The sequence below is a fragment of the Gluconacetobacter diazotrophicus PA1 5 genome, from assembly GCF_000067045.1.
GTDB lineage: Bacteria > Pseudomonadota > Alphaproteobacteria > Acetobacterales > Acetobacteraceae > Gluconacetobacter > Gluconacetobacter diazotrophicus.
The window spans coordinates 1,191,446-1,304,242 of record NC_010125.1 but is presented as its reverse complement, the minus strand read 5'-3'; the positions used below and the strand labels follow the sequence as shown (position 1 = coordinate 1,304,242).

Annotated in this window: 107 protein-coding genes and 3 tRNA genes (2 of these 110 only partly in view); 67 read left to right on the top strand and 43 right to left on the bottom strand. The window is 67.9% G+C overall.

Annotated features, from left to right (window positions below):
- Positions 1-173, top strand: the final stretch of a protein-coding gene (locus tag GDI_RS06190; protein WP_012224539.1) for a threonine aldolase family protein. It extends 880 nt beyond the left edge of the window; the window shows 173 of its 1,053 coding nt (coding positions 881-1,053); its start codon lies off the left edge, out of view; its stop codon occupies positions 171-173.
- A 44-nt stretch (positions 174-217) separates the two neighbouring features.
- Here GDI_RS06190 and GDI_RS06185 read toward each other — a convergent pair whose 3' ends face one another.
- Both GDI_RS06185 and GDI_RS06180 read right to left on the bottom strand, forming a co-directional pair.
- The gene (locus tag GDI_RS06185; protein ID WP_012554079.1) at positions 218-1,792 is read right to left on the bottom strand and encodes a trypsin-like peptidase domain-containing protein; all 1,575 of its coding nucleotides are present in this window, start codon (positions 1,790-1,792) and stop codon (positions 218-220) included.
- A 116-nt stretch (positions 1,793-1,908) separates the two neighbouring features.
- A complete protein-coding gene (locus tag GDI_RS06180) occupies positions 1,909-2,445 on the bottom strand; it encodes a nucleoside deaminase (protein ID WP_012554078.1) in 537 nt (178 codons plus the stop codon).
- A gap of 286 nt (positions 2,446-2,731) precedes the next feature.
- Between GDI_RS06180 and GDI_RS19705 the strand changes: the two genes are divergently transcribed.
- The 6 genes from GDI_RS19705 to GDI_RS06155 all read left to right on the top strand — a co-directional run bounded on the left by GDI_RS19705 (position 2,732) and on the right by GDI_RS06155 (position 8,652).
- The gene (locus GDI_RS19705) at positions 2,732-2,872 is read left to right on the top strand and encodes a hypothetical protein (RefSeq protein WP_012554077.1); all 141 of its coding nucleotides are present in this window, start codon (positions 2,732-2,734) and stop codon (positions 2,870-2,872) included.
- Positions 2,873-2,939: 67 nt separating this feature from the next.
- The gene (locus GDI_RS06175; RefSeq protein WP_012224532.1) at positions 2,940-3,671 is read left to right on the top strand and encodes a gamma-glutamyl-gamma-aminobutyrate hydrolase family protein; all 732 of its coding nucleotides are present in this window, start codon (positions 2,940-2,942) and stop codon (positions 3,669-3,671) included.
- Positions 3,668-4,462, top strand: coding sequence for a pseudouridine synthase (locus GDI_RS06170; protein ID WP_012224530.1), 795 nt, complete (start codon positions 3,668-3,670; stop codon positions 4,460-4,462). Before GDI_RS06175 ends, GDI_RS06170 begins: the two co-directional genes overlap by 4 nt.
- A gap of 5 nt (positions 4,463-4,467) precedes the next feature.
- Positions 4,468-5,061: a 16S rRNA (guanine(966)-N(2))-methyltransferase RsmD gene (rsmD, locus tag GDI_RS06165; RefSeq protein WP_012224529.1), complete on the top strand. Its 594-nt coding sequence runs from the start codon at positions 4,468-4,470 to the stop codon at positions 5,059-5,061.
- Between the two features lie 172 nt (positions 5,062-5,233).
- Positions 5,234-7,972, top strand: a complete 2,739-nt coding sequence (locus tag GDI_RS06160) for a DNA translocase FtsK (RefSeq protein ID WP_012224527.1) — start codon at positions 5,234-5,236, stop codon at positions 7,970-7,972.
- The gene (locus GDI_RS06155; protein ID WP_012224525.1) at positions 7,969-8,652 is read left to right on the top strand and encodes an RluA family pseudouridine synthase; all 684 of its coding nucleotides are present in this window, start codon (positions 7,969-7,971) and stop codon (positions 8,650-8,652) included. The genes GDI_RS06160 and GDI_RS06155 overlap by 4 nt, the downstream gene beginning before the upstream one ends.
- Here GDI_RS06155 and GDI_RS06150 read toward each other — a convergent pair.
- Positions 8,649-9,197, bottom strand: coding sequence for a hypothetical protein (locus GDI_RS06150; protein WP_012224523.1), 549 nt, complete (start codon positions 9,195-9,197; stop codon positions 8,649-8,651). The genes GDI_RS06155 and GDI_RS06150 overlap by 4 nt on opposite strands.
- A 288-nt stretch (positions 9,198-9,485) precedes the next feature.
- Here GDI_RS06150 and GDI_RS06145 point away from each other — a divergent pair, with 288 nt between their 5' ends.
- Entirely contained in the window at positions 9,486-9,731 is a 246-nt protein-coding gene (locus GDI_RS06145) for a DUF3126 family protein (RefSeq protein ID WP_012224521.1), read from the top strand.
- Here the strand turns inward: GDI_RS06145 and GDI_RS06140 are convergent.
- Positions 9,676-10,419, bottom strand: coding sequence for a DUF2939 domain-containing protein (locus tag GDI_RS06140; protein WP_231854231.1), 744 nt, complete (start codon positions 10,417-10,419; stop codon positions 9,676-9,678). The genes GDI_RS06145 and GDI_RS06140 overlap by 56 nt on opposite strands.
- A gap of 134 nt (positions 10,420-10,553) precedes the next feature.
- Here GDI_RS06140 and GDI_RS06135 point away from each other — a divergent pair, with 134 nt between their 5' ends.
- The 4 genes from GDI_RS06135 to pyk all read left to right on the top strand — a co-directional run bounded on the left by GDI_RS06135 (position 10,554) and on the right by pyk (position 14,442).
- Entirely contained in the window at positions 10,554-11,360 is an 807-nt protein-coding gene (locus GDI_RS06135; protein WP_012224514.1) for a HesA/MoeB/ThiF family protein, read from the top strand.
- Positions 11,350-11,757 carry a DsrE family protein gene (locus tag GDI_RS06130; protein ID WP_012554074.1) on the top strand — a complete coding sequence of 136 codons (408 nt, stop codon included), beginning with the start codon at positions 11,350-11,352 and terminating at the stop codon, positions 11,755-11,757. Before GDI_RS06135 ends, GDI_RS06130 begins: the two co-directional genes overlap by 11 nt.
- Positions 11,758-12,021: 264 nt before the next feature.
- Positions 12,022-12,924, top strand: coding sequence for an SH3 domain-containing protein (locus GDI_RS06125; RefSeq protein WP_012224510.1), 903 nt, complete (start codon positions 12,022-12,024; stop codon positions 12,922-12,924).
- Positions 12,925-13,002: 78 nt separating this feature from the next.
- Positions 13,003-14,442, top strand: a complete 1,440-nt coding sequence (gene pyk, locus GDI_RS06120; protein ID WP_012224507.1) for a pyruvate kinase — start codon at positions 13,003-13,005, stop codon at positions 14,440-14,442.
- A gap of 28 nt (positions 14,443-14,470) precedes the next feature.
- Here the strand turns inward: pyk and GDI_RS06115 are convergent, their stop codons facing one another.
- From GDI_RS06115 to GDI_RS06095, 5 genes are all read right to left on the bottom strand, one after another.
- Complete coding sequence (locus GDI_RS06115) at positions 14,471-15,157, bottom strand: YoaK family protein (protein ID WP_012224505.1); 687 nt, start codon at positions 15,155-15,157, stop codon at positions 14,471-14,473.
- A 430-nt stretch (positions 15,158-15,587) separates the two neighbouring features.
- The gene (gene aldA, locus GDI_RS06110; protein ID WP_012224501.1) at positions 15,588-17,036 is read right to left on the bottom strand and encodes an aldehyde dehydrogenase; all 1,449 of its coding nucleotides are present in this window, start codon (positions 17,034-17,036) and stop codon (positions 15,588-15,590) included.
- Positions 17,037-17,191: 155 nt separating this feature from the next.
- Complete coding sequence (locus GDI_RS06105; RefSeq protein ID WP_012224499.1) at positions 17,192-18,694, bottom strand: efflux transporter outer membrane subunit; 1,503 nt, start codon at positions 18,692-18,694, stop codon at positions 17,192-17,194.
- Positions 18,695-18,698: 4 nt separating this feature from the next.
- A complete protein-coding gene (locus GDI_RS06100) occupies positions 18,699-21,860 on the bottom strand; it encodes an efflux RND transporter permease subunit (RefSeq protein WP_012224497.1) in 3,162 nt (1,053 codons plus the stop codon).
- A gap of 6 nt (positions 21,861-21,866) precedes the next feature.
- The gene (locus GDI_RS06095) at positions 21,867-23,162 is read right to left on the bottom strand and encodes an efflux RND transporter periplasmic adaptor subunit (protein WP_081434721.1); all 1,296 of its coding nucleotides are present in this window, start codon (positions 23,160-23,162) and stop codon (positions 21,867-21,869) included.
- Between the two features lie 77 nt (positions 23,163-23,239).
- Here GDI_RS06095 and GDI_RS06090 point away from each other — a divergent pair, with 77 nt between their 5' ends.
- The 3 genes from GDI_RS06090 to GDI_RS06080 all read left to right on the top strand — a co-directional run bounded on the left by GDI_RS06090 (position 23,240) and on the right by GDI_RS06080 (position 25,729).
- Entirely contained in the window at positions 23,240-23,947 is a 708-nt protein-coding gene (locus tag GDI_RS06090) for a TetR/AcrR family transcriptional regulator (RefSeq protein ID WP_231854229.1), read from the top strand.
- Positions 23,948-24,034: 87 nt separating this feature from the next.
- Positions 24,035-25,486, top strand: a complete 1,452-nt coding sequence (locus tag GDI_RS06085; RefSeq protein WP_012224479.1) for an MATE family efflux transporter — start codon at positions 24,035-24,037, stop codon at positions 25,484-25,486.
- A 42-nt stretch (positions 25,487-25,528) separates the two neighbouring features.
- Positions 25,529-25,729: a hypothetical protein gene (locus GDI_RS06080; RefSeq protein ID WP_012224477.1), complete on the top strand. Its 201-nt coding sequence runs from the start codon at positions 25,529-25,531 to the stop codon at positions 25,727-25,729.
- Between the two features lie 5 nt (positions 25,730-25,734).
- Here GDI_RS06080 and GDI_RS06075 read toward each other — a convergent pair whose 3' ends face one another.
- The 6 genes from GDI_RS06075 to GDI_RS06050 form a co-directional block, all read right to left on the bottom strand.
- Complete coding sequence (locus GDI_RS06075; RefSeq protein WP_012224476.1) at positions 25,735-26,670, bottom strand: electron transfer flavoprotein subunit alpha/FixB family protein; 936 nt, start codon at positions 26,668-26,670, stop codon at positions 25,735-25,737.
- 2 nt (positions 26,671-26,672) lie between these two features.
- Positions 26,673-27,422: an electron transfer flavoprotein subunit beta/FixA family protein gene (locus tag GDI_RS06070; protein WP_012224467.1), complete on the bottom strand. Its 750-nt coding sequence runs from the start codon at positions 27,420-27,422 to the stop codon at positions 26,673-26,675.
- A 77-nt stretch (positions 27,423-27,499) separates the two neighbouring features.
- Positions 27,500-29,137 (bottom strand): electron transfer flavoprotein-ubiquinone oxidoreductase, encoded by a 1,638-nt coding sequence (locus tag GDI_RS06065; RefSeq protein ID WP_012224466.1) that lies wholly within the window; start codon positions 29,135-29,137, stop codon positions 27,500-27,502.
- Between the two features lie 166 nt (positions 29,138-29,303).
- Complete coding sequence (locus tag GDI_RS06060; protein WP_012224463.1) at positions 29,304-29,993, bottom strand: 2OG-Fe(II) oxygenase family protein; 690 nt, start codon at positions 29,991-29,993, stop codon at positions 29,304-29,306.
- Positions 29,994-30,122: 129 nt separating this feature from the next.
- Complete coding sequence (gene hemN, locus GDI_RS06055; protein ID WP_390614166.1) at positions 30,123-31,493, bottom strand: oxygen-independent coproporphyrinogen III oxidase; 1,371 nt, start codon at positions 31,491-31,493, stop codon at positions 30,123-30,125.
- Positions 31,494-31,497: 4 nt separating this feature from the next.
- Positions 31,498-32,292, bottom strand: a complete 795-nt coding sequence (locus tag GDI_RS06050; RefSeq protein WP_012224459.1) for an OmpW/AlkL family protein — start codon at positions 32,290-32,292, stop codon at positions 31,498-31,500.
- A gap of 681 nt (positions 32,293-32,973) precedes the next feature.
- On the opposite strand from GDI_RS06050, the gene GDI_RS06045 reads away from it, so the two are divergent.
- Positions 32,974-33,726 carry a Crp/Fnr family transcriptional regulator gene (locus tag GDI_RS06045; protein WP_012224455.1) on the top strand — a complete coding sequence of 251 codons (753 nt, stop codon included), beginning with the start codon at positions 32,974-32,976 and terminating at the stop codon, positions 33,724-33,726.
- 44 nt (positions 33,727-33,770) lie between these two features.
- On the opposite strand, the gene GDI_RS06040 is transcribed toward GDI_RS06045, so the two are convergent.
- Entirely contained in the window at positions 33,771-34,997 is a 1,227-nt protein-coding gene (locus GDI_RS06040; RefSeq protein WP_012554069.1) for an AI-2E family transporter, read from the bottom strand.
- 256 nt (positions 34,998-35,253) lie between these two features.
- Here GDI_RS06040 and pqqA point away from each other — a divergent pair, with 256 nt between their 5' ends.
- From pqqA to pqqE, 5 genes are all read left to right on the top strand, one after another.
- Positions 35,254-35,334: a pyrroloquinoline quinone precursor peptide PqqA gene (gene pqqA / locus GDI_RS06035; protein WP_012224451.1), complete on the top strand. Its 81-nt coding sequence runs from the start codon at positions 35,254-35,256 to the stop codon at positions 35,332-35,334.
- A 119-nt stretch (positions 35,335-35,453) separates the two neighbouring features.
- Positions 35,454-36,377 (top strand): pyrroloquinoline quinone biosynthesis protein PqqB, encoded by a 924-nt coding sequence (pqqB, locus tag GDI_RS06030; RefSeq protein WP_012224449.1) that lies wholly within the window; start codon positions 35,454-35,456, stop codon positions 36,375-36,377.
- Positions 36,374-37,123 (top strand): pyrroloquinoline-quinone synthase PqqC, encoded by a 750-nt coding sequence (gene pqqC / locus GDI_RS06025; protein WP_012224446.1) that lies wholly within the window; start codon positions 36,374-36,376, stop codon positions 37,121-37,123. Before pqqB ends, pqqC begins: the two co-directional genes overlap by 4 nt.
- A complete protein-coding gene (gene pqqD / locus GDI_RS06020) occupies positions 37,120-37,416 on the top strand; it encodes a pyrroloquinoline quinone biosynthesis peptide chaperone PqqD (protein ID WP_012224444.1) in 297 nt (98 codons plus the stop codon). Before pqqC ends, pqqD begins: the two co-directional genes overlap by 4 nt.
- The gene (gene pqqE, locus GDI_RS06015; protein WP_012554067.1) at positions 37,413-38,531 is read left to right on the top strand and encodes a pyrroloquinoline quinone biosynthesis protein PqqE; all 1,119 of its coding nucleotides are present in this window, start codon (positions 37,413-37,415) and stop codon (positions 38,529-38,531) included. Before pqqD ends, pqqE begins: the two co-directional genes overlap by 4 nt.
- 42 nt (positions 38,532-38,573) lie before the next feature.
- On the opposite strand, the gene GDI_RS06010 is transcribed toward pqqE, so the two are convergent.
- The 3 genes from GDI_RS06010 to GDI_RS06000 form a co-directional block, all read right to left on the bottom strand.
- Positions 38,574-40,598, bottom strand: a complete 2,025-nt coding sequence (locus GDI_RS06010) for a TonB-dependent receptor (protein WP_012224440.1) — start codon at positions 40,596-40,598, stop codon at positions 38,574-38,576.
- Positions 40,599-40,934: 336 nt separating this feature from the next.
- Positions 40,935-42,572, bottom strand: coding sequence for a stimulus-sensing domain-containing protein (locus GDI_RS06005; RefSeq protein ID WP_231854301.1), 1,638 nt, complete (start codon positions 42,570-42,572; stop codon positions 40,935-40,937).
- 143 nt (positions 42,573-42,715) lie between these two features.
- Positions 42,716-43,426, bottom strand: coding sequence for a response regulator transcription factor (locus tag GDI_RS06000; RefSeq protein WP_012554065.1), 711 nt, complete (start codon positions 43,424-43,426; stop codon positions 42,716-42,718).
- Positions 43,427-43,705: 279 nt separating this feature from the next.
- Between GDI_RS06000 and GDI_RS05995 the strand changes: the two genes are divergently transcribed.
- From GDI_RS05995 to trmB, 6 genes are all read left to right on the top strand, one after another.
- Positions 43,706-44,338 carry a nucleotide exchange factor GrpE gene (locus GDI_RS05995; RefSeq protein WP_012554064.1) on the top strand — a complete coding sequence of 211 codons (633 nt, stop codon included), beginning with the start codon at positions 43,706-43,708 and terminating at the stop codon, positions 44,336-44,338.
- 206 nt (positions 44,339-44,544) lie between these two features.
- Positions 44,545-46,461 carry a molecular chaperone DnaK gene (gene dnaK, locus GDI_RS05990; RefSeq protein ID WP_012224433.1) on the top strand — a complete coding sequence of 639 codons (1,917 nt, stop codon included), beginning with the start codon at positions 44,545-44,547 and terminating at the stop codon, positions 46,459-46,461.
- 191 nt (positions 46,462-46,652) lie between these two features.
- On the top strand, positions 46,653-47,777 hold the full coding sequence (gene dnaJ / locus GDI_RS05985) for a molecular chaperone DnaJ (protein ID WP_012224431.1): 1,125 nt from the start codon (positions 46,653-46,655) through the stop codon (positions 47,775-47,777).
- A gap of 145 nt (positions 47,778-47,922) precedes the next feature.
- Positions 47,923-48,693, top strand: a complete 771-nt coding sequence (gene dapB / locus GDI_RS05980) for a 4-hydroxy-tetrahydrodipicolinate reductase (protein ID WP_012224429.1) — start codon at positions 47,923-47,925, stop codon at positions 48,691-48,693.
- Positions 48,694-48,860: 167 nt separating this feature from the next.
- Positions 48,861-50,048, top strand: coding sequence for a methionine adenosyltransferase (metK, locus tag GDI_RS05975; RefSeq protein ID WP_012224427.1), 1,188 nt, complete (start codon positions 48,861-48,863; stop codon positions 50,046-50,048).
- 19 nt (positions 50,049-50,067) lie between these two features.
- A complete protein-coding gene (trmB, locus tag GDI_RS05970) occupies positions 50,068-50,793 on the top strand; it encodes a tRNA (guanine(46)-N(7))-methyltransferase TrmB (protein WP_012224425.1) in 726 nt (241 codons plus the stop codon).
- A gap of 161 nt (positions 50,794-50,954) precedes the next feature.
- On the opposite strand, the gene rho is transcribed toward trmB, so the two are convergent.
- Together rho and GDI_RS05960 are read right to left on the bottom strand one after the other, a co-directional pair.
- Positions 50,955-52,262, bottom strand: a complete 1,308-nt coding sequence (gene rho, locus GDI_RS05965; RefSeq protein WP_012224423.1) for a transcription termination factor Rho — start codon at positions 52,260-52,262, stop codon at positions 50,955-50,957.
- Between the two features lie 219 nt (positions 52,263-52,481).
- Entirely contained in the window at positions 52,482-53,456 is a 975-nt protein-coding gene (locus tag GDI_RS05960; protein WP_041249710.1) for a magnesium transporter CorA family protein, read from the bottom strand.
- 170 nt (positions 53,457-53,626) lie between these two features.
- On the opposite strand from GDI_RS05960, the gene trpB reads away from it, so the two are divergent.
- The 5 genes from trpB to GDI_RS05935 all read left to right on the top strand — a co-directional run bounded on the left by trpB (position 53,627) and on the right by GDI_RS05935 (position 58,964).
- Positions 53,627-54,862 (top strand): tryptophan synthase subunit beta, encoded by a 1,236-nt coding sequence (gene trpB / locus GDI_RS05955; RefSeq protein ID WP_012224419.1) that lies wholly within the window; start codon positions 53,627-53,629, stop codon positions 54,860-54,862.
- On the top strand, positions 54,859-55,683 hold the full coding sequence (gene trpA, locus GDI_RS05950; protein ID WP_012224417.1) for a tryptophan synthase subunit alpha: 825 nt from the start codon (positions 54,859-54,861) through the stop codon (positions 55,681-55,683). Before trpB ends, trpA begins: the two co-directional genes overlap by 4 nt.
- 103 nt (positions 55,684-55,786) lie before the next feature.
- Entirely contained in the window at positions 55,787-56,689 is a 903-nt protein-coding gene (gene accD, locus GDI_RS05945) for an acetyl-CoA carboxylase, carboxyltransferase subunit beta (protein WP_012554061.1), read from the top strand.
- A 9-nt stretch (positions 56,690-56,698) separates the two neighbouring features.
- On the top strand, positions 56,699-57,997 hold the full coding sequence (locus GDI_RS05940; RefSeq protein ID WP_012224413.1) for a bifunctional folylpolyglutamate synthase/dihydrofolate synthase: 1,299 nt from the start codon (positions 56,699-56,701) through the stop codon (positions 57,995-57,997).
- 10 nt (positions 57,998-58,007) lie between these two features.
- Positions 58,008-58,964, top strand: a complete 957-nt coding sequence (locus tag GDI_RS05935; RefSeq protein ID WP_012224411.1) for a nucleoside hydrolase — start codon at positions 58,008-58,010, stop codon at positions 58,962-58,964.
- 5 nt (positions 58,965-58,969) lie between these two features.
- Here GDI_RS05935 and GDI_RS05930 read toward each other — a convergent pair whose 3' ends face one another.
- The 3 genes from GDI_RS05930 to GDI_RS05920 are packed head-to-tail and all read right to left on the bottom strand — an operon-like array spanning position 58,970 to position 61,340.
- Positions 58,970-59,986 carry an asparaginase gene (locus GDI_RS05930; protein WP_012224409.1) on the bottom strand — a complete coding sequence of 339 codons (1,017 nt, stop codon included), beginning with the start codon at positions 59,984-59,986 and terminating at the stop codon, positions 58,970-58,972.
- A gap of 20 nt (positions 59,987-60,006) precedes the next feature.
- Positions 60,007-60,837 carry a hypothetical protein gene (locus tag GDI_RS05925; protein WP_012224406.1) on the bottom strand — a complete coding sequence of 277 codons (831 nt, stop codon included), beginning with the start codon at positions 60,835-60,837 and terminating at the stop codon, positions 60,007-60,009.
- 17 nt (positions 60,838-60,854) lie between these two features.
- Entirely contained in the window at positions 60,855-61,340 is a 486-nt protein-coding gene (locus GDI_RS05920) for a transcriptional repressor (protein WP_012554056.1), read from the bottom strand.
- A 157-nt stretch (positions 61,341-61,497) separates the two neighbouring features.
- Between GDI_RS05920 and GDI_RS05915 the strand changes: the two genes are divergently transcribed.
- Genes GDI_RS05915 through GDI_RS05905 form a run of 3 tightly spaced genes read left to right on the top strand, consistent with a single transcriptional unit; the run spans position 61,498 to position 64,033 of the window.
- Positions 61,498-62,391: a metal ABC transporter solute-binding protein, Zn/Mn family gene (locus GDI_RS05915; protein ID WP_012554055.1), complete on the top strand. Its 894-nt coding sequence runs from the start codon at positions 61,498-61,500 to the stop codon at positions 62,389-62,391.
- Positions 62,388-63,233 carry a metal ABC transporter ATP-binding protein gene (locus GDI_RS05910; protein WP_012224402.1) on the top strand — a complete coding sequence of 282 codons (846 nt, stop codon included), beginning with the start codon at positions 62,388-62,390 and terminating at the stop codon, positions 63,231-63,233. Before GDI_RS05915 ends, GDI_RS05910 begins: the two co-directional genes overlap by 4 nt.
- A gap of 5 nt (positions 63,234-63,238) precedes the next feature.
- Positions 63,239-64,033: a metal ABC transporter permease gene (locus GDI_RS05905; RefSeq protein ID WP_012224401.1), complete on the top strand. Its 795-nt coding sequence runs from the start codon at positions 63,239-63,241 to the stop codon at positions 64,031-64,033.
- Between the two features lie 43 nt (positions 64,034-64,076).
- Here the strand turns inward: GDI_RS05905 and GDI_RS05900 are convergent, their stop codons facing one another.
- Positions 64,077-64,574, bottom strand: coding sequence for a flavin reductase (locus tag GDI_RS05900; protein WP_041249709.1), 498 nt, complete (start codon positions 64,572-64,574; stop codon positions 64,077-64,079).
- Between the two features lie 118 nt (positions 64,575-64,692).
- Here GDI_RS05900 and GDI_RS05895 point away from each other — a divergent pair, with 118 nt between their 5' ends.
- The 4 genes from GDI_RS05895 to bktB all read left to right on the top strand — a co-directional run bounded on the left by GDI_RS05895 (position 64,693) and on the right by bktB (position 69,998).
- Positions 64,693-65,742, top strand: a complete 1,050-nt coding sequence (locus tag GDI_RS05895) for an enoyl-CoA hydratase/isomerase family protein (protein WP_012224398.1) — start codon at positions 64,693-64,695, stop codon at positions 65,740-65,742.
- Positions 65,743-65,771: 29 nt separating this feature from the next.
- Positions 65,772-67,205 carry a protein adenylyltransferase SelO gene (locus GDI_RS05890; RefSeq protein ID WP_012224396.1) on the top strand — a complete coding sequence of 478 codons (1,434 nt, stop codon included), beginning with the start codon at positions 65,772-65,774 and terminating at the stop codon, positions 67,203-67,205.
- Positions 67,206-67,269: 64 nt separating this feature from the next.
- Positions 67,270-68,718 carry a sugar porter family MFS transporter gene (locus GDI_RS05885; protein ID WP_012224394.1) on the top strand — a complete coding sequence of 483 codons (1,449 nt, stop codon included), beginning with the start codon at positions 67,270-67,272 and terminating at the stop codon, positions 68,716-68,718.
- A 98-nt stretch (positions 68,719-68,816) separates the two neighbouring features.
- On the top strand, positions 68,817-69,998 hold the full coding sequence (bktB, locus tag GDI_RS05880; protein WP_012554053.1) for a beta-ketothiolase BktB: 1,182 nt from the start codon (positions 68,817-68,819) through the stop codon (positions 69,996-69,998).
- Between the two features lie 8 nt (positions 69,999-70,006).
- On the opposite strand, the gene GDI_RS05875 is transcribed toward bktB, so the two are convergent.
- Genes GDI_RS05875 through GDI_RS05865 form a run of 3 tightly spaced genes read right to left on the bottom strand, consistent with a single transcriptional unit; the run spans position 70,007 to position 73,873 of the window.
- Positions 70,007-70,744 carry a tetratricopeptide repeat protein gene (locus GDI_RS05875; RefSeq protein WP_012554052.1) on the bottom strand — a complete coding sequence of 246 codons (738 nt, stop codon included), beginning with the start codon at positions 70,742-70,744 and terminating at the stop codon, positions 70,007-70,009.
- A complete protein-coding gene (locus tag GDI_RS05870) occupies positions 70,732-71,415 on the bottom strand; it encodes a Fe2+-dependent dioxygenase (RefSeq protein WP_012224388.1) in 684 nt (227 codons plus the stop codon). Before GDI_RS05870 ends, GDI_RS05875 begins: the two co-directional genes overlap by 13 nt.
- Positions 71,416-71,425: 10 nt before the next feature.
- Positions 71,426-73,873 (bottom strand): TonB-dependent receptor, encoded by a 2,448-nt coding sequence (locus GDI_RS05865; protein WP_012224387.1) that lies wholly within the window; start codon positions 73,871-73,873, stop codon positions 71,426-71,428.
- Between the two features lie 251 nt (positions 73,874-74,124).
- Here GDI_RS05865 and GDI_RS05860 point away from each other — a divergent pair, with 251 nt between their 5' ends.
- Positions 74,125-75,177 carry a sensor histidine kinase gene (locus GDI_RS05860; RefSeq protein WP_231854228.1) on the top strand — a complete coding sequence of 351 codons (1,053 nt, stop codon included), beginning with the start codon at positions 74,125-74,127 and terminating at the stop codon, positions 75,175-75,177.
- Positions 75,174-75,836: a response regulator transcription factor gene (locus GDI_RS05855; protein WP_012224383.1), complete on the top strand. Its 663-nt coding sequence runs from the start codon at positions 75,174-75,176 to the stop codon at positions 75,834-75,836. Before GDI_RS05860 ends, GDI_RS05855 begins: the two co-directional genes overlap by 4 nt.
- Before the next feature lie 12 nt (positions 75,837-75,848).
- Here GDI_RS05855 and GDI_RS05850 read toward each other — a convergent pair whose 3' ends face one another.
- Positions 75,849-77,837, bottom strand: coding sequence for a S9 family peptidase (locus GDI_RS05850; protein ID WP_012224381.1), 1,989 nt, complete (start codon positions 77,835-77,837; stop codon positions 75,849-75,851).
- A gap of 166 nt (positions 77,838-78,003) precedes the next feature.
- On the opposite strand from GDI_RS05850, the gene GDI_RS05845 reads away from it, so the two are divergent.
- Together GDI_RS05845 and GDI_RS05840 are read left to right on the top strand one after the other, a co-directional pair.
- Positions 78,004-78,585: a DedA family protein gene (locus tag GDI_RS05845; protein WP_144880002.1), complete on the top strand. Its 582-nt coding sequence runs from the start codon at positions 78,004-78,006 to the stop codon at positions 78,583-78,585.
- The gene (locus tag GDI_RS05840) at positions 78,582-79,544 is read left to right on the top strand and encodes an SDR family oxidoreductase (RefSeq protein ID WP_012224377.1); all 963 of its coding nucleotides are present in this window, start codon (positions 78,582-78,584) and stop codon (positions 79,542-79,544) included. The genes GDI_RS05845 and GDI_RS05840 overlap by 4 nt, the downstream gene beginning before the upstream one ends.
- 67 nt (positions 79,545-79,611) lie before the next feature.
- On the opposite strand, the gene GDI_RS05835 is transcribed toward GDI_RS05840, so the two are convergent.
- Together GDI_RS05835 and GDI_RS05830 are read right to left on the bottom strand one after the other, a co-directional pair.
- Positions 79,612-80,583, bottom strand: coding sequence for a quinone oxidoreductase family protein (locus tag GDI_RS05835; RefSeq protein ID WP_012224375.1), 972 nt, complete (start codon positions 80,581-80,583; stop codon positions 79,612-79,614).
- A gap of 28 nt (positions 80,584-80,611) precedes the next feature.
- Entirely contained in the window at positions 80,612-81,085 is a 474-nt protein-coding gene (locus GDI_RS05830) for a methylated-DNA--[protein]-cysteine S-methyltransferase (RefSeq protein ID WP_012554050.1), read from the bottom strand.
- A 133-nt stretch (positions 81,086-81,218) separates the two neighbouring features.
- Between GDI_RS05830 and mnmE the strand changes: the two genes are divergently transcribed.
- From mnmE to GDI_RS05790, 8 genes are all read left to right on the top strand, one after another.
- Positions 81,219-82,526, top strand: a complete 1,308-nt coding sequence (gene mnmE / locus GDI_RS05825; protein WP_012224371.1) for a tRNA uridine-5-carboxymethylaminomethyl(34) synthesis GTPase MnmE — start codon at positions 81,219-81,221, stop codon at positions 82,524-82,526.
- Between the two features lie 53 nt (positions 82,527-82,579).
- Positions 82,580-84,442 carry a tRNA uridine-5-carboxymethylaminomethyl(34) synthesis enzyme MnmG gene (mnmG, locus tag GDI_RS05820; RefSeq protein ID WP_012224369.1) on the top strand — a complete coding sequence of 621 codons (1,863 nt, stop codon included), beginning with the start codon at positions 82,580-82,582 and terminating at the stop codon, positions 84,440-84,442.
- Positions 84,442-85,071 (top strand): 16S rRNA (guanine(527)-N(7))-methyltransferase RsmG, encoded by a 630-nt coding sequence (gene rsmG, locus GDI_RS05815; protein ID WP_012554048.1) that lies wholly within the window; start codon positions 84,442-84,444, stop codon positions 85,069-85,071. Before mnmG ends, rsmG begins: the two co-directional genes overlap by 1 nt.
- Positions 85,037-85,879, top strand: coding sequence for a ParA family protein (locus GDI_RS05810; RefSeq protein WP_269446540.1), 843 nt, complete (start codon positions 85,037-85,039; stop codon positions 85,877-85,879). The genes rsmG and GDI_RS05810 overlap by 35 nt, the downstream gene beginning before the upstream one ends.
- On the top strand, positions 85,876-86,766 hold the full coding sequence (locus tag GDI_RS05805) for a ParB/RepB/Spo0J family partition protein (RefSeq protein ID WP_012224363.1): 891 nt from the start codon (positions 85,876-85,878) through the stop codon (positions 86,764-86,766). Before GDI_RS05810 ends, GDI_RS05805 begins: the two co-directional genes overlap by 4 nt.
- A gap of 130 nt (positions 86,767-86,896) precedes the next feature.
- Positions 86,897-86,972, top strand: a tRNA-Lys gene (locus GDI_RS05800).
- Between the two features lie 207 nt (positions 86,973-87,179).
- A complete protein-coding gene (locus GDI_RS05795; RefSeq protein WP_012224361.1) occupies positions 87,180-87,710 on the top strand; it encodes a hypothetical protein in 531 nt (176 codons plus the stop codon).
- Positions 87,711-88,264: 554 nt separating this feature from the next.
- A complete protein-coding gene (locus GDI_RS05790; protein ID WP_012224360.1) occupies positions 88,265-90,706 on the top strand; it encodes a TonB-dependent receptor plug domain-containing protein in 2,442 nt (813 codons plus the stop codon).
- A 98-nt stretch (positions 90,707-90,804) separates the two neighbouring features.
- Here GDI_RS05790 and GDI_RS05785 read toward each other — a convergent pair whose 3' ends face one another.
- The 4 genes from GDI_RS05785 to GDI_RS05770 all read right to left on the bottom strand — a co-directional run bounded on the left by GDI_RS05785 (position 90,805) and on the right by GDI_RS05770 (position 93,351).
- Positions 90,805-90,996 (bottom strand): hypothetical protein, encoded by a 192-nt coding sequence (locus GDI_RS05785; RefSeq protein WP_012554045.1) that lies wholly within the window; start codon positions 90,994-90,996, stop codon positions 90,805-90,807.
- 64 nt (positions 90,997-91,060) lie between these two features.
- Positions 91,061-92,053, bottom strand: coding sequence for an IS481-like element ISGdi9 family transposase (locus tag GDI_RS05780; protein ID WP_012224357.1), 993 nt, complete (start codon positions 92,051-92,053; stop codon positions 91,061-91,063).
- Positions 92,054-92,138: 85 nt separating this feature from the next.
- Positions 92,139-92,552, bottom strand: a complete 414-nt coding sequence (locus GDI_RS05775) for a DoxX family protein (protein ID WP_012554044.1) — start codon at positions 92,550-92,552, stop codon at positions 92,139-92,141.
- 166 nt (positions 92,553-92,718) lie between these two features.
- Entirely contained in the window at positions 92,719-93,351 is a 633-nt protein-coding gene (locus tag GDI_RS05770) for an arylesterase (protein WP_012224353.1), read from the bottom strand.
- Between the two features lie 58 nt (positions 93,352-93,409).
- Between GDI_RS05770 and GDI_RS05765 the strand changes: the two genes are divergently transcribed.
- Positions 93,410-94,186 carry an ABC transporter ATP-binding protein gene (locus GDI_RS05765; RefSeq protein WP_012224351.1) on the top strand — a complete coding sequence of 259 codons (777 nt, stop codon included), beginning with the start codon at positions 93,410-93,412 and terminating at the stop codon, positions 94,184-94,186.
- Complete coding sequence (locus tag GDI_RS05760; protein WP_012224349.1) at positions 94,183-96,777, top strand: ABC transporter permease; 2,595 nt, start codon at positions 94,183-94,185, stop codon at positions 96,775-96,777. Before GDI_RS05765 ends, GDI_RS05760 begins: the two co-directional genes overlap by 4 nt.
- 80 nt (positions 96,778-96,857) lie before the next feature.
- Here the strand turns inward: GDI_RS05760 and GDI_RS05755 are convergent.
- Both GDI_RS05755 and GDI_RS05750 read right to left on the bottom strand, forming a co-directional pair.
- Positions 96,858-96,933: transfer RNA gene (locus GDI_RS05755), tRNA-Ala, on the bottom strand.
- Between the two features lie 120 nt (positions 96,934-97,053).
- A complete protein-coding gene (locus GDI_RS05750; protein ID WP_012554042.1) occupies positions 97,054-97,692 on the bottom strand; it encodes a Maf family protein in 639 nt (212 codons plus the stop codon).
- A 455-nt stretch (positions 97,693-98,147) separates the two neighbouring features.
- Between GDI_RS05750 and hemE the strand changes: the two genes are divergently transcribed.
- The 5 genes from hemE to GDI_RS05725 all read left to right on the top strand — a co-directional run bounded on the left by hemE (position 98,148) and on the right by GDI_RS05725 (position 102,136).
- Positions 98,148-99,209, top strand: a complete 1,062-nt coding sequence (hemE, locus tag GDI_RS05745; RefSeq protein ID WP_012224346.1) for a uroporphyrinogen decarboxylase — start codon at positions 98,148-98,150, stop codon at positions 99,207-99,209.
- A 2-nt stretch (positions 99,210-99,211) separates the two neighbouring features.
- Positions 99,212-99,949, top strand: coding sequence for an HAD family hydrolase (locus tag GDI_RS05740; protein ID WP_012224345.1), 738 nt, complete (start codon positions 99,212-99,214; stop codon positions 99,947-99,949).
- Positions 99,946-100,395, top strand: coding sequence for a protoporphyrinogen oxidase HemJ (gene hemJ / locus GDI_RS05735; RefSeq protein WP_012224344.1), 450 nt, complete (start codon positions 99,946-99,948; stop codon positions 100,393-100,395). Before GDI_RS05740 ends, hemJ begins: the two co-directional genes overlap by 4 nt.
- A gap of 54 nt (positions 100,396-100,449) precedes the next feature.
- Positions 100,450-101,328, top strand: a complete 879-nt coding sequence (locus tag GDI_RS05730) for an aldose 1-epimerase family protein (RefSeq protein ID WP_012224343.1) — start codon at positions 100,450-100,452, stop codon at positions 101,326-101,328.
- Positions 101,329-101,455: 127 nt separating this feature from the next.
- The gene (locus GDI_RS05725; RefSeq protein WP_012224342.1) at positions 101,456-102,136 is read left to right on the top strand and encodes an SOS response-associated peptidase; all 681 of its coding nucleotides are present in this window, start codon (positions 101,456-101,458) and stop codon (positions 102,134-102,136) included.
- A gap of 9 nt (positions 102,137-102,145) precedes the next feature.
- Here GDI_RS05725 and GDI_RS05720 read toward each other — a convergent pair whose 3' ends face one another.
- Both GDI_RS05720 and GDI_RS05715 read right to left on the bottom strand, forming a co-directional pair.
- Positions 102,146-103,288: a winged helix-turn-helix domain-containing protein gene (locus GDI_RS05720; protein ID WP_012224341.1), complete on the bottom strand. Its 1,143-nt coding sequence runs from the start codon at positions 103,286-103,288 to the stop codon at positions 102,146-102,148.
- Between the two features lie 49 nt (positions 103,289-103,337).
- A complete protein-coding gene (locus tag GDI_RS05715; protein WP_012224339.1) occupies positions 103,338-104,069 on the bottom strand; it encodes a sulfotransferase family protein in 732 nt (243 codons plus the stop codon).
- A gap of 456 nt (positions 104,070-104,525) precedes the next feature.
- Between GDI_RS05715 and GDI_RS05710 the strand changes: the two genes are divergently transcribed.
- The gene (locus GDI_RS05710; RefSeq protein ID WP_012224335.1) at positions 104,526-104,771 is read left to right on the top strand and encodes a hypothetical protein; all 246 of its coding nucleotides are present in this window, start codon (positions 104,526-104,528) and stop codon (positions 104,769-104,771) included.
- Between the two features lie 60 nt (positions 104,772-104,831).
- On the opposite strand, the gene GDI_RS05705 is transcribed toward GDI_RS05710, so the two are convergent.
- The 3 genes from GDI_RS05705 to GDI_RS05695 all read right to left on the bottom strand — a co-directional run bounded on the left by GDI_RS05705 (position 104,832) and on the right by GDI_RS05695 (position 105,664).
- Entirely contained in the window at positions 104,832-105,122 is a 291-nt protein-coding gene (locus GDI_RS05705; RefSeq protein WP_012554039.1) for a hypothetical protein, read from the bottom strand.
- Complete coding sequence (locus GDI_RS05700) at positions 105,122-105,469, bottom strand: DUF3147 family protein (RefSeq protein WP_041249704.1); 348 nt, start codon at positions 105,467-105,469, stop codon at positions 105,122-105,124. Before GDI_RS05700 ends, GDI_RS05705 begins: the two co-directional genes overlap by 1 nt.
- Before the next feature lie 119 nt (positions 105,470-105,588).
- Positions 105,589-105,664: transfer RNA gene (locus GDI_RS05695), tRNA-Ala, on the bottom strand.
- 199 nt (positions 105,665-105,863) lie between these two features.
- Here GDI_RS05695 and GDI_RS05690 point away from each other — a divergent pair.
- The gene (locus GDI_RS05690; protein WP_012554037.1) at positions 105,864-106,172 is read left to right on the top strand and encodes a YggT family protein; all 309 of its coding nucleotides are present in this window, start codon (positions 105,864-105,866) and stop codon (positions 106,170-106,172) included.
- Between the two features lie 80 nt (positions 106,173-106,252).
- Positions 106,253-106,708 carry a YjjA family protein gene (locus GDI_RS05685; RefSeq protein WP_041249316.1) on the top strand — a complete coding sequence of 152 codons (456 nt, stop codon included), beginning with the start codon at positions 106,253-106,255 and terminating at the stop codon, positions 106,706-106,708.
- Positions 106,709-106,800: 92 nt separating this feature from the next.
- On the opposite strand, the gene GDI_RS05680 is transcribed toward GDI_RS05685, so the two are convergent.
- Complete coding sequence (locus GDI_RS05680; RefSeq protein WP_012554035.1) at positions 106,801-107,850, bottom strand: L-idonate 5-dehydrogenase; 1,050 nt, start codon at positions 107,848-107,850, stop codon at positions 106,801-106,803.
- A gap of 148 nt (positions 107,851-107,998) precedes the next feature.
- On the opposite strand from GDI_RS05680, the gene GDI_RS05675 reads away from it, so the two are divergent.
- The 6 genes from GDI_RS05675 to GDI_RS05655 form a co-directional block, all read left to right on the top strand.
- Entirely contained in the window at positions 107,999-108,556 is a 558-nt protein-coding gene (locus tag GDI_RS05675; RefSeq protein WP_231854227.1) for a heme-degrading domain-containing protein, read from the top strand.
- A gap of 313 nt (positions 108,557-108,869) precedes the next feature.
- Positions 108,870-109,874 carry a Gfo/Idh/MocA family protein gene (locus tag GDI_RS05670; protein WP_012224321.1) on the top strand — a complete coding sequence of 335 codons (1,005 nt, stop codon included), beginning with the start codon at positions 108,870-108,872 and terminating at the stop codon, positions 109,872-109,874.
- Positions 109,871-110,113, top strand: a complete 243-nt coding sequence (locus GDI_RS20210) for a hypothetical protein (RefSeq protein ID WP_231854371.1) — start codon at positions 109,871-109,873, stop codon at positions 110,111-110,113. The genes GDI_RS05670 and GDI_RS20210 overlap by 4 nt, the downstream gene beginning before the upstream one ends.
- The gene (locus GDI_RS05665; RefSeq protein WP_012224318.1) at positions 109,996-111,297 is read left to right on the top strand and encodes an MFS transporter; all 1,302 of its coding nucleotides are present in this window, start codon (positions 109,996-109,998) and stop codon (positions 111,295-111,297) included. Before GDI_RS20210 ends, GDI_RS05665 begins: the two co-directional genes overlap by 118 nt.
- Positions 111,298-111,360: 63 nt before the next feature.
- Positions 111,361-112,137, top strand: coding sequence for a 2-keto-4-pentenoate hydratase (locus GDI_RS05660; protein ID WP_049762906.1), 777 nt, complete (start codon positions 111,361-111,363; stop codon positions 112,135-112,137).
- A 50-nt stretch (positions 112,138-112,187) separates the two neighbouring features.
- On the top strand, positions 112,188-112,797 hold the 5' portion of the coding sequence (locus tag GDI_RS05655; protein WP_012224314.1) for a 2-hydroxyacid dehydrogenase. 317 nt of this gene lie beyond the right edge of the window; the window shows 610 of its 927 coding nt (coding positions 1-610); its start codon is at positions 112,188-112,190; the stop codon falls past the right edge of the window.

Genomic DNA, 112,797 nt, shown 5'->3' with positions numbered 1-112,797 from the left:
AGATCTTCGTCATGCTGCCCGACCGGGCGATCGCGCACCTGCGCGCGGCAGGGTTCGTCTTCCGCGACTGGCCCACCCCGCTGGGCGTGGAGGGGACCGTCGTGCGGCTGGTCACCAGTTATTATACGCGCGTGGCGGATGTTGACGCGTTCCTGGCGACCTGGCGGAAGTAAAAGTACGACATGGCGGGCCGCCCGGCAGGGCGGCCGCCCGCCCGTCAGTCGTTGCCGTCGGGGTCGCTGTTGCCGTTGCCGCTGTCGCCCTCATCCGAGCCCGGCGTGACGGCGACGAAGATGTTCTGCCCGTTGCGCAGGATGCGCAGCAGGACCGACTGGTTGGATTTCAGCGCCGCGCGGACGGCGGTGACGGTAGCGCCGGGGTTTTCCACCGGCTTGTTGCCCACCGCCTGGATCACGTCGCCCGCGTGGATTCCGGCCTGTTCCGCCGCCGAACCCGACTGGACGTCGCTGACGACGACGCCGCGCACCGACCCGTCCAGGCCCAGTTGCTGGCGCAGGTCCGACGTCAGGGGCGACAGCGAGACGCCCAGGCGCGGACCGCCGTCGTTCCTGTCCCCGACCGCGCCGTCGGGCGACGGAGCGCCGGAGAGGTTGGCGATCGTGACCGTCGTGCTCTGCGCGGCCGTGCCGCGCATATAGTTCACCGCCGCCTTGCTGCCCGGCACGATCGAGGCCACCTTGACCGCCAGATCATGCGGGCTGTCGATCTTCTGCCCGTTCAGGGTGGTGATCACGTCCCCGGCCTTGATCCCCGCCTTTTCGGCCGGGCTGCCGTTGCTGACACTGGCGACCAGGGCGCCGCTGGGCGGCGCGCCGGGCGCCGCGGGCTTCAGGCCCAGCGCCGTGGCCATCGCGGGCGTGATCACCTGCGCGACCACGCCGAGGTAACCCCGGGTGACGTGCCCGGTCTTCTGCAACTGGTAGACGACGTTCTTCACCACGTCGGACGGGATGGCGAAGCCGATGCCGATCGACCCGCCCGAGGGCGAGAGGATGGCGGTATTGACGCCCACGACCTTGCCGTCCTGGGTGAAGAGCGGGCCGCCGGAATTGCCGCGATTGATCGGGGCATCGACCTGGATGAACGAATCGTACGGCCCGTCGCCGATGTCACGCCCGCGCGCCGAAACGATGCCGGCGGTGACCGTGCCGCCCAGCCCGTAGGGATTGCCGACCGCGACCACCCATTCCCCGGGCTCGACCTTGTCGGAATCGCCCAGTTCGATGAAGCGCAGCTTGCCCTGCGACGTGACCTTCAGCAGCGCGAGGTCGGTCTTGGAATCGCGGCCGACGATCTTGGCCGGCAGGGTGGTGCCGTCATCCAGCGTCACCGTGACCTTGGTCGCGCCCTTGACCACATGGTTGTTGGTCACGACATAGCCGTCGGCCGAGATGATGAAGCCCGATCCCCGCGCCTCGACCGTGCGGCGCTGCTGCTGCGGCATCATCTGGAACGGGAAGGGGAACGGGAAGGGCATCTGCTGCTGCCCCTCGGCGCCGCCGCCGCCTTCGTCCCCCAGGTCCTCGGCACGGATGCTGGAGGTGATCGACACCACGGCGGGCCGGACCTGCTTCACCAGGTTGACGAAGTTCGGCAGGGTCTGGACCTGCGTGTCGGGACGGATCACCCCGGTATCGTCGGCCCGCGCCACGGGGACCAGCCCGTCGGCGGCCACGCCCCCCAGCATGGTTCCCGCAACCAGCGCGGCCAGGATTCCGCCCCGCATCCGGCGGGCGCGGAGAGAAGACATCGGCTGAAGCTCGTCAGACATAGCATTCCTGATTGTTTCCGGGGCGACCGGAGTGGTCCGCCCCGCATCCTGTGTCATCGTCCGGGAGAATGCACCGGTGGGCCACACCTCTCCCATACCTGCCGATGAAAGATGCGTTAACTGGACGCTTCCCGCAAATCCCCCTTCCCGTCCCCTTCAGGCGGCCCGCCTTCCGGCCTGCCGCGCAGGGCCGCGAAGAAATCGCGCAGCAGGGCCGCCGCCTCGCGCTCGCGCACGCCGCCCACCCATTCGGGGCGATGCAGGCAGTCCGGCCGCGCCAGCAGCCGTGGCCCGTGCTCGACCCCGCCGCCCTTGGGGTCGTAGGCGCCGAACACGATACGCCCCACGCGGAAATGCACCGAAGCCGCCGCGCACATCGGGCAGGGCTCCAGCGTCACGACCAGCGTGCAGCCGGTCAGGCGCGGACTGCCCAGGATGCGGGCGGCGGCGCGCATGACCAGCATTTCGGCATGGGCCGCCGCGTCATGCCCGGCTTCCACCTGGTTGCCGGCCCGCGCCAGGATAGTGCCGTCCGGGCCCAGCAGCACGGCCCCCACCGGAACCTCGCCCCGGGCGGCGGCGGCGCGGGCCTCGGCCAGCGCCAGGGCCATCGGGCCGTCGCCGGCCTGGCCTCTCGCGGCCCCGTTCGTCATGACACCTGTCCCGAAAATGGCGAAAAACCGGGCCCCGGCGTGCAACCCGCCTGCCGTCGGACCGTTCGATCCATACCGCAGGCGGGGTGAAATGCCCGCACGCCGGCGAAGGTCCCGTCATCACAACATGTTACAGTGCCTCACGCACCGATCGGGCGTAAAAGGGAACGTTTCTTAGGGAAAAGTTAGCTATTTTAATCGACAAACGACATCGCGACGATCACTGTAACAGTGCTTTACGAACGTGACCTGTAACAATCGATCGATCATGGACAGGAGGAAGACGATGAACGCACTTACCCTGGTCCTGGCCGCGGCAGCCATCGTCATCGGCTTTTCGGCCTGCGAGCCCGAATTGCTCGGGCACCATTCCCACGCGGCGGGCATGGGAACCGCCAGCATAGGTTCGGTCATTTCCGACGGCTGATCCGTTCGCGCGCATTCCCGTCATACGCGCTTTGCTCTAGGCCGCGCTTTACTCTAGGCAGGGCGGAATGAGTTCGTCCCGCCCCCTGATCGGCGTGACCCTGGACAGCGAGCCCGGCACCCCGCAGGGGGGCGGCTATTCACGCTATCCCTGGTACGCGCTGCGCCGGAACTACCTGGATGCCGTCGCCGACGCGGGCGGCATTCCGGTGGCGCTGCCCCATTGCGCCGACCTGGCGCCCGACATCCTGGCGCGGTTGGACGGGCTGGTGGTCACCGGGGGCGCATTCGACGTCGATCCCGCACTGTATGGCGCGGACACCCGCCATGCGACCGTGACCCTGAAATCGGACCGCACGCGCGCCGAACTGGCGCTGACGCGGGGCGCGATCGCGCGGGACATGCCGCTGCTGGGCATCTGCGGCGGCCAGCAGCTTCTGGCGGTGGCGCTGGGCGGCAGCCTGGTCCAGCATATTCCCGACGCGATCCCCGGCGCCCTGCCGCACGAGCAGCCCAACCCCCGCCACGAGGCCGGCCACCAGGTCGCGATCACCCCCGGCACGCTGCTGGCGCGGGTGACGCAGGCCGCGCGCATCGCGGTCAATTCCGCCCATCACCAGGCCGTTCGCACCCCCGGCGAGGCGATCGTCTGCGCCATCGCGCCGGACGGCGTGGTCGAGGCGATCGAGCATCCGGCACGGCGGTTTTGCCTGGGCGTGCAATGGCACCCCGAATTCGCCATATCGGTAGCCGATAGACGCATCTTTGCCGCCTTGATAGAGACCTCGGGATCGAGATGACACAGCACGACGACGACACGACCCAACCGGGGCACCCCGACCGGCCCGAACGTGGCGAGCGCATCGCCAAATGGCTGGCGCGGTCCGGCGTCGCCAGCCGCCGCGACGCCGAGCGCCTGGTCGAGGAAGGGCGCGTGCGCCTGAACGGCGAACCCGTCACCCATCCGGCGACCTTCGTCGCGGCGGGCGACATCGTGCAGGTGAACGGCGCGGTGGTCGAGGCGCCCGAACGGACCCGGCTCTGGCGCTATCACAAGCCGGACGGGCTGGTGACGACGCACCGCGACCCCGAGAAGCGGCCGACCGTGTTCGCCTCGCTGCCGCCGGGCATGCCGCGCGTCATCAGCGTCGGGCGGCTGGACCTGAACAGCGAGGGGCTGCTGCTGCTGACCAATGACGGCGAACTGGCCCGGCGGCTGGAACTGCCGTCGAACGGCTGGCTGCGCCGCTATCGCGTGCGCGTCTTCGGCGTGGTGGACGAGGCGCGGCTGGCGGCCCTGGCCGGGGGCAGCGTGTTCGAGGGCGTGCGTTACGGGCCGATCGAGGCCGGGCTGGATTCCCGCAAGGGCGACAATGCCTGGCTGACCGTGGCGCTGCGCGAGGGCAAGAATCGCGAGGTGCGCAAGGTCATGCGCGGGCTGAACCTGCATGTCAGCCGGCTGATCCGCACATCCTACGGTCCGTTCCAGCTCGGCACGCTGCAGCGCTCGGAACTGGAGGAAGTGCCGGGCAAGGTCCTGCGCGAGCAGGTGCCCGGACTGGGCCCGGCGCCCCGGCCCGCCCGCCGGTAGGCCGGATGCGCATCGTCGCCGGAACGTGGCGCGGCCGCGCCCTGGCCGCGCCCGCCGGGCGCACCACCCGCCCGACGGCGGACCGCGTTCGCCAGGCACTGTTCGACATGCTGCTGCACGCGCCCTGGGGCGGATACGACCGGGTGGCGGGCGCGCGGGTGCTGGACGGTTTCGCGGGGACCGGCGCCCTGGGACTGGAGGCCCTGTCACGCAGCGCCGGGCACTGCGTTTTCTTCGAGACCGACCGCGCCGCCCTGGCCGCCCTGCACGCCAACATCGCCGCCTGCGGGGCGCGGGAGGCCACCACCGTGCGCGCCATGGACGTGACCCGCCCCCCTGCCGCCGTCCGGCCCTGCGACCTGCTGTTCCTGGACCCGCCCTATGGCCGCGGCCTGCCGGAGCGCGCGCTGGCAGCGCTGGACCGGGCAGGGTGGATCGCGCCGCGCGCGCTGGTCGTTATCGAAACCGGCGCTGACGAGGCCCTGCCGCCCGACGACGGGCCGCTGCCGGGCGGGGTGGCGGGCACGCGGCTGGCCGAGCGGCGGCACGGCGCGGCCCGGATATCGATCTGGCGCGCCGCCACCGGAATGCCCGAATAAGCGTGTAAGCGCCCTTCTGTATTCCGCGTTGCCGAGGTTATAACTTCGTTCTGGTTCCAATGCCCCCGGGGCTGGCGGCCCGGGACGGGTCTCCGGCTTCATCGCGCCTGCCGTCCCGTGGACTCGCCCCGTTCCCGCGGGCGGACAGGCCCCGTACACAGGATCCGAACATTTGCCGAGCCTTGGCCGCTATATCCCTGCCTCCCTGGTCTCTCCGCGCATCCGGTCGGCCGCGCGGCAGCGGCTGGCTGAAATGGGGGGCATGGTGCTGTGGCTGCTGGCCCTGGCGCTGGCCGCCGCGCTGTGGAGCTACAATCCGCTCGACCCGTCGATGAACACCGCCAGCACCCAGGCGCCGACCAACCTGCTGGGATTCACCGGGTCGTACCTGGCCGACGTGCTGCTGCAGAATGTGGGCATCACCGCCGCCCTGCCGGTGCTGGCCATGATGGCATGGGGGTGGCGCGTGGTCCGGCATGCGGGGCTGGGCTCGATCCTGCTGCGACTGGTTGCCCTGCTGTGCGCCATGCCGGTCATCGGGGCATTGCTGGCGGCGCTGCCGATCCTGCTGCCCATGCTGCCGGCGCCGCACTGGCCCACCGAATCCGGGCCGGGCGGGGCATTCGGCCTGTCGATCGCCCATACCGCGCTGCAGGCCGCGTCATCGGTCCTGGGCCCGGCGGGCCGGCTGGCGGTGTGGGTGCTGGGCCTGCTGCTGACCATCCTGCTGGTCCCGCTGGGAATGGGCCTGTCCCTGGCCGAATGGGCGGCGATCGGCCGGGGGCTGCGCGCGGCGGCGCGGCAGCCGCTGCGCCTGGCACGCAGCATGCCCGCGCGGCAGGGCCGCCCCGACCGCCCGGCCGCCGCCGACGTGGCGGGCCAGGCCGGTGCGCCGATCCCGGCCCGGCCGGACCTGTCGGCCCAGGCCCGCGCGCCCGAGCCACCACCCCGCACCATCCGCATGGAGCGGCCGGCCCCCCGGCCCGCCCCGCCTGCGTCCACGCCCCGCATGCCCCCGCCCCGGCCGCCCGCGCCCCGGCCGTCCCTGGGTACCGGCTGGGTCCAGCCGCCGGGCATGGACACGGACGTGGCCGACGAACCGCCGCCGCTGCTGCTGGGCGGTCCGCGCGCGCAGGACATCGCCCCCTGGGACGTTGAAGACGACGTCGATCCCCACGTACCGCTGGCCGAGCCGGCGCGCGACACGGCCGCCGAGGCCCCGCGCACCACGTTGATGAGCCGCCTGGACCGCCTGTTCGGCGGCCGCGCCACGGCGCCCGAGCCCTCCGCGCCCGACCTGCCTGTCCGCCCCCAGGGCGGGACCGGCGAGGACGCACGGGGCTACGCGCCGCCGCCGCGGCCCGACGGGCGCGATCCGTGGCGCCTGCCCCCGATCGGGCTGCTGAAGGCGGCCCCGTCGCATATGGAGACCGGGCCGTCGCAGGAGGCGTTGCAGGCCAATGCCCGGCTGCTGGAAACCGTGCTGTCCGATTACGGGGTGCAGGGACAGATCGGGCAGATCCATGCCGGCCCGGTCGTCACGCTGTACGAACTGGAACCCGCGCCGGGAATCCGCTCGGCCCGGGTGATCGGGCTGGCCGACGACGTGGCGCGGTCCCTGTCGGTGCTGAGCGTGCGCATCGCCACCGTGCCGGGCCGCAACGTCATCGGCATCGAGGTGCCGAACGCCCTGCGTGAGACGGTGTTCCTGTCCGAACTGTTCACCGACGATGCCTGGCATCATTCCGCGTCGCGCCTGTGCCTGGCGCTGGGCAAGGATATTGCCGGCGTGCCGGTCTATGGCGACCTGGCGCGCATGCCGCACCTGCTGATCGCCGGCACCACCGGGTCGGGCAAGTCGGTGGGCGTGAACGCGATGATCCTGTCGCTGCTCTATCGCATGTCGCCCGAGGAATGCCGGCTGATCCTGATCGACCCCAAGATCCTGGAACTGTCGATCTACGAGGGCATTCCCCACCTGATGACCCCCGTGGTCACGGAACCGGCCAAGGCGGTCGCCGCCCTGAAATGGACGGTGCGGGAGATGGACCGGCGCTATCGCGCCATGTCCCACCTGCAGGTGCGCAATATCGGCAGCTACAACGAACGCGTGGCCGAGGCCCGCAGGCGCGGCGAGGTCGTCAGCCGGCGGGTGCAGACCGGATACGACCCCGAGACCGGGCGCCCGACCTTCGAGGAGCAGCAGCTCGCGCTCGATTCCCTGCCCTATATCGTCGTGGTGATCGACGAGATGGCGGACCTGATGATGGTCGCGGGCAAGGAGATCGAGGCAGCGGTGCAGCGCCTGGCGCAGAAGGCCCGCGCGGCGGGCATCCATGTCATCATGGCCACGCAGCGGCCGTCGGTGGACGTGATCACCGGCACCATCAAGGCCAATTTCCCGACCCGCATCTCGTTCCAGGTCATCAGCAAGTTCGACAGCCGCACCATCCTGGGCGAGCAGGGGGCCGAGCAGCTCCTGGGCCAGGGCGACATGCTGTACATGCAGGGCGGCGGGCGCATCACCCGCGTCCACGGCCCCTTCGTCGGCGATACCGAGGTCGAGGACGTGGTGCGCTTCCTGCGCAGCCAGGGCGAGCCGATCTATGACGACGACGTCATCTCGGCCCAGGACGAGGATGGCGGCGGCGGTTCGGCGGGCCGGTCCTCGGGCAACGGGCTGGGCGGCGGCGGCTTCGACGAGGAAACCAGCCTGTTCGACCAGGCGGTGGCGGTCGTGGCCCGCGAGGGCAAGGCCTCGACCTCGTTCATCCAGCGGCACCTGTCCATCGGCTATAACCGCGCCGCCAAGATCATCGAGCAGATGGAAAAGGAAGGCATCGTCAGCCCGGCCAACCATGTCGGACGGCGCGAGGTCCTGCTGCGCCGCACCGCCGACGACGAGGAATGACCCGCCGCCCGGACGACCGGCCGGACCCTTTTCCCGTCCTGTTCCGCGATAACCGCTTCATCGTCATCGACAAGCCGCCGGGCCTGCCGGTCCATCCCGGCCCGTCCGGCGGCCCGTCGGTCGAGGATTCCTTTCCGCTGCTGTCCCGCCGCGCGGACGGGCCGTGGCTGGCCCACCGCCTGGACCGCGACACGTCCGGCTGCCTGCTGATCGCGTTGCGCAAGCAGGCGCTGCTGGCGGCCCAGGCCGCCTTCGCGGCGGGCCAGGTGCGAAAGACCTACTGGGCCGTCGTCCAGGGGCGCCCCGCCGCCGACAGCGGTACGGTGGCGATGACGATGGCCCGTCATTCCGACCGCCAGGGCTGGCGCATGGTCGCGGCCCCGGACGGGCAGGCATCGCGGACCGACTGGCGGGTCCTGGCGTCCGACGGGCGGGAAAGCTGGCTGGAACTGCATCTGCTGACCGGCCGCACCCACCAGGCCCGGCTGCACTGCGCCAGCCTGGGCTGCCCGATCCTGGGCGACCCGGTCTATGGCGGCGCGGAAGGGCCGACCCTGCACCTGATGAGCCGCCATCTGGCGCTGCCCCTGTCACCCCCCGTCAGCGCGACGGCACCGCCGCCCGCGCATATCCGCGCGACGCTGGACCGCCATGGCTGGCAGGGTATCGGGGCTATCTAGGACACACCCTGCAAGGCCCGCAGGCAGTCGCCGCCCTGGTTGGTCAGGTGGATATCATGCAGCGCCTGGACCGCGCGGATGGCCCGCCCGCGCCAGGCGGCCGGCATCCCACCAGGGGCGCAGACCGCCTGCCCGCCCCGGACCGGACCGTTCTTCGGGTCCAGCGCCGCCAGCACCGCCGCCGTGTTCAGCAGCAACGCCTGGCGCAGCGCGCCCTGCAGCGACCGGGCGGTCGCGGCGTCGGCCGCCGGCATAAGCGCGGGCATCAGCGCGATCCAGTTCTGCCATCCCGCCGCCACCGCGCGGCGCACGCGCGGCCATTCGCGGTCCTGGGCCAGGACCTGCGCGGTCTTCGCCGCCCCGTCCTGGCGAATCTGTTCCGCCAGGGAGCGGGCGGTCAGGGTCCGCGCGGCCTCGATGGGGCCGAAGGTGGGCGCCGCCGCCCGGGCGCCGGAGGCCAGCAGCACAAGCCCGGCCGCCACCGCCAGGCCCGGCAGGCGCATCCGGCGGATCAATCGCGCGGGCAGGGTGGGCGATATCCTCAAGCCTGGACTCCTTGGCCGGGTCGAAAACCATGACGAACGGGGAAGGCGGCAGGACAGCATGGAAACATGGCATGATCCTGGCACCAGCAACACAAAGCCTGTCCGGAGGCCGTTTCAACAGTCCCCTTGGGCCGCCCCCGCCCGGCAGCGGGGCTTTTGAAACCGTCTCCTCGGTTGCGGGCGGTGGCCCGAGTGCCTATAGCGTGCGGCAATCCATCCGGCACGGACCGCGTCCGGCCGCCCGGGCCTTGCGACCGGACCCTTATCCCCGACCAGGAGCACTGAATTATGACCAGCATGTCCGCCTCCGAGATCACCCGGTTGCAGGTATGCCTGCGCCGCCTGCTGGGTTCGCCCGAACTGACGGTGAATCCCCCCCCGCGCGCCGGTCTGTCGGTCGAGATCGCTGTGAAAGGCGAAATCATCGGCACCGTCCATCGGGACGAGGATGAGGGCGAGGTGTCCTACGCCCTGCATATCACGATCCTGGAAGAAGACCTGCCCGCCGACACCACGGACCGACCGCGCCGATGAACGGCCGGGGCGCGGGGCACCGACCGCGCCCCTTGACCGGGTCGCCTGGACTGAAGCCTTCAGTGAGGAAGGTAGGAGATCGGTCGGTGGCCACCGAGGCCTCGACGATCGGATGATTGCCCTGGCTTCCGGGCAAATCGACCTGGATGATTTTCCAGCGCCAGCCCTGGATGCGCATCTGCAGGCATAGCGGGCTGTCATGCTCGTGCCCCGGCAGGACGATGCGGGCCTGGAACATGTCGGGACGCAGGAAACGGACATGGACGTGACGCAGGATCGCGATCGGGGAGGCGGCGGGCGCGGGCTTGGCGGCCGGCATGACCTGGCCGATCAGGGTCGCGAGGGTGTCGGCGTTCACGTTCGTGTCGACGGCGTTGGATACCGCCGCCGTGGCGAACGAGGACCCGAATTCCGGCAGGTCGTCGTCATTGGCGGGCTGCGGGCTGACGACGCCGCCGAGGATCTGCGATTTCAGGCTGGTCTGCACCGCGCGCCAGTTCAGGAACGTTCCCACCGCCCGGGCATCGTGCGCCTGGATGGCGGAGGCCACGGACCACAGGGTCACGAAGGGCGAGGCGACGAAGAGCGAGAGGGACATGACGACCGTCACCGCGCAGATGCGGCGGGCCTGCTGCCGGCGAACGGCAATCATGTGGGCCGCTGGCATCAGACGTGTGAAACGGTTCATCGAAAAATCGTCCCTGTCATGCCGGGGCACCATACGATAAACATGCCCGACATGCATGTTTATCATGCCGGGTGATACAAATTGTTACAAACAGACAGGTCGCGCGCCATAATCCTGCGAACGGACCGGACCCCATGATCCCTGATTTTTCCGAAGCCGAAATCCAGCGCTACGCCCGCCACATCCTGCTGCCCGAGATCGGCGGCACCGGCCAGGCGGCGCTGCGCGCGGCCAGCGTGCTGATCGTCGGCGCGGGCGGCCTGGGGTCGCCGCTGGGCCTGTACCTGGCGGCGGCGGGCGTGGGACGGATCGGGCTGGTCGATGACGACGTGGTGGACCTGTCGAACCTGCAGCGCCAGATCGCCCATACCACCGGGCGGATCGGCCAGCGCAAGGTCGAGTCGGCCGCCGAGGCGATGCGCGCGGTCAACCCGCTGGTGCGGGTCGAGCCCCATGCGACGCGCCTGGATGCCGGCAATGCCCGGGCACTGGTCGGGGGCTACGACCTGGTCTGCGACGGCAGCGATAATTTCCGCACCCGCTACCTGGTCGCCGATGCCTGCGCGCTGGAGCGGCGGACCCTGGTATCGGCCGCCGTGCTGCGGTTCGAGGGGCAGATATCCACCTTCCGGCCGCATCGCGGCGGGCCGTGCTATCGCTGCCTGTATCCCGCCCCCCCGCAGGACGGCGCGGTGCCGTCCTGCGCCGAGGCCGGCGTGTTCGGCGCCGTGACCGGGGTCATGGGCACGCTGCAGGCAACCGAGGCGCTGAAGGAGATCCTGGAGATCGGCGAGAGCCTGGACGGACGGCTGCTGGTCTGGGACGCGCTGGCGGCGCGGTTCCACACCGTCCGCCTGGCGCCGGACCCCGATTGCGCGCTGTGCGGCCCGCACGCCAGCATCCATGACCTGTCGGCGCATGGGGCCGCCGATGTCCGCTGAGCCGGGGCACGCCGAGGCGGGACAGGAGGGCCTGGCCATCCTGCTGCTGGATGGCGGGTACGAGCGCGCGCATTATGCCCTGGTCCTGGCCGCCGGGGCGCTGGCGGTCGATCGCCCGGTGCTGCTGTTCGCCGCCGGCCACGGGGTGCATGCCCTGGCCCGGGACTGGAGCGGACTGCGCGGCGCCGGGACCGACGGCGCGGTGCAGGCCAGCGGCGTGGCCGGGTTCGATACCCTGCGCGACGCCGTGCTGGCGCTGGACGGAGTCCTGATGGCCTGCGAGTCCGGATTGCGCATCGCCGGCCTGCCGGCCGACGCCCTGCTGCCCGGGGTCCGGGTGGCGGGCGTGCCCAGCTTCCTGGACGCGGCCCGTGGGCGGCAGATCATCAGCCTGTGAAGAATTCGCGGACGCCCTCCAAAACCCCTTGCCGAGCGGCCTGGGCCTTGGCAGGGATGCAGCCATGACGCTTCCCTCGCCCGTCGTCCCTTCCGTTGGCACCTGCCGGCCAGCGCCGCGCCGGCCGGCGGAACCGTCCGCCGTGGCTGGCTGGTCTGCGCCGCCATCCTGGCCCCGGCCGCGCTGGGCGCCCCGGGCGCGGCCGCGCAGCAGACCGCCACGCATCACCGCCACCACCACCATCATGCGCCGGCAAACGCACCCGTGCCGGCCGCAACCGCCGCGCGCCATCATCATCACGCGGCCGCCCCCGCGCCCCACGGGCACCACCCCGCCCCCCACCATGCCGGGGCGATTCACGGGGGAACGCCGCCTCATCACCATCATGTGATCGCGCCCCGCCATGCCGCCCTTCCCCCTGCCGCGACGGGTGTGGCGGCCGGCGCGGCAGCGGGGGTGGCGGCCGGGACGGCGGGACCGGCGCAGGCCGAGACGGCCATCCCGTCCCCCCCCGGACCGGCGGATGCCGCCGCGATAGACAAGGGCACCGTGACCGGCCTGCCGCTGCCGCGCTTCGCGGCGCTGCGCGCGGACGAGGTGAACATGCGTTCGGGCCCTGGCCAGCGCTATCCTATCGCCTGGGTCTATCACCGCCGCGACCTGCCGGTGAAAATCGAGCGGGAATTCGACGTCTGGCGCCTGGTCGAGGATTCCGACGGCCAGAAAGGCTGGGTCCATCAGGCGACGCTGGTCGGCGCACGCACCTTCGTGGTGCCCGGGCTGCCGCCGGTCGACCCCGCATCAGATGCTGCTGCCCAGGGTGCTTCTGCCCAGGGCGCCCCTGCCCGGAGCGGGACCGCCCCGGCCGGCGGCAAGCCCGCCGCCCCGACGCCGCAACCGGGGCCGGGCGGCCATTTCGACACCACCGTCGTCGGCCACCTTGCGGACCCGGCGGCGGCGGCCACGATCCCGGGCGCCGTCATCCTGCGCGCGGCGGCCGATGCCGCATCGGCGGTCGTCGCGGTGCTGAAGCCGGGTTCCGTCGGCACATTTCGCACGTGCGCCGCCGGCACAACCTGGTGCAGGGTCAGCGTGCAGCATTATTCGGGCTGGCTGGACCGGTCGTCGGTCTGGGGTCTTCTGCCGCAGGAGACCATCCAGCCGTAGTGACGCCGATCGGGCGTCCGACTGACGAAGACCAGAAGATCCGCTTACGGACATGAATCCAGAAGGAGAAAGCGCCCTATGACCATCGTCTCCGCCTCTCGTCCCCGTCGGACGAAAATCGTCTCGACCCTCGGCCCGGCATCGTCCAGCCGGGAAGTGATCCGCGCACTGGCCGAGGCCGGCGCCGACGTGTTCCGCCTGAACTTCTCGCACGGCACGCATGCGGACCACGCCGCGCGGCATGAGATCATCCGCTCGGTCGAGGCCGAGCTGGGCCGCCCGATCGGCATCCTGGCCGACGTCCAGGGCCCCAAGCTGCGCGTGGGCACCTTCGAGAACGGCAAGGTGACGCTGCGGACCGGCGCCTCGTTCCGCCTGGACCTGGACGACGCGCCCGGCAACGAGGAACGCGTGCGCCTGCCGCACCCGGAAATCATCCATGCCGCGACGGTCGGCAGCAACCTGCTGCTGGATGACGGCAAGCTGCGGCTGGTGGTGCGTGAGGTCGGACCCACCTACCTGGATACGATCGTGGCCGTGGGCGGCGTGCTGTCCGAGCGCAAGGGCGTGAACGTGCCCGACATCGTGCTGCCCATCCCCGCCCTGACCCCGAAGGACCGCAAGGACCTGGATTTCGCGCTGGAACTGGGCGTCGAATATATCGGCCTGTCCTTCGTCCAGCGCCCCGAGGACGTCGAGGAAGCCCGCGCCATCGCCGCCGGCCGCGCCTGGATCATGACCAAGGTGGAAAAACCGCAGGCCATGGACAATCTGGACGAGATCGTCCGCCTGTCCGACGCGGTGATGGTCGCGCGCGGCGACCTGGGCGTCGAACTGCCGCCCGAGGCCGTGCCGCTGGCCCAGAAGCGCATCATCCGCCTGGCCCGCCAGTTGGGCAAGCCGGTGGTGGTCGCGACCCAGATGCTGGAAAGCATGATCACCGCCCCGACCCCCACCCGGGCCGAGGCGTCGGACGTGGCCACCGCCGTGTTCGACGGCGCCGACGCCGTGATGCTGTCGGCCGAAACCGCGGCCGGCCAGTATCCGCAGGAAGCGGTCGGCATCATGAACCGGATCGTCAGCCGCGTCGAAGAGGACTCGGTCTGGCAGTCGATCATGCAGGCAAGCTGCCCGGCGCCCGAGGGATTCGTCGCCGATGCGATCGCGGCGGCGGCGGGGCAGGTCGCCACCACCGTGGGCGCGCGCGCGATCGTCGCCTTCACCCTGGCCGGCGCCACCGCGCTGCGCATCTCGCGCGAGCGGCCGTCGTGCCCCATCATCGGCCTGACGCCCACCGACGAGATCGCGCGGCGGCTGTGCGTCGTCTGGGGGGTCCAGGCGCAGTCCGTCGGACAGGAAACGCCGGTGCGCACCGTCGAAACCGTGGTGGACCAGGCGATCGAATCCACGGTCGCCAGCAGCCTGGCACGGTCGGGCGATACGATCGTGATCGCGGCCGGGCTGCCGTTCGGCGTGGCGGGCAGCACCAACACGCTGCGGGTCGCCCGGGTGAAGTAAACGTTCGGGGCCCTGTCCCGGACTCCGCCTAGACGTTGCCGGGACCGGCGTTTTCCAGCCGGTCCAGCAACGGATGATCCTCCAGGTACAACAGGAAACCGGCGCAGCCGATCGTCACGCCCACCATGGCGATCGCGCCGGCCACCGACACGCTGGAGACGAACGTCCCCAGCACCGCGCCGCCGAACAGGCCCAGGATCGCGGCCAGCCGCCGCCACGCGCCGCGCGACGGCCCGCCGGCCAGGCGGCTGTCATGCACCAGCCCGTGCAGCAGCATCGTCGCCGCCGGCAATGTCAGGTCGGTCACCTGCGCATGCCGCGTGGCCGAGGTCTGCAATCCCATGGCAATGGCCAGGATGACCAGCGTCATGAAATGGCGCCACGGCATGCCCGCCCACCAGACGGCCGACGCCGCCAGGACCAGCGTCCCCACCGCCATCAGCAGGTCGGCCACCGTGCGCCGCCGCGAATGGGCCCGCCGCACCAGCCTCCCGCCCACCGCCGCGCCGATCAGATAGGACCCGATGGCCAGCAGCCCCGGCCCGAGAATGGATTCGGCCGAGGCCAGATGCACCGCGATCAGGATCAGCGTGGCGGTCATGTAGCCGGTAAAGACCTTCAGATGGACCAGCGATACGGCGTCCAGCGCGCCCATCGCCACCGTGACCATGATAACGGCGATGACCAGTCGGGGATCATGGGGCGTCGGTTTCACGGTCTGCGTCTACTCCTGGGGGCGGGACGCCGCGCATATCGCGAACGGACCAATAAAAAAGGGTGCATCGCACGCGATGCACCCCCTGGGTCCCCAAGTTCACGAAGGTTCAGACCCTTCGCATTTTTATTCCCGCGATCGCTATGCCGCAGGTTTCTTGTTTTTTTCGGAGCGGTGCCGTTCCGGTCTTTCTCGCTCTGGTGAACCTTCAATGACCGTTTTTTTTCTGCCCGTCAACCGGAATACGCAAATAATCGTCCGACGATGCTTTTGTTGCAGTGCACAATACAATGCCGCGCACAATAAATCGCGACATCACAACAGATGTTATTTCGGGCGATGCAACTTTTCGCGGCACGGCACGGCCGGTCGCCCCGCCTGCCTGATAAACAGGCGGGACGGGACGCGACCGGCCGGATCGGGCGTGTGATCAGGCGTTCAGATAGATGGTCTGCGTCTCGACATAGGCTTCCAGGCCGTGCTGGCCGTCTTCACCGCCGATGCCGCTGTCGCGATAGCCGTGATGGAAGCCATGCGCGGACTCGCCGCTCTCGCGGTTCACATAGACCTCGCCGAATTCCAGTTCGGCGTTGATCTTCATGATCCGGTCCAGGCTGTTGGTGAACACGTAGGCCGACAGGCCATAGCGCGAGGCATTGGCCTGGCGGATCGCGTCCTCGTAGCTGTCCACCCGGATCAGCGAGAGGACCGGCCCGAAGACCTCGTTCCGGGCGATGTCCATCGTCCCGGTGACACCGGTCAGCAGCGTGGGCGCATAGAACTGCCCCCTGTCATAGAGGCCGCCCGTCAGCCGCGCGCCGCCCCGTTCCAGCTTCGCGCCCTGTTCGACCGCGCGCCGGACCATCTGGTCGACCTTTTCGAGTTCCGGGCCGCAGACCTTCGGCCCCATGTCCGTCGCCTCGTCCAGCGGGTCGCCGACCTTCAGCTTTTCGATGCGGGCACGCAGCCGGGCCGCGAAGGTGTCATAGATTTTCGCATCGACATAGGTGCGCTCGTTCGCCGTGCAGACCTGGCCGGCATTGCCGAAGCGCGACACCACGGCGGCTTCCACGGCGCGGTCGATGTCCGCGTCGTCCGCCACGATGAACGGCGCCTTGCCGCCCAGTTCCAGGCGCACGATCTTCAGGTGCTCGGCCGCGGCGGCCATGATCTTCTTCCCGGCGGACGTGCTGCCGGTCATGGTGATCAGCCGCGTGTCCGGATGCGCCACCAGCGGAACGCCAACGCGCGGACCGTCGCCGGTGACGATATTGACCACGCCCGCCGGGATGTCGGCCTCGGCCACCAGCCTGGCCAGTTCCAGCGCGGCCAGCGGCGTCATTTCATGCGGCTTGATGACGATCGCATTGCCCGCCGCCAGCGCCGGGCCCAGCTTGCGCGCGACCAGCGCCAGCGGGAAATTCCAGGCGGCGATGGCGCCGACGACACCGACCGGCTTGCGGTCGATCAGGATCTTCTCGCCGGAGCGGGAGCCCGGAAGGATCTCGCCTTCCAGGCGGCGGGTATTTTCGGCCGCGAAGCGCAGCAGGTCCGTGGCGAACGCGACTTCGACGCGCGCCTCGCGGATCGGCTTGCCCATTTCCCGCGTGATCGTGCGTGCCAGATGCTCGGCATCCCGTTTGATCAGGCCGATGAGGCGATACAGGTCATCCGCCCGCTCGGTCGCGGTCCTGCGGCTCCATCCCGGCATCGCCTGCTTCGCGGCCGCCACGGCACGGTCGACATCCTCGGACGTGCCGTTGGCGACCTCGGCGAGGACGTCACCCGTCGCCGGGTTTTCCACGGCCAGGCGCTCGCCCTTGGCCGCCGGCACCCAACGGCCGTCGATGAAAAGATCATAGGTTTTCTGCAAAGCCATGTTCCTCTTCTTTCCGGCTCAGGATTCAACGAGAGTATGGCCAAAAGTTGCGGAACAGGGCTGGACCCAGCCCGGCGGCACGGACATGGCCATGAAAACGGCCATAAAAAAGGCGGGTCCCGAAGGACCCGCCCTGCCCGCACCGGCGATGCGACCTACCCCGACCGGACCGCCGTCGCCGGCGGAATGGTGCGTTCGGTCCAGCCGCCGCCCAGGGCGCGATAGACGGTGATCAGGTTCTGGTAGCGCGCTTCCTGCACTACGATCAGGTTCTGCTGCGCGGTATAGAGCGCGCGCTGCGCCTCGAGCGTGTTCAGGTAGGAATCCACCCCCGCGTCGAAGCGCATCCGCGCCAGCCGGTACGCATCGGCCGAGGACCCCACCAGCGCGTCGAGCTGCCGCGACTGGTCCAGGTAAGTCGCCCGCGCCGCCAGGGCGTCCGAGACCTCGTGGAACGCGGTCTGGATCGCCTTTTCGTACGCCATCAGGCGCTGGTCCCGCCGGGATTTGGAGACCTGCAGCGATCCCTCGTTCTGGCCCCAGGTCAGCAGCGGGATCTGCAATTGCGGGTTGGCCCCCCACGTCGTGGCGCCGGAGGTGAACAGGTTGCGGAACTGCAGGCTGGACACCCCGTCCGACGCCGTCAGGATCAGGCGCGGGAAGAAGGCGGCGCGCGCGGCGCCGATATCGTCGTTGGCCGACAGCAGCGCGAATTCCGCCGACACGACATCCGGCCGCCGGTCCAGCAGGTCGGACGGCAGCCCCGCCGGCAGGTCGGCCAGCACCGTCTGGCGGCCGAAGGGGGCCGGGTCCGGCAGGTTGGCCGGCAGCGGCGCGCCCACCAGCATAACCAGTTCGTTTTCATCCTGCGCGATCTGGCGCAGGTACTGGGCACGATAGGCGGCTGCCTGCTCGACCTGGGTTTCCACCTGGCGCAGGGTCAGCTGGTCGGTCTCGCCCCGGTCGAACCGCGCCTGGGTCAGGCGCAGCGTATCCTGCTGGGACGCCAGGGTACGTTCGGTCACCTGCAACTGCTCGCGGTCCGCCAGCCACGCGACATAGGTCGTCGCAACCTGCGAGATCACGCTGATCAGCAGCCCGCGCGCGTTGGCGGCCTGGCTGAGCACTTGGTCCGATGCCTCGCGCGACAGGCTGCGGATGCGGCCGAACAGATCGATCTCGTAGGACGAGAAGCCGATGCCGCCCGAGTAATATTTAAAGACGTGGCCGTTGCTGTAGTACTCGCCGTGTTTGCCCGCATCCAGGCCCGGCGCGAAGCTCAGGCCCCCATTCCCCGACGGCGCCTGGTAGAGCGCCATCCCGGTCCCGCCGATCTGCGGGAACAGCGAGGCATGCTGCACCCGGTACTGGCCCTGGGCCTCGATGACCGCCGAAGCCACCGAACGCAGGTCGCGATTGTCGCGCACCGCCAGCGCGATCAGCGCCTGCAGGCGCGGATCGACGAAGAAGTCGCGCCAGCCCAGGTCGGACGCCGCCGTCCCGATCTGCCCGGTGCTGCCGGCATGATAGGCCTCGCCTTTCGGCCAGCTTGCCGCGACCGGCAGCGCCGGCCGCTTGTAGTCGGGGATCAGCGTGCAGCCCGACAGCGCCGCCAGGACCAGCAGCCCGGCGCGGCGCGGAAGAGAAAACCCGTTCATCGACTCAACTCTCCTGACCGGACGGCCCGGCGGGACGGGACAGGTGCGCGTAGGGGTCCGGACGGTCCTTCACCCGCTTGACCCGGAACAGCCGCAGCACCAGCACGAAGAACAGCGGCACGAAATAGATGGCCAGCAGGGTGGCGGACAGCATGCCGCCCACCACGGCGGTGCCGATGGCGACACGCGCCCCCGACCCGGCGCCGGTCGCGATCGCCAGCGGAAACACGCCGCAGACGAAGGCGATCGAGGTCATCAGGATCGGCCGCAGGCGCTCGCGCCCCGCCTTGACCACGGAATCCAGCAGGTCGTCGCCGGATTCGAAGAAGGCCTTGGCGAATTCCACGATCAGGATCGCGTTCTTCACCGCCAGCCCCACCGTGGTCAGCAGGCCGACCTGGAAATAGACGTCGTTGGCCAGTCCGCGCCACAGCGTCGCCCCCAGCGCACCCAGCACGCCCAGCGGAATGACCAGCAGCACGGCCAGCGGAATGGCCCAGCTTTCATACAGCGCCGCCAGGCAGAGCAGGATCACCGTGCCGGCCAGTGCATAGAGCGGCCCGGTGGACGACCCCGAGGCCATCTGTTCGTACGACAGGCCGGTCCATTCATAGCCGATCCCGGGCGGCAGCTTGGCCAGGGCCTCCTGGATCGCGGTGATCGCGGTCCCGGTGCTGTAGCCGGCCGCGGGCTGGCCCAGGATTTCGAACGCGTTCAGGCCGTTATAATCCTCGACCTTCTGCGGGCCGACGATCCATTTGCCCGATGCGATGGCGTTGAAAGGCACCAGCCCGTTGGTCACGTTGCGCAGGTACCATTTGTTCAGGTCGCTGGGCAGCATGCGGGCATCGGGCTCGCCCTGGATGTAGACCTGCTTCACGCGGTCGTCGCGCATGAACTGGTTGACGTAGATCGACCCCAGCGCGCCTTCGATCGTCGTGTTGATCTCGGCATTGGTCACGCCCAGCGCGTTCGCCTTCTCGCGGTCGATGTCCAGCCGGTATTGCGGCGCATCCTCCAGGCCGTTGGGACGCACCGCCTGCAGGCGCGGGTCCTTCATCGCCGCCATCAGGATCTGGTTGCGCGCGGCCAGCAGCTTGTCATGACCCAGATGACCGCGATCCTCCAGTTCCAGATCGAAGCCGGTGGCGTTGCCCAGTTCCAGGACCGCCGGCGGATTGATGGCGAAGATCTGGGCTTCGGGATCGCCCCAGAAATGCATCATCACCCGCATCGCCACCGCCGAGGAGTTACGCGCGGCGCCGGGCCGGTCGTCCCAATCCTTCAGCCGGACGAAGAACGCGCCCGCGTTCTGGCCCTGGCCGGCGAAATTGAAGCCGTTCATCGAGAAGACCGACACGACGTTGGCGGACTCGCTCTTGAGGATATAGTCGGTGATCTTGCGGTTGACGGCGGCCGTCTGTTCCTGGGTGGCGCCCGGGGGCATGGTCACCTGGCCGAAGATCAGGCCCTGGTCCTCGTCCGGCAGGAAGCCGCCGGGAATCCGGGTGAACAGGAACAGGACCAGGCCGGTCACCAGCACGTACAGCACCAGCGACAGGGGCGCGCGCTTCAGCATCCAGCGCACCCCGGACTGATAGCCCGTATTGGCGCGGGCGAAGGTGCGGTTGAACCATCCGGCCGGCCCGCGCGTCTTTTCATGCGTGCCGGGCTTGAGCATCGTGCCGCACAGCGCCGGCGTGATGATCATCGCCACCAGGACCGACAGCCACATCGCCGCGACGATGGTGACCGAGAACTGGCGGTAGATCACGCCGGTCGATCCCCCGAAGGCCGCCATCGGCAGGAACACCGACGTCAGCACCAGCACGATGCCGACCAGCGCGCCCGAGATCTCGTCCATCGAGACGCGGGCGGCGTCCTTGGGCGAGAGGTTCTTCTCCGCCATCACGCGTTCGACGTTTTCCACCACCACGATGGCGTCGTCGACCAGCAGGCCCACCGCCAGGACCATGGCCAGCATGGTCAGCGTGTTGATGGAAAAGCCCAGTGCCGCCAGGATGCCGAACGTGCCCAGCAGCACGACCGGCACCGCGATGGTGGGAATCAGCGTGGCGCGGAAGTTCTGCAGGAACACCAGCATGACCAGGAAGACCAGGCCGATCGCTTCCATCAGCGTGATGACGACTTCCTTGATCGACAGCACGATGAAGGGCTCGGTATCCAGCGGGTAGACGACCTTCAGCCCCGGCGGGAAGAATTTCTGCAGTTCGTCCACCTGGGCGCGCACCGCCGTTTCCGTCGTCAACTGGTTCGCCCCGGGCGCCAGCTTCAGTGCCATGCCGACCGTGGGCTTGTTGTTGTAGAACGAGCTGATGTTATAGCTCTGCGGTCCCAGCTCGACCCGGGCCACGTCGCGGATGCGCACCTGCGAGCCGCCCTGGGCCACGCGCAGCAGGATATTGCCGAATTCCTGGGGCGAGGTCAGGCGTGTCGGGCCGACGATGGTGGCGTCCAGCCGCGCGCCCTGCCGGGCCGGCAGGCCGCCGATCTCGCCCGACGAGACCTGGATGTTCTGGTCCTGGATCGCGGCCTGCACGTCGCTGATCGTCAGGCCGTACTTGTACAGCTTGCCCGGGTCCAGCCAGATGCGCATGGCGTATTCGGCGCCGAACAGCGTGTGGTCGCCCACCCCCGACACGCGGCTGAGCGGGTCGGAGACGTTCGACGCCACGTAATCGGCGATATCGAAGCCCGACATGCTTCCGTCGGTGGAAATGAAGGCCAGCACCAGCATGAAGTTCTTGACGGCCTTGGTCACCGTCAGGCCCTGGGCCGTGACTTCGGTCGGCAGGCGCGGCTGGGCCAGCTGCAGCTTGTTCTGCACCTGCACCTGCGCAATGTCGGGGTCGGTCCCCTGCGCAAAGGTCAGGTCGATTTCCATCTGGCCGCTGGCATAGGACTGCGCCGACACGTACTCCAGGTGATCGAGGCCGTACATCTGCTGCAGGATGGGCCGCACGACGGTGTTGTTCACCGTTTCGGCCGACGCACCCGGATAGGTGACGGTGATGGCGATCTGCGGCGGCGCGATCGAGGGATATTGCGCGATCGGCAGGCGGAAGACGGCGACGGCCCCCACCAGCATGATCACCAGGCCGATGACCCATGCGAAGACGGGCCGGTCGATGAAGAAGCGCGACATGGATCGTTACCCCGCCTTGCCCTGATCCTGCGGAGCACCGCCCTGCGCGACCTCGGTGGGTGCGACGGTATCGCCGGGGTGGATCTTCTGCAGGCCGCTGACCACTACCCGATCGCCGGGCTTCAGCCCGTCGGTCACGATCCAGTCTGTGCCGACGGCGGCCCCGGTCGTGATCATGCGCGTCGCCACCTTGCTGTCCGCGCCCACGACCATGACCATGGGGTCACCGTGCGGGGTGCGCACCACCGCCACCTGCGGCACGCGCAGGGCCTTGGGATCGACGCCTTCCTGCAGTTCGGCATGCACGTACATGCCCGGCAGCAGCATATGGGCGGCGTTGGGGAAGATGGCGCGGACCACCACGGTGCCCGTCGTCTCGTCCACGTTCACCTCGGAGAATTCGAGGCGGCCCTGCGTTTCATAGCGGCTGCCGTCCTCCAGCGTCAGGCTGACGGTGGCGGCATTGTCGCCCGCGCGGCTCAGCCGTCCCTGGGCCAGTTCGCGCCGCAGTTCCAGAAGCCGCGTCGCCGCCAGGTTCACGTCGACATAGATCGGGTCCAGCCGGGTGACGACCGACAGGCTGCTGGACTGGCCCACGACCGCTAGGGCACCCACCGTCATCAGCGATCGGCCGATGCGCCCGGAAATCGGCGACAGCACGCGGGTATAGCCCAGGTCGACCGCCGCGCGGTCCATGTTGGCACGGCCCTGGGCGATGTCGGCATCGGCCTCGCGCGCCGCCGCCAGGGCGTCATCGTAATCCTGCCGGCTGACGGCGTGGGCCTGCGCCAGCGGGCCGTAGCGGTCCAGCCGCGCCTGTGCCGTCACCCGCGCGGCCTTGGCGTGCAGCCATTGCGCCTTCGCCATGTCGTAGGTCGCCTGATAGGCGGACGGATCGATCTGGTACAGCTGCTGCCCGGCCGTGACGTCCGAGCCTTCGACGAACAGGCGCTTCTGGATCACGCCCGCGACCTGCGGGCGGACCTGGGCGATTTCGACCGCTTCGGTGCGTCCGGGCAGGTCGGTGGTGACGCCGACCGGCGCCGCGCGCAGGGTCAGGACCTCGACCCTCTGCGGCGGCGGGGCGAGGGGCGCGGCCTTGCGGTTGCATCCGGCCAGCGCCAGGGACGCACAGGCGGCCAGAAGGACGGCACGATAAGGACGAGGGGGCGTCATGCGTGGTTCAACCCTGCAGAAAGCGTGGTGTGAAAGCGTGGTACGCCGGGTCGAACGAGGATGAATCACGGGGGGAATCCGGCCCGCGAAACCGACCCATGCAAGACCGGCATATGGAAACTGTATGGTTTTCTTGATTGGAAACTATTTCGTTTCTAAAATCCGGTCAATGGCTGTCATTCCGATGCCGTGAAGGAGATTTCATGATGCCCGCACCCGGGGCTGACATTTCGGACCTTGTGCGCCCCTGTCCCGACGAGGCAGTGGCCCAGGGCCCCGAAAAGCGCTGTCCCGGCCGCCCCCCGGTGCTGGAGGAAGGCGAACGGCGGGAGATGATCCTGAATGCCGCGTGCCAGGTGCTGGACGATCACGGCTATCAGTCCGCGTCGATGGACAAGCTGGCGCAACAGTCCGGCATGTCGAAAAAGACGATCTACCAGATGTTTCCGTCGAAGCACGACCTGTTCAGGACCCTGATCAGCGAACGGCTGTTCGACATGAAGCATGCCTCGGTCTGTCCCTGCCGCGACCTGCCGCCCGAAGAGGAACTGGTGCAGATCCTGACCTCCATCGCCGCCAACGCGCTACAGGCCGACCGGATGTGCCTGATCCGCGCCATCGTCGGCGAAATCCGCGATTCGGCGGAAATCCGCAAGATCATGCAGGACATCGAGATCAGTGGAAACTGCAACCAGGTCGAGGCCTGGCTGCGGCGCCAGCAGGCCGCCGGCACCTACATGATCGACGATGTCGAGGATCTGGGCCACGGCCTGTTCAGCATGACGGTGGGCAAGCTGATCCTGGCGGAACTGTTCCATTGCCGCGATCCCGCGACGCCGGCCGAGATCGAGGCGAATATCCGCCGCTGGATCCGCATCTTCCTGGGGGGGCTGGAGCAGATCGTTTATTAAGGCCGCGGCGCGCGCGATCGGGGTTCCGCGCGCCGGGAAAGAGGCTATCATCGGCGGGATGACCGGATCGACCAAGGATACCGCACGATGAGCGCCCGGCCGGCCCGCTTCTGTTCCGGCAGCATCCTGCGCCACGTGGTGGTCATGGCCGGAACGGGGGCCATCGGCCTGATGGCCGTCTTCGCGGTCGACCTGCTGAACCTGTTCTATATCTCGCGCCTGAACGATCCGGCGCTGACGGCGGCCATCGGCTTCACCGGCGCGGTCGGCTATGTCCAGATCGCGGTGTCGATCGGCATGTCGATCGGACTGGGGGCCGTGACCGCGCGGCAGATCGGCGCGGGGCGTCACGACCTGGCCCGCCGCATCGCCTCGTCCTTCCTGCTGGTCATGATCGTCACCACGGCGGCGCTGGGGCTGGCCACGGCACTGTTCTCGGCCCCGATCCTGCACCTGTTCGGCGCGACGGGGCGCGCGGCCGCGCAGGCTGACGGCTATATCCGCATCGTATCCCCCGCTTTGTCGCTGATCGCGGTCGGAATGGGCTGTTCCAGCCTGCTGCGCGCGGTGGGCGACGCCAGGCGATCGATGAACGTCACGCTGATCGGGGCGCTGGCGTCCGCCCTGCTGGACCCGCTGCTGATCTTCGTCCTGCATCTGGGGCTGGAGGGGGCGGCGATCAGCACCATCCTGTCACGGGGGCTGGTCTCCCTGCTGGGGCTGCATGCCGTGCGCCGCCACGGGCTGCTGGGCTATCCGTCCGGGCGGCATATCCTGCCGGACGCCCGACTGGTCGGCGGGGTGGCGACCCCCGCGATCCTGACCAACCTGGCCACCCCGATCGGCGGATTGTTCATCACCAATGCGATGGCCAATTTCGGCCTGGCCGCCGTGGCCGGCCAGGCGACCATCGACCGGATCGTCCCGGTGGCCTTCGCCTTCGTCTTCGCCCTGACGGGTTCGGTCGGGCCGATCATGTCGCAGAACCTGGGCGCCGGGCACCTGGACCGGGTGCGCGAGGCGCTGGTCGCGTCGCTGAAGCTGGTGGCGGCCTGCGTGGCCATCACCTGGATGATCCTGCTGCCGGCGCAGGATCTGGTGGTCGAGGCCTTCGCCGCGCAGGGCACCACGGCGGCGCTGATCCGCCTGTTCTGCACCTGGACCATCGGCGGCTATGTCTTCATCGGCATGCTGTTCGTGGCCAATACCGCCTTCAACAATCTGGGCTTTCCGCTCTATTCGACCCTGTTCAACTGGGGTCGGGCCACGCTGGGCACCATTCCGTTCGTGTGGATCGGCATGCGGTTCGGGCCGTGCGGGGTGCAGGTCGGCCAGGTGCTGGGCTGCGTCGTCTTCGGCACCTGGGCGGTCCTGACCGCCTTTTCCGTCGTCGGTCGGCTGAAACCCGGGCGGGTCGCGCCGGGCCTAGCCACGGAACTGCCGGCCCGCACCGCCAAGAGCGCGCTGGCCGAACTGGACGAACTGGACGAGGAACAGCAGATCACCGACGATCTGGCCGACCGATCCGCCCGCGCGTGACCGGCCGCCGGACGCGGCGACACACAGGCAGGAGACAGGACGATGGCCAGGCTGACCGAGGAAGAACGCGCGGACCTGCCGGACGAGGATTTCGCGCTGCCGGGACGGCGGTATCCGATCCCGGACGCGGCGCATGCGCGCGACGCGCTGGCCCGGGCCAGCGCGATGCTGCATGAGGGGCATCTGAGCCCCGAGGAGTACGAAACCGTCGTCAGCCGGGCGCGGGCACGGCTGGGAGAGTAAGGGTCTTAACCCAGCGCGGCCTCAAGCTGCGGCAGCACCTCGAACAGATCCGCGACCAGCCCGTAATCCGCGACCTGGAAGATCGGGGCCTCGGGGTCCTTGTTGATCGCCACGATGACCTTGCTGTCCTTCATGCCGGCCAGATGCTGGATCGCGCCCGAGATGCCGATGGCGATATACAGGTCCGGCGCCACGATCTTGCCGGTCTGCCCCACCTGGTAGTCGTTGGGCACGAAGCCCGCATCCACCGCCGCGCGCGAGGCGCCGATCGCAGCCCCCAGCCGATCGGCCAGCGGGTCGAGGAGCTTGAAATTCTCCTGGTTCTGCAGGCCGCGCCCGCCGGAGACGATGACCCGTGCGGATTCCAGTTCCGGGCGTTCGGATTTCGACAGTTCGATCGACACGAATTCCGACAGGGCGGACCCGTCCGGCACCGTGACCTGTTCCACCACGGCGCTGCCGCCCTCGGCCGGCGCGGGGTCGAAGGACGAGGCGCGCACCGTCACCACCTTGTACGCGTCGGCCGACTTCACCGTCGCCAGGGCGCTGCCCGCATAGATCGGGCGCACGAAGGTCTCGGCATCGATGATCGACACCACGTCGGGAATCGGCTGCACGTCCAGCAGGGCCGCCGCGCGCGGCAGCACGTTCTTGCCGGTCGCACCCGCCGCCGCGACGATGTGGCTGTAGGACGGGGCGAGGTCGGCGATCAGCGCGGCCAGCGGTTCGGCCAGTTCGTGGGCCACGGCGGCCCCGGCGGCGCGCAAAACCTTGGCGATACCGGGAATTTTCGCCGCCGCGTCCGCCACCGCCGCGTCACCCGTCACCAGGGCATGGACGTCCCCCGCCGACTTGCCCAGTTCCAGGGCCGCCGTCACCGCGGAACGCGAAGCCTGGCGGATCGTGCCGGACTCATGGTCCAGGAAAACGAGTACGGTCATGATCAGATCACCTTCGCTTCATTGCGCAGACGCGCCACCAGATCCTCGGCGGACGCGACCTTGACGCCGGCCTTGCGCGCCGGGGGTTCGGCCACCGAGACGATGGTCAGGCGCGGCGTCACATCCACCCCCAGGTCGGCGGGGGCCAGCGTTTCCAGCGGCTTCTTGCGGGCCTTCATGATGTTGGGCAGCGAGGCATAGCGCGGCTCGTTCAGGCGCAGGTCGGCGGTGACGATGGCCGGCAGCGCCAGCGACACGGTTTCCAGCCCGCCGTCGATTTCGCGCGTGACCGCCGCGCGGCCGTCCGCGATCTCGATCCTGCTGGCGAAGGTGCCCTGCGCCCAGCCCAGCAGCCCGGCCAGCATCTGGCCGGTCGCGTTCATGTCGTCGTCGATCGCCTGCTTGCCCAGGATCACCAGGTCGGGGCTTTCCTTCGCCACCAGCGCCTTCAGGACCTTGGCGACGCCCAGCGGCTCCACCGCCACGTCGGTCAGGACCAGGATGGCGCGGTCGGCGCCCATGGCCAGCGCGGTGCGCAGCGTGTCCTGGGATTGCTGCACACCGATCGACACCGCCACGATCTCGGTCGCAACGCCCTTTTCCTTCAGGCGCACCGCTTCCTCGACCGCGATTTCGTCGAACGGATTCATCGACATCTTCACGCCGGCCGTCTCGACACCCGTGCCGTCCGCCTTCACACGCGGCTTGATGTTGAAATCGATGACGCGCTTTACGGGAACAAGAACCTTCATGGACATCTTCGCCTGTCTGTCTACGGGGAACGGGGCGCCCGTTCAGGACGCCCCCCATACCGTATTTCGCGGGGAAATCACATCCCGCCGGGGTAATTCGGGCCGCCCGCGCCTTCGGGCGTGACCCAGTCGATGTTCTGGGTGGGGTCCTTGATATCGCACGTCTTGCAATGGACGCAGTTCTGCGCGTTGATCTGCAGGCGCGGATCGGTGTCCGCATCCACGACTTCATACACCCCGGCCGGGCAGTAGCGGCTTTCGGGCGCGCGGAACACGTCCCAGTTCACGGTCTTCCAGATCGCGGGATTGCGCAGCTTCAGGTGGACCGGCTGGTCTTCCTCGTGATTCGTGGCGGACAGGAAGACCGACGACAGCCGGTCGAACGTGACCTTGCCGTCCGGCTTGGGATAGGCGATGGGCGCGGACTTGCCGGCGGCCAGCAGGTCCTCGTTATCCGCATGGCGGTGATGCAGGGTCCAGGGCGCACGACCGCGCAGCAGCATGGCGTCGATCCCGGAATAGAGCGCCCCGCCCTTCATCCCGAACCGCGCGAAGGCGGGGCGGATATTGCGCACGCCGCGCAGTTCCTCCCACAGCCACGACGCGCGCACCCGGCGCATGTAGGACGTGGGTTCGGCCGTGCCGGCCTGCATGGCCTCGGCCACCGCCTCGGCCGCCAGCATGCCGGATTTCATGGCCGTATGGGTGCCCTTGATCTTCGGCACGTTCAGGAAGCCCGCCGTGTCGCCGATCAGCGCGCCACCGGGGAAGGTCAGGCGCGGCAGGGACTGGATGCCGCCTTCGGACAGGGCGCGGGCGCCATAGGCGATGCGCCGTCCCCCCTCGAAATACGGCCGGAAGGACGGATGCAGCTTCAGCCGCTGCATCTCGTCGAACGGCGACAGCCAGGTATTGGCGTAGTCCAGCCCGACGACGAAGCCGTAGGACACCAGGTTCTCGCCGAAATGATACATCCAGGCGCCGCCATAGGTGCGGTCGTCCAGCGGCCAGCCGAAGGAATGCTGCACCAGGCCGGGGCGGTGCCGTTCCTTGGGGATTTCCCACAATTCCTTGATGCCCAGGCCGTAGGTCTGGGGGTCCACGCCCTTGCGCAGGTCGTAGGTCGCCATCAGCCGTTTGGTCAGCGACCCGCGGCAGCCTTCGGCGAACAGGGTGTAGCGGGCGCGCAGTTCCATGCCGGGGGCGAAGTTCGCGCCGGGCTGGCCGTCGCGGCCCACGCCCATGTCGCCGGTCGCGACGCCCACCACGCGCCCGTCCTCGACCAGCAGCTCGGCGCCGGCGAAACCGGGATAGATCTCGACGCCCAGTTCCTCGGCCCGCGCGGCCAGCCAGCGGCAGACGTCGCCCAGGCTGACGATGTAGTTGCCGTGATTGCGCATGTGCGGCATCAGCCGGTCCAGCATCGGCACCGCATAGCCGCGCTTTTCCGTCAGGAAGAGCATCGCTTCCTCGGACACGGGGGTGTGCAGCGGGGCGCCGGTCTCGCGCCAGTCGGGCAGCAGCTCGTCCAGCGCGCGGGGTTCGATCACCGCGCCCGACAGGATATGGGCGCCGATTTCACTGCCCTTCTCGATCAGGCAGACCGTGGCGTCGGGGACCAGCTGGCGCAGCCGGATCGCCGCGGCCAGACCGGACGGACCGCCGCCGACAATAACAATATCGAATTCCATCGTCTCGCGGGCGTGTTCGGTCATGCCTCTTTCGTCTCGTCCTGCTGCGCCATGAGGGGGTCACGGCATGGGTGGAAAGTCTTGGATGCTTTCCTCATGAAGAATTTCGATCGGGGACACTAGAACCGACAGGCCCCGAACGCAAAGCGGGAGCCGGGCCCACCAGCCAGACGCAGGGACCCGGCGCCGGTCAGGCGGCCGGCCCGCAGGCCAGCTCTTCGGTGGCGCGCCATTCGGGGCCGACGAAATTCACGATCAGCGACCGGCGCAGGCCGTGGATCGGCCGCCGGACGAAGCCATGCCACGTGTCGGTGCCCGGCACGAACAGCAGGCCGGAATTGAACGCGCCGCTGGCGCGCCCCACGGCGCGCCCGTCCGCCGTCATCAGGTCGGTCCCCCAGTCGGCCGCCCCCGCATCGGTGGACAGCGAGACCAGCAGGGTCAGCTTCTTCGCCCCGATATCGGTATGCGACTCCAGCCAGAACCCGTCCGTGTCCAGGCACAGCTCCAGCCGCAGCGCCGTTCCGGCCAGGTGCGCACCGCAGCACGCCGTGATCGCGGCGCGGGTCGACGGGGCGTCGAACATGTCGGCCAGCATGTCCAGGCCGGGCTGCTGCCGCCGGTTGGCCGGGGTCACGAAGACGCGCCGGCCGTTGCGGGCCTCGCGCCGGCCGCCGGTATCGCCGCCATGCGTCTCGGCCCCGGGGTCCCAGGCCAGCAGGGCCGCCTGGACGGGTGGCGGCAGGACATCGGCCAGAATCCAGTGGGCGAAGGGCCGCGTCCCATGCTGCGCCGTGCGAAGCGACGCGGCAATTCCGGCCCGCGCCGAGGTCCCGTTATGCAAGGCCGCATCACGCAAGGCCACGTCATGCACTGTCATGGGGTCCGTCCGCGAAAAATGCTCTGTCCGACAAGGGGACTGATGAGCGGGAACCGCAGGTAGTGCGCCATCCGGCATGGATTTTCAAGAATTTCGGCCCACCCGCGGCGGAAGCCCTGAAGCCGCGTCCTACAGGGCGCCGGCATGGCGGGCGGCACCCGGGGGGGCGCGATGCGCGTCGAACAGGGCGGCGATGTTGCGCAGGAAGGGCCGTCCCGCGTCGGTCATGCGGATCATCGCGCCGTCCAGCGTCACGATCCCGTCCGCCGCCGCCTGGTGCAGGCCGGGCATGGCATCGGCGAACCAGGTCGCGGGCACGCCATGATGGGCGCCGATCGCCGCCGGATCGACCCGCAGGTCGCACATCAGCCGTTCGATCACCGCCCCGCGCAGCCGGTCGTCATCGGTGCGGCGCACCCCCCGCACCACCGGCAGGGTGTCGGTGCCCTGGCCCATCAGCCGCGCGTAGGCGGCGGCGGTCAGGGCGTTCTGGGTCATGCCCTGGGGATAGGAGGAAATCGCCGAGGCGCCGATCCCGATCAGGACCGGGGCCGGATCGACGGTATAACCCTGGAAATTGCGGCGCATGGTGCCGCCTTCGGCGGCGAGGGTCAGCGCGTCGCCGGGCCGGGCATAATGGTCCAGCCCGATCGCGCGATACCCGGCGGCACGCAGGACCGCATCGATCCGCGCACGTTGCGCCAGCCGTTCGGCGGGGCCGGGCAGCACGCTTTCGGGCAGCAGCGCCTGGCGCTTCTGCTTCCAGGGCACATGGGCGTAGCCGAACACCGCCAGCCGGTCGGGCCGCAGCGCGGCGGCGACGGTCGCCGCGGTTTCGCCCGCGCCGTCCACCGTCTGGTACGGCAGGCCATAGATCAGATCGACATTGACCGAGGCGATCCCGGCCGCGCGCACGCGGCGGACGCAGTCCTCGGTCTGGGCACGGCTCTGGATTCGGCCGCAGGCCGTCTGCACGGCGGGGTCCAGGTCCTGGACGCCCAGGCTGACGCGGTTGAATCCCAGCGTGCGCAGCAGGTCGGGATAGGCGTCGGGCATATGGCGGGGGTCGAGTTCGATCGCGATTTCCGCGTCGCGCTCGATGGTGAAGAGCCGGCGGATCGTCTGCATCGCGGCCCGCATGGTCTCGGGCGGCAGGGTCGTCGGCGTGCCGCCGCCCCACTGCACGTGGCGGACCGGATGGTCGGGGCCGAGGCGCCCGGCCACCCTGCGCAGTTCGTCCATCAGCAGCGCGCCATAGGCCGTACGGCCGGCCGGGTCGCGCATCACAGACGTGTTGCACCCGCAGAACAGGCACAGCGCATCGCAGAAGGGAACATGAAGATACAGCGAAAGCGGGGTGCCCGGCGCCATGGCGCGCAGCCACGCCTCGCTGTCATCCGCCCCGACCGAGGCATCGAACTGTGCCGCGGTCGGGTAGCTGGTGTAACGCGGCAGGTTGCCCCCGTACCGGATCAGCAGGTCGGAAGAGGGCATCCCCACGGGATCAGAACCGGTATTCGATACCGGCGCCTACCACCGTCGGGTCCAGCGAGTCATGCACCTTGATGCGCGGAACGCCATCGACGCCGCCACCATCGTTCGCCCAGGCATGCATGCGCATGAACATCTGCTTCACGTCGAAGTTGAAGAACCAGTTGCCCACGAGCTGGTAATCGAAGCCGACATTGAATGACGGGCCACCGGTCGTGCCGACATTCAGCTTCTTCACCAGGCCACCGGCCGGCGACTCGTTGTGGAAAAACGCCAGCGTGGCGCCGACGCCCACATACGGGTTGAACCGCTTGTGCGGACGGAAATGGTAGGCGATCGTGATGGTGGGCGGCAGAACCCAGGCGCTGCCGGCATCGATGTGGCCCAGGGCGCTGCCTTCGACCGCGACTTCATGCCGGGTGCTGGCGGCGATCAGGTCGGCCGAGATGTGGTCGGTGAAGAAGTATTCGAACGTCAGTTCCGGCATGACCTGGCGCGTGGTCTTGGCCCGCGCCCCGGGCAGCACCGCACCGCCGGCCCACACCTTGCTGTCGCGGTCTTCAGGCAGGACGCCCAGCGCGGACAGGCGGATCAGGAAGTCGCCCTTGCCCAGACCGATCTTGGTGCTGGCGCAGGTTTCGAAGATGCCGCAATGGCCGCCATGCGACGGCGGGGGCGCCATGACGGGGGCCACCACGGGCGCGCTGACATAGGCCGACGGCGTCGCGGTCTGGGCGCGTCCCGCACCGGGCGCCAGCGCCGCCATGCCGGCAACCATCGAGAAGGCAAGGGTACGGGTCAGTTTCATCGTGTGCGAACCTTTCGTTTTTTCGCGACGAACAACATCGTGTTATCCGCAAAGATCATGGGAACCCTATCGTCGCCTTGACATGAATCAACCGCGGCCCGGCGGTCCGATCCCCCGGAGACGGCCCCGATTTTTTTGCCACGGAGGCCCTTCGCGCGCGGGCGGCCACGCGGGACGGCGACGGCGCGCCGATGCCTCTGAATTGCCCGCGAAACGCCAAATATCCGGGCATCGGATGCGAAGGCCGCCCCCGTCCGCCAGGCGTCCCCCGGGGGCGGGCCGAGGTGCCGATCCGCCGCCAGTACCAGCCCAGGCGCATATCAGAACCGCGACCGCAGGGTATCAATCCGCGTCACTGTTGCTCTTCGGCCACAGGCGGTACGCCCCCCAATGACGCAGTCCATCAGCAGGAGAATCGCCGATAGCGCGAGAAGCGATTCATACATTGTGGCGATATCGCAACAATCCGGCTCCGCCAGCGCGCGGCCGGTCCGGTGAGCCGGCGACCCTTCCCTACGGCGTCCAGTACCGGCGCGCGCCGCCCCGGCTTAATAAGCATTGATTCAGATCAATTCTGGCCGCATCCTGTGTTGCAGTCTTCTGCGACGGACCGTGACCCGGTCTGCCGAAACGACCAGTCCGCCATCCCCGGCGGGCCTGAACCGGGAGGAACCCGGACGTATGTCTGACCAGACTACCTGTGAGCGCGAATCCCGGCCACGCCGCCTGATCCTGGCCGGTGCGCACCGCCAGCCGGGTTACTGCCTGACCTGCGGCGTCCGTCCCCGCAGCGTCTGCAGTGCCATCAGCGACGACGACATCGTCCGGCTGGCGGAAACGGCGGTCGAGACCCTGGTACTGCCGGGCCGCGCCTTCGTCGAGGAAGGCGCCCCCGCGACCGATTTCTTCAGCATCACCTCGGGCAACGTGAAGCTGTTCAAGGCGCTGCCCGACGGACGGCGGCAGATCACCGGCTTCGCGGGTGCCGGGCATTTCCTGGGGCTGGCGGTGACGGACCAGTACGCCTTCGGGGCCGAGGCGGTGGACACGGTGCGGCTGTGCCGGTTTTCACGCGCGCGGATGCGGCACCTGATGGACGATTTCCCCCGGCTGGAACGCAGGCTGCTGGAGGAAGCGTCGAACGAGCTGGTGGCGGCGCAGAACCAGATGCTGCTGCTGGGCCGCAAGACCGCGCGCGAACGGGTGGCCAGCTTCCTGCTGGACCGCGTGCGCGACATGCTGAATCCGTCCGGGGACGTCCCCCTGCCCATGACCCGTTCGGACATCGCCGATTACCTGGGCCTGACGATCGAGACCGTCAGCCGGACATTGAGCTGGATGCGCACCGAACGCCTGATCACCATCGGCAAGGGCCACACCGTGCGCATCACCGCGATGGAGCGGCTGGAATCCCTGGCCAGCGGCAATAGCTGAGAGGCTGCCTCTGAACGGCTGGTCCGGGCGCCTGCGGCTTTCCGCTATTCGGTTTCCTGTTCCCGCCGGGGAATGATCGCGGACTGTACGGTGCGTGCGCGGGTCGGGCCGCCGACAACGTGGCCGATCGGGGTCAGGACATCGACATGGTCGCAGATGATCTTGAACACCGCCAGCATCGGCACCGACAGGAACGCCCCCCACACGCCCCACAGCCAGTCCCAGAACATCAGCGAGCCCATGACCAGCACCGGATTGAGGGTGAAGCGCCGGGCCAGCACCATCGGCGTGATCGTCTCGCCTTCCATCAGGTGGATGCACAGATACACCGTGGGCGGCAGCAGCGCCTGCAGGGCCGACGGAAAGACGAACAGGCTGACGACGAAATAGATCACGATGCCGGTCAGCGGCCCGATGATGGGAATATAGTTCAGCAGGAAGGCCAGGACCCCCCACAGCAGCGGGTTCGGCATGCCGAACACCCAGCATTGCAGCATGTTCGCCAGGCCGACCAGCACGTTGATGATCGTGATGGTGGTCAGATAGAGCGAGACATTGCGTTCGATCTGATAGGCGATCTGCACCGCGCGGCGCTTGTCGGCGAAGGTCGGCATGATCTCGACGAACCGGCGCAGCAGGCTGTCGCCCTGCGCCAGCAGGAAGAACAGCATCAGCATCATGGTGAAGAGCTGGCCCACGAAGGCACGCGTGCCCAGCAGCACGCTGGAGCCGAACGTGCCCAGCCCGCCGCCCGGCGACGACGAGGGCGCCAGCAGCACCACCTGACCGCCGCCACCGCCCCCTTGCCGTCCGCTGACGACGGACAGGAAATTCTCGATCCGGTCATTGGCCGCCTGGATCATCTGGATCGGGCGGTGCAGGACGGCCAGGTGCGTCTGGAGGGCGGCCATGGTCTGCGGCGCGCGCGCGATCCAGCCGGCGGCGGGTACCGAGATCGCGGTGCCGATCGCGCCCACCACCCCGAACACGCCCAGGATCAGCACCAGCGCCGACAGCGTCTTGGGCAGGTGCAGCCGCGTATGCAGCACCCGCATCGGCGCCGACAGCAGCAGGTTGACCACCAGCGCCAGCACGATCGGCAGGATGATCGCCGCCGCGAAATACAGCGTGTAGAAGACCGCCAGGACCGTGAGGATCAGCAGGCAGATGGTCTGGGGATCGAAGCGGCTGCGACGCACGACCTCGGCCGCGCGCTGCTGCTGATGTGCCTCGAACATGTCGGCATCGTCCAGATCGGGTACAGGCGGCATGGCCCAGTCTCGCCCACGGCAGTCGGGTCGCCGGATGGTCCCGGCGCCGTCGGTTTGGGCGTAGTCCGCCGCCACCCCGGGCGCAAGGCACAAGTCGCGGCGGCATCGGTGCCACGCGTTGCGCGCAACCGACGAGGGAAATCCCCGCCCTCTCGCCCATGACGGCGATTTGGCTTGAAACCGGCCGCGAACGGGTTTCAGATCTCCGATGAATGCGGGGTTTCCCGCCTTCATCAGCCAGAAGACGGAGGATATGATGGCCTGGACTGCACCCAAGATCACCGAGGTTCCGCTGGGCGCGGAAATCAACAGCTACGTCTGCGGCCAGAAGAAATAAGCCGCATCGCGCCGCCTGCCTCGCGCGGGCGGCGCTTTTTCCCTGGCGGGGCCTTCCCCCTTGGTCCACCCCATGAGGGGTCTTCGACCGCGTCGCGATATGCTCTGGACTTCTCCGCCATGATCGACCTCATCGTTCTCGGCGCCGCGGCGGGCGGCGGTTTCCCACAATGGAATTCCAACGCCCCGGCATGCCGGCGCGCCCGGGCGGACGATCCGGCGGCGCCGTCCCGCACCCAGGCTTCGATCGCCGTCAGCGGGGACGGCGCGCACTGGTTCGTCGTCAACGCCTCGCCCGACCTGCGGGCGCAGATCGGCCAGACCCCGGCGCTGCATCCAAGGCACGGCCTGCGCTCGACCCCCATTGCCGGCGTGATCCTGACCGGAGGCGAGGTCGATACCGTCACCGGGCTGCTGACCCTGCGCGAACGCCAGCCCTTCACCCTGCTGGCGACGCCGCCGGTGCTGGACCTGCTGGACGCCAATCCGATTTTCGAGGCGCTGGACCGCAGCATCGTCCCGCGCGTGCCCCTGGCGCTGGACCAGCCCTTCGCCCTGGCGCTGCCCGACGGCACGCCCGCCGGGCTGACGATCACCCCCTTCGCGGTTCCGGGCAAGGTGCCGCTCTATGCCGAGAGCGGGCCCGATCCCGCCGCCATCGTCGAGAACGGCGAGACGATCGGGCTGGCGATGACCGACGGCGTGCGCCACGCCTATTTCATTCCCGGCTGCGCGCGCATGACCGGCCCCCTGCGGGCGCGCCTGCGCGGCGCGGACCTGGTCTTCTTCGACGGCACGCTGTGGACCGATGACGAGATGCTGCGCGCCGGCGTGGGACAGAAGACCGGACAGCGCATGGGCCATATGTCGGTCAGCGGTGACGGCGGGACCATCGATGCGTTCGCGGACCTCGACGTCCGGCGCAAGGTGCTGATCCATATCAACAATTCCAATCCCCTCCTGCTGGCCGACAGCCCGGAGCGCCAGGTCGCGCACCAGGCGGGGTGGGAGGTTTCATTCGACGGCATGAGGATCACGACATGACTGGCTCGCCCCTGTCCCCGCCCCTGTCCCCGGACGAACTGGAGGCGGCGTTGCGGGCCATCGGTGCCGCGCGCTATCACAACCTGCATCCTTTCCACCGCGCCCTGCATGACGGCAGGCTGAACCGCGCGCAGGTGCAGGCCTGGGCGCTGAACCGCTATTATTACCAGAGCCGCATCCCGGCCAAGGACGCCACCCTGCTGGCGCGGCTGCCGACGGCGGAACTGCGCCGGGAATGGCGGCGGCGGCTGGTGGACCATGACGGCGACGCGCCGGGCACCGGCGGCGTGGCCCGCTGGCTGAAGCTGACCGACGGGCTGGGGCTGGAACGTGCCGAAGTCGAATCGCTGAAGGGGCTGCTGCCCGCCACCCGCTTCGCGGTCGACGCCTATGTCGACTTCGTGCGCGACCGCTCGATACTGGAAGCGATCGCCTCCTCGCTGACCGAACTGTTCTCGCCCACCATCATCAGCGAGCGCGTGGCGGGCATGCTGCGCCACTATGATTTCGTGACGCCGGAGACCCTGGCCTATTTCCAGCCCCGGCTGACCCAGGCGCCCCGCGATTCCGATTTCGCCCTGGCCTATGTCCGCGACCATGCCCGCACGGTGCAGGAGCAGCAGGCCGTGCTGGACGCGCTGACCTTCAAATGCGACGTACTGTGGTCCATGCTGGATGCGCTGGATTACGCCTATGTCTCGCCCGGGCGCATCCCGCCCGGCGCCTTCCGGCCCCTGCCGGCGTGACCGACGCGCCCCCCCGGGATCGGAATGCCGAGCAGGCGGTGATGCGCTTCATGCGCGGCACGCGCCTGCAGCATGACCGGGTGCGCGACCAGTGGGTGATCCAGGCACCGGAGCGCGCCTTCATCGCCGATCCGGTGGCGACCGAAATCCTGCGCCTGGTGGACGGGCAGCGGCCGGTGTCCGCCATCATCGACGATCTGGCCGCCCGGTTCGATGCGCCCCGTCCCGTCATCGCCCGCGACGTGCTGGCGCTGATCGCCGAGTTGACCGACCGGCAGGTGCTGACCACATGACGGCCATGCCTGCCGCCGCCCGCCCTGCCGTTCCCCCGCCGATGAGCCTGCTGGCCGAGCTGACGCATCGCTGTCCGCTGCAATGCCCGTACTGCTCGAACCCGCTGGCACTGGATGGGCGCGAGGGCGAGCTTTCGACCGCCGAGTGGCGTCGCGTCCTGGACCAGGCGGCGGAACTGGGCGTGCTGCAGGTGCATTTTTCGGGCGGCGAGCCGATGGCGCGCGCCGACCTGCCGGACCTGGTGCGTCATGCCGCCGGGCGCGGGCTGTATACCAACCTGATCACATCCGGCGTTCTGCTGACCGAAGCGACGTTCCGTGCGCTGGCCGACGCGGGACTGGACCATGTCCAGCTTTCGTTCCAGGACGTCGATGCCGCGCCGGCCGAGACGATCGGCGGCATGAAAGGCGCGCAGGCGAAGAAGCTGGCCGCCGCGCGCATCGTCGTGGCGGACGGCATGCCGCTGACGCTGAATTTCGTCATCCATCGCGGCAATGCCGCGCGCATTCCCCGCATGCTGGACCTGGCGGTGACGCTGGGCGCCCGGCGGGTGGAAATCGCGCATACGCAATATTACGGCTGGGGGCTGGTAAACCGGGGCGCCCTGATGCCCACCCGCGCGCAGTTGGACGAGGCCACCCGCGCGGTCGAGGATGCGCGGGCGCGGCTGGGCCCGGCGCTGGCCATTGATTATGTCACCCCGGATTACTATGCCGACCAGCCCAAGCCGTGCATGGGCGGGTGGGGGCGACGCTTCGTCAATGTCTCGCCCGCCGGGCGGGTCCTGCCCTGCCATGCCGCCGAGACGATCAAGGGCGTGCCCATGCCCGACATCCGCGCTGCCGGCCTGGGCGAGATCTGGGCCGACGCGCCGCTGTTCCGCCTGTTCCGCGGCACGGACTGGATGCCCGAACCCTGTCGCGGCTGCGACCTGCGCGAGCAGGACTGGGGCGGCTGCCGCTGCCAGGCGCTGGCCCTGCTGGGCGACGCGGCGGCGACCGATCCGGTCTGCGCCAGATCACCGGCCCATGCGCGGATCACCGAAATCCTGGACAGCCTGCCGGACACCCCGCCGCAGCTGGTCTATCGCCGCTTCGGCAATACCCCGGTCTGATATCGTCTTCTGTCTTCCGAAAAGGAACAGAAACCATTCCCGTCAAAGGTTACAGGACACCCGCCCCCCAATGAAGCGCGGCGCGCCGGGAATATAGAGATAGGTCGTCGTCGCCTGACCGCCCGAGGTGTAATACTGCCGGTTCAGGATGTTCGACGCATAGAGCGTGACCTGCCAGCGGTCCGAGGCCGGGCGGAGCGTCACATGCGCGCCCAGCAGGAAATAGGGCGGCAGGCGGTAGAACCCCGTTCCGCCCGGTGTCATGGCCTGGGCGCCGCGATAGACCCAGTTGGGCCCGAATTCCACGGCGTAGCGCGGGTTGACGGCCTGGCGCCAGTCGAGCTGGCCGTTGAGCGTCAGTTTCGGCTGGCCGTTATCCACGCCCGAGAAATTGTCGTTGATCGCCTTCCACACGCCATGCTGCGCGTAATAGGCGTTCGTCTTGGCGCGATTGACGGTCGGGAAGTCCTGGAACGTGCCGCGCTGCCAGCCGAAATTCTGCGTGACGAACACATGGCGGAGCGGGTGCAGGTCGATCGTCCCCTCGAACCCCCAGCTTTCGGATTTCGGCACATTGGTCAGTTGGCTCAACGGCCCGTAATCGGGGATCAGGATCGTACCGAGGATCTGCTGGTTATGGAAATCGTTGTAGAAGGCGGCGGCATTGATCCGCAGCACGTTGGGAATCGGGTCGCTTTTCAGCCCCAGTTCATAGGTCAGCACGCTCTCGGGCTTGAACGGCGCGAGCTGCGCCTGGACCTGGGTGTTGTTGGCCGTGAAGCCGCCGGGTTTGAAGCCCTTGCTCATCTTGTAATAGAGCAGGACGCTCTTCGTCGCCTGCCACGATACGCCGACCTGGCCCGCGAACTGCGCCGCCGCCGTGCTCTCGCCGTGGAAATCCAGCGTGCGGCCGCCATAGATCCGCGACGTCAGCCCGGTGATCGCGCGGTCGTCGATTTCGTGCAGAAGCCCGGTGAACAGCGTCACGTTCCCCGGCAGGCGGTAGCTGACATGGCCGAATTCCGAGGTCGCTTCCTGGTTCAGGCCGAAACTGGAATCCTGCATGTAGCCGCGCGCCGGCAGGTAGTCCGTATAGTCGAAATAGAAGCTCTGGTTCATGCGCGAACGCTGGTAATAGGCACCCAGCACCCATTGCAGCCGGTCCTGGGCGTTCGTGTTCGACAGGCGCAGTTCCTGCGTGAAACTGTTGGCGGCGATCGTGCGGTAGGCGTCCGCCTGGGCGGCGGCGGTGGCGTCCTGGTCGGTATACTCGCCCTCGCGCTCGGTCTCGAAGGCGCTGACCGAGGTCAGGGTCACGGGGCCGAAATCATGCGCGACATGCAGGTCGGCGCCCCAGAACCAGTTGTCCTCGCTGGGCTTCAGCCCGGCATTGCGCCCGATCAGGTTCGTGAAGGCGTTCTTCGCCGACCATTCCGTCTGCGTCCAGCCCACGGCTGGGATCGGCGTGGAGCCGATCAGGCGGGCGATCGGGACGCCGCCCACCACCTCGCTCTCGTCACGCACCACGTGGCCGGACAGCAGAACCGTGGTGCGGGAATCCGGCGTCCATTTCAGCTTGGCGCGCAGGGCCCAGCTATCGGCGTCGCCCAGATGGGCGCCATTCAGCGGATCGGTCTGCCAGCCGCCGCCCTGGTTCACCTGCGCGGCGACACGGAAGCTGAACCCCCGCGCGATCGGGCCGGAGACATAGGCCTCGCTGCGGCTGCGGGCGTAGGAGGCCATGTCCTGGCTGGCGCCGAAATGGAAACTGTCGGTCGGGTCGTTGGTGCGCAGCTTCACCTCGCCGCCGGTGGTCGACTGGCCGTGCTCGGTGCCGACCGGGCCGGGGGTGACGGTCACGTCCGCCATGTCGAACATCAGCCCGGACGCCATGGTCGAATAGGGATAGGCCACATCGTCCACATAGGTCACGACCGGGCCCATGTTGTTCTGGGTAAAGTCGTTGAAGCCCAGGCCGCGCAGGTAGAAATTGGTCGAGGCCGTGCCGTTGATGCTCTGCACCGTCAGGTTCGGCGCCACATATTCCAGGCCGCGCAGGTCCACCACCCCCCGCTCGGTCAGCCGCTCGGCGGATACCCGCGTGTCGGAATCCGGCAGATGCTGGATCCGGCAGATGCTGGGCGCTGGCGTGGGTGAAGGCGCGGCGGATGCCGCTGGCCTCGATCAGTTCCGGCGCGGGCAGGGCCTTGCGCGGCGCGGGTTTGGCCGTCGCCTTGGTGTCCGGCTTCGCGGGGTCGGCCAAGGCGGGCGCGCAAGCCAGCACTATGGCGGAGGCTCCAGCCATCATCTGACGCGTTGCGCAGGAGATTCGTTCTTTCCTGAAAAAAAGAACCGACAGACTTCTGTTCATTTGGGGGCTGTGTGCGGGGACATTCGGGGTCTTTACCCCACGACGCGCGGCAGCGTCACCACAAAGCGCGCACCCACCACGCGGCCGTCCGTTCCCACCCTGTTTTCGGCGCGGATGGTACCCTTCAGGGCCTCGACGATCTGGCGGCTGATGGACAGGCCCAGCCCGGAATGCTGGCCGAAATTCTCGGTGGTCGGCCGTTCGGAATAGAAACGGTCGAAGATGCTGTTCAGCTTGGCGGCGGGAATGCCCGGGCCCTCGTCCGCCACCGCGATGTCCACCATGCCCCCGGCGGCGGGCACGGCGCTGAGCGTGATGCGCCCGTCGGGCGGCGAGAACGAGATCGCGTTGCCGATCAGGTTGCGCAGCACCTGGACCAGACGGTCCTCGACCGCCTGCACCGTCAGCGACCGGTCGGCGGCCGTGACGCTGATCGCCAGGATCGGCTGGCCGGGTGCGCGCGTGGCCTGATGGATTTCCGCCAGCACCGACAGGATCGGCACCACCCCCACCGGTTCGGTGCGCGTCCGCGACAGTTCGGCATCGACACGGCTGGCGTCCGAAATGTCGGTGATCAGCCGGTCCAGCCGGCGCACGTCGTCATTGATGATGGACAGCAGCCGCCGCTGGCGGTTCAAATCCTCGATCCGCACCAGGGTTTCGATCGCCGAGCGGATGGACGACAGCGGGTTCTTGATCTCGTGGCTGACATCGGCGGCGAACCGCTCGATCGCATCCATGCGCGCCCACAGGGCGCGGGCGCTGTCCTGCAGGGCGCGCGCGACCTCGCCGATTTCGTCGCGCCGTGCCAGCAGGCGCGGCGGCACCGTGTCGGACCGGCCGTGGGATTCGCGGATGACGTGGGCCGACGCCGCCAGCCGCAGCAGCGGCCGCGCGATGGTCAGCGACAGGTACCACGACAGCAGCACGGTGATGGCCAGCGCGATCAGCACCAGCGACAGGATCGACGAGCGCACCGCGAACAGCGAGCGATCGACATCGCGGGCCTGGCGCGTCAACTGGATGATGCCGATGGTCTGCCCGTCATGCATCACCGGTTCGGCCACCGTGACGATCAGGTGGCGGTTGGCGGTCCGGCGGATATAGGGGGGCATTTCCGGCGTCGACTGCCCGTCGGCCCCCATGACCGGCTGGACGCTGGGATCGGTATCCGGCGTATCCAGCGTCACGATCCGCGCACCCGACAGCGTCGGCAGCAGCGACAGCAGGCGGTCATAGAACCGTTCGGCGAAGCCGGCATTCGCCATGGCCCCGGCGGCGCGGTCGTCGCCGTCATCGGCCGCGACGGGCGAGGGCAGGGGCTGGCTTTCGATCTGTCCGCGCGTGCCGCGATGCAGGACCGCGGCCTGTTCCACCCGGCTGTCGGCCACAAGCTGGCCGTCGGGTGCGAACAGGCGGGCATGGGCGGCGGGGCTGGGCTCGGTCAGGCGCAGCAGCAGCGGCCGCGCCAGCGGGGCGTCCAGGATCGGGTCGCTGCCCCGGCCGGACACCACGGCGCTCTGCCCCAGCGCGCCGGCATAGATGCGCGCCTGTTCGCGCAGGGCGGTGACCTCGGCCTCCAGCAGGCTGTTCTGGAACTGGTTCAGATACAGCAGCGTCAGGGCCAGCAGCATCAGCGGCAGGGCGTTGACCAGCAAAATCCGCCGCATCAGCGGCGAGACGAGGCGCGTGCGGTATTCGTGATAGGCCGACGCCGCGTCGTGGGTGCGGATTTCGGCAGCCGGCGCCAGCAGTCCGCGAACCCAGGCAACAGGATCGGGCAGGGGCAGGACCCTGTTGCCGATGCGCAACCTTATTCCTCCTTGTAGCGGTAGCCGATCCCGTACAGCGTCTCGATCTGGTTGAAATCGTCGTCCACCTGGCGGAACTTCTTGCGCACGCGCTTGATGTGGCTGTCGATGGTGCGGTCATCGACATAGATATTCTCGCCATAGGCAGCATCGATCAGCTGGTCGCGGGACTTGACCAGGCCCGGCCGCGCCGCCAGCGCCTTGACCAGCAGGAATTCCGTGACCGTCAGCTGGATGTCCTTGCCGCGCCACAGGCACTGGTGGCGGGTTTCGTCCAGCGACAGGTCGCCGCGCACCAGGCTGCCGGCGGCCGCCTGACCGCCCGGCTCGCCCCGGGTGGCCTCGTTCCGGCGCAGCAGGGCGCGGATGCGCTCCAGCAGCAGCCGCTGCGAGAACGGCTTGGTGATGTAATCGTCCGCGCCCAGGCGCAGGCCCATCAACTGGTCCACCTCCTCGTCCTTCGAGGACAGGAAGATGACCGGCAGGTGCGAGCGGGTGCGCAGGCGCTGCAGCAGTTCCATCCCGTCCATGCGCGGCATCTTGATGTCCAGCACCGCCAGGTCGACCGGGCGGGTCATCAATCCGTGCAGCGCGCTTTCGCCGTCGGTATAGGTGCGGACGTTGAAGCCCTCGGCCTCCAGCGTCATCTGGACCGACGTCAGGATATTCCGGTCGTCATCCACCAGGGCGATCGTATGTTTCGTCGGCTCCATCGCGGCGTTTCTCGCTCCTTGCCTGGCCGGGGGCGGCCTTCGCCCCAGCATAGCGCCAGCCGGATCACGCTGTCATGGCCGCAGCCCATGACCATCCATCCATGTTCCGGCCGGGACCGCGTCCCGTTCCACCCGCATGGCGGGGGAAACCCGCACAAACGTCATATCGGCGATGGCCGTGACGCCTTGTCCAACGGCGCGCGCTCACCTACTTCAAAGGGCATGAGCCACGATACAGACCCCACCCCCGTCGCCGACTCTCCGAGCGGAGAGGCCGGCATGTCCCCTCCCGGCCCGTCGTCCGGCCACGACCAGGATACGGCCCACGCCGGGGCGAGTGATCCGGCCGGTGCCGGCCACCCGCGCATCCAGGAGCTGGAAGCCGCGCTGGAGGAAATGCGCGAGAAATGGCTGCGCTCGGAAGCCGAGATGCAGAACCTGCGCACGCGCACCAAGCGCGAGCTGGAGGACGCGCGGCAATATGCGACGCAGAAATTCGCCCGCGACGTGGTCGAGGCCGCCGAGAACCTGAAGCGCGCGCTGGCCAGCCTGCCGCACGCGACCGAAGGCGAGGACAGGCTGATCGCCCGCATGCGCGAGGGGATCGAGAGCACCGAGCGTTCGTTCATGGGCATCCTGGAACGCCATGGCATTTCCGCCGCCGACCCGGCCGGCACGCCGTTCGACGCCAACCACCACCAGGCGATGGCCGAGCAGCATAGCGACGAACACCCCCACGGCACCGTGATCCAGGCCTGGACGCCCGCCTGGACGCTGCATGGCCGCCTGCTGAAGCCCGCGATGGTCGTCGTGTCCAAGGGCGCGGCGGCAGGGACCCAGCCGGCCGCCGCCCAGGCAACGGAATCCGGGACGTACAGCGACCCGACATACGGCAACAAGGCCGACGGCTGACCCGGCGACCGCCGGAACGTGCCCGCCCGCCCCTGTTCCGCAGGATGGCCCCTTGAAACGAACGCCGGGGCTGAATACATGCGAAACAGGTTCGGCGATGTGGGCGGATGTGGTGAAACAGTCCGCGCGACCCGCCAGAACGACAAGAGTTCTAGGGTCCCTTCCGGTGCTTCGGGCCGGTCCGGACCGCTGACAGGAGAAGATATATGAGCAAGGTTATCGGTATCGACCTCGGCACGACCAACTCGTGCGTCGCCATCCGCGAAGGGGACGAAACCCGCGTCATCGAGAACAGCGAAGGCGCGCGCACGACCCCGTCGATGGTCGCCTTCGCCGACAACGGCGAAATGCTGGTCGGCCAGTCCGCCAAGCGCCAGGCCGTCACCAACCCCGCCAACACGCTGTATGCCGTCAAGCGCCTGATCGGCCGTCGCTATGACGACCCGACGGTGACCAAGGACAAGGCGCTGGTCCCCTATTCGATCGTCGCGGGTGACAACGGCGACGCGTGGGTCGAGGCGCAGGGCAAGAAATACGCGCCGTCGCAGATCGCCGCCTTCGTGCTGGGCAAGATGAAGGAAACCGCCGAGGCCTATCTGGGCGAGCCGGTGTCGCAGGCCGTCATCACGGTTCCGGCCTACTTCAACGACGCGCAGCGCCAGGCGACCAAGGATGCCGGCCGCATCGCCGGCCTGGAAGTCCTGCGCATCATCAACGAGCCGACGGCCGCGGCCCTGGCCTATGGCCTGCAGAAGAAGAACGGCGGCACCATCGCGGTCTATGACCTGGGCGGCGGCACGTTCGACGTGTCGATCCTGGAGATCTCGGACGGCGTGATCGAGGTGAAGTCCACCAACGGCGACACGTTCCTGGGCGGCGAGGATTTCGACGCGCGGGTCATCAGCTATCTGGCCGACGAGTTCAAGCGCGAGCAGGGCATCGACCTGCGCGCCGACAAGCTGGCGCTGCAGCGCCTGAAGGAAGCGGCGGAAAAGGCGAAGATCGAGCTGTCCTCCTCGAAGGAGACCGAGATCAACCTGCCCTTCATCACCGCCGACGCCTCGGGCCCGAAGCATCTGGTGCTGAAGCTGAGCCGCGCGAAGCTGGAAAGCCTGGTCGACGACCTGATCCAGCGCACGATGGAGCCCTGCCGCGCCGCCCTGAAGGACGCGTCGGTCTCGGCGGCGGAAATCGATGAGGTGATCCTGGTCGGCGGCATGACCCGCATGCCCAAGGTCATCGAGGCGGTGAAGCAGTTCTTCGGCAAGGAGCCGGCCCGCAACGTGAACCCCGACGAGGTCGTGGCGATCGGCGCCGCGGTGCAGGGCGCGGTGCTGAAGGGTGACGTCAAGGACGTCCTGCTGCTGGACGTGACGCCGCTGTCGCTGGGCATCGAGACGCTGGGTGGCGTGTTCACCCGCCTGATCGACCGCAACACCACGATCCCGACCAAGAAGAGCCAGACCTTCTCGACCGCCGAGGACAACCAGGGCGCCGTGACCATCAAGGTGTTCCAGGGCGAGCGCGAGATGGCGGCGGACAACAAGCTGCTGGGCAATTTCGACCTGACCGGCATCGCCCCCGCCCCGCGCGGCGTGCCGCAGATCGAGGTGACGTTCGACATCGACGCCAACGGCATCGTGTCGGTGTCGGCCAAGGACAAGGCGACCAACAAGGAACAGCAGATCAAGATCCAGGCGTCGGGCGGCCTGTCCGAGTCCGACATCGAGAAGATGGTCAAGGACGCCGAGGCGAACGCCACGGCCGACAAGGCCAAGAAGGAACTGGTCGAGGCCCGCAACCAGGCCGAAAGCCTGGCGCACCAGGTCGAGAAGTCGCTGGCCGAGGCGGGCGACAAGGTTCCGGCGTCCGACAAGGCCGAAGCCGAGGCCGCGATCGCCGCTGTCCGCACGGCGCTGGAAGGCAGTGACGCGGCCGCGCTGAAGAGCGCGTCCGAGACCCTGTCGCAGGCGGCGATGAAGATCGGCGAGGCCGTCTACAAGGCCGGTCAGGCCGAGGGCGCGGCGGGTGCCGGTGCCCCGGGTGCCGGCGCCACCGGCCCGAACGGCGAGAAGGTCGTGGACGCCGATTTCGAGGACGTGGACGACAAGAAGTCGGCCTGATCGGCCGACGGTATCGCCAAGGCGCCGGCCCCGCGGCCGGCGCCGCTTCTACCGACCGATGGCGCCCCCTTCTGCGAAGGCGGGCGCTTTTCCATAAATGACTGGGCTGCCGCACCGCCATGGGCGTCGCCCCATGACGGCCCCGATGCCGGAGCGACCGCTCCGGCACGGCCCCGCCAGTGAGGACCACGATGGCCACCAAGCTTGATTACTACGCCGTACTCGAAGTCACCCGCGATGCGAACGGGGACGAGCTGAAGAAGGCGTATCGCAGGCTGGCCATGCAGTACCATCCCGACCGCAACCCCGGCGATGCCTCGGCCGAGGCGCGGTTCAAGGAGATCAACGAGGCCTACGACATCCTGAAGGACGAACAGAAGCGCGCGGCCTATGACCGGTTCGGCCATGCGGCATTCGAGGGCGGGGGCCCCGGCGCCGGCGGGTTCGATTTCGGCGGCGGCCTGGGCGACATCTTCGAACAGATGTTCGGCGACATGATGGGCGGCCGGCGCGGCGGCCGCCGGTCGGGCAGCGACATCCAGATCCAGGTGTCGATTTCCTTCACCGAGGCGTTCACCGGCGTCAAGAAGCCGATCACCGTGCCCACCCGCGTGACCTGCGAATCCTGCGAGGGCACCGGATCGGCCGACCGTGACCAGGGGGCTGAGACCTGCCCGACCTGTCACGGCGCGGGCAAGGTCCGCGCGCAGCAGGGCTTCTTCCTGGTCGAGCGCGCCTGCCCGACCTGCCATGGCGCGGGCAAGGTGGTGCGCAACCCCTGCGCCGCCTGCCACGGCGCCGGCACTGTCGAGCGCGAGCGCACGCTGGAAGTCGCGATCCCGGCCGGGGTCGAGGACGGCACGCGCATCCGCCTGTCCGGCGAGGGCGAGGCCGGGGGCAAGGGCGCGGCACCGGGCGACCTGTATATCCATGTCGCGGTCGAGCCCCACCCGATCTTCCAGCGCGACGGCGCGAACATCTATTGCCGCGTGCCCCTGCGCATGAGCCTGGCCGCGCTGGGCACCGAGATCGAGGTCCCGGTCGTCGACGGGTCCCGCACCAAGGTCAAGGTCCCGGCCGGTACCCAGACCGGCGAGAATTTCCGCCTGCGCGGCAAGGGGTTCTCGGTCCTGCGGTCCTCGGCGCGGGGAGATATGTATATCCAGGTGTCCGTCGAGACGCCGCGCCACCTGACCAAGCGCCAGCGCGAGCTGCTGGAAGAGTTCGAAGCCGAGGCCGGCGACCACGAGCGCGCCAACCCCGAGAGCACCGGGTTCTTCAGCAAGGTCCGGGATTTCTTCGAGGGAAAACTCTAAGGGGCTCGGCTCCCGGCCGCTGTTGAAAGGGGCCGGGGTTAGGGATAGAAAACGACTATCCATGGTGATCCCCCCACTCGCACCGTGGATATTCCAGGCGGCGCGATCCCCCGGTCGCGCCGCCACCCGTTTCAGGGGCCATGACATGACGACACAGGGCGTACGGATCGGCATCGCCGGCATCAACGGGCGGGTCGGCCGCCTGCTGCGCGAGGAAGTGACGACCGGCGGCGGCATCCTGTCCGGTGGCACGGCGCGCGACGCCGCGCCGGCATCCGATGTCTTTGCCACCCTGGACGCACTGGCCCCGCGCTGCGACGTGGTGATCGATTTCACCCATGCCGCGACGGTGCGGACCCACGCTGATATCCTGGCCCGGGCCGGGGTGGCGTGGGTGCTGGGCACCACCGGCCTGTCGGCCGCAGACCTGGAGGCCGTCCGTACGGCGGCCGGCCGCATTCCCGTGGTGCATGCGGCGAACTATTCCCCCGGCGTCACGCTGGTCACGCGCCTGGCCCGGCAGATGGCGGCCGCCCTGCCCTCGGCCACGTACGATGCCGAAATCCTGGAAATGCATCACCGGCAGAAGGTCGATGCGCCATCCGGCACGGCGCTGGCGATCGGCCAGGCGGTGGCCGACGGGCGCGGCATCGACCTGGCCAGCCATATCGAGGACGGACGCACCGGCCATACCGGCCCGCGCCGCGCCGACGCGATCGGCTTCGCCGTGCTGCGCGGCGGCCAGATCGTGGGCGAGCATACGGTGTCCTTCACCTCGGCCACCGAGCAGATCGCCCTGACCCACCGGTCGTTCGACCGCCGCATCTATGCCACCGGCGCGGTGCGGGCGGCGCTGTGGCTGCGCGGACAGGCGTCGGGTCTGTATGACATGGAAGATGTACTGGGGCTGGATTGACGGCGCTTGCCGCGTCCCCGCCGGCTGCCTCGCAATCTCCCCAGCGGGACTGTGGTATCCCGTGAAAATACTTGACGCTCTGGGGGTATTGGGTCAAACGGACCCGCCCGGACCGCGCATGCGTGGCGGCGTCACCCTTTCCTTCGTTCGAGATAGACAGGACCATCATGCGTAACAAAGGCGATTTTCTGTTCACGTCGGAATCGGTATCCGAAGGCCACCCCGACAAGGTTGCCGACCGGATCAGCGATACGGTCCTGGACGCCTACCTGGCGGCCGATGGTGAATCCCGCGTCGCCTGCGAAACACTGGTGACGACGAACCGCGTGGTCCTGGCGGGCGAAGTTCGCGGCCCGTCCTCCGTCACCCCCGAGGCGCTGATCGAGGGCGCGCGCGCCGCGATCCGCGACATCGGCTATGACCAGGCCGGCTTCTCGTGGAAGAACGCCCAGATCGAATCCTACCTGCACGCGCAGTCCGCCGATATCGCCGTCGGCGTCGACAGCGCCGGCGAGAAGGACGAGGGTGCGGGCGACCAGGGCATCATGTTCGGCTTCGCGACGCGCGAGACCGAAACGCTGATGCCCGCGCCGCTGTTCTATGCCCACGGCATCCTGCATCGCATCCGCGACCTGCGCAAAGCGGGCGACGCGCGCGTGGCCATGCTGCAGCCCGACGCCAAGAGCCAGGTCACGCTGCGCTATGTCGACGGCCGCCCGGTCGGCGCGACCTCGGTCGTCATTTCCACCCAGCACGACGAGGGCGCCAGCCAGGCCGCGATCCGCGAGGCCCTGCGCGACGTGGTGCAGGACGTGCTGCCCGAAGGCTGGATGTGCCCGGAAGACGAATTCTACGCCAACCCGACCGGCGTGTTCGTCATCGGCGGTCCGGACGGCGATTGCGGTCTGACCGGGCGCAAGATCATCGTCGACACCTACGGCGGCGCGGCCCCGCATGGCGGCGGCGCATTCTCGGGCAAGGACCCGACCAAGGTCGACCGTTCGGCGGCCTATGCCTGCCGCTACCTAGCCAAGAACGTGGTTGCGGCCGGCCTGGCCGATCGCTGTACGCTGCAGATCTCCTACGCCATCGGCGTGTCGCATCCGCTGTCGGTCTATGTGGACCTGGACGGCACCGGCAAGGACGTGGACGAGGCGAAGCTGGGCAGCGTCCTGCGCGAAGTCATGAACCTGACGCCGCGCGGCATCCGCCAGCATCTGCGCCTGAACCGTCCGATCTATACCGAGACCTCGGCCTATGGCCATTTCGGCCGCACGCCGGATGAAGCCCGCGACAATTTCACGTGGGAGAAGACCGACCTGGTGGACGCGCTGCGCGGCGCGTTCAACCGCTGATCGCGGCAGCCAAGGTCGTATGACGGTCCCGCAGGCACCTGACGGTACGGTATCGGGGGTCAAGGCTTCGCCTGACCGGCTGTATGGCCGTCAGCGCGGCCATCCGCTGCGCCCGCGCCAGCAGCGCCTGCTGGACCTGACGCTGCCGCGACTGCGGCTGGACCCGTCGGTTCTGGATGACCCGGCACGCGGTTTCGGCCGCGTGCCGTCCGAAATCTGGCTGGAGGTCGGGTTCGGCGGTGGCGAGCATTCGCTGGCCCAGCACGCGGCCCATCCCGACGTGGGTTATATCGCCAGCGAAGTCTTCGAAAACGGGCTGTGCTCGCTGCTGTCGCGCCTGGTGCCCGACGGGCAGGAGGGTACCGCCCCGGTGCCCGACCTGCTGCGGATATGGGACGAGGATGCGCGCATCCTGCTGCGCGCCCTGCCCGAACGGTCGATCGACCGGATGTTCCTGATGTTTCCCGACCCGTGGCCCAAGGCCCGGCATGCCAAGCGCCGCTTCGTCCATCCCGCGACGATCGCGCTGGTCGCCCGCGTGTTGAAGCCCGGCGCCATCTGGCGTGTTGCCAGCGACGACCCGACCTATCAGACCTGGGTGAGCGAGGTGATGGGCGCGCAGGATCTGTTCGCCACCGCACCGCCCGCCACCGTCCGGCCCGAAGGGTGGCCGCCGACGCGCTATGAGGCCAAGGCGCTGCTTGCGGGGCGGCAGCCTTTGTATTGGACGTTTGTAAGGAAGTAAGAGTCTTCTTTTTCTGAAGAAAAAGAAGCAAAAAGACTTTTATTCGTTTGGTCCGCCGTATGTACTCGGCACAAAATTTCTGAATAGATCAGAAGTTTTTTGGTTCTTTTTTTCAAAAAAGAACGTGACCAGGCGTTTCCGCCCGATCACGCTCCCTTCTGTCAGGTATTCATCGCGTCGAAGAAATCCCGGTTGGTCTTGCTGTATTTCAGCTTGTCCAGCAGAAAGTCCATCGCGTCCATCGTGCCCATCGGCGCCAGGATGCGGCGCAGGACCCACATCTTCGACAGTTCGGAGCGTTCGACCAGCAATTCTTCCTTGCGGGTGCCGCTCTTGGTGATGTCGATCGCCGGGAAGGTGCGCTTGTCGGCCAGCTTGCGGTCGAGGATGAGTTCCGAGTTGCCGGTGCCCTTGAATTCCTCGAAAATCACCTCGTCCATGCGGCTGCCGGTATCGATCAGCGCGGTGGCGATGATGGTCAGCGATCCGCCTTCCTCGATATTGCGCGCGGCGCCGAAGAAGCGCTTGGGGCGTTGCAGGGCATTGGCATCCACGCCGCCGGTCAGCACCTTGCCCGATGACGGCACCACGGTGTTGTAGGCGCGGGCCAGGCGGGTGATGGAATCCAGCAGGATGACGACGTCGCGCTTATGCTCGACCAGCCGCTTGGCCTTCTCCAGCACCATTTCCGTCACCTGGACGTGGCGGGTCGCCGGCTCGTCGAAGGTCGAGGACACGACCTCGCCCCGGACGGAGCGGGCCATGTCGGTGACTTCTTCCGGGCGCTCGTCGATCAGCAGGACGATCAGGAAGACTTCGGGGTGGTTGGCGGAAATCGACGAGGCGATGCTCTGCAGCATCACGGTCTTGCCGGTGCGCGGCGGGGCGACGATCAGCGCGCGCTGCCCCATGCCGATCGGCGAGACCAGGTCGATCACGCGGGGGGTGAAATCCTTGGGCTGGGACTTGGCGCCCTTGCCCTTCTCGACCTTCTCGGGCTCGCCGCCCACGGCGTTGGCCTCGACTTCCATCTTCAGCCGGCGCTCGGGGTAGAGGGGCGTCAGGTTGTCGAAATTGATCCGGTGACGGACGGCCTCGGGCGGCTCGAAATTGATCGTGTTGACCTTCAGCAGCGCGAAATAGCGCTCGCCGTCGCGCGGGGCGCGGATCTGGCCCTCGACCGTGTCGCCGGTGCGCAGGCCGAAGCGCCGCACCTGGCTGGGCGAGATATAGATATCGTCCGGCCCGGGCAGGTAATTGGCCTCGGGCGAGCGCAGGAAGCCGAACCCGTCGGGCAGGATTTCCAGCGTTCCCTCGCCATGGATCGCCTGATCATTGTCGGCGAGGGTCTTGAGGATGGCGAACATCATGTCCTGCTTGCGCAGGGACGACGCGTTCTCGATCTGCAGGCTTTCGGCGTACGCCAGAAGGTCCGCGGGGGTTTTGGCCTTGAGTTCGGCGAGATGCATTCACGATGCCTTGAATGGGCAGGTCACATGGGGGAGGGAACAGGTTGACCAGGCACTTGGCGCATGAGGCGCTTGCCGAAAGACCGGGTGCCATTCAGACCGGGCAAACCGGAAACCGGCCAACATCGTTCCAGCACGGAGGGGGCGCGTGACGGACGAGGCCCGTCAGCGGTGCGCGTTACGATAGGGATGCCGCCGGAAAAGGTCAAGGCCGTCCCGTCATCGTCCCCTGTTCAGCCAGCCCCGGTGCCAGAACCACAGCAGCGGCAGCACGATCGTCGCGGCCATCAGCGCCAGCGAATACCAGTAGCCGTACCGCCAGTTCAGTTCGGGAATATCGTGGAAATTCATGCCGTAGATCCCCGCGACCAGGGTCGGCGCCACGCCGATGAAGCTGACGACGGTCAGGATCTTCATGCCGTTATTCTGCTCGATACTGATGAAGCCCAGCGTGGCGTCCAGCAGGAACTGCACCTTGTTCGAGGTCTGGGACACGAAATCGTTCAGCGACCCGATATCGCGCGCCACTGTGGCCAGCCGCCCGCGCAGCCGTTCCGACAGGTCGTGCTTCTTGTTCTCGCTGACGAAGATCGCGATCCGCTCCATGCCCAGCAGGCTGTCCCGCACGGACGAGGCCAGGTCCCCCGAGCGCCCCACCCGCTGCAGCAGCGAACGCAGCGTCCGGTCGGCCTGCACGGCGCGGCGCGGCTGGTCGGACTGGAACACCTCGCGCGAGAGGGTATCCAGCGCCTGGCCCAGATGTTCCAGGATATCGGCCAGGCGGTCCACCACCGCCTCCATCAGCAGGACCGACACTTCGTCCCCGCTGAGGGCGTCGGTGCGGCCGGCGATCTGCTTCGCGACCACGTCGAACGCGGAAAATGCCGTGAACCGCACCGTCAGCAGCCGGTTGCGCTTCAGCACGAAGCCCACCGGCGAGATGAAGAAATCGTCCTGCATGCGCCGGACCAGCGGGGTGGAGAGATAGACGGCGTCGTCTTCCATGAACAGGCGCGAGGAACTTTCGATTTCCTCCAGGTCCTCGCGGGTCGGGATGCGCTGGGCGGTCAGCCTCGCGGCCAGGGCCTGCTCGGCGGGCGTGGGGTCCACAAGGTCCAGCCAGGGAGCGCCGGCAATATCGGCATCGCCGGTGACGGCCTGGGCCGGCTTGCCGGGCCGGTGGGCGAGAAACATGCTGTCCGTCATCCTTAAGAGGCTGCAGCGTGCATTCCGTATCGGGTGGGTTGTGCGGCCTGTCAAATCCGGCCGCGCCCGCAGGCGCGGGGCAAGAGGAGTCTGGTAATTTTGCGCCATGCGGTCCAGAACACCCGACATCCTGCATCCAAGGGTTCTGGAGAACTGACGTGAGCGCAACAGACAGATTCCTGCCGCCCGGGGCCAACAGCCTGCGCGCCGGCCCGGACCTGCGCGGCCGGTTCGGCATCTTCGGCGGCCAGTTCGTGGCCGAGACCCTGATGCCGCTGGTGCTGGAGCTGGATGCCGCCTACGCGCAGGCCAAGGCCGATCCGGCCTTCCGCCGCGAGCTGGATTACTACCTGAAGGATTACGTGGGCCGCCCCAGCCCGCTGTGGTTCGCCCGCCGCCTGACCCGGGAACTGGGCGGGGCGAAGATCTACATGAAGCGCGAGGAGCTGAACCATACCGGTTCGCACAAGCTCAACAACGTCATGGGGCAGATCCTGCTGGCGCGCCGCATGGGCCGCACCCGCATCGTCGCCGAAACCGGGGCGGGCCAGCACGGCGTCGCCACCGCCACGGTCTGCGCGCTGTTCGGCCTGAAATGCGTGATCTACATGGGCGCCACCGACGTCGAGCGGCAGAAGCCCAACGTGTTCCGCATGCGCCTGCTGGGCGCCGAGGTCGTGCCCGTGACGTCGGGTGCCGGCACGCTGAAGGACGCGATGAACGAGGCGATGCGCGACTGGGTGACCAATGTCCGCGACACCTATTTCCTGGTCGGCACGGTGGCCGGCCCGCACCCCTATCCGCAGATGGTCCGCGATTTCCAGTCGGTGATCGGCGAGGAGACGAAGGTGCAGATGCAGGAGGCCGAGGGACGGCTGCCGGATATCATCGTCGCGGCCATCGGCGGCGGTTCGAACGCCATGGGCATCTTCCACCCGTTCCTGGACGATCCTTCGGTGCGCCTGATCGGCGTCGAGGCCGCCGGGCGGGGGCTGGACAGCGGCGAGACGGCGGCCTCGATCCTGCGCGGGCGGCCGGGCGTGCTGCACGGCAACCGCACCTATCTGCTGCAGGACGCGGACGGCCAGATCGACGAGGCCCATTCGATCAGCGCCGGGCTGGATTATCCCGGCATCGGCCCGGAACATTCCTGGCTGAACGATATCGGCCGGGCCGAATATGTGGGCGCCACGGATGACGAGGCCCTGGCGGCCTTCCAGCTCTGCACCCGGACCGAAGGCATCATCCCGGCCCTGGAATGTGCGCACGGGCTGGCGCATGTGGCGAAGATCGCGCCCACCCTGGACCCGGAGACTCTGGTCGTCCTGAACGTCTCCGGCCGGGGGGACAAGGACATCTTCACCGTCGCAGCACATCTGGGAGTGACATTGTGAGCCGCATCGCCCGCCGTTTCGCGGCCCTGAAGGCGCAGGACCGTGGCGCCCTGATTCCCTACCTGCAGGCCTGCGATCCGGATTACGAGACCTCGCTGGCGCTGCTGCGTGCCATGCCCGGGGCCGGGGCCGACCTGATCGAGATCGGCGTGCCCTTCAGCGACCCCAGCGCCGACGGCCCCACCATCCAGGCCGCCGCCCGGCGCGGGCTGGCGGCCGGCGCCACCATGGCGCGCGTGCTGGAGATGGTCACCCGCTTCCGCGAGGGCGATGCCGACACGCCGATCGTGCTGATGGGCTACCTGAACCCGATCGAGGCCTATGGGCCCGCGCGCTTCTGCGCCGATGCCGCCCGGGCTGGGGTGGACGGGCTGATCGTCGTCGACCTGCCGCCCGAGGAGGCCGACCTGCTGGAAGGCCCGGCGGCGGACCACGGGCTGGACATCATCCGGCTGGTGGCGCCCACCACCGACGATACGCGCCTGCCGCTGGTCTGCCGCCATGCCTCGGGCTTCATCTATTACGTCAGCATCACCGGGGTGACTGGCACGCGCACCGCCAGCGCCGACGAACTGGCCCAGGCGCTGCCGCGCCTGCGGGCCGCGACCGACCTGCCGGTGGCCATCGGCTTCGGCATCCGCACGCCCGAACAGGCGGCGGCCGCCGTACGCGTCGCCGACGCGGCCGTGGTGGCGTCGGCGCTGATCGCCACGCTGGAGGACTCGCTGGACGCCGAGGGCCGCGCCGGACCGGACACGCTGAAGCGCGTGCTCGCGCAGCTCGAAGCCCTGGGGCGGGCGGTACGAAACGCCCGCACCTGAACCGAAGGCCCCCGCACAAGCTGGTTCTGGCATTTCCCGGCACCAGCTTGTAAGGAGGCAGGTTTCCGGGGCCGTCATGCGCCCTGCGTCATGGAGAGATGGAATGAGCTGGCTGACCGAGTACGTCCGCCCCAAGATCCGCGGTCTGCTCAAGCGCGAAGTGCCGGACAATCTGTGGACCAACTGCGAATCCTGCAGCCAGATGATCCTGGTCAAGGACCTGCAGAAGGCGATGAATGTCTGCCCGCATTGCGGCCATCACATGCGGGCGTCGGTGGCCGAGCGCTTCGGCTGGACGTTCGACGAGGGGACGTTCACGCGCATCGAACTGCCCAAGGTCCCCGTCGATCCGCTGTCGTTCCGCGACCGCAAGCGCTACACCGAGCGGCTGAAGGACGAACGGTCCAAGTCGCAACTGGATGAATCCATGGCCGTGGCGCACGGCAGGATCGGCGGGCACGACGCCGTGGTGGCGGTGATGGCGTTCGAATTCATCGCCGGCACGATGGGCGCGGCGCTGGGCGAGGCCTTCCTGGCCGCGGCGCGGCTGGCGATCCTGCAGAAGGCGCCGCTGGTCGTGTTCACCGCATCGGGCGGCGCGCGCATGCAGGAAGGCATGGTCAGCCTGATGCAGATGCCGCGCACCACGGTGGCGGTGCAGATGCTGCGGGATGCCGGCCTGCCCTATATCGTCGTGCTGACCAACCCCACCACCGGCGGCGTCACCGCTTCGTTCGCCATGCTGGGCGACGTCCAGATCAGCGAGCCCAACGCCCTGATCGGTTTCGCCGGCCAGCGGGTGATCGAGGACACGGTGCGCGAGAAACTGCCCGAGGGCTTCCAGCGTGCGGAATACCTGCTGGATCACGGCATGATCGACATGGTGGTCAAGCGCCCCGCCCTGCCGGAGATGCTGGGGCGGCTGATCGGCCTGATGAACCATCGGCATGTCAACGCCCCGGGAGCCGCGCTGGGCGGGGCCGCGCCGGTTCGGCCGGCGGCCTGATCCGCGCCGATGCCCGCCACCTCGCTGGGGCCGGAATTCGTCGGGCGCGCCGGCGCGGTGCTGGAGCGGCTGAACCGGCTGTACCCCGCCCTGATCGATCTGTCGCTGGGACGGCTGCAGGCGCTGCTGGCGCGGCTGGGCCACCCGGAACGCCACCTGCCGCCGGTGATCCATGTCGCCGGCACCAACGGCAAGGGCAGCACCTGCGCCACCCTGCGCGCCATCGGCGAACAGGCGGGCTGGCCGGTTCACGTCATGACCTCGCCGCACCTGGTGGACGTCACCGAGCGCTTCCGCGTGGCCGGCCACATCGTGTCCACCGACGCGCTGGTCGCGGTGCTGGAGGAGATCGAGCGCGTCAATGACGGAGCGCCGATCACGGTGTTCGAGGTCCTGACCGCCGCCGGCTTCCTGCTGTTCGCCCGCCATCCCGCGCGCCTGGCGATCATCGAGGTCGGGCTGGGCGGCCGCTTCGATGCCACCAACGTGCTGGAAAAGCCCGCCGCCTGCGCGATCACGTCGATTTCCATGGATCACGAGGCCTTTCTGGGCGACAGCCTGGCCGCCATCGCCGCCGAGAAGGCCGGGATCATGAAGCCCGGCGTACCTGTCGTAACCGGCCGCCAGGCGGAGGCCGCGATGGCGGTCCTGCGGGCGCAGGCCGCGCAATGCGGCGCGCCCCTGCGGGTCCGGGGCGAGGACTGGGACATTGCCGCCACGCCGGGCGGCCTGCGCTATACCGACGCGCGGGGCGCCCTGGACCTGCCGCTGCCCGGCCTGCCGGGGGCGCACCAGATCGACAATGCCGGGCTGGCCGTGGCGGCGCTGCGTGCCAGCGGGCTGGAGGTGCCCGATTCGGCGTGGGCCGGGATTGCCCATACCGTGTGGCCGGCGCGCATGCAGCGCCTGGGCGGGGCGCTGGCCGGTCTGCTGCCGCCGGGGTGGGAATTATGGCTGGATGGCGGGCACAATCCCGGCGCCGGGCAGGCCCTGGCGGACGTGTTGGCCGGCTGGTCCGACCGGCCGGTGCATCTGGTGATCGGCATGAAGCAGACCAAGGACGCCGCCGGCTTCCTGTCCCCCATGCTGCCCCATGCCGCCAGCGTGCAGGCGGTGGCCGAGGCGGGCCAGCATCTGGCCCTGCCGGTCGAGGCCATCATCGCCGCGTCGTCCGGGCGGGCCACGCCCGGCCCCACCCTGCGCGCGGCGCTGGGACGGCTGACGGGCGAGCCGGCGCGGGTGGTGATCTGCGGCAGCCTGTATCTGGCGGGGGTGGCGCTGGAACAGGATGGGTGGCGGGCGGGTTAAGGCCACCACCATGAAGGTCATCTTCGACACCGACCCCGGCGTGGACGACGCCATGGCGCTGCGGTTCCTGACCCGCCGGCCGGAATTCGAGCTGCTGGCCATCACCACGGTGCACGGCAACCTGGACGTCGATACCGTCACCCGCAACGCGCTGTGGCTGGCCGGCTGGATGGGGCTGTCCGTGCCGGTGGCACGCGGGGCGGAGGCGCCGCTCTGCCGGGACGCGGGCCGGGGCGCGCCGCATGTGCATGGCGCGGGCGGGCTGGGCGACCTGACCCTGCCCGACCCGCTGGACCGTACCGCCGATCCCCGCCCCGCCTGGCAGGTCATCGTCGACCTGGTGCGCGCCTATCCCCACCAGGTCACGCTGATCGCGGTCGGGCCGCTGACCAACCTGGCGCTGGCACTGCGGCATGACCCCGCCATTGCCGGACTGGTGGCCGGCGTCAGCCTGATGGGCGGGGCGTTCGGCATGCACGGCCATACCGGCAACATGTCCCCGGTGGCCGAGGCCAACATCCTGTCCGACCCCGAAGCCGCGGATCAGGTCATGACCGCGCCCTGGCCGGTGTCGATCCTGGGGCTGGACGTGACGCAGCAGGTGGTGATGGACGCGGCCTACCTGGACCGGCTGGGCGCGCAGGGCGGAGCGGACGGCGCCTTCCTGCGCGGGGTGTCACGCTTCTACCAGGCGTTTCACGAGCGCTCGCGCGGGCTGGCGGGGATCTTCGCGCATGACAGCCTGGCGGTGATCCATGCCATGGCGCCCCATTTGTTCACCCTGCGCCACGGACCGGTCCGGGTGGTCTGCGGGGGACTGGCGGACGGCCAGACCATTCAGAAGCCCGACGGTTTTCCCTGCCCCCCCACCGCCGCGTGGGACGCGTTTCCGGCGCGGGCCGTGGCGGTGGACGTGGATGTCGCGGGTGTCCTGGCGTTGTATGCGGGGACGTTCGGGGTGTCCTGATCCGTTCAGGGACGATGGTCCGGATGCATCGGGCCGGCGGCGCGGACCCGTCCGACCGTCATGCCGTTCCAGTTGCGCAGGTCATGCTGCGCCAGGCCCCGCAGCACCGGATTGTCGCGGGCGTCCGGGCCGAGGAAGCGCATCAGCAGGGCGGCCATCGCGACCTCGGCCGCGCGGGGGGCACCGTCATGGCACTTCACCGCGATGCCCAGCCCCTGGTCCGGCAGGCTGGCAGCCATGATGCCCTCGGCCCCCATCTTGCTGAACACGGCGGGGCCCATTTCCTGCATCAGCACACTGTCGAAGCGACCGGTGCCGCCGACCATGAAGGGCGCCGCGGCCACGGCGGCGCGCAGGCGTGCCGCCGCCCGTGCCCGTTCGGGGCCCAGCCCGTGCCCGGTGCCGAACCGGGCGAAGCCGTGCGCCAGCGCGCGCAGCGGAATGGCGTAGGTCGGGATCGAACAGCCGTCGATGCCCATGTTGTCCGGGCCGTGCGCGGCCCCCGTCACGTCGGCCAGCGCCGCCGTGACCTCGCGCATCACCGGGTGGTCGGGATGGATGTAGCCGCCCAGCTTCTGGTCCTGGTCGCAGGCCAGGCAGACGAAGCCGGCATGCTTGCCCGAGCAATTGTTATGCAGGGCCGAGGGCGCGCCGCCCGCGCGGGCCAGCGCATGGGCGGCATCGGCATCGACCGGCCAGTGCGTGCCGCATTCCAGGCAGGCGGCGTCATGCCCGGTGCGCGCCAGCATCCGCGCCGCGACGGCGACATGCGCGGCCTCGCCGGTATGCGAGGCACAGGCCAGGGCCAGTTCCTCGTCCTCCAGCCCCAGCCGGCCGGCGGCGCCGCTTTCGACCAGCGGCAGGGCCAGGAACGCCTTGACGGCCGAACGCGGATAGGTCGGGCGGTCGATATCGCCCAGCGAAAACACCACCTTGCCGGCCGCGTCCACCACCACGGCAGTGCCGGCATGGCGCGATTCCACGCGCCCGCCGCGCTCGATCTCGGCGATGGCTGATTCCATGGGAGTATCCTTGGTCTGGGTTACACGTTGCCGGTCAGGAAATAGCACGGGCTGCCCGAGCTGCGGGTCGAGTCCGGATCGTCCTCGATCAGGTCGTCGATCATGAAGCGCTTCATGCGCAGGACGGCGATATCCGCGGCCTCGTCCCCGACCATGTCGGCGTCGTCGGCCAGGACGGCCAGCCAGTACGGCACGCCGCCGCGTTCCGTCAGCAGCAGCGGGTTGCGGCGACTGGGCGCCAGGCCGTCGCGCAGCATCGCCTCGGCGTCCCGCCCGGTTGCGATATGGTAGAGATAGCTGTCGGCCGGGTCCGAGGATTGCAGCCCGCGATAATGCACGCGCGCCAGTTGGACGGACTCGGCGTCCAGATGCTCGGCCCGGCGCCGGGGCGGGGCCGGGGCAACCGGTTCCGGCGCAACGGGTTCGGGGATGGCGGCAGGAGGCCGGGTGAACAGGTCGTCCTGGCCGATCTCGGCCGCCGCGCGCGGGGCGGCTGGCACGGCGCGGGCGCGGGGCGGCTTGCGGCGCGCTTCGGGTGTCTCGATGGCGGGCAGCGGCAATTCGCCGGTGCCCGCGCGGATGCGCGCCATGTCGATGCTCCGTCGCAGCGTGGCGCCCAGGCTGTGATGCGGCCCGGGGCGCGGCAGGATGTCCGCCAGGGTCTGGCCGCCGCGCCGGCGCCAGAACAGGGCCAGCGCGCGCATGGCGTCCGATGCCGCGATCCGCGCCACCGGACGGCCCCGCGCGTCGTCGATCCGGAAGATCATGCGCCCCGTATCGCGGGCCCTCAGCCCGGTCGGCCGGACCCTGTAACCGTTCTTCACCATGCCCTCGATTGTAACGTCATCCATGGCAACGGGAAACCGCCCTACGCCGCGTCCCTGCAGGCGGCGCACAGCCCTTCGGCCTCGACGGTCGAATGCCGCACCGTGAAGCCGATGGTGCGCGTGGCGTCGACCAGCGCGTGCAGGATGCCGTGATCGTCCAGTTCGGTCACCTGGCCGCAGCCGGTACAGATCAGGAATTGCGCCGCATGCGGATGGTCGCCGCAGGCCCGGGTTCCATCCAGCGCATGGGTGCAGCCCACGAAGGCGGACAGGCGTTCGATCTTGTGGATCAGCCCCTGTTCCAGCAGGAAATCCAGCGCGCGATAGACGGTGGGGGGGGCCGCGCTCTTCTTGTCGGTGCGCAACCCGTCCAGCAGGTCGTAGGCCCCGACCGGCCGGCCGGCATCCAGGACCAGGCCCAGCACCTGCCGCCGCAAGTCGGTCAGCCGGGACCCACGCGCCGCGCACAGCCGTTCGGCGTTATCCAGCCAGGTCTCGGTCCTGTCGGCGAAGCTAAGTCCTGTCATGCCGGCTCGCGACGCGCCCCCTTCATGCTGTGTCCCCTGCCCGGTTTCCATACGCCGGAAAGCACGCTATATGAAGGCTCGATATTTGTTACATTATAACATAGTCTGTCCCGTGCCAGCTTGTCCCCCCTCCCTTTTCCGTTCCGGATTTTCCGCCATGCTCCGCGTCGCCACCCTGGCCGTCCTGCTGTCGTGGGCGCTGGCGGGGGCCTGCGGGCCCGCGCGCGCGGCGGGGCCGATCGCGGTGGTGGCGGCGGAGGCGGTGTGGGGCGACATCGCGCGGCAGGTCGGCGGCCCGGACGTGGCCGTGACCACGATCCTGAACAACCCGGCCACCGACCCGCATCTGTTCGAGGCCAGCCCGTCCGACGGGCGGCGGGTCGGGGCGGCACAGATCGTGATCGCCAATGGCGGGGGGTATGACGGGTGGATCGACCGGCTGACGGACGGTGCCGGCCCCGCCGCGAACGGCGCGCGTCCCGTGCTGCTGACGGTGGCGGGGCTGGCCGGATGGCGGGACGGCGACAATACGCATTTCTGGTATGACCTGTCCGACGTGCGGACCTTCGCCACCGCCTTCGCCGCCGCATGCGGCGACATCCTGCCCGACCATCGCACGGCGCTGCAGGCGCGGCTGCACCAGTTCCTGGACACGCTGGCGCCGTTGCAGGCACGGATCGACGGCATGCGGGGCCGGTATGGCGGCACGCCGGTCGCGGCGTCGGAGCCGATCTTCGGCCTGATGGCGCGCGTCACGGGCCTGGCGATGCGCGACGAATCCTTCCAGCACGCCGTGATGAACGGCACCGATCCCGCGCCGTCGGACGTCGCGCGGGTCGAGGACGACCTGACGGCACGGCGGGTGCGCGTGCTGATCCTGAACGACCAGACGGCGGGGCCGGCGACCGACCGGCTGGACCAACTGGCCCGCGATGCGGGCATTCCGGTCCTGCGCGTGGGCGAGAGCCTGCCGCCGGGCATGCGCTACCAGGACTGGATCGCCGACGTGCTGGACCGCCTGGGGCAAGCCCTGGCCCGGAAGCCGGCATGAGCGGAATCGCCAGCCCCGGCGACGCGCCGCCGGTCCGGTTCGACCGCGCCACGTTGCGCATCGGGGAGCGCACCATCCTGTCCGATGCCAGCCTGACGGTGCCGGCAGGGGCGTTCGTGGGCGTGCTGGGACCGAACGGGGCGGGCAAGAGCAGCCTGATGCGGGCGATCCTGGGCATCGTGCCGGTGCCGGACGGGCGGATTTCGGTTTTCGGCCGCCCGGTGGGGCGGGGCAACCACGATATCGGCTACATGCCGCAATTCCAGGCCCGGCCAGCCCCGCGCCTGGACGGCCGCAGCTTCATCGCCGCCGCCCTGCATGGCGAGCGCTGGGGCCTGCCCTGCGACTGGCGCCCGGGGCGCCACCGCCGGCGCGATGCGGCGGAAATCGACCGGGTGCTGGACCTGGTCGGGGCGACGCACCTGGCCCGCCGGCCGATCGACCATCTGTCGGGCGGCGAGCGCCAGCGCCTGCTGCTGGCGCAGGCCCTGCTGGGGCGGCCCCGCCTGCTGCTGCTGGACGAACCGCTGGCCAGCCTGGACCCCCATCGCGCGCGGGACGTGGTGGCGCTGGTGGACCGCATCCGCCGCCGGCTGGGCATCGCGGTACTGTTTTCCACCCACGACCTGAACCCGCTGCTGGGGGTGATGGACATGGTGCTGTATGTCGGGCGCGGCGCGGCGCGGCTGGGGCCGGTGGACGAGGTCGTGACCGGCCCGGTCCTGAGCGCCCTGTACGGCACGCCGGTCGAGGTGATCCGCGCGGGCGGGCGCATCTTCGTCGTCGCCGACGGCGCGGACGCGCAGGCCAGCGACTTTTCGATCTTCGAGCCGGGGCGGTAGCATCCATGTTCGCCTTCGAATTCATGCGCCACGCCTTCGCGGCCACGGGGATCGTCGCCGTCCTCGCCGGGCTGGTCGGCTATTTCATGGTGCTGCGGGGCGAGAGCTTTGCCGGCCATGCGCTGTCGCATGTCGGCTTCGCCGGCGCCACCGGGGCGATCCTGCTGGGGGTGCCGCCGCTGTGGGGGCTGATGACCCTGACGGTGACGGCCGGCGTGGCGATGGGGCTGGGCGGGCGCGGCACCACGCAGGGGCGCGACGTCGCGATCGGGCTGGTCCTGTCCTGCACGCTGGGGTGCGGCCTGCTGTTCCTGCATTTCCTGACGACATCGGCCACGCGGGCCACCGCGCTGCTGTTCGGCAACGTGCTGGGGGTGGACCGGGCCATGCTGGGATGGCTGGCGCTGCTGGGGGCAGGGTGCGTCGCCGCGATGGCCGTGCTGTCACGGCCGCTGCTGTTCGCCAGCCTGCAGCCCGAAACCGCCGAGGCGCGGGGCGTGCCGATGCGCGCGGTCTCCACCATCTTCCTGGCCATCGTCGCGGTCGCGACGGCGGAATGCGTGCAGATCACCGGCGTGCTGCTGGTCTTCGCCCTGATGGTGGGGCCCGCCGCCACGGCGCAGCGCCTGACGGCCACGCCGGGCTGGGGGATCGTGCTTTCGGTTCTGCTGGCGGTGGCCGAGGGCTGGGGCGGGCTGGCACTGTCCTGGTGGACCGACTGCCCGACATCGTTCTGGATCAGCGTGCTGAGTACCGGGGCCTATCTGGCCGCCTACGCGCGCAGCCGCGTCCGTCAGTAAACGCGCGTCGGGCCGTCACCGGCGCGCATAGGCAGACAGGCGGTCAGAGGTCGTGGCCGCCGTGGGGCAGGACGTGATAGGTGCGGTTGAAATAGACCAGCCCGCCGAGTGCCGCCCCCAGGCGGATGGCATCGACCACCCCGAACATGACGCTGTGGGTTCCGACCTCGACAATCCGGTCGATCCGGCAGTCGAACGACGCCATCGCCTCTTCCAGAGCCGGAGCGCCGCTCGTCATCGTCGTCCAGTGGCCGACGGTGAAGCGTTCGTACATGTCCATCGGCCCGGCGAAGGTGCCGGAAATGTCCCGCTGCCCGGCCGAAAGGACGTTGATGCACATCGCCCCGCCGGTGTGGAAGGCGGTACGCGCACGGGCCGAACGGTTCATGCAGACCAGCAGGGTGGGGGGCGCGTCGGTGACGGAACAGACGGCGGAGGCGGTGAACCCCACCGGATCGTCCAGCGTGCCGGTCGTCACCACGTTCACGGCCGCGCCCAGCCGCGCCATCGCGTCCCGATAGGTCTGGGAATCCACCGTCATGTCCATGCCCTTCCTGCCGTCGTCCGTGTCCGTCTGGTCCGTTTCGACGGGGCGACACACCAACGCCGCATCTTCTGTCATATTATCGCGCAAGGGAAAACAGGAGGAAACCACCATCATGGATGCCGCCATGGACGCCGACACGCTGCTGATCACCCGCCAGGGCCGCCTGGGGCGGATGACGCTGAACCGGCCGAAGGCGCTGAATGCGCTGGACAGGACGCTGTTCGCGCGCATCGCCGCCTGCCTGGCGGACTGGCGGGAGGACCCGTCGGTCGAAACCGTGCTGATCGACAGTTCCAGCCCGCGCGCCTTCTGCGCCGGGGGGGACCTGCGGGCCATCCATGCCACGCTGGGCGCCGCCGGTCCGGCGGCGGCGGCGTCGATCTTCCGCGACGGCTACCGGCTGGTATCGGTCCTGGCGGGGTATCCCAAGGCCGTGGTCTCGTTCATGGACGGGATCACGATGGGCGGCGGGGTGGGACTGGGCGGCCATGTGCGGCACCGCATCGTCACCGAACGGGCGGTGGTCGCCATGCCCGAGACCGCCATCGGCCTGACGCCGGACGCGGGCGGGTCGTATATCCTGTCGCGCGCGCCGGGCCTGTCCGGCCTGCGCCTGGCCCTGACCGGCGGCCGGATGCAGGGCGGCGAGGCCGTGGCGGCGGGCTTCGCCGACCGGATGCTGGCGGCGGCGGACCTGCCGGCCCTGGCCGAAGGCCTGGCCCGCCGGCCGGCCGGCCAGGTCGTGGACATGGCCCCCGCCGCGCCACGGGACGGGGCGTGTCCCGACCATGCGGCGATCAATACGCTGTACGACGCGCCGGACGTGGCGACGATCATCGACCGCCTGGACCGCCACGGCGCCCCCTGGGCCGAGGCGGACCGCGCGGCGTTGCGGCAGGCATCGCCGCTGTCGCTGCGCGTGACGTTCCGCGCGTTTCATGCCGCGCGGCGGCTGCCGGACCTGGATACGGTGCTGGAACAGGAATACCGGCTGATCGCCAGCCTGCTGGAGCAGCCCGATTTCGCCGAGGGCGTGCGGGCCAAGATCGTGGACAAGGACAACGCCCCGCGCTGGATGGACAAGGCGGCATGGAGCGATGCGGCGATCGAGGCGTTCTTCGCCCCACGAGCGGACTCGTTGGACCTGCCGATCTTTTCCTGACTCGTCTCAAGAGTTTTTGGTGACACAAGATGCCCCTTTCACCCACCTACCGCCCCGCCCGCAATCACCTGACCCTGGGCGATGCGTTCTACGACCCGGTGGCGGCGGCGGATTTTCCCGCCCATATCCTGCGCTTCCGCAACCAGGAGGCCGCGGCGCAGGTCGGGCTGGACGGCCTGACCGACGCGGAATGGATCGATCATTTCGGCCGGTTCGTCCCGCTGCCGGACAACCTGCCGACACCGCTGGCCCTGCGTTATCACGGGCATCAGTTCCGGGCGTACAACCCCGACCTGGGCGACGGGCGGGGGTTCCTGTTCGCGCAGGTGCGCGATGTGCGGGACGGACGGCTGCTGGATATCGGCACCAAGGGCAGCGGCCGCACGCCCTGGTCGCGCGGCGGCGACGGGCGGCTGACGCTGAAGGGCGGGGTGCGCGAGATCCTGGCGACGGAAATGCTTGACGCGCTGGGGGTCGAGACCTCGCGCAGCCTGAGCGTGATCGAAACCGGCGAGGCGCTGCATCGGGGGGACGAGCCCTCGCCCACCCGGTCATGCGTGCTGGCGCGGCTGAGCCATTCGCATATCCGCATCGGCACGTTCCAGCGCCTGGCGGCCCTGGACGACCAGGCCAGCCTGGCGCACCTGGTGGCCTATGTGATGGACACCTACTTCCCCGACCGGGCCGGCGCGGGCGATCCGGCGCTGGCGCTGTTCGACATCGTCTGCGCCCGCGTCGCGCGCCTGGGCGCGCAATGGATGGGGGCGGGGTTCGTCCACGGGGTCCTGAACACCGACAATATCAACGTCACGGGCGAAAGCTTCGATTACGGCCCGTGGCGCTTCCTGCCCCGCTACGATCCCGGCTTTACCGCCGCCTATTTCGACCACTCCGGCCTGTACGCCTTCGGCCGCCAGCCGGAGGCCCTGCTGTGGAACCTGGCGCGGCTGGCCGAATGCCTGCTTCCGCTGACGAACGTTGACGGCCTGCAGAAGATTTTCGACGATTTCCCAGATCGTTATGGAAAAGAGATGAACGGCGTGATCGTGAAACGCCTTGGCCTGTCATCACTTTCCGAAGCCGATGACCGCGCGCTGGCGGCCGCGGCATGGCGCTTTCTGGAACGATCGGCCATTGGATTTGAATCTTTGTTCTTCGACTGGTATGGTGGAACGGACAGCAGGCACCGTGCCGCGAACGGCCCCAATGCCCGCCTCTACGAGGGTGCGGATTTCGAACCATTGCTTCGGCAGATCGAATCCCATCCTGCCCGGCCGGGCCTGGATCTTTCCGATCCCTATTTTTCCCGGGCCACGCCCTGCACGATGCTGGTCGATACCGTGGAGAGCATATGGCAGCCGATTGCAACCGATGACGACTGGGGCACGTTGCACACCATGCTGGACACGATCGCACAGATGAAGGCGGCGCTGTCCGGGCCACCGCCGGGATCACCCGCATGAAGCCATGTACCGTGGCAAGGGGTGTGGCAGGAAAGTGAGCCTCTTTCCGAGCAAGGAGAACAGGATGCAGAATTTTTCACCGCAGGCCCCTTCGGTTCCCGCCCTGTCCGATTTCGAGGTTTCGGACAATGCGGGGCGGACGCTCTGGCTCGCAGCCGCCGTGGCCGCCATCTGTGGCGGCCTCTACGGCTACGACACCGGTATCATTTCGGGTGCGTTGCTTCTGATTACCCGGGATTTCCATCTGGGCAGCCTGTATCAGGAACTGGTCGCCTCCGCGATCCTGGCGGGGGCGGTGCTGGGCGCCGTCGGCACCGGCTGGCTGTCGGAACGGTTCGGCCGCCGGACGTCGGTCATGATCGTCACCGCCGTGTTCGTGACCGGCGCGCTGGCCTGCGCCGCCGCCCCGGATGTGGACATGCTGATCGCGGCACGCGTCTATCTGGGGCTGGGGGTCGGCGGATCGACCCAGGTGGTTCCGATGTATATCTCGGAACTGGCGCCGGCGGCCCGGCGCGGCAAGCTGGTCACGCTGTTCAACGTCGCGATCGGGATCGGCATCTTCGTCGCCAACATCATCGGTTTCGCCGCGCGCGACGCCTGGGGCTGGCGGCCGATGATCGCGGTCGCGGCCCTGCCGGCGGCACTGGTATTCGTGTCCATGTTCTTCCTGCCCAAGAGCCCCCGCTGGACGGCGGAAAACGAGGGACTGGATTCCGCGGTCACGCATCTGGCGCGCGTGCGGACGTCGCGCAAGGAAGTCCGCAAGGAAATCCGCAGGATCCACGAAGCCGCGGAAGACGTCGATGACGCGCATCGCGGCTGGCGCGGCCTGATGCAGCCCTGGGTGCGCCCGGCGCTGGTCGCGGCGCTGGGGGTGGCCTTCTTCACCCAGTGCGGCGGGCTGGAGATGATGATCTATTACGCCCCGACCTTCCTGTCGGACGCGGGCTTCGGCCATTCCTCGGCGCTGCTGGCCAGCCTGGGGGTCTCGATGGTCTATCTGGTCATGACGATGCTGGGCTCGGCGATCGTCGATCATGTCGGCCGGCGCCGCCTGATGCTGATCATGGGGCCGGGATCGGTGGCCAGCCTGCTGGGGCTGGGGCTGATGTTCGCCATCCATCCCGACAAGGGCAGCGTCGGAAGCTGGATGATCATCGTGTTCCTGCTGATGTTCATGGCGTTCAATTCCGGCGGCATCCAGGTCGTCGGCTGGCTGCTGGGGGCGGAAATGTTCCCGCTGTCGATGCGCGGCACCGCCACCAGCCTGCACGCCGCGACCCTGTGGGGCAGCGACCTGCTGGTGACCAGCACGGCGCTGACGCTGGTCAACCTGATCTCGCTGGGCGGGACGATGTGGTTCTATGCCGGGGTCAATCTGGCGTCGGTCGCGTTCATCTACTTCCTGGTGCCAGAGACGCGCGGTGCATCACTGGAAGACATCGAAACCGCCCTGCATGAGGGGCGCTTCCGGCCCACCAGGGGCCATACCGCGATCGTCGAGACCTGACACCCGGCCCGGACGGGGCGGCGTCCGTGTAGAGCGGCGGCATGAAACATGCCATCATGCCGCCGACAGGAACAGCACACCGCCCGGAACCCTCGGCCATGACCAGCATCTTCGTCGTCTCGGCCGTACGCAGCGCGATCGGCGGTTTCGGGGGCGCCCTGCGCGGTACCGCCCCTTCGGTGCTGGCGGCGCGGCTGATCGCGGCCGCCGTGGACCGGGCCGGGCTGCCGGCGGATGCGGTGGGGCAGGTGGTGCTGGGACAGGTGATCCCGACCGAACCGGCCGATCTGTACCTCGCGCGCCACGCTGCGCTGCGGGCGGGCCTGCCGGTCGAGACGGTGGCGATGAACGTCAACCGGATCTGCGGTTCCGGCCTGCAGGCGATCATATCGGCCGCGCAGGCCATCCGCCTGGGCGATGCCGATATCGCCGTCGCCGGCGGTGTCGAAATCATGAGCCGCGCGCCCTACCTGGCGACCGATGCCCGTTTCGGCGGGCGGCTGGGCAACCAGACCCTGCTGGACCTGCTGGTCGGCGCGCTGACGGACCCGTTCGACCACGTGCATATGGGCGTCACGGCGGAAAACGTCGCCACCACCCACGGCATCACCCGCGCCATGCAGGACGACCTGGCGTTCGAAAGCCACCGCCGGGCGTCGGCGGCCATCCGCGCCGGCCGGTTCGACGGCCAGATCGTCCCGATCGAAATCCGCGCCAATGGCCGCGCCACGCTGTTCGACCGGGACGAGCATGTGCGCCACGACGCCGTCCGGGCGGATTTCGATGCCCTGCGCCCGGCCTTCCGCAAGGATGGCGGCACGATCACGGCCGGCAATGCGTCAGGGATCAATGACGGCGCCGGCATGGTCGTGCTGGCGTCCGGGGACGCGGTGCGGCGGCTGGACCTGACGCCGCTGGCGCGACTGGTCGCCTATGGGCACGCGGGGGTGGAACCGTCGCAGATGGGCATGGGCCCGGTCCCCGCCACCCGTCGCGCGCTGGATCGCGCCGGCCTGGGCATCGCGGACCTCGACCTGCTGGAAATGAACGAAGCCTTCGCCGCCCAGGCCTGCGCCGTCAGCCGGGTGCTGGAACTGGACCCCGCACGGGTCAATCCGAACGGCAGCGGTATCTCGCTGGGCCACCCGATCGGGGCCAGCGGCGCCATCGCCACCGTGCGCCTGGTCCATGAACTGGCCCGCATCGGCGGGCGCACCGGGCTGGTCAGCCTGTGTATCGGCGGCGGGCAGGGGATCGCGGCGGTGTTCCAGCGGCCGTGACGGCCGGGCTACAGGATGGCCTTCAGGCGCGTCTCGACGGTTTCGCGTAGTGTCGCGGCCTCGGGCCTGTCCATGCCGGCCAGGGTGCGGGCCATGGCCTGCAGGATGTCCGGGGTTGCCGTCCGGGCGGCCTGTTCCCACAAATGCAGGGCCTGGTCGGGCTTGCCGGCTTCCAGCAGGAACGTGGCGTAATTGTGCTGGCCGCGATAATCGCCCCCTTCGGCCGAGCGCCGATACCACGACAGGGCGGCCTGCCTGTCCCGCGGGATGGTCCAGCCTTCTTCCAGGAAGCGGGCGTAGAGGTTCATGGATTTCGCATGCCCCGCATGGGCGGCCTGCCGGAAACAGGCCAGGGCCGTGGCAAGGTCCTGCGTGACGCCCAGGCCGCGCATGGTCAATATGCCCAGATTGTACCGCCCCCACTCATCCCCCAGTTCGGCGGCCCGGGCGTAGCATCGGGCCGCCTGCTGGAAATCCTGCCGGCAGCCCCAGCCGAAATGGAAACAGCGCCCCAGCATGTTGTGGCCGGGCCCGTACTGGGCGTTGGCCGCGATGGTGAACCAGGTCCGGGCCGCTTCCGGGTCGCTGGGAACATAGACACTGTTCAGCAGGATCTTGCCCCACAGCACCTGTTCCAGCGTATGGCCTTTCTCCGCCTGCTGCCGGATCGCCTCGATCTCGGCAGGGAGCGGCGCCCTGGGCTGGGACCGGGGCTGACGGCGGCGCAGGCGGGCTAGAGCACGCACCACTGCCTCATCAGGTTGTGGTAGCAGTTCGTCAGGTTCAGCACCGCCAGGTCGTCATCGGGCAGGCGCGTCCTCAGGTCCATGATGGTCCTGTCCAGTTCGAACATGATCCGGCGCCGCGCTTCATCCGCGATCATGGATTGCGTCCAGAAGAACGAGGCAAGGCGGGAACCGCGCGTCACCTCGTTGACGCTGTGCAGGGCCGTGGTCGGATAGAGGACCATGTCCCCGGCGGGCAGCTTGAGCTCCTGCGTGCTGCCGGGCTCGTGCAGCACCAGTTCGCCGCCGTCATATTCATCGGGTTCCGACAGGAACAGGGTCGATGACAGGTCGGTGCGAACGCGCGCCCCGGTTTCATGGATCGGGCGGATGGCGTTGTCGACATGGGCCGCGAACGACATTCCGGCATCGTACCGGTTGAACAGCGGCGGCACGACCCGCAGCGGCAGGGCCGCGCTGTTGTAGGTCGGATTGCGGCCCAGTGCGCGCAGGACGATATCGCGCATTTCCCTGTGCGCATCGGACGAAAGCGGGATCTGCAGGTTGTTCTTGACCATGGCGGACTGGGGGCCGGCCGTGACCCGGCCGTCCACCCATTCCGCGCCGGCCATGATCTGGCGGCAATGCGCGACCTCCTCCACCGTCAGGACCGAGGGAATATGGATCAGCATCGTGAAAACCTTAATAGGTGGCCGAGATGTTGAACAGGAAAGCCCGGCCGGTCGACGGCGTCACGCGGTCGCTGAACAGGTTCGAATAATTGAGCCTGTTGGCAAGGTTGTAGCCGTTCATGGCCACTTTCCAATGCTTGAGGAAGCTGTGCGAAATCATCGCATCCCATTCAACGGTATCCGGTACCTTCGCCGTATTGGCGGGGTCGAGCCAGACGCTCTGCCGCCAGGTCAGGCCGCCGCCGAACGTGACGTTCCATGGAGTGGCCGGTGCGATCGTATAGGTCGACCAGAATGTCGCCGAATTCTTCGGCGCATATTGAATGCGCTTGCCGACATCCGCCGCCGTGGCGGACGCGATCGTTTTCGCATCATAATATGCGTAGGTCGCAATCACGTTCCAGTTCTTCAGGATTTCGCCGGATGCGCTCAATTCGAATCCCTGGTTCCGCTGGCGGTCGCTCGACGGCGTGACGTCACCGGTGGTCGGATCGGTCAGAAGGGAATTGCCTTTTTCCAGCCTGAAGGCGGATACGGTAAAGCCCATACGACCGTGGAAAGCATTGTATTTCGCGCCGATTTCGTAAAGGCTGCTGCGTTCCGGCGCGTATCCTTCATTCGTCGCCCGGAGCGGTTCGGAACTGTTGGTGACATACAGGCCGAGAGGTGTGGTCGACTGTGCCCAGTTGAAATAGACCATGGTGTCATCATTGGGCGTGTACATCAGGTTGACGGTCGGATTGTAGGTATCCTGGTTCTGGCCGTAGGAAACGCCCGTGCCGACCATTCCCTCGTTGGCGGAATAATGGCTGTCCCAATGGTCCCAGCGGAAACCGGCGCGGGCCGAGAACCACGGTGCGAACCAGACCTGATCCGAGAAGAAAGCCCCGACATCGGTCGCAACGCCGGTTTTGTGAAGCGCGCGTCCGACACCGCTGATATTCACAAGGTTGCTGCTGTATTGGCCGACATTCCCAAGCAGGAGTCCTGGCACGAAATTGGTCGGATTGACGAGGCCGGTCGTGTCGGTCTGCGTTCCATTCAGGCCATTGTAGTTGTAGGCGTAATTCGTACGACGGTCATAGACATGGGCCACGTCCCACCCGGCGATGATCTGGTGCTTCAGCATGCCGGTATTGAATTTCGCAATCGCTGACGCGACGTTCTGCACCGACCAGTCGTTCTGCTGGTAGGGTTCCGGACCACCCAGATGGCCACGGCGATCGACAAGCGCGCTGGCGGGATCGTTTCCGAAATATGCCGCGTTACACGTGGCATTACACCCTTCCCACGACGCGGAGAAATAACGCTGGTACATCCCCCCCCGCAGGTCGTCATAGAAGGTGATATGGCTGTTGAATTCGTGCTTGAGATGCGCCGACAGCATATCGACGTTCGAATCGTCCTGGTCGTACTGCGTGCCGTACCAGTTGTTGCGATTCACGCCGAATTCGGTGGCCGGACGGGCGATGGTCGTGCCGGGCTTGGTCAGCAGCGGCACGCCGTAATCGGGAATGCGGTTATCGGTCTGATGGAAATATTCAATCGTCAGCGTCGTGGGCTTGCCCAGGCCGAAGGCGATGGACGGCGCGATACCCCAGCGATGGGAATAGACGTCGTCACGCCCGACCTCGTCATTTTCATTGCCCATGCCGGCGATGCGGATGGCCGTGGATTCGCCGATCTGCTGGTTCACGTCCAGCGTCCCGCGGTAATAGTCCGCCGAGCCGCCGGAAAACTGGCCGCTATAGCTGTTCCCCAGATGGGGCATCTTGGTGACCATGTTGATGGCGCCACCGGTGGTGCCGTTTCCGAAGACCTCGGACGACGGTCCCTTGATGACCGAAATATGGTCATAATCGAAACTGTCGCGGCTATAGACGCCATAGTCGCGCAGGCCATCTTCATAGATATCGTTCTGCGCCTGGAAGCCGCGGATCAGGAACTGGTCGCCGCTCATCCCGCCTTCGCCCTCACCGACCGATGCGGTAATGCCGGGCACGTTTCTCAGCGCCTCGTCGAGGGTTTTCACGTTCTGCTGTTCCATCAGCACCTGCGGCACGACATTGACGGTCTGCGGCGTGTGCATGACATCCTGCGGCATGCGGCTGAGACCGATATCCTGATGCAGGATGTTCATCGGACTGCCAACGACAGTCAGGTTTTCTTCCGTCGGGGTAATGGTGCTTGTCGTCCCCGGCGGGGCATAGAGCGGCCGGGCGGCCGTCGTGCCGGTCGCGGCGACGGCCGGGGCAGGGGCGGCCTTCGCCGGATTATGCGCCGCCGCCTTTCCCGCAGCAGCCGCCTTGCCGGCGGCGTGGCGATGATGCTTGGGCTTGGATGTCTTGGTGTCGGTTGCCGCGTCGGCGGCATGGACGTGAATCCCGGAATAGAGCAGCGCCAGGCCCGCCATGAACGGGGCGGGATAAATACGACGGCGGATCAGGGAAGGCGGCATTCTGTCGTTCTCACAACCACGGATAGGTGGCTTCGTTAAAACCACAAATGCGAATTACTCACAATTGCAAAATGTGTCGGGGTGGGGTATCCTTAAGTATATGTTGCTGGTGGGTTAACGTTTTCTAATATGACCGTTTTAATTCACTATTTGGAACGGTCTTATCCAGGAACAGAATAGGGGGCGCGACTGTCTTGTTTCACCACATGAAACAGGAGGTTGCGGTCGAAAGAGAGGAAAGCGCGAGGCCGATGCGGGGCTGGTTGTGGTGCGCGACGACGCTGATTGCCGTGCTGGTGTTCGGTATCACATTGTTTCCGTCCCATGACGCCTTCGGCGTTCTGTACGTGCTGGTCATCGTGCTCGCCGCCGATCGCGCGACCATGCGGATGCTGCAGATGATCGGCGCGGCCTGCGTCGTGCTGGAATGCGCGGCCTTCTCGATCGTCCATCATGGCGGCTCCTTCGACGGCGCCTATGCGCGGCTTGCCCTGAGCATCACCGCGACGATTGTCGTGACGATCCTGACCATTCGCAATAAACGGGCCAGGGACGATCTGGCGCGCCACGCCCGGGCGCTGACGCATGCGGATCGCATTGCCACGCTCGGGCATCTGGCGCTGTCGATCGCCCACGAGGTCAACCAGCCCCTGTCGGCGATGACGACCCTGGCCTTCTCCGGCGGCCGATGGCTGGACCGGACACGTCCCGATCTCGACGAGGCCCTGTCCTGTTTCCGCCAGATCGAGGCCAACGGCAGGCGGGCCGCCGACATCGTCGGGCATGTGCGCGAACTGACCCGCAAGGCGCCGGTCGCGCGGTGCCCGCTGGACCTGAGACGGATCGTCGAGGATACGATCGCCCTTCTCCAGTCCGAGACGACGGCGCGCCGGGTCGTGGTGCAGAAAATCTTTCAAAACGACCTTCCCATGATCCACGCGGACAGGATCGAAATTCAGCAGGTAGTCGTGAATCTGATGATGAATGCGGTACAGGCGCTGGAACCGGTGGCCGGACGGCGCAGGACGATCACCGTTTCCCTGCGGGCGGACAGATCCCGTCCCGGCGCCATCGAAATGGAAATCCGGGATACCGGGCCCGGATTTTCCCAACCGGACCCGAATGCGCTGTTCGAGCCTTTCGTCACCACCAGGCCGGACGGGATGGGAATGGGACTGGCGATCTGCCGGAACATCGTCCGGTCGCATGGCGGTGCGATCACGGCCGCAAACGGCACGCCCTCCGGCGCCGTCATAACGGTCAGGCTGCCCGCCGCGCACGCCACGGCGGCGGCAGCGGCATGAGCGGGCAGGCACCGGAAGACCGGCCCCGGCCGCATGTCGTCGTCGTCGATGACGATGCCGGGGTGCGCGCGTCGCTGGACAGCCTGTTCCGTTCCGCCGGCTTCACCGTGACCCTGTTTGCCGACCCGCACGCCTTCCTGAAGGCCGGCGTGCCACAGGGGCCGTGCTGCCTGGTACTGGACGTGAAGCTGGGCCGGATCGACGGCCTCGACTTCCACGAGGCGATCGTCGACGCGGGACTCCGCATCCCGACCATCATCATGACCGGTCATGGGGACATTCCGATGGCCGTCCGGGGCATGCGGACGGGGGCGATCGATTTCCTGGCCAAGCCGTTCGGCGACCAGGCGATGCTGTCGGCTGTCTCGGACGCGGTGGAGACATGGTGGCGGCAATGGCGCCAGGACCAGGGCGCGGCCGACGCCCGGCAGCGTTACGCCACCCTGTCGGCGCGCGAGCGCGAAGTCATGGCCCTGGTCGTCGCGGGCCTGATGAACAAGCAGATCGCGGCCCGTCTTTCCCTGAGCGTCGTCGCGATCAAGGCCCATCGCTCCGGCGTCATGAGGAAGATGGGCGCCGATTCCCTGGCCGACCTGGTCCGCCTGGGGGAAAGGCTGGGCGTCCGGGACGAGGAGGTCAGCCGGTACGGAAAGGTCTGACGATGCAGACCATCAGGACCGCATGACCACCCGTTCGCTGACATCCGGAACCGTGAAGCCGAACACCTGTCCATAGAAATCCAGTTCCAGGTCCAGCGCGCGGCGTATGGTGGCCTCGCGCCGGAAGCCGTGGCTTTCGCCGGGAAATTCATAGTGGGCATGGGGCACGGCGTTGCCGGACAGGGCCGTTGCCATGGCGCGGGCCTGTCCGGGCGGAACGACGGCGTCGTCCAGCCCGTGCAGGAACAGTACCGGGACCTGGATTCCCGTGGCCTGCGTCAGGGGCGAGCGGGCCAGGTAGGTGGCCTCGGCCGCCGGATAGGGGCCCACCAGGCTGTCCAGATAGCGGGATTCGAACTTGTGGGTTTCCTGCGCCAGGGCGCGCAGGTCGGTGACGCCGTACAGGCTGGCCCCGGCGGCGAACAGGCTGGACCGCGCCAGCGCCAGCAGCACCGTCAGCCCCCCGGCGCTGCTGCCGCGAATGGCGATGCGATGGGGGTCGACGCGGCCGTGCTCGATCAGGAAGCGGCAGGCGGCGATGCAGTCCGCCACGTCGATTTCGCCCCACTTCCCCTCCAGCCGACGGCGATAGGCACGGCCGAAGCCGGTCGATCCGCCGTAATTGACGTCCACCACGGCGAAGCCGCGACTGGTCCACCATTGCACCTTGAAGGAAAACGCCTCGCTCGCCCGGCCGGTCGGGCCGCCATGGGCCATCACGATCAGGGGCGGCTTTTCGTCCGCCGGGCCGCGAAAGCGGCTGCTGGCCGGGGGGTAGAAGAACGCATGGCCCCGCTGCACCCCGCCCGGCGCGTCGGGCAGCGGGAAACGAATCGTCTCGGCCCGGGCGATGTCGCCGGGGGCCAGGTCCAGGACCGCGGCGGCCCGCAGGGTATCCGGCGGCGCGCCCACGCGGCCGTGCACCACCGCCGGAGGGCCGTCCGGCGGGGTGTCGATCCACGCCAGCGATCCGTCCGCCAGCGGGGCCGGGCATTGTGCCGGATGGCCGAATGCCACGGCATGGACCCTCATGGACGGGTCCGGATCGTCCTTGATCCGGATCGTCCGCGCCTCGCCATGGTCGATCGCGATGGCCAGGATCGATCCGTCCGGCAGCGGACGGTAGCTGCATTGGCCGAACACCCAGTGCGGCAGGCCGATCTCGGCCGCCATCGGGGCGACGGGTTCGGGGCCGCCGCCCGGCAGGGTGAAGCGCCACAAATTCCACCAGCCGCTGCGGTCCGACGCCGCGTACAGGGCCCGTGGGCCGGCCCAGGCGGGTTCGATGACCGATTCAGGATCGCCGTCGCCCGCCAGGGTGCGCGCGCCGGCCAGGGTGCCGTCCCGCTCCAGACGGCCCACGCGCAGGCGTGTCGCATCCCACGGCATGGCGGGATGGTTCCACTCGATCCAGGCCAGATGGGCGCCATCGGGCGACGGGCGAGGCGAGCTGACGAAATCGGGGCCGGACACCAGGACCTGCCCCGCCTGCGTGGCCGGGTCGCCGCCCGCCAGGGGAAGTGCGACCAGCGCCGAGACCGGCTCGCCGCCCGCACGGTGGTCCTCGCGCACGCAGAACAGCCGTGCGCCGGCGGGATCGAAGGTGAAATCGGCGAAGCGCAGGCCGGCCACCGTGCTGATCGCCCGCGCGGGTCCGTCGGCCTCGATCACCCAGACGCTGCCGTCGGGGCGGTGGCTGAAGGCGATGCGGCCGCCGGATACGGCATAGGCCCCGCCCCCATATTCGTGCACCCGCGTGCCGACATCCAGCGGCGGCGGCGTCAGGTCGACCGCGCCGGTGCCTGCCGTCCAGCGGACCAGCACCGTCCGCCCGGCTTCCGAGGGGCGGGTTTCCAGCCAGAGGATCGCATCGCCATCGGCCTGCACCGCCGACAGCCCCACCGTCCTGCCCGCGACCAGGGCGGTGGTGACGGCGGACGGCCAGGTGCCAAAGGGCTGCGTCAGGACGGACGCCCCCTTCGCGACGGTCGGATCTGTCATGTGTGTACTCCTGTTCCGCTGTTCCGTTCGTCGTATTGACTTGACACGGAGCCGGCCAGACGGTTCCTCAGCCTGTTCTTCGCAACAGGTCAGGTCCGGTCCGCTGGTTCATCAGTTCGAATCCCTCTTCATCCAGTACGGATACGGCGTGATCGGCGTGATCGTCATGCTGGAAAGCATGGGCCTGCCGCTGCCGGCCGAAACGCTGATCATATCGTCCGCCCTGTATTGCGCGGCCACGCACCGGCTGGATATCGGCTGGGTCGCGGTGGCGGCCGTCCTGGGTGCCATCATGGGGGACAATTTCGGCTATCTGATCGGGCGCACATACGGCTATCGCCTGCTGGAACGGCACGGGTCGAAAGTCTACCTGACGTCTCAGCGCCTGATGCTGGGACGCTACCTGTTCCGCCGCCATGGCGGCAAGGTGGTCTTCTTCGGCCGATTCATCGCCATCCTGCGGGTCTTCGTGGCCCTGCTGGCGGGCGCGAACCACATGCCATGGCACACGTTTTTGCTGTTCAACGCGCTGGGCGGCATCGGCTGGGCGGGTGGATACGCCTATGGTGCCTATTTCCTGGGCCATCAGGTGCTGAGCATTTCGGGTCCCGTCGGGGTCGCCCTGGGCGTGCTCGCGACGCTGGTCATCGGCGGCAGTTTCGTCTTCCTGAAGAAGAACGAACGGCGCCTGACCGAGGAAGCGACCCGGGAGGCCGAACGGGAACAGCAGAAGGAGCCTGCGCGATGAGCGTACCCCTGAAATGGACGATCGACCGTGCCCCCGACCTGACCGGCCGCGTCGCCGTGGTGACGGGGGCGACCGGCGGGCTAGGGTACGAGACCGCATGCGGCCTGGCGTCGCGCGGGGCCACGGTCATCCTGACCGGGCGCAATGCCGATCGCGGCGCCGCCGCCCTGGCGGGGCTGCGGACGCGAGTTGCGGATGCGCGCGCCGAATTCATGGTGCTGGACCTGGCCAGCCTGCGGTCGATCGCCGATTTCGCGGGCGACCTGACCGAGCGGCTGAAGGGGCAGGGACCGGGGGCGGTGGACATCCTGGTGAACAATGCGGGCGTGATGGCCCCGCCCCGGCGACAGGAAACCGAAGACGGGTTCGAACTGCAGTTCGGCACCAATTACCTGGGCCATTTCGCCCTGACCGGGCGGCTGCGGCCGCTGCTGGTCCGGGCCCCGGGCGGGGCGCGGGTCGTCACCGTCGCCAGCCTGGCGGCCCGGCAGGGGCACATCACGTTCGACGATCTGCAGGCACGGCATCGCTACAGCCCCTTCGGGGCCTACCAGCAGAGCAAGCTGGCCAACCTGATCTTCGCGCTGGAACTGGACCGGCTGGCACAGTCCGGGGGCTGGAAGCTGCATTCCATCGCCGCCCATCCGGGCTGGTCGCAGACCGACCTGGCCATCAGCCGCTCGGCAGCGCGGCAGGGCGTGGCGGAACGCCTGCTGCGCTGCCTGACGGAGGTCGCGTTCCGGACGCTGGGCCAGTCGGCCGCGGCCGGGGCGCGGCCGATCCTGTTTGCGGCAGCGGGGGCCGAGGCCGTGGATGGCGGGTATTACGGCCCCGGGGGACGGGGCGAACGGCGGGGCCGGGTGACGGATGCGCGCGTCCCGGCGCAGGCCCGCAACCTGCCCGTGGCGCGCCGCCTGTGGGCGGTGTCCGAGCGGCTGACCGGGGTGGCGCTGTCGTAGGGAAGCCGGAATCGGTTTCCAAAGGCCCCCGGCCTTTGGCGGGGCATGGGGCAGAGCCCCATATCTATCACGGCACCAGGATCGTACTCCCTACCGTCGTCCGCGCCTCCAGCGCCCGCTGGGCTTCCGCCGCGTCGGCCAGGGCGAAGCGCTGGCCGATCCGCACCGAAAGCACACCCTGCGCGATCAGCCCGAACAGTTCCGCGGCGCCTGCCAGCAGCGCCGGACGCTGGGCGATATAGGTCGTCAGCCCCGGCCGGGTCAGATACAGGCTGCCGCGCGTGGCCAGCATGCCCACCGAAATGCCCGTGATCTCGCCCGACGCGTTGCCGTAGCTGACCATCAGTCCGCGCGGTGCCAGGCAATCCAGGCTGGCGACGAACGTGTCCTTGCCGATACTGTCATAGACGACGGGCACCATGGCGCCATCCGTCAGCTTGCGCACGCGCGCGGCCAGGTTGTCGTACCCGACCAGGATGTCGGACGCCCCGTTCTGCCGGGCCAGTTCGCCCTTTTCCTCGGTCGACACCACGCCGATCATCCGCACGCCCAGATACCGCGCCCACTGGCACATCAGCAGGCCGACACCGCCCGCCGCCGCATGGACCAGGATCGTCTCGCCCGGTTGTACCGCATGGACCTCGCGCAGCAGCATATGCACCGTCAGGCCGCGCAGCATGCAGGCGGCCGCGACTTCGGACGAAATGTCGGGCGGCAGGGGCACGACGCGATCGGCCGCGATGGTGCGGCATTCGGCATAGCCGCCCAGGGCGGTGGGATAGGCCACCCGGTCGCCGGGAACCAGGTCGGCCACGTCCTCGCCCACGGCGAGCACGGTTCCGGCCCCTTCCATCCCCGGGATGGCGGGCAGGGTGGGCAGCTTGTACAGCCCGGTGCGAAAATAGATGTCGATGAAATTGACGCCGATCGCCTCCTGCCGGATCAGGATTTCCCCCCGTCCGGGCACGGGGCTGGGCAGCGTTTCCAGCTTCAGGACTTCGGGCCCGCCGTAATCATGGATGCGAATCGCCCTGTACATCGCTCTCTTCCTTTCCGTGGTGGCTGTGTCAGGCCGTCTCGTGCGCGTGGGCTGGAATGGGGGCGCGTTCCAGGCCCAGAAGATAGAGCTTGTCGGTCAACCCGCCATCGCCGGAATAGCCGCCCAGGCCCTGGACGGAGACGACGCGATGGCAGGGAATCAGGATGGGAATGGGATTGACGCTGTTGGCGTTCCCGACCGATCGGGGCGAACCGCCGGCGATCTGCGCGATCTGCCGATAGGTCCGGGTCTGGCCCAGGGGTATGGCGCGCACCGCCTGCCATACCGTGCGCTGGTAGGCGGTGCCGTGCGGTGCCAGGACCAGGTCGGCGAACGGGTCCGGCGCGCCGTCGAAATAGGCGTCCAGCCGATCGCAGGCGTGGCGCAGCAGGGGGTTTTCGTCCTGGTCGCGGCCCCATCCCCAGTCCAGCGCGATGATCGCCCCGTCTTCCTCGGTCAGGGTCAGGTCGCCGATGGGCGAGTGCATGGAAAGCTGCGGCATCGTCGTATCCCAGGTCATCCGCCACGGTGCGGAACGCGCATATCGGTTCGGTCGCGTATTCTGTACTCTTCCGCCGCAGGATGCGACATGCAAGAGGGATCACGCACACGCCGGGACAACGGGGACAGGACAGATGCCGACCGAACAGATGCCGATCTTCGCGCTGGCGACCGGGGCGGGACGCGCGGCCATCGCCGTCATGCGCCTGACCGGGGCGGGATGCGGCGACATGCTGCAACGGCTGTGCGGCCCGCTGCCGCCGCCGCGCCAGGCATCCCTGCGTGGCCTGTGGCGGCGTGACGCGGCGGCGGCGCCGGTGCTGCTGGACCGGGCGCTGGTGCTGTGGTTCCCCGGTCCGCGCAGCTATACCGGCGAGGACAGCGCGGAGCTGCACCTGCATGCCGGCCCGGCGGTGATCGCGGGCGTGGCCGACGCGCTGGTGGCACTGGGCGCACGGCCGGCGGAGCCGGGCGAATTCACCCGCCGTGCCTTCGCCCATGGCCGACTGGACCTGATCGAGGCCGAGGGCATCGCCGACCTGATCGATGCCGAGACCGAAGCGCAGCGGCGGCAGGCCCTGGACCAGGCGGACGGGACGCTGAGCCGGATCTATGACGGCTGGGCGGCCCGGCTGCGGACCCTGCTGGCACATCAGGAGGCACTGATCGACTTCCCGGACGAGGACCTGCCGCCCGGTGTGGAACAGGCGCTGCTGGATGACCTGACGGCGCTGCGGTCCGAGATGCAGGCCCACCTGGACGATGGCGGCCGGGGCGAGAAGCTGCGCAGGGGGCTGGTCTTCACCATTGTCGGGGCGCCCAATGTCGGCAAGTCCAGCCTGCTGAACGCGCTGGCCGGGCGGGACGCGGCCATTGTTTCGGCCATTGCAGGGACCACGCGCGATGCCATCGAAATCCGCGTGGTGCTGGGCGATGTGCCCGTGACCCTGATCGACACCGCCGGCCTGCGCGAGACACAGGACGAAATCGAGGCCGAGGGCGTAAGGCGGGCCCTGTTTCACGTGAAACATGCCGACTGCGTGATCGCGATGTTCGACGGCGAGACGGTGCCCGACGATATTCCGGCGGATGCGATCAGGGTGCGGAACAAGGTCGACCTGGCACCGGTGCCCGCCGGGGCGGATGCGATCGGGATCAGCGTCCGGCAGGGCACGGGCATGGACGCGCTGCGCACGGCGCTGGCCGAACGCGCCCGGGCGCTGACCGCGTCAGCGGCCGGCCCGCCGCTGACGCGGGCCCGCCATCGGGCGGCGATCGAAGAAACCGCTGGCCATCTGGCCGCCGCGTTGGATATGCACTGGCCAGAGATGCGGGGCGAGGAAATGCGCCTGGCCATGCGCGCCCTGGGGCGCCTGACCGGGGCGGTAGGGGTGGAGGATCTGCTCGATACGGTGTTCGGGCAGTTCTGTATCGGGAAGTGAAGGGGTGTTCTTTTTCTTCAGAAAAAGAAGCACTTAAACGGGGGCAGGCAAACGTGACGACCGAGTACGATGTCATCGTCATAGGCGGAGGCCACGCAGGGTGCGAGGCCGCGGCGGCGGCGGCCCGGTGCGGCGCGCGCACCCTGCTGCTGACCCATCGGCGGGACACGATCGGCGCCATGTCGTGCAACCCGGCCATCGGCGGCATCGGCAAGGGCCACCTGGTGCGCGAAATCGATGCGCTGGACGGGTTGATGGCACGGGCCGCCGACCGGGCGGGAATTCATTTCAAGCTGCTGAACCGCTCCAAGGGGCCGGCGGTGCATGGCCCCCGCGCGCAGGCCGACCGGTCGCTGTACCGCCGCGCGATCCAGGATCTGCTGGCCGAAACCGCGAACCTGGACATCGCGGAAGGGGCAGCCGGCGACCTGATCGTGGACGATGCCGGCCAGGCCGCCGGCGTGGTGTGCGAGGACGGGCGACAGTTCCGCGCCGGGGCGGTGGTACTGACCGCCGGCACCTTCTTGCGCGGCGTGATCCATATCGGCCATGACAGCCATCCGGCCGGCCGGGTGGGGGAACCACCGGCCCACGCGCTGGGCGAGCGGCTCCAGGCGCTGGGCCTGCCGATGGGGCGGCTGAAGACCGGCACCCCGGCCCGCCTGGACCGTACAAGCATCGACTGGGACAGCCTGGCCGAGGACCGGGGCGACGCGGTGCCCGAACCCTTCAGCCGCCTGACGCAGGCGATCGACAACCCGCAACTATCCTGCCGGATCACCGCCACCACGCCGCGGACCCATGCGCTGATCCGCGAACACCTGCATCTGTCGGCGGTCTATGGCGGGGCGATCGCCGGGCGCGGCCCGCGCTATTGTCCGTCGATCGAAGACAAGGTGGTGCGCTTCGCCGAACGCGACAGCCACCAGATCTTCCTGGAACCCGAGGCCCTGCCGGGGAACGCGGGCGGCGACCTGGTCTATCCCAACGGCATTTCCACCAGCCTGCCGGCCGATATTCAGGAACAGCTCATCCATTCCATTCCGGGACTGGAACGCTGCAGGATCGTCCGGCCCGGCTATGCGGTGGAATATGATTATGTCGATCCGCGCGCGCTGGCGCCGACGCTGGAGCTGACCGCGCTGCCGCGCCTGTTCCTGGCCGGGCAGATCAACGGCACGACGGGGTATGAGGAAGCCGGCGCCCAGGGGCTGCTGGCCGGCCTGAACGCCGCGCGGCGGGCCGGGGGCGGCGAGGGGATCGCGATCGATCGCGGCGCCGCCTATCTGGGGGTGATGATCGACGACCTGGCGACGCAGGGCGTGTCCGAACCGTACCGCATGTTCACCTCACGCGCCGAATATCGGCTGAGCCTGCGGGCGGACAATGCCGATTTGCGCCTGACCGGGCAGGGGATCGGGTGGGGCTGCGTGGGCAGTGCGCGCGCGCACCTGTTCACGGCGGAACGTGACGCCATCGACACGGCGATGCAGCGTGCGGGGGCCGAAAGCTTCCTGCCCGACGCATTGCAGCAGGCCGGGATCACGGTATCCGCCGACGGGCGCCGCCGCACCCTGCTGGACGTGCTGGCCACGGCCGCGACCCCGGATGCGATCGCGCGCATCGCCCCGTGGTTCGCCGCCCTGCCGTCGCGCGTCAGCCGCCATGTCGAAACCGAAGCCCGGTATAGCGGCTATCTGGTCCGCCAGGCGCGCGAGATCCGGCAACTGGAGGCCGAAACGCGCATCACCCTGCCGGCCGACCTGGATTACCGGCGCATCGGCGGGCTGAGCAGCGAGATGCAGGAACGCCTGGCCGCCGCCCGCCCCGCCAGCTTCAGCGCGGCGCAGCGGGTGCCGGGGATCACGCCCTCGGCACTGATGGCACTGCTGTCGCATGTGCGGCAGGTGGCATGATGTTTCACGTGAAACCACAGGGGGGCAATGGCGTGCCGGATGCGCTGCGGGCGAAGCTGGACCGGTTCGCCGAAATCCTGACCCGCTGGAACAGCCGCATCAACCTGGTCTCGCCCCGGGACCTGGCACATCTGTGGGACCGGCATATCGCGGACTGCCTGCAACTGGCGTCGCTGATCCCGCCCGGCGTGCGGCTGGCCGACATGGGGTCGGGCGGGGGCTTTCCCGGGCTGATCATCGCGATGGCCACCGACGCGGACGTGACCCTGATCGAATCCGACCAGCGCAAGGCCGCCTTCCTGCGCGAGGCCGCGCGCGCGGTGGGCGCACGCGTCACCATCATCGCCCGCCGGATCGAGGACGCGGACATACCGCCCGTGCAGGTCGTCACCGCCCGCGCCCTGGCCGCCCTGCCTCAATTGCTGGAATGGAGCAGCCATTTCCTGGCCCCGGATGGATTTTGTCTGTTCCTGAAGGGCCGAAATGTCGAGGATGAGTTGACCGCTGCCGCCGCCGACTGGCACATGGCGGTATCCCGATTGCCAAGCCGCACCAACGCGGACGGCACCATTCTCAGACTGGGTGATATCAGGCGTGTCAGACACTCAGAACGCGCGCCGGGTCGCTGACGCCGCGCGCGTGCCTCGCATTCTTGCCCTGGCCAACCAGAAGGGCGGCGTCGGCAAGACGACCACGGCCATCAACCTCGCCGCCGGCCTGGCGGCGCAGGGTCTTTCCGTCCTGCTGATCGACCTCGACCCGCAGGGCAATGCCTCGACCGGCCTGGGCGTCGGCTACGACGCGCGTCGCCTGGGCACCTATGCCCTGCTGATGGACGACGCCGCAGCCGCCGACCTGGTCCAGGCCACCGAAATCCCGAACCTGGCGATCATCGCCGCCGATACCGAACTGGCCGGCGCGGAACTGGAACTGGTCATGCAGGACCGGCGCGAATTCCGCCTGCGCGATGCCATAGCCCGCGTGGGCAGCGGGTACGACGTGATCCTGATCGACTGCCCGCCCAGCCTCGGCCTGCTGACGCTGAACGCGCTGGTGGCGTCGGACGGGGTCGTCGTGCCCCTGCAGTGCGAATTCTTCGCGCTGGAAGGGATCAGCCAACTGGTGCGCACGATCGACCGCGTGCGCCGCGCCTTCAATTCCGACCTGCATGTCGCGGGCATCGTGCTGACGATGTACGACCGGCGCAACAATCTGTCGGAACTGGTCGCCGCCGATGCGCGCGGCTTCTTCGGCGATCAGGTGATGGACACCCTGATCCCGCGCAACATCCGCATTTCCGAGGCCCAGAGCCATGGCCGCTCGGTCATGGCCTATGATGCGAAATCCAGCGGTGCCATGGCCTATCAGGCGATGGCCAAGGAACTGATCGCCCGCATGAAGCTGGCGAAACCGAAAGGGAAGGCGGTCCGGGCATGAGCACGAAGAAGGATCAGGCCCGTCCGCGCCTGGGCCGGGGCCTGGCGGCATTGCTGGGCGATCAGGCGCCCACCGCCATCGCCCGCGTTTCGGGCCGCACAGAACAGGACCGCGCGGGCACGCTGCCGGTCGACCTGCTGGAACCCGGACCGTTCCAGCCGCGCCAGGTCATGGAACCCGATGCCCTGGCGGAACTGGCGGATTCGATCCGCACGCGCGGCATCCTGCAGCCGATCCTCGTGCGGCCGCACCCCGACCACGCCGATCGCTACCAGATCATTGCCGGCGAACGCCGCTGGCGCGCGGCCCAGATGGCATCCCTGCACGAGGTCCCGGTCCATATCCGCGTCCTGGATGACGGGGACGCCATGGCCGCGGCCCTGGTCGAAAACCTGCAACGCGCCGACCTGAACGCGATCGAGGAAGCCGAGGGCCTGCAGCGCCTGCTGCAGGATTACAGCCTGACGCAGGAAGAACTGGCCGGCGCGCTGGGCAAGTCGCGCTCGCACGTCGCGAATATGGTCCGGCTGCTGAACCTGCCGCCGCCGGTGCGCGCGGCACTGCGCGACGGCAAGCTGACGGCGGGCCATGCCCGCGCGCTGCTGGGCCATCCCGACCCGGTCGCGGCCCTGAAAATCGTGCTGGAGCAGGGGCTGAACGTCCGCCAGACCGAGGCCCTGATCCAGAAGGCCACCCGCCAGCAGCAGCAGGCCCCCGCCAAGGCCGCCGAACGCAAGGACCCGGAAATCCAGGTCCTGGAACGCGACCTGTCCGCGCGATTGGGGCTGAAGGTGCAGATCGCCTTTGACGGGCGGGGCGGGTCGATCCGTATCCTGTACCATTCGCTGGATCAGTTCGATACGGTCCTGGCGCGGCTGAACGGGTGAGGTCGAGGCATGGTCCTTCGGAACCATGCCGACCGACCGATATGACAATACAGGGAATTTTTTTCGATAAACCGCTTGCCCTGTTCCCGATGCGCTGTTAGAAGCGCGTCACCCGAGAGGGCCACTCCATGGGCGCATAGCTCAGTTGGTAGAGCAGCTGACTCTTAATCAGCGGGTCCAAGGTTCGAGTCCTTGTGCGCCCACCATGGAGCCCCGGGTTTTCTTCCAGCCGAACATCCGCACATCATCATCGTGCGCGCCCCGTCATGTTGCGGCACCATCACATCGCATCTATGGTGTCATCTCGTCCTTACGGGCGATCCTTATCCTTGATGTAAGGTTGCCCTTTTGTGGACGTCACGCCTGCACAATGCTGCGCCGCGGCGCCTTGCTGAACTGGTCGCAGCGTCAGCTTGAAGCGTCATCCCAGACGCCGGGCCGCTGTCCCTATCCCCGTTACCATCCACGCCATCCGCACCGCCCTGGAATTCGCCGGGGTGGAGTTCATTGCGAAGAATGGTTGGGGGAGCAGGCGTGAAGGTGAGGAAGAACAAGGAGCTATCAGCATGAGAAACGGATTTTTCGGTAAGGCTGGCATTCTGGCGATTGCGGGAATGCTGCTGGGGCCGATGTCTCAAGCTATCGCGAACGACACGAATTCATGCATCTCGGGCGCCTGCCAGACTGCCGAAAAAAGCTGGCATACCGTGAAGAACGGAACGGTCAACGCCGCCCACGACACGGCTCAGTGGAGCGAAAAGGCGGGCAGGAAAAGCTGGAACACGGTACGCGACGGGTCCGTCGACGCCGCTCACAACACGGCGAAGTGGAGCGAAAAGACCAGCGGCAAGATCGGCAAATGGGGACAGAACACGGGCCGGAAGGTCGGACATTGGGGGTCGGATACCGCCAAGGACACCAAGACCTTCTTCACCGGTCACTGAGCACCGAATACGCCGCTTGAAAGCGGCCGGTCTCGAATTCGGCACCGGACATGGCGGTGGAGCGGCCCGGATCGCTCTGCCGCCTGGATAATCGAAGCGCCTGGACCCAATCGCGACCTGCTCTGAGCGTCGCGTTCGCCGGAATCGGCGCGAACCCGGGCTGCCGCCACGCATTCCCTGAATTTCACGCGCTCCGGGCCCGTTTGGCCGTCGGCCCTGCCGGGCAGGCGTGCCGCGACATGCGGGATCGATACCCCCTGCCTGGGCGGCAATCTGTGTTAAATTTTACAACAGATAAGGCGGATAGGCATCGAAATGCCTATAAGATAAATTCACATTTAATCGAGCAGATGATACACGGGAGTCGAATCGTTGTTTCCATAAACAACTATAATAAATAGTATAATGGAGCCCCCATCGTGCCTTCCATCCGCTCCCTCGCTCCGGATTTCGCACCTGCCGGCAGAAGAACGCCTCTGGCAGGATATCGTCTCCACCCCCGGCATGCGTTGCTGGCGGCCTCGATCCTGACAGCGCTGCCGATCGCGCAGGCGATGGCGGCGGACGAAACGGCGGAAACCACGGCCTCGCAGGATACCGCCAGGAAGCGCGTCGCATCCTCCAGCCGCCAGCGTGCGCAGGCGGCCGACGGCGCGGCCCAAATTGCCGTTCCGATGCAGGCCGCCCGGCCGGCCGATACCGGCGAGGCCATCATCGTGACCGGCACGCGTGAGATCGGGAAGAAGGCACGCGACAGCGTGGCGCCGATCGATATCGTATCGGCGCGGCAGCTTGCGCAGACGGGGCAGCCGACGCTACGCGAGGCGCTGGGCCAGTTGCTGCCGTCGCTGACGCTGCCGACGGGCGGCTTCGATACCGGCGCGCTGACGTCGGCCTTCAGCCTGCGCGGCCTCAGCCCCAACGAGACGCTGGTACTGGTGGATGGCAAGCGGCGCCATACCACGGCCAACCTCTATGCCGATGGCGGCCCGCAGCAGGGCACCACGCCGGTCGATATCGACATGATCCCCATGGCGGCGATCGACCATGTGGAGATCCTGCGCGACGGGGCTTCGGCGCAATACGGGTCCGACGCCGTGGCGGGGGTGGTGAACATCATCCTCAAGAAGCAGGACCATGGCTTCAATGCCGAGTCGATCACCGGCATCACCGCTGCCAAGGACGGGTTCCAGCAAGGTGTGTATCTGGATGGCGGCGCGAAGCTGGGGGCGCGCGGGTTCGTCCATGTCAGCGGCGATTTCGTGCACGAGGACCACACGTTCCGCAGCGCGCCGGACCTGCGGACGGGGACCAAGATCAACAAGATCCAGGGCCGGCCCGAGCAGACGCGCGAAAGCCTGGCGATCAAGGCCGGGTACGACCTGACGGACGATATCCAGGCCTATGCGCTGGCGACCTATGCCCACCGGCATGCCGAGGCATACCAGAATTATCGCCTGCCCGGCTCGCTTGCAGCCTATCCGCTCTATGCCGCCATCTATCCGGACGGCTATTCGCCGCTGGAGACGATCGATGAGGATGACTGGGAGGTCACGGCGGGCGTGAAGGGCGTCCTGCGGGGATGGAACTGGGACCTGTCCTCGGTCTATGGCCGCGATTATGACGCGATCGGGCTGAAGGATTCGGCGAATTTCGCGGTCGCGGCCGCGACCGGCCGCACGCCGACGGTCATCCAGGCCCAGGGGTTCAACAATTCCCAGTGGAGCAACACGTTCGATATCAGCCGGGCGTTTCATGTCTCCGGTTGGCCGCACAGCATCAACGTCGCCGGCGGGGCGACCTATCGCTACGAAAGCTACTCGGTCGGCACCGGATCGCCCGATTCGACCTATGGCAGCGGGTCGGACGCGCTGGCCGGGACCAATGCGGGCAATGCCGGCAATTTCAACCGCGATGTCGTCGGCGGATATGTCGATGTCTCCACGCATCTTCTGAAGAACTGGCAACTCGATCTGGCCGGGCGCTACGAGCATTATACCGATGTGGGGGACACCGAGACCGGCAAGGTGTCCACGCGCTATGATGCGTTCAGGTGGCTGGCGTTCCGCGCCACGATCTCGAACGGGTTCCATGCGCCGACGCTGGCGCAGGAGCATTACAGTTCGCTGACGCTCTCGCCCACGGCCGCGCGCGGGCTGATCGCGGCCAATTCGCCCGGCGCGCTGGCCAACGGCGCGGCGCCGCTGAAGCCCGAGCGCTCGACCAACGCCACCGGCGGCATCATCGTCGAGCCGGTACGGAACCTGCACGTGACGGTCGATGTCTATCAGATCAATCTGCGCGACCAGATCCTGCCGGGCGGCAACATTACCGGCAATGCGGCGCGTTCCGCCCTGACGATGAACGGCTTTACGCTGCCTGCCGGATCGGATCAGTGGACGGCGGCCTCGCTGTCGACCAACTGGTTTGCGAACGTGGCAAGCACGCGCACGCAGGGGCTGGACCTGACGGCGACCTATCCGACGCGGCTGGGCGATGTCGGGCGGATCGACTGGGATGTGGCCATCAACCTCAACCGGACCCGCCTGAGCCATCAGACGGACGCCGCGACGGGGCAGCCGCTCCTGTCCGCACAGAGCGTTGCCTACATCACCACGGCCTATCCGCGCAGCAAGATGATCTTCGGCGGGCGCTTTACCCACGGGGCCTGGACGGTCGGCGTGCATGAGATCCGCTATGGCCAGACGACATCGCAACTGACCTATTATACGGGTGCGGCCAATACGGGCTCGCTCTCCAGCACGGTGTTCCTACCCTTCCGGAACACACCGAAATTCATCACCAATCTGGACATCACCTATCGCGCCAACCGCAACTGGTCGTTCACGCTGGGGGCGAACAACCTGTTCGACGCCCGGCCCAGCCGGGTGCCGGACGGGAACCGCTATCTGGGCGTGCCGCAATACTACATGAGCACGTCGCAGCTCGACATGAATGGCGGATATTACTACCTGCGTGCCAATTTGACGCTGTAGCAGTCTGTCACTGCGTGGAAGCGGGCTCGCACGGGCCCGCTTCCATGACGGTTGGCATCAGGCGCGGGGCACTGTCCCTGGATCGACGCGGACGCGACCTATCTGCGGTCCGCCAGGTCAGCGACACCGTCGAGACGATCCGCGATGCTGGCGATCAGGTGCTTCACATCGTCGCTGGCCTGAGTCTGATCCAGCAGGACAGCCACCTTTTCGATGTCGGTCTGCAATTCGGAAATCAGGCCCTGGAGTTGCGTGCGCACTCCATCGTCATTGTCGGTATAGTCTCTCATGACGGTCTCCCGGTTCCGTATCGTTTCTACGACAGGCCGAACCGGGTAGGCCAGTAATAGAAGCCTAGCTGTTTTGTCCCGGGATTTGGTGGTGCGGATTATGTATGAACCGTGATGGTTCTTTTTCCCACTGCTGACAAATGAATTCATATGGAGTGAGGCCGCGCAGGGTCTTGAGCCTGCGGGCGAAATTGTAGGCGGTAACGAAGTCGGCGAGGTGTTGACGCAACTGGTCATGTGTTTCGTAGTAGAAGCGCTTGACGGTGGCGTCCTTGATCGTGCGGTTCATCCTCTCGACCTGGCCATTCGTCCAGGGATGTCGCGGCTTTGTCAGTCGATGCTCGATATCGAGATCAGCACAGGCCAGTTCAAAAGAGTGGCACCGGAACAGGACACCATCCGCCCGCATGGCCTTGATGTCTTCGGGTGTCCATCCATTGCCGGCCGGATCGGTAAAATGCGTGCCGTTATCGGTCAGCACGGTATGGATGCGGTAGGGAACCGCAGCGGCCAGAGCACGCAGGAAGTCACCGGCAACGCGACGTGTCGCTTTCTCGTGCAATTGGACAAAAGCGAATTTCGAGGTCCGGTCGATCGCCACCAGAAGATAAAGGCGCCCCATTTCAGTGCGGACTTCAGCAATGTCGATGTGAAAATAGCCGATCGGACAACTCTTGAACTTCGACCGTTTCGGTTTGTCGCCTTCGGTCTCGGGCAGGCGGCTGATCCCATGGCGCTGAAAACAACGGTGCAGGGAAGATCGCGTCAGATGCGGGATCGTCGCCTGAAGCGCATAAAGGCAATCATCAAGAGGCAGCAGGGTATGGCGACGGAAGGCCACAACGATCGCTTCTTCTTCGGTCGACAGGATGGTTGAGGATGCGACCTTCGGACCGGTGCGTCGATCCGACGTATCGGTCCGCCCCTTCCATTTGGCGACCGTCTTCGGGTTGATCCCGTAGCGTTTCGCCAGAACCCTCAGGCTCTCTTGACTATGTTGTATCGCTCGACGGACTGCCGCTGTCGTCGTGGCGCTTCCGTGGTGAACCTGGCCCATAGCGCATCCTTCCACTCATGTGAAAATAATGCACCACCAAATCCCGGGACCAAACACCTAGCCAACAGCAAAAGGTCGCTTCACGTCAATTGGCCGGACGCAGCGCGAACCGTCCCGGTCCTGCCGCCGCCAGGGCCAGAAGACCGCCGATAATGCTGATATTCTTGTAGAAATGGATCATGTTGTCGTAGCGCATCATGCCGGACATGGACCAGAATGGATGGCCGATCAGGCCCGTTACCAGCGTATAGGCCGCCAGAACCAGTGCGATCGGCACGGTCAGCACCCCGGCGAGGACCGCAAGGCCCAGCCCCAGTTCGGTTACCGTCGCGACCGCCGCCGCCAGGGCCGGAAAGGGGACGTGGGTCTGGGCCATATAGGCAACGGCGCCGGAAAAGTCGGTCAGTTTCCCCCAGCCCATGATCAGGAACAGGGTGGACAGCAGAATGCGGGCGGCCAGCAGCATCGTGTCGCGCATCTGCGCGTTCAGCATGAACATGACAAGGATTCTCCAATAAGCGCGGGACCCGGACCTCGGGCCTGGCACGCCGTGCCGCCGTGTGTCCGTCTGTCTGTTCGAAACCGTATCGATGCTGACCGCCAACAGAAATAGAAACGACGTAAACTCATCGTTTCCTTATTTTACAGGATTCGCAGCCCGCTCGTCAGGACCGCCGCGCATCCTGCGCCAGACGTTCCACCAACGGGGCCAGGCGCTGCACGATGACGCCGACACCGGCCGGATTGGGGTGGATGTGGTCCGGCTGCTCCAGTTCGGGATGCGCCGCCACGCCCTTCAGGAAGAACGGGTCCCACATGATGCCGGGCCGGTGCGACAGCCGGTCGAACACGGCGCGGAAGGACTGGCCGTAGGACGCGCCCATGTTCGGCGGTGCGTACATGCCCGACAGCAGCACCGGCACATGCGCCTGCCGCAACCGGTCGAGAATGGCGGTCAGGTTCCGTTCCATCCGCGCGGGCTCCAGCCCCCGCAGCCCGTCATTGCCGCCCAGTTCCACGATCGCGGCATCGGGCGCATCGCCCAGCGCCCAGTCCAGCCGTGCCAGCGCATCCGCGCTGGTATCGCCCGACACGCCACCATCCAGGATAGTGATGCCGCCCCCCTTTTCGTCCAGCGCCGCCTGCAGGCGCGGCACGAAGCTGTCGGCGTGCGCCAGGCCGTAACCGGCCGTCAGCGAATCCCCCAGCGCCAGGACCCGGATCGGCCGGTCGGCGGCCCGGGCGGGCATCGCGGCCGCCGGCAGCAGGATCAGCCACAGAAAAAGGGCTCGGGCCATCCGGCCGCGCCATGTAGCGTAGCGGGCGCAGGACCACGCAATGTCGGAAGGATAGCGCATGGACGGCGACAGGTTCCCGAACGGACGGCCAGCCCTGGTGGAGGCGGATGACCTGTGGCTGACAGTGCCGGCCCGCCCCGGCAGGGTCAACCCGCGCGACGGCGGGGCGCGGGGTGACGGGGCGCTGACGATCCTGCACGGCGTCAGCCTGCGGGTGGCCGAGGGCGAGGCCGTGGGCCTTGTCGGCCCGTCCGGATCGGGCAAGACGTCGCTGCTGATGCTGCTGGCGGGGCTGGAACGTCCGACGCGGGGCACGATCCGGATCGCCGGCACCCGTCTGGACACGCTGGATGAAAATGCCATGGCCCGCTTCCGCCGCCAAACGACGGGCATCGTCTTCCAGTCCTTCCAGTTGATCCCGACCATGACGGCGCTGGAAAACGTGCTGGTACCGCTGGAACTGGCCGGCCGGTCGGACGGCATGGCGGCTGCCACCGCATCCCTGGACGCGGTCGGGCTGGCGCATCGGCTGGGCCATCTGCCCGCCGAACTCTCGGGCGGCGAGCAGCAGCGCGTGGCCCTGGCCCGGGCATTCGTCACACGGCCGCGCCTGCTGCTGGCCGACGAGCCGACGGGCAATCTCGACACCCGCACCGGGGCGGCGGTGGTGGATCTGCTGTTCAGCCTGCAACGGCAATACGGCACCACGCTGCTGCTGATCACCCATGACACGGCCCTGGCCGCGCGATGCGGCCGCTGCGTGCAGGTGCGCGACGGGCACTTGGAAGACGGGCGCCTGGAATCGGAACAGCCGGCACGGCCGTCCGCGCCGTGATCCGGGACCCCGACCGGAAACCCGTCGCCGCCATGCTCGCCACCCTGCGGCTGGTGGCCCGGCTGGCGCTGCGCGACCTGCGGGGCGGAATCGGCGGCATGCGGATCGTGCTGGCCTGCCTGGCGCTGGGGGTGGCGGCGATCGGCGCGGTGGGCGGCCTGCAGGGCATGATCCATGACGGCATCGCCGGCCAGCAACGCAGCCTGCTGGGCGGCGATCTGTCGATCGAAAGCAGCGATCCGTTTCCCGCCGAGCTCGCCACCTTCGTCACCGCCCACGGCGCGCGGGTCTCGGAAATCCTGCGCATGCGCTCGATGCTCTACGCGCCGGGCGGGCGGATGCTGGTGGAACTCCAGGCCGTCGATGCGGCCTATCCGCTGGTGGGCACGGTCACGATCACGCCGCCCGGCCCCCTGGACCGCGCTCTGGCCGCCCCGGGGACCGTCCCGGCCGCGCTGCTGGCCGATCCGCTGGTGATCGCGCGGCTGGGGCTGGCGCCGGGGGCCGCCGTGCGGGTCGGGTCGGCCCAGTTTCGCATGGCCGGTACGCTGGCCCACACCCCCGACAGCGCGACCACGGTGGTGCTGGCGCCGGCCGTGATGATCGCCCGGCCGGCCCTGGACGCGGCCGGGCTGTTGCAGCCGGGGGCGCTGGTCAACCGGGCGCTGCGCATTGCGCTGGATGGCCCGGACCAAGGACGCGCCGCCCGGGCACAGGCCCTGGCCGGGGCAATCGCGGCCCGCTTTCCCGACCAGGGATGGCGCATCCGTGGCACCGCCGACGCGGCGCCGGCCCTGACCCGGACGATCGACCAGATCGCGCGCTTCCTGCGACTGATCGGCCTGACCGCGCTGCTGCTGGGCGGGCTGGGGGTTTCGGCGGGGGTCACATCATGGCTGGAAGGCCGGGGAGGAACCATTGCCATCCTGCGCTGCCTCGGCGCACCCAGCACGCTGGTCTCGCTGACCTTCGGGCTGCAGATCGCGGTTCTGTGCATCCTCGGCATCGGCGGCGGCATGGTGCTCGCCCTGCTGTTGCCGCCGTTGGCCGTTCATGCGCTCTCCGGCCTGCTGCCGCTGACCGCGACACTGGCACCGCCGGTGCGTCCGGCGCTGCTGGCCGGTCTGTTCGGCGTGCTGGTCGCCCTGCTGTCGGTAATCCTGCCGCTGACGCGGGCCAGCGCGATTCCGCCCGCCGCCCTGTTCCATGACCAGGGGCGGCAGCGGCCGCTGGGGCGGAGCGGGCGCCTTCGTGCGGGACTGGCCATGGCGGCGTGTGCGATCCTGCTGGGCGGGCTGGCGGGACTGCTGGGCGGCGATCGCCTGTTCGTCGCGGGATTCCTCGCCATCGCGCTGGCGGTGGGCGGGGTCCTGGCACTGGCGGGCGGGGCGCTGCGCCGCGTCATGGCGGCCCTGCTGCCCCGCATGGGCACCGATCGCGGGGTGTTGCGGCTGGGCCTGGCCCTGTTCGCCCGCCCGGGTGCGCCGACCGCGCGCTTGATGGTGGCGCTGGGCGCCGGGCTGACCGGCATGGCGACCATCACGCTGGTCGAGGGCGCGATCATGGCCCAGTTGCGCGACCAGATGCCGCGCAACGCCCCGGCCTTCTATTTCGTCGACATCCAGCCCGCCGACCTGGACCGGTTCGATACCCTGGCGCGGTCCCAGCCTTCGGTGCGCGCCATCCAGCAGGTGCCGTCGATGCGCACCCGGATCGTCGCGGTCAACGGCGTGCCGGCCGAACGGGTCGCGGCGACGCCACAGACGCAATGGGCGCTGCGGGGCGACCACGGACTGACGCTGTCGGCAATGCCCCCGCCGGGCACCCAACTGGCCGAGGGCACATGGTGGCCGGCCGATTATGACGGGCCGCCCCTGCTGTCGCTGGATGCCGGGCTGGCTCAGGGGTGGGGGGTACGGATCGGATCGGTGATCCGGCTGAACGTGCTGGGCCGGTCGATCGACGTCCGGGTGGCCAATCTGCGCCGCGTCGCCTGGCGGTCCCTGCAACTCAACTTCGCCTTCGTGGTGTCGCCGGGCCTGTTGTCCCATGCGCCGCATACCTTCGTCGCCACGCTGGCCACCGATGGCCGGGCGGATCGGGACGCCGCCGTGCTGGCCGCGATCACCGACGCGCTGCCCGGCGTGACCGGCATCCGGGTGGCCGACGTGCTGGCCGAGCTGGGGACGCTGGTGGGCCGGCTGGCCGCCGCCCTGACCGCCGCGTCCTCGATCATCCTGATGTCGGGCGGGCTGGTGCTGGCGGCGACGCTGGCGGCGGGGTGGCGGCAGCGCGTCACCACCGCCGCCACCCTGCGCGCGCTGGGTGCCGATTCGGGGCAGATCCGCACGATCTGGCTGGTCGAATTCACCCTGCTGGGGTTCACGGCCGGCCTGGCCGCCACGATCCTGGGAACGCTGATTGCCTGGCTGGTGACGCGCACGGTACTGCAGATGCCCTGGACCGCCGACTGGACGGCCCTGATCGGCACGATGGCGGGAACGCTGCTGGTGACGACGCTGTGCGGCATGGTGGTCTGGCGCCGCACCTTGCGGCAGGCGGTTCGCAGCACGCGGGGACGAAGCACATAATGCGGCACGCCGCTATCGGGGAGTCCCGATACCGGCCGATGCCGCGATCACCATGTCCGAAAGAAAACAGGCGGAGGAACTGGTGGAGCCAATCGGAATCGAACCGACGACCTCCTGAATGCCATTCAGGCGCTCTCCCAACTGAGCTATGGCCCCGCCGGCACTGGCGCCGTCATCCGACGCCGTGCGAGTGCGCGGGGTATAACCGTGGGTCGGACGCTTGGCAAGCCCCGGGGGTGATATTTTTGGAAGGGCAGGTCAGGCTGTGTCCTTGTCTCAGGAAAGGACAACACCATGCTGGCGCAGGAACCCCAGCAGCGGCAGCAGAGGCAGGCCAAGAATGGCGGCGTGCTCACCCACGATGCCGTCGAACAGGTGAACCCCGCATCCTTCCAACCGATAGGCTCCGACCGAGGACAGGATCGCGTCGCCCTCGATGTCGAGATACGCGTCCAGGAACGCTTCGGAAAACGGGCGCATCGTCAGTTCGGGCCGCGCGACGTGGCGCCAGATCACCTGCCCGTCGCGCATGACCACGACCGCGCTGTGCAGCACGTGCATCCGTCCGCGCAGCCGCCATAACTGCGCCCGCGCGGCCTGGCGGTCGGCCGGCTTTTCGAACCATTCGCCCTCGCAGGACAGGATCTGGTCGGCCCCGATCACCACGCAGCCGGGATCGCGAATGCGCCCGCCCTTCAGTTCGGCTAGCAGCAGGGCGCAGGAATCGGGCGACAGGCCCGCCGCCCGGGCCGATTCCCGGACCCCGTCCTCATCCACGCGGGCGGGGCGGCATTCGACGCATAATCCCGCCTGTTCCAACAGGATACGGCGCGTGGCGGACTGGCTGGCCAGTACTATCAGGGGCGACTCGGCCTGTAGAGGTCCGCCCGGTAGTACTAATGACGAGTCGCTCATGCGCTGGCTCTCCGTACTCGAAAAATGAAACCCTGTGTCCGGCCCGAACGAGTACTGGGGTACATGGGGATAGTACTCCAGACACTTCTTGAGCGTACCGAGTACCGTGGACAACATCCCCGGACGCCGACACGGTGGGTTGTACACAGCCCCTTGTCGGCAGTTTCGGGATAACTCCGATAAGCGGTTGAAGATCAGGCTTATAGAAACTGTACACCCTGTGGGAAAGACGGGGTACGTTTTTGGAAACGTGGGTACCCCGCCATCCACAGGCCCTATCTCCCTCTCCAGGATTTCTTTCTTCTTATTTCATGTTTAGAGGTGGGTCCCGAAATCCGGTGACGGCGTACCGGACCTTGGCGCGTGGTCCTGTCATCCTCGATGAAAGTACGGGATATTCCCGTGAGTGAACGGGATCGAACGACCATGGCTGAAACCACGATGACGGGCAGGCGATGACGGATACAGGCAAACCCCTTCTGCGGGTCCTTCAGGGCGAGGCCGTATGGCCCCCGCCGATCTGGCTGATGCGTCAGGCCGGACGGTACCTGCCGGAATTCCGTGCCCTGCGCGACCAGGCCGATTTCATCACCCGATGCATGACGCCCGACCTGGCGACGGAAATCACGCTGCAACCGATCCGGCGCTACGCCATGGACGGGGCGATCCTGTTTTCCGACATTTTGATCCTGCCATGGGCGATGGGCCAGTCGCTGGATTTCGTGGCCGGCAAGGGACCCATCCTGGGCGCCATCCGCAGCGAGGCCGACCTGGCGCGGCTGGACCCGAAGCGCGTGCCCGACGCGACGGCCCCGGTGATGGAAACCCTGAGCCGCCTGCGCGCGATTCTGGATGGGCCCGATCCGATCGGCGCGGCCCAGGGCGGGCGCGTCACCCTGCTGGGCTTCGCAGGCGCGCCCTTCACCGTGGCGTGCTACATGGTCGAGGGCCATGGCTCGCGTGAATTCGATGCCACGCGCGGCATGGCCTATTCCGATCCGCTGCTGTTCGACCGGCTGATGGCGACGCTGACCCAGGCCACCGCCGACATGCTGGTCGCGCAGATCGACGCGGGGGCCGAGGCCGTGATGCTGTTCGACAGCTGGTCCGGCCTGCTGCCGCCGGCGCAGTTCCGCCGCCACGTCATCGCCCCGACCCGCGCCATCGTGCAGGAGATCCAGGCCCGCCGCCCCGGCGTGCCGGTCATCGGCTTTCCGCGCCTGGCCGGGATCATGGCGGCGGAATATGCGCGCGAGACCGGCCTGCGTGTCATGGCGCTGGATACCGGCGCCGACATGGCGGCGATGGCCGGCCTGCTGCCGCCCGGCATGACGGTGCAGGGCAACCTGGACCCGCTGCTGCTGCTGGCGGGCGGCGATGCCATGGCGCAGGAAGCCCGCGCCATTCGCGATGCGATGAAAGGGCGGCCGCACGTCTTCAATCTCGGCCACGGCGTGGTGCCCCCGACGCCGCCCGAACATGTCGGTGATCTTGTGCGCACCGTCAGGGAGGTCTGAGCATGGAGCCCGGAACATCATGGCCCGCGGCGACGCTGCCCCGGTCGGTCCGGCCGGACGGCCGGCTGCGGCTGGTCATCTTCGATTGCGACGGCGTGCTGATCGACAGCGAGGGCCCGTCCTGCCGTGTCGTGGCACGGGAACTGCGCCAGATCGGCGTCGAACTGGATGACGAAGCGGCGGTGGAACGCCTGGCCGGACGGGCCCTGACGCGGATCAAGACCGAAATGGAGGCCGAAACCGGCCGCGTGCTGCCCGATGACTGGGCGGCGGTGGTGCAGCAGAAGCTGGTCGAACTGATGCAGCGGGAGGCCCGCGTCATCGATGGCGCGCACGGCATGCTGACGGCGGTGATCGGCCTCGACCTGCCGGTGCGGGTCGGTTCCAACTCCTCGATCGCTGAGATGGACGTGAAATTCGCCCGGACCGGGCTGGATCGCTTCGTCGCCGACCGGATTCACTCGGCGCGCGACATGGGCAAGCCGAAGCCCGATCCGGCCGTCTACCTGCATGCCGCCGAAATCGAAGGCGTTGCCCCGGACGAATGCATCGTCCTGGAAGATACCGACACCGGCGCCAGCGCCGCCCGGGCGGCCGGCATGGCCTGCGTGCTGCTGCGCCCGCTGGACCTGCCGGCGCCCGACTGGCCGGGGCTGTTCCGTATCGCGCATCTGTCCGAATTCGCGCCGTTGCTGGAACGGATCCTGGCGGCGCAGGCATCAGGCGGAACACGGTCTTGATCCTGGGTTTCCTGCCCTGGCTGGCATGGTTCAAGGCGCTGCATGTGATGTCGCTGATCGCATGGATGGCCGGCCTGTTCTACCTGCCGCGCCTGTTCGTCTATCACTGCCAGGTGGACCCTGCATCGGCCGAGAGTGCCCGCTTCAAGGTGATGGAACGCAAGCTGCTGCGACAGATCATGACGCCCGCCATGCTCTGCACCTTCCTGTTCGGCATCCTGCTGGCGCTGACGCCGGGTACCGTCGATTGGCATGCCGGCTGGTGGTACACCAAAATTGCCGCCGTACTGGGCCTGGCGGGTTTTCATGGCGCCTGCGCCGGCTGGCGGCGGGGGTTCGAGCAGGACCGTAATACGCGATCCGAAAAATTTTACCGTGCGGCTAACGAAATTCCGACCGTGCTGATGATGGTCGTCGTTATCATGGTGATTGTTCGTCCCTTTTGAAGGGGTTCTCCTTCTTCAGAAAAAAGAAGGGAGAACGCCACGCAGGAGGATGGAATGACAGATCATGTATTCAGCTCCGACCGGTTGAGCGTCCGGGTCGCCGAACACGGGGCGGAACTTCAATCCCTGACCGACGCATCGGGCCAGGAACGGATCTGGGCGGGCCTGCCGGCATGGCCGCGTCATTCGCCGGTTCTGTTTCCCATCGTCGGCCGGTTGAAGGACGACACGGCCTGGATCGACGGCCGCCCCTTTCACATGACCCAGCACGGTTTCGCCCGCGACCGGGCCTTTCGCTGGCTGGACCGGAAGGCCGACGGCTGCGCGCTGATCCTGACGGATGATGCCGAGAGCCAGGCCGTCTTTCCCTTTCGCTTTGCCCTGACGCTGGAATACCGGGCCGAGGGCGACAGGCTTCATGTCGGCTACAGGCTGCAGAATCCCGACACCGGACGGACGCTGCCGGCCTCGCTGGGCGCGCATCCGGCCTTTGTCTGGCCGCAGCGCGCAGGCGTGGCCAAGCGGGATCATGTCCTGGAATTCGACCGGCCCGAACCGGCGCCGATCCGCCGGATCGCGAATGGATTGCTGCTGCCGGAACATTTCGCGTCACCGATCGTCGGGCGTACCCTTCATCTGTCCGAGGACCTGTTCGCGGACGATGCCATCATCCTGGATGCGCCGGCCAGCAACCAGGTCCGTTTCCGTGCGCCGGATGGCACGGGATTGGCCATGGAATGGCAGGGCTTTCGCGAGCTGGGACTCTGGATGAAGCCCGGGGCGGATTTCCTGTGTATCGAACCCTGGCACGGGTTTGCGACACCGGTGGATTTTTCAGGTGATTTCGATACAAAGCCGGGCCTGATCCATATCCCGCCGGGTGGGGAATGGCGTGGATCGTGGTCGATGACGGCCGAGTACGCCTCGTCTTAGGGAAAGGCCGGGCTCTGCCCGGACCCGGCAGGGCATGATGCCCTGCACCCCAGACGAATGGGTTTCCATAGGGGCAGGTTCAAGGACAGGGTTTTTACCTATCTCTTTCGATAGAAAGCCGGGTTTCATGTGCGGACGTTTCGCCAACGACCTGCCGAAGGATCTGATGCAGCGGATCTTCCGGACCACCGGACCGGCGCCGGAATGGATGCCGTCATGGAATATCGCGCCCAGACAGCCCGCGATGGTGGTTCGCCGCCATCCGGCCAGCGAAACATTGCGTCTGGACCTTCTGCTTTGGGGATTGGTGCCGAACTGGGCGCATGAGATGGGGCGGCAGCCGATCAACGCGCGTGCCGAAACCGTGGCGGAGTCCGGGATGTTTCGCGCGGCGTTCCGCTCGCGCCGGTGTTTGGTTCCAGCCACGGCCTATTACGAATGGCGTGCCGGCCCCACACCCCGGCAACCCTATGCCTTCGCGCGGCGCGACGGCGCCCCGATGGCCCTGGCCGCGGTGTGGGAATCCTGGGAGCATGAGGGCGATATCCTGCGCAGCTTCGCCATCATCACCACGCGCGCCAATGACAGTGCCCGCCCCATCCACGATCGCATGCCCGTCGTGATCGCGGACCAGGATCGTGACATGTGGTTTCACGCGCCGCCCATGGTCGCGTCCACCCTACTGGCGCCCAGCCCCGATGCAGTGCTGCATGCCTGGCCGGTCGGAACGCGGGTCAATTCCGTGCGCAATGACGGCCCCGACCTGATCGCCCCCATGCCGGACGGCGCGCCGTCCGGGCCGTGCTGACGATGCGTGTCATTCCGTGGGGAACTGGAACCGTTCGAACCGGTGCAGCATGTCTTCGATCCGGCCCTTGTGGGCGTCCGAACCGGGACCGATCCAGGTCCATTGCTGAATCTGCAGGCTGCGGCGCCGCCGATCGGCCTTGAGGTCGATCGCCGCCACGATCGTGTCGCCGACCAGGACGGGCAGGGCAAAATAGCCGAAGACCCGTTTTGCCTTGGGCACATAGGCCTCGAACCGGTGATCGTAGCCGAACATCTGCCGCAGTCTCCGGCGCTGGATGATCAGCGGATCGAAGGGGGACAGGATGTGAACCGGCGCGTGGTCCATGGGGGGCAGGGGGGCTAGGTCCTCGGGGCGGGCCCAGTGTCCGGTCCTGCCCGCATCCTCCAGGGCGACCGGCACCAGGTGGTTCCGGCGCACCCGGTCTTCGATGACCTGGCGGATACCGGCCTTGCGTGGTGCATCCAGGTGACAGATGGACTCCAGGCTGACGACCCCTTGTGACCGCAGGGCGCGGTCCAGCAGGTAATCCAGGGTCCGTCGTTCCGATACCGGCCGGGGCGGGGTCTCCCAGCCGAAATGGCGGTTTGTCAGCTCATAGGTCTTCAGCATGCCCGCTCGCGCGCTGACGGCCAGGGCACCGGTCAGGAAGGCCAGTTGCAGGGCGCGTTTCGAGGGCTTCCGGCTGGCCCAGGCATGATCTTTCTCGACCAGCACGTCGTCGTCGATATCGCGGATCGACAGCGCGCCGTCCCGGCGTACGCGGGCCAGGACCTTGCGCAGATCCTCCGGCGTAACGGTATCGAACCAGCTTCCGGGTGACTGCCGCCTCTGCCGCATATCCGCCAGGAAGAACCGCAGGTCCCGGGTGGGAACGTAGGACAGGGCGTGCGTCCAGTATTCAAAGACGGTCTTGTCGATGCTCTGCGCCTGGTGCAGATGTTCGCGCCGGTAATCCGGGATGCGTGACCACAGGATATGATGATGGCAGCGTTCGATGACGTTGATCGTATCGATCTGCACATAGCCCAGATGTTCCACGGCCCGGCGCGTGGCGTCCGGCCCGCTGCCGAAGGGTGCTGGTTCGTCCAGTCGTTGGGCGTGCAGCCAGATGCGCCGGGCCTGGGCCCGGGTCAGCGGATGGGGAGACATGGAGGGTGTTATCTTCTTTTGTCTTGCGAAAAAGAAGAGGAAAGCGGGACTATCGCCCGTCGAACAGCGCGAAATCCGCGCGATAGAAAGCGCGGATCCGCTCCTGCTGCCGGTCCGTCAGGGTCAGGGGATAGGAGCGGCTTTCGTTCAGATGCGGCAGGCGCAGCGTACGCAGTTCCGGTACGCGATCGGGCAGGTGCGAGATATCGCGCAGGTCCGTGATGTACCAGGATTGCGGGCGGAAGATATGGTCGATGTGATAGAGCGAGCGCGCCTGCTCCAGATGATCCAGCGCGTCGTCGACCGAACCGAACCGCATATAGCGGTCGCGAAAGGGCGGTGCGACGTTGCGGTGCCGGCTGCCGCCATCGCGCGCATAGCGATAGGCCGAGGCGAACCGTTCCACCGGGTCCCGCAGGATGGCGACGCTGGGCAGCGTCCTGGCCAGACGCGGCGCGACGTCGAGGAACAGGCGCATCGATTCATGCGACAGCGCCCGGCCATACAGCGCGGTGGCAACCGAGGTCCCCGCGTTCTTCGGCACGTGGATGAACAGGATGCCGCGCCGGGCGATCACGTCGATGCGTTCCTGCCGTTTGGTGCCCAGAGGCAGGCGGACGCCGATTTCCGATGCCCATTCGTGAAGGTCGGTCTGTAGCCGGAACCCCATCAGCCGCGTGACATGGCCGAACAGCGGCAAGGCCGGTCCGGTCGCCTGAGACCGGCGAGCGGCACTTTCTCCTTGTTGCAGCGCGAGAGCGGCCTTGGGGGAGGTGGGCATGCTTCTCTCCAAACCGCGCGAAACGGAGGTGGTCCCGGCAGGACATGATGGAATGAAGTCAAGCCATAACAGAAAAAAAGATTTTAATACTCGAAACAATAACCATGTTACATTATGAAATTCCGAGCGTTACATTTGAAACATGACATGATCTGACGTAAATATATAAACTGAATGATATTGTATATGTCATTATGATTTTGTTATTTATCCGTTTATAGGCATGGAATAGTCGTTTCAGACTGTCTTGTGGCGAAGCGCCGCTCATCGCGTGCCACGGTATCGAAAGATTCCCCACTCACCATAAAATAATATCTTGCAATTCATTCATGGATGAATGCCAATAAGGTAATTGAAAGAAAGAGGACGAACAGTCCCGATGCCCCTTGGTCGCCTTGAACGCCGCACGGCAGAACCGTGTCCCGTCCAATTAAGGATAAGCGTCAGTGGGGGGTCATGATGAACGATAGCCATAATCAGTCCCTGGAGGCGCACGTCGCCCTCCTGGAAAGTCGTGTCGCGACAATATCGTCGTGCCTCGACCGCTATCCCCTGTCGGAGATGGGACGTCGCATTGGCCTGCTGACCCAGGTCATGCATGGAATGGCCGGGACGCTGCGCCAGCTTGTCGCAAAGCACCGGGACGCGTCGATGATGGGCGGGACGGTACATCCGCGCCGGCGCGCGGCGTCCCGCCCCTGAAGCGGGTAGCCGCTTCGGGACGAGACGCCGGATCGCTGGGTGGTGGTGCTGCTGCCCCGGCTATTTGCCGCGGGGGGCACCCGGTTTGGCGACGCGGCCGGCCACGTCGGTGTCGCGGAGGTCCAGCAGCCGATCGGTGCCGGTCTTCGTCGAGCTCTTGGCGTAATGCGCGGCGCCGTAATGCGGGGCCTTGTGCCGGCCCGGGGTGTGTTTGTGGGGGTGGCCTTTGGATGACATGACTGCCTCCTGGTTGACCATCGACACATGGTCGTCCGGTCCGGATTGGCCAGGATGCGCCGCCATCACGATCGCGGGAAGTGGAACGGGGCCGAACTCGAGTGGGTCCGGCATCACAGGCTGACGCCGATCTTCGGGGCCAGCCACGCCATGCCCAGATACAGCAGGACCGTCAGGCCGCATCCCAGCCCGAGCGCCATGTAGAACTGCACGCCATGGCGCATCATCCACGGAATCAGCAGGAACATGGGCAGGGACGGGATCACGTACCAGAAGGTCGCGCCGACATGGGATTCCATCCGGACCGGGTCCTTTGTCTCCAGCCACAGCCAGATCATGCCGAATACCGAGATCAGGGGCAGGGACGCCACCAGGGCGCCCAGCCCCGGATAACGCCGCGCGATGGTCGAGACGAGCGCGATCAGGAGGCCGGATAGCGCGGCCTTCAGAATGAAGAATATCATGGACCGTCCTTCAGGCATCGCGTCCCGCTGATGCCCGGAACGATAGTCTCCGTTCTTTTTCGTCAGAAAAAGAAGAAATTATCTTCCAATGATTTTCTGTGAAGATTGTCGGCCAGTGGTGGAGCTGAGGGGAATCGAACCCCTGACCTCCTCATTGCGAACGAGGCGCTCTCCCAACTGAGCTACAGCCCCACTGCCTGACGGGGTGGATAAATAACGGGCGCCCGGCGTTTGTCAAGCGGCGATCAAAGCGGGGACGGTACGGGGTCGCGCCCGATTCCGGGCGGGGTTTCGGGTCGGTCCGCGGGGCACCGTCGCGGGCGGGGGCGGTGTTGTGCGGCTGGTCCGGCTTCGGTAGGATTCCGCCCTGCCACCGACGGGGAACGCTATCTTGCTCACGCTTGTCTTCAGCCTGCTGCTTCAAGCCATCAGACTGTATACGTGGGTGATCATTCTCTCCTGCGTGTTCAGTTTTCTCTACGGTTTCGGCGTCCTGGACACGCGCAACCCGATCGTGTGGAACATCGGGCGCTTTCTCAATCGCCTGACCGAGCCGGTCCTGCGGCCGATCCGAAATATCCTGCCGGTCATGGGCAACATGGATTTCAGTCCGCTGGTCCTGTTGCTGCTGATTCAGTATGTGCTGATCCCGTTGGTCCGGCAGCTTTACTATACGTTGGTCTTTAACGCGCCACTCTGACCGGATGTGATATCGCCCATCATCGTCTGGACAGAATGGCGGCCCATGCTTGCGACGACAACAGGAATAGGACCCGAAACATGACCCGTCATTTCGCGACCCTGTCGCTTGCAGCGGCCCTTTCGGTGGCCTCCGTCGCCTCCCTTTCGGCGGCGCGCGCCCAGATGCCGACGATGCCCGGCATGCCCGGGGGCAGCATGTCCGGCATGGCCATGGGCGGCGGCAGTGGCGTGGGGATGATGGGCCTGCCGTCCGTGTCGTCCGCCGGTCCCAGCAACCTGGCCGGTCTTCTGGGCTTCTGCGTGCAGAACAATTACCTGGGGGCCAGCGCCGCGTCTCCGGTCATGAGCAGCCTGGGGCAGAAGGCCGGCATCAACGGCCAGGGCGACAGCCAGTACCAGGCGGGGCAGAACGGCATCCTGAACACGGGAAATGGCGGCACGTTCTCGCTGGCCGGCGCGGGACAGGGTATCAAGCAGCAGATGACGCAGAAAATCTGCAACATGGTGCTCAGCCGCGCCCAGTCGATACTGTAATGTAATACGGTTCGGGCCCTGCCCGAACGGGGCAGGGGCCTCGGTCCTTGCATCACAATTCGGTGATAAGACAGGGGCAAAGCCCCTGATCCCTATCCCCCGATTTCAAGCATGACCTTGGATGCGGCCTGCCGGTTCGACGATGCGTCGAAGGCCGCCGCGTAGGCGTCGAACGCGAATTCATGGGTCACCAGCCCGTCCGCGATCTGCGGATGGGCGGCCAGCAGATCCAGTGCCTCGGCGAATTCGGCGTCGAAGCGGAACGTACCGCGCAGGTCCAGTTCGCGGGCGATGATCTGCGCCATCGGCACTTCGATAGTCCCGGGCGGAAACATGCCGACCTGCACCAGGACACCACCACGCCGCGTGTGGGCGATGGCGAACGGCAGGGCCGCGACGACGCCCGTGGCTTCGAACACGATGTCGAATTCCTCGTCGCGGGAGGCGTCCGGCGCGGGCGCGCCGGTATTCCACGTCTCGGTCGCGCCCAGGCGGCGGGCCACCGACAGCGGGAAATCATGCAGGTCCGCCGCGACGATCCGCGCGGCGCCCCGTACCGCCAGTCCCGCGACGATCAACGCCCCGATCGGGCCGGCCCCCTGGACCAGAACCGATTTGCCCGCGCACGACCCGGCGCGGGCAATCGCGTGCAGCGCCACCGCGAACGGTTCGGCCAGCGCGGCGCGGCGCAGGTCCAGCCCAGGCGGCAGGCGGTGCAATTGCGACGCCGCCACGGTCATCGTGCGGCGGAATCCGCCCTGCGTGTGCGGCAGATAGGCCGCGCTGCCGAAGAACCGCATGTTGCGGCACAGGTTATGCAGCCCGCGTCGGCATTCGGGGCATGTCCCGCACGGTTTGGCCGGATGGATGGCCACCGGCTCTCCCGCTTGCCATCCGTGGACGTCGGGGCCGCAGGCTTCGACGGTGCCCGAGACCTCGTGCCCCAGCACCATCGGTTCCCGCAGGACCGACGCGCCGACCCCGCCATGGCGCAGATAATGCATGTCGGACCCACATATTCCACCCCAGGCGATGCGGACACGCACCTCGCCCGGGCCGGGCGGCGGGGTCGCGATCCTGTCCATCCGCAGGTCGCCCTTGCCGTGAATGACCAGCGCATCGTGGGTCGAAAGATCTGTCATGTTGGTATCCCGCACAGGAATGGGACTTTTGAAACAGTCCTTTATCGGTCGGGCTGGTGGGATCGAAATCACGATAAAGTAATTCCCCATTGGGATCGTATGGCCGATGATACCGTTCACATTCCCCAGGCCGAATATCGGGGAACGCATGAACGGAGGACGAGGCATCATGGCGGAACAGGCAGGGGCAGGGATTATCAGGTCGGACGATCCGGCGCTGGCGCGCGATCTGGAACGGATCGCCCGGCAGGAGCGCGAACTGATCCTGCCGGGCCTGACCGAGGAAGACGCGTGGATCATGGGCTGCTGGCTGCGCCAGACAGCCAATGAGCGCCGGCATCCGATCGCGATCGACATCCGCCGGGGTGGCCACACGCTGTTCAGCGCCAGCCTGGACGGGGCGACGCCGGACAATCTGGGTTGGATCGCGCGCAAGGCCCGCGTGGCGGCGCGCTTCCACCGGTCCTCGTACGCGGTGGGCCTGCAGCTTCTCCAGGAAGGCAAGACCATCGCCGAGCGGTTCGGCCTGCCCGAGGCCGAGTACGCCCCCTTCGGCGGGGCGTTCCCCCTGCGCGTGCGCGGGGTGGGGGTGGTCGGCACGCTATGCGTCTCCGGCCTGCCGCAGCGCGAGGACCATCGGCTGGTGGTGGAGGCCCTGGCGACCTTCATCGACGTGCCGCTGGATACGATTCAGATACCATCCTGAAAAAGACTGAATAATTTTGCACTGCACAAATACGAATTTGTGAACCGGTTGGGGGTGGCGCGCTCTTGCGGGGCTGGTGACGATGGCCTCTATGATCGAATCTCGTATCCTGTCGGGACCAGCGGACGCGCTGCCTGGCAGGGGCGGATTGTCAGGATAGCCGACCGTCATGGCGGGGTAAGCCGAGGGACCATCGTTCCATCCGGACAGACCCGTTCCGCCGCGCGGTATTCTGCCGGTCGCTCATCCGGGTCTTTACGACAATCAATAATACGAACAAGGACCGGGGCCTGGTGCCTCGAAGGAGGACGGTATGACGCATCCGACCGGATGGGGTCTGATAGGGGCAAGCAACGTCGCGCGGGAGTGGATCATCGACGCGATCCGCGCCCAGCCCGGCAGCGACGTGCGCGGAGTGCTCAGCAGCGATGCCGGGCGCGGTGCGGCGTTCGCCGAGGCCAACGGCATCGCCTATCACACGACGTCCCTTCAGGACCTGCTGTCCAGGCCGGACATCGACGCGGTCTATATCAGTACCAACAACCGCCTGCATTTCGAACAGACCATCGCCGCCGCGCGGGCGGGCAAGCATGTCATGTGCGAAAAGCCGCTGGCCCTGTCGGTCGATGACGCGAGCGAGATGGTGCGCGTCTGCCGCCAGTCCAACGTCGTGCTGGGAACCAACCACCATCTGCGCAATGCCGCGACCCACATGGCCATCCATGGCCTGATCGAGGACGGGCGGATCGGCGGCCTGATCGCGGCCCGGTTGTTTCACGCCAATTTCCTGGCCGCCGCGCTGCAGGGATGGCGCGTCAACGACCAGGGTGGCGGGGTGATCCTGGACAGCACGATCCACGATATCGACACGCTGCGTTTCCTGTTCGATGAAAACCCCGTCAGCGTCTTCGCCATGACGCAGAGCGGGCGCCTGGCGCAGGACGGGATCGAGGACGGCATCATGGCCGTCCTGCGCTTTCCCGGCGATGTCCTGGTGCAGATTCATGGCGGATATACCACGCCATTTTCACCGGGCGGCGTGGAGATCATGGGCGAGCGCGGCATCATCATCGGCCGCGATTGCATGAGCCAGCGGCCCATCGGCACCGTATCGGTGCGCGACGGCGAGGGCGAACATGACATACCGTTGAAGCATCATAACCTTTATCATCGCGCCTTCGCCCTGTTCACCGCCGCCATCCATGGTGACGGCCGTCCCGCCGCCACGGGCGAGGACGGTGTGGCATCGCTGGGTATTGCGCTGGCCCTGCGTGAATCCGCCCGCACCGGACGTGAAATCGGGATCAACCTGCCATGAAACAGCCAGTTCTCGCCGGGGTGGCCCAGGCAGGCGTCCCCCCGGGCCGGTCCCGCACGCCGAACCGCGAGATGGAGCTGTCGCGCCCCGAGGTCACCACGGCCGACCTGCGCCGCGCGGCCTGGACCAGTTCGCTGGGCAGTGCGCTGGAATATTACGATTTTGCCTTGTACAGCCTGGCGGCGGCCTGGTCTTCGGGCCGCTGTTCTTCCCGCACCAGGGGACCAGCATCGGGCTGATCGCCAGTTTCGCGACCTATTTCCTGGGGTTTGCCGTTCGCCCCATCGGCGGAATCCTGTTCGGCATGGTGGGCGACCGGTTCGGGCGCAAGCTCGTCCTGCTGCTGACGGTGACGCTGATGGGCGGTGCCAGCACCGCCATCGGCCTGGTTCCCACCTATCAGACCATCGGTATCTGGGCGCCGATCCTGCTGATCGTGCTGCGCCTGTTGCAGGGTCTGGGCGCGGGGGCGGAGCAGGCGGGTGCGGCCGTGCTGATGACGGAATATGCCCCCAAGGGCAGGCGGGGTTTCTATGCCGCCCTGCCGTTCCTGGGCATCCAGATCGGGACCGTGATCGCCGCCATCGTCTATTTCGCGCTGCTGTTCCACGTGACCAATGTACTGCAGAGCTGGCTGTGGCGCCTGCCGTTCCTGCTGAGTTCCGTCATCCTGATCATCGCGCTTTATATGCGATTCAACCTCAAGGAATCGCCGGCTTTCGCGGAAATCGAGGAAGAGGAACATGCCCGGGCCATGTCCCTGCCCGAAGTGGTCCGGGAATCGTGGAAGACGATCCTGCTGGGCATGGGCCTGCGCATGGCCGAGAATGGCGGATCTTCGATCTATCAGGTCCTGGCCGTCAGTTATTCGGTCAATGTCGTGGGTATGCGCAATGCGACCGGCGCGCTGTCGCTGCTGTGCGCCGCGATCGTGGGGGCTTTCGTGGTGCCGGCCGCCGGCCTGCTCAGCGACCGGTTCGGGCGCATTCCCGTCTATCGCGGGTTCGCCATCCTGCAGATGCTGGCCGCCCTTCCGGTCTGGTACGCGCTCAGCTTCGGCTATCTGCCGCTGACGATCGCGGCGCTGTCGCTGGCGCTGGGCTGTGCCACCTGGGGCATGTTCGGTACCCAGGGCGCGCTGCTGCCGGAAATGTTCGGGTCCCGCCATCGGTATCTGGGCGTTTCCCTGACGCGTGAGGTTTCGGCCGTGCTGTCCGGCGGTATCGCGCCGCTGGTCGGGTCCGTGATTATCGCGGTGGTGACCAGCCACGATGCCGGTGCGGCCCGTCCCGGCCTGATCGCCTGGGTGCCGCTGGCACTGTATGTGATGGTGCTGGCGGCCATCACGATCGTGACCACGCTGTTCGCCCCCGAACCGCGTGACCGTGATTTGCTGGACCGGCGTGACCTGATCAATAGCTAGGGTGTGGGTCCTCGTTCTTTCTTGAATACAGAAGATTCCATCTTCCCTGGGCAGCACAGGAGCATGTGTGTGACCGTTTCCACCGACCCACTGGTTGATCAACTGACTGAAGCCTTCCTGCGGGTCCGTGCCGGCGCCCCCCCGCTGGCCCACGTGCCCGAAGGGTGCGAGGTTCCCTCGGACGACGTGGCGTATCGGGTGCAGCATGCGACCATGCATGCCATGGGTGACCGGATCGCGGGCTGGAAGGTCGGCGCCCGCACGCCGGATTCCGAACCGTTCGCGGCCCCGATCCTGGCCGCGACCCTGTTCGACGGCGAAACCGTGCTGCCGCCCGGCTTGTGCCGGCTGATCGGCGTCGAGGCCGAAATCGCCTATCGGTTCGGGCACGGCCTGCCGCCGCGCGACGCGCCCTATACGACCGCGGAGGTGTGTGATGCGATCGTGTCGGTCCACACCGCGATCGAAATCATCGATACGCGCTTCGCCACCGCCGGCAGCCAGCCCGCGCTGGACCATCTGGCGGACCAGCAGAGCCACGGCGCCCTGTTCGTCGGCCCGGGGATCACCGACTGGCGGTCCCTGGTACCGGTGGAGGAACGGGTGATCCTGACGGTCGGCGACAAGGTGGTGGACGATCACGTCGGCGGCAATTCGGCCGGCGATCCGATCCGCACCCTGGTGTGGCTGGCGGCGCATGCCGCGCGCTATGCCGGGGGACTGGCCGCCGGCACCATCGTCACCACCGGATCGACCACCGGCACCCTTTTCGTCGAACCCGGCACGCGGGTCAGCGCGACATTCCCGCATCTGGGCACATTGTCGCTGACCTGCGGCTGAGTCCGCCTGCTCATTGGGGCCCATGGCGGGCCCTGAACCGGAGAACATGAATGAAACCCGATATTCTTCTGATCGAGCCGATGATGCCGCAGATCGAGAAGGCCCTCGACGATGCCTATACCGTGCATCGTTTCACCGACGTCGCGGCGCTGGCGGGCGTTGCCGGGTCGATCCGCGGCATCGCGACCGGCGGCGGCAGCGGCGTGCCGGCCGATGTGATGGCGGCCCTGCCTGAACTGGGAATCATCGCGATCAACGGGATCGGGACCGACGCGGTGGATCTGAACGTGGCGCGCCAGCGCGGCATCCGCGTCACGACGACGCCGGGCGTGCTGACCGCCGATGTCGCCGACATGGCGCTGGGCCTGATCCTGATGGCCTGCCGGGGCCTGGGCACCGGCGACCGCTATGTTCGCGCCGGATCGTGGGGCAAGGCCCCGATCGCGCTGGGTCATACGGTGACGGGGCGGAAGCTGGGCATTCTCGGCCTAGGGCAGGTCGGGCGCGCGATCGCGGCCCGGGCGCGGGCGTTCGACATGCCGATCGCCTATCACGATATCCGGGAAATTCCCGAGAGCGGCTATACCTATTTCGCCGACCTGACCGAGCTGGCGCGGGACAGCGACGTGCTGGTCGTGGCGGCGTCCGGCGGCGCGCAGT

Bases quoted from the DNA above. Each gene is read 5' to 3' on its own strand.
- GDI_RS06185 (WP_012554079.1), bottom strand. From the start codon at position 1,792: ATGTCTGACGAGCTTCAGCCGATGTCTTCTCTCCGCGCCCGCCGGATG.
- GDI_RS06180 (WP_012554078.1), bottom strand. From the start codon at position 2,445: ATGACGAACGGGGCCGCGAGAGGCCAGGCCGGCGACGGCCCGATGGCC.
- GDI_RS19705 (WP_012554077.1), top strand. From the start codon at position 2,732: ATGAACGCACTTACCCTGGTCCTGGCCGCGGCAGCCATCGTCATCGGC.
- GDI_RS06175 (WP_012224532.1), top strand. From the start codon at position 2,940: ATGAGTTCGTCCCGCCCCCTGATCGGCGTGACCCTGGACAGCGAGCCC.
- GDI_RS06170 (WP_012224530.1), top strand. From the start codon at position 3,668: ATGACACAGCACGACGACGACACGACCCAACCGGGGCACCCCGACCGG.
- rsmD (WP_012224529.1), top strand. From the start codon at position 4,468: ATGCGCATCGTCGCCGGAACGTGGCGCGGCCGCGCCCTGGCCGCGCCC.
- GDI_RS06155 (WP_012224525.1), top strand. From the start codon at position 7,969: ATGACCCGCCGCCCGGACGACCGGCCGGACCCTTTTCCCGTCCTGTTC.
- GDI_RS06145 (WP_012224521.1), top strand. From the start codon at position 9,486: ATGACCAGCATGTCCGCCTCCGAGATCACCCGGTTGCAGGTATGCCTG.
- GDI_RS06140 (WP_231854231.1), bottom strand. From the start codon at position 10,419: ATGAACCGTTTCACACGTCTGATGCCAGCGGCCCACATGATTGCCGTT.
- GDI_RS06135 (WP_012224514.1), top strand. From the start codon at position 10,554: ATGATCCCTGATTTTTCCGAAGCCGAAATCCAGCGCTACGCCCGCCAC.
- GDI_RS06130 (WP_012554074.1), top strand. From the start codon at position 11,350: ATGTCCGCTGAGCCGGGGCACGCCGAGGCGGGACAGGAGGGCCTGGCC.
- pyk (WP_012224507.1), top strand. From the start codon at position 13,003: ATGACCATCGTCTCCGCCTCTCGTCCCCGTCGGACGAAAATCGTCTCG.
- aldA (WP_012224501.1), bottom strand. From the start codon at position 17,036: ATGGCTTTGCAGAAAACCTATGATCTTTTCATCGACGGCCGTTGGGTG.
- GDI_RS06105 (WP_012224499.1), bottom strand. From the start codon at position 18,694: ATGAACGGGTTTTCTCTTCCGCGCCGCGCCGGGCTGCTGGTCCTGGCG.
- GDI_RS06100 (WP_012224497.1), bottom strand. From the start codon at position 21,860: ATGTCGCGCTTCTTCATCGACCGGCCCGTCTTCGCATGGGTCATCGGC.
- GDI_RS06090 (WP_231854229.1), top strand. From the start codon at position 23,240: ATGATGCCCGCACCCGGGGCTGACATTTCGGACCTTGTGCGCCCCTGT.
- GDI_RS06085 (WP_012224479.1), top strand. From the start codon at position 24,035: ATGAGCGCCCGGCCGGCCCGCTTCTGTTCCGGCAGCATCCTGCGCCAC.
- GDI_RS06080 (WP_012224477.1), top strand. From the start codon at position 25,529: ATGGCCAGGCTGACCGAGGAAGAACGCGCGGACCTGCCGGACGAGGAT.
- GDI_RS06075 (WP_012224476.1), bottom strand. From the start codon at position 26,670: ATGACCGTACTCGTTTTCCTGGACCATGAGTCCGGCACGATCCGCCAG.
- GDI_RS06070 (WP_012224467.1), bottom strand. From the start codon at position 27,422: ATGAAGGTTCTTGTTCCCGTAAAGCGCGTCATCGATTTCAACATCAAG.
- GDI_RS06065 (WP_012224466.1), bottom strand. From the start codon at position 29,137: ATGACCGAACACGCCCGCGAGACGATGGAATTCGATATTGTTATTGTC.
- GDI_RS06060 (WP_012224463.1), bottom strand. From the start codon at position 29,993: ATGACAGTGCATGACGTGGCCTTGCGTGATGCGGCCTTGCATAACGGG.
- GDI_RS06050 (WP_012224459.1), bottom strand. From the start codon at position 32,292: ATGAAACTGACCCGTACCCTTGCCTTCTCGATGGTTGCCGGCATGGCG.
- GDI_RS06045 (WP_012224455.1), top strand. From the start codon at position 32,974: ATGTCTGACCAGACTACCTGTGAGCGCGAATCCCGGCCACGCCGCCTG.
- GDI_RS06040 (WP_012554069.1), bottom strand. From the start codon at position 34,997: ATGCCGCCTGTACCCGATCTGGACGATGCCGACATGTTCGAGGCACAT.
- pqqA (WP_012224451.1), top strand. From the start codon at position 35,254: ATGGCCTGGACTGCACCCAAGATCACCGAGGTTCCGCTGGGCGCGGAA.
- pqqB (WP_012224449.1), top strand. From the start codon at position 35,454: ATGATCGACCTCATCGTTCTCGGCGCCGCGGCGGGCGGCGGTTTCCCA.
- pqqC (WP_012224446.1), top strand. From the start codon at position 36,374: ATGACTGGCTCGCCCCTGTCCCCGCCCCTGTCCCCGGACGAACTGGAG.
- pqqE (WP_012554067.1), top strand. From the start codon at position 37,413: ATGACGGCCATGCCTGCCGCCGCCCGCCCTGCCGTTCCCCCGCCGATG.
- GDI_RS06005 (WP_231854301.1), bottom strand. From the start codon at position 42,572: ATGCGGCGGATTTTGCTGGTCAACGCCCTGCCGCTGATGCTGCTGGCC.
- GDI_RS06000 (WP_012554065.1), bottom strand. From the start codon at position 43,426: ATGGAGCCGACGAAACATACGATCGCCCTGGTGGATGACGACCGGAAT.
- GDI_RS05995 (WP_012554064.1), top strand. From the start codon at position 43,706: ATGTCCCCTCCCGGCCCGTCGTCCGGCCACGACCAGGATACGGCCCAC.
- dnaK (WP_012224433.1), top strand. From the start codon at position 44,545: ATGAGCAAGGTTATCGGTATCGACCTCGGCACGACCAACTCGTGCGTC.
- dnaJ (WP_012224431.1), top strand. From the start codon at position 46,653: ATGGCCACCAAGCTTGATTACTACGCCGTACTCGAAGTCACCCGCGAT.
- dapB (WP_012224429.1), top strand. From the start codon at position 47,923: ATGACGACACAGGGCGTACGGATCGGCATCGCCGGCATCAACGGGCGG.
- metK (WP_012224427.1), top strand. From the start codon at position 48,861: ATGCGTAACAAAGGCGATTTTCTGTTCACGTCGGAATCGGTATCCGAA.
- trmB (WP_012224425.1), top strand. From the start codon at position 50,068: ATGACGGTCCCGCAGGCACCTGACGGTACGGTATCGGGGGTCAAGGCT.
- rho (WP_012224423.1), bottom strand. From the start codon at position 52,262: ATGCATCTCGCCGAACTCAAGGCCAAAACCCCCGCGGACCTTCTGGCG.
- GDI_RS05960 (WP_041249710.1), bottom strand. From the start codon at position 53,456: ATGTTTCTCGCCCACCGGCCCGGCAAGCCGGCCCAGGCCGTCACCGGC.
- accD (WP_012554061.1), top strand. From the start codon at position 55,787: ATGAGCTGGCTGACCGAGTACGTCCGCCCCAAGATCCGCGGTCTGCTC.
- GDI_RS05940 (WP_012224413.1), top strand. From the start codon at position 56,699: ATGCCCGCCACCTCGCTGGGGCCGGAATTCGTCGGGCGCGCCGGCGCG.
- GDI_RS05935 (WP_012224411.1), top strand. From the start codon at position 58,008: ATGAAGGTCATCTTCGACACCGACCCCGGCGTGGACGACGCCATGGCG.
- GDI_RS05930 (WP_012224409.1), bottom strand. From the start codon at position 59,986: ATGGAATCAGCCATCGCCGAGATCGAGCGCGGCGGGCGCGTGGAATCG.
- GDI_RS05925 (WP_012224406.1), bottom strand. From the start codon at position 60,837: ATGGATGACGTTACAATCGAGGGCATGGTGAAGAACGGTTACAGGGTC.
- GDI_RS05920 (WP_012554056.1), bottom strand. From the start codon at position 61,340: ATGACAGGACTTAGCTTCGCCGACAGGACCGAGACCTGGCTGGATAAC.
- GDI_RS05915 (WP_012554055.1), top strand. From the start codon at position 61,498: ATGCTCCGCGTCGCCACCCTGGCCGTCCTGCTGTCGTGGGCGCTGGCG.
- GDI_RS05910 (WP_012224402.1), top strand. From the start codon at position 62,388: ATGAGCGGAATCGCCAGCCCCGGCGACGCGCCGCCGGTCCGGTTCGAC.
- GDI_RS05905 (WP_012224401.1), top strand. From the start codon at position 63,239: ATGTTCGCCTTCGAATTCATGCGCCACGCCTTCGCGGCCACGGGGATC.
- GDI_RS05900 (WP_041249709.1), bottom strand. From the start codon at position 64,574: ATGACGGTGGATTCCCAGACCTATCGGGACGCGATGGCGCGGCTGGGC.
- GDI_RS05895 (WP_012224398.1), top strand. From the start codon at position 64,693: ATGGATGCCGCCATGGACGCCGACACGCTGCTGATCACCCGCCAGGGC.
- GDI_RS05890 (WP_012224396.1), top strand. From the start codon at position 65,772: ATGCCCCTTTCACCCACCTACCGCCCCGCCCGCAATCACCTGACCCTG.
- GDI_RS05885 (WP_012224394.1), top strand. From the start codon at position 67,270: ATGCAGAATTTTTCACCGCAGGCCCCTTCGGTTCCCGCCCTGTCCGAT.
- bktB (WP_012554053.1), top strand. From the start codon at position 68,817: ATGACCAGCATCTTCGTCGTCTCGGCCGTACGCAGCGCGATCGGCGGT.
- GDI_RS05870 (WP_012224388.1), bottom strand. From the start codon at position 71,415: ATGCTGATCCATATTCCCTCGGTCCTGACGGTGGAGGAGGTCGCGCAT.
- GDI_RS05865 (WP_012224387.1), bottom strand. From the start codon at position 73,873: ATGCCGCCTTCCCTGATCCGCCGTCGTATTTATCCCGCCCCGTTCATG.
- GDI_RS05860 (WP_231854228.1), top strand. From the start codon at position 74,125: ATGCGGGGCTGGTTGTGGTGCGCGACGACGCTGATTGCCGTGCTGGTG.
- GDI_RS05855 (WP_012224383.1), top strand. From the start codon at position 75,174: ATGAGCGGGCAGGCACCGGAAGACCGGCCCCGGCCGCATGTCGTCGTC.
- GDI_RS05850 (WP_012224381.1), bottom strand. From the start codon at position 77,837: ATGACAGATCCGACCGTCGCGAAGGGGGCGTCCGTCCTGACGCAGCCC.
- GDI_RS05845 (WP_144880002.1), top strand. From the start codon at position 78,004: ATGCTGGAAAGCATGGGCCTGCCGCTGCCGGCCGAAACGCTGATCATA.
- GDI_RS05840 (WP_012224377.1), top strand. From the start codon at position 78,582: ATGAGCGTACCCCTGAAATGGACGATCGACCGTGCCCCCGACCTGACC.
- GDI_RS05835 (WP_012224375.1), bottom strand. From the start codon at position 80,583: ATGTACAGGGCGATTCGCATCCATGATTACGGCGGGCCCGAAGTCCTG.
- GDI_RS05830 (WP_012554050.1), bottom strand. From the start codon at position 81,085: ATGCCGCAGCTTTCCATGCACTCGCCCATCGGCGACCTGACCCTGACC.
- mnmE (WP_012224371.1), top strand. From the start codon at position 81,219: ATGCCGACCGAACAGATGCCGATCTTCGCGCTGGCGACCGGGGCGGGA.
- rsmG (WP_012554048.1), top strand. From the start codon at position 84,442: ATGTTTCACGTGAAACCACAGGGGGGCAATGGCGTGCCGGATGCGCTG.
- GDI_RS05805 (WP_012224363.1), top strand. From the start codon at position 85,876: ATGAGCACGAAGAAGGATCAGGCCCGTCCGCGCCTGGGCCGGGGCCTG.
- GDI_RS05790 (WP_012224360.1), top strand. From the start codon at position 88,265: ATGGCGGCGGACGAAACGGCGGAAACCACGGCCTCGCAGGATACCGCC.
- GDI_RS05785 (WP_012554045.1), bottom strand. From the start codon at position 90,996: ATGAGAGACTATACCGACAATGACGATGGAGTGCGCACGCAACTCCAG.
- GDI_RS05780 (WP_012224357.1), bottom strand. From the start codon at position 92,053: ATGGGCCAGGTTCACCACGGAAGCGCCACGACGACAGCGGCAGTCCGT.
- GDI_RS05775 (WP_012554044.1), bottom strand. From the start codon at position 92,552: ATGTTCATGCTGAACGCGCAGATGCGCGACACGATGCTGCTGGCCGCC.
- GDI_RS05770 (WP_012224353.1), bottom strand. From the start codon at position 93,351: ATGGCCCGAGCCCTTTTTCTGTGGCTGATCCTGCTGCCGGCGGCCGCG.
- GDI_RS05765 (WP_012224351.1), top strand. From the start codon at position 93,410: ATGGACGGCGACAGGTTCCCGAACGGACGGCCAGCCCTGGTGGAGGCG.
- GDI_RS05750 (WP_012554042.1), bottom strand. From the start codon at position 97,692: ATGAGCGACTCGTCATTAGTACTACCGGGCGGACCTCTACAGGCCGAG.
- hemE (WP_012224346.1), top strand. From the start codon at position 98,148: ATGACGGATACAGGCAAACCCCTTCTGCGGGTCCTTCAGGGCGAGGCC.
- GDI_RS05740 (WP_012224345.1), top strand. From the start codon at position 99,212: ATGGAGCCCGGAACATCATGGCCCGCGGCGACGCTGCCCCGGTCGGTC.
- GDI_RS05730 (WP_012224343.1), top strand. From the start codon at position 100,450: ATGACAGATCATGTATTCAGCTCCGACCGGTTGAGCGTCCGGGTCGCC.
- GDI_RS05725 (WP_012224342.1), top strand. From the start codon at position 101,456: ATGTGCGGACGTTTCGCCAACGACCTGCCGAAGGATCTGATGCAGCGG.
- GDI_RS05720 (WP_012224341.1), bottom strand. From the start codon at position 103,288: ATGTCTCCCCATCCGCTGACCCGGGCCCAGGCCCGGCGCATCTGGCTG.
- GDI_RS05715 (WP_012224339.1), bottom strand. From the start codon at position 104,069: ATGCCCACCTCCCCCAAGGCCGCTCTCGCGCTGCAACAAGGAGAAAGT.
- GDI_RS05710 (WP_012224335.1), top strand. From the start codon at position 104,526: ATGATGAACGATAGCCATAATCAGTCCCTGGAGGCGCACGTCGCCCTC.
- GDI_RS05705 (WP_012554039.1), bottom strand. From the start codon at position 105,122: ATGCCGGACCCACTCGAGTTCGGCCCCGTTCCACTTCCCGCGATCGTG.
- GDI_RS05685 (WP_041249316.1), top strand. From the start codon at position 106,253: ATGACCCGTCATTTCGCGACCCTGTCGCTTGCAGCGGCCCTTTCGGTG.
- GDI_RS05680 (WP_012554035.1), bottom strand. From the start codon at position 107,850: ATGACAGATCTTTCGACCCACGATGCGCTGGTCATTCACGGCAAGGGC.
- GDI_RS05675 (WP_231854227.1), top strand. From the start codon at position 107,999: ATGAACGGAGGACGAGGCATCATGGCGGAACAGGCAGGGGCAGGGATT.
- GDI_RS05670 (WP_012224321.1), top strand. From the start codon at position 108,870: ATGACGCATCCGACCGGATGGGGTCTGATAGGGGCAAGCAACGTCGCG.
- GDI_RS20210 (WP_231854371.1), top strand. From the start codon at position 109,871: ATGAAACAGCCAGTTCTCGCCGGGGTGGCCCAGGCAGGCGTCCCCCCG.
- GDI_RS05660 (WP_049762906.1), top strand. From the start codon at position 111,361: ATGTGTGTGACCGTTTCCACCGACCCACTGGTTGATCAACTGACTGAA.